The organism is Carboxylicivirga longa (assembly GCF_050589825.1).
Taxonomy (GTDB): Bacteria; Bacteroidota; Bacteroidia; order Bacteroidales; family Marinilabiliaceae; genus Carboxylicivirga; species Carboxylicivirga longa.
Genome location: NZ_JBNGOZ010000004.1, coordinates 115,343 through 230,685 on the forward strand (window position 1 = coordinate 115,343; position 115,343 = coordinate 230,685).

A 115,343-nucleotide genomic window follows, 5' to 3' on the forward strand; every position below is an offset into this window, starting at 1 on the left:
CAGATACTTGCTATCGATCGGGATTTCAGACTTCGCATATCATCTATTGAGCCGGATAGCTTTGATGATGATTTCTTCGAACTGATGAAGCATCCTAAGTTGATGCCACACCTTCACCTTTGCCTGCAAAGTGCCTCGGAGTCCATTCTGTTGAAAATGCGGCGGATGTATACCTATAAGTTATATAAGACAATGGTGGAGAAACTGCGTAAGCTAAACCCTCTCTTTAATATCACTACCGATTTGATTGTGGGCTTCCCCGGTGAAACAGAGGATGATTTTCAGGCATCGCTTAAAGCTGTTGGCGACTTGCAGTTGGGCCATGTGCATACTTTCAAGTATTCGAAGCGTGAGGATACGCGTGCTGCCCGCATGAGCGACACTATGCCAGAACCTCTGAAAACACAGCGCAGCGAGCTGGTGAGAGCAGCCGCCCTGAAAGCTAAAATTGCGTACCGCAGGCAGTTTATTGGCATAAAGCAAACGGTGCTGATTGATACACTCAATGCGGTTTACGCCAAAGGCTACTCCGAGTATTATATTCCGGTTAAAATAAAACAGTCTGTTCCGAAAAATACGCTGCTCAAGGTTCATATTTATGGGTTAGAGACCGAGGGGAATGATCCGTGTTTACTGGGTGAAATATCTGCCTGAGCATTGCAGGTGGTGTGGTCAATGCAGTAAAACATTGATGCCTTATTTCCAATAGGATTAATGGGTTAACGGTAAGCTGAAATATTATTTCAAACGATTTTGAGATATCCCTAGTGTAATCGAACATAAAATTAGCAATCACAGCACGGCTGAATTTGAAATGCGATTGCCTTGGCCTTTCAGTTGAGGGTTTATTTCAGATGAAAGCGCTAAGCTTGTGGCTCAATCCTCCTAACTTGCAGATTTATTTATTTTACAATAATTATTGCCGGCAGCACCTGATTAGTGCTGCTTTTTTATTTAGTACACCCTTCTTTTTGTTAGGTAAGCGCAACGGTTTCCTCATTACTTCGTCTGCCCTTGGTGATTAAAATGTCAATTTTTGTAATTCTTATAACCTTTATTAAGGCCCGTATAGCGTGGTTTTGCAACAATAGTACAACATTAGTACAATAGTACAATCGCTTTGTTAAAAGTTCTATTTTTTACAACCTCTGTTTTATTATCTCATGCGAACAGCTGTTAGATTTGCCGGTGTAAAAATTCAATATTATGAAAGTATCAATGAGCAATAGCGATAAGCCATCAAGTATCAAGCAAGAGGCGCGGCGGTATTTATTAATACGCAGTGTCCTCGTCGTGCTTTTGCTGCTAATGGTCATTCTACTATTATTATTAACGTTTTTTTAAATATCATGTTAACTAATCATCAAATTCAACTCTTTATGAAAAGACGATTTAATTGGTTTCAAAGAGGACTCATGGGAGCGTTTATGCTACTGTTATCAGTAGGCGTTGCTTTTGCCCAGGAGCTTACTATTAGCGGTACCGTGAAGGGTGCCGAGGATGGATTACCCATACCGGGTGTGTCCGTTATTGAAAAAGGTACTACTAACGGTACCATTACCGACATCGACGGTAAGTATCAAATTACCTGCCCAACAGGAAGTGTCGTGGCTTTCTCGTTTGTGGGTATGAAACCTCAGGAAGTAACGGTGGGAAGCCAAACCACTATTAACATTACCCTGCAGCCCGATGCCATCGAAATGGAAGGTGTTGTGGTAACGGCCCTGGGTATCAAGCGCGAAGAAAAATCCCTTGGATACGGAGTGTCAAAAGTTGACAGTGACGAGATACAAGCTGCCGCCGGTAGTGACGTGCTCAGTTCAATGCAGGGTAAAGTGGCTGGTTTAGATTTAGGTTCATCACAAGGTGGACTTGGTTCTTCTAACCGTGTAGTACTTCGTGGTAACAGCTCTATTTCTGGCAATAACCAGCCGCTTTATGTGGTTGATGGTGTTCCGGTGAATAATTCAACAGTCGAAGAGTCGGCTGGTGTTTGGGATAGAAAAGATTTTGGATCAGGCTCTATGGATATCAACCCTGACGATATCGAAAGTGTTACTGTTCTTAAAGGTCCTAATGCCGCTGCCTTATATGGTTCTCGTGCCCAGAATGGTGCCATTATTATTACGACAAAATCAGGTAAGAAAGGGCAAGGTCTTGGTGTAGAAATTTCTACTTCCAATATGTTTGACGTGGTAACTGATCAATATTTGCCAAAGGTTCAAAATAAATATGGACAGGGTAGTTATGTAGATAATGTACCAACCTATTCTACTTCAGTTACTGATGATAGTTGGGGGCCAGCTATGACCGGACAGACTTTTCCATCATGGAGTGGGTTCGAAGATAATTTAACGTATTCTCCACAACCCAATAATCTTAAAGATTTCTTTGAGACCGGTTTTAAAACAACTAATACAGTTGCTTTAACCACTGGTGGTGAAAATGGTTCGTCTCGTTTTTCGTATACCAATTTGTATGGTAATGGTATTGTTCCGGGTAATGAGCAAATGCGTCATAATTTCAATATCAGAACGCAATATGATTTAGCAGATTGGTTACGTGTAGATGCGAAAGCTAACTACATCAATCAGGAGATTGAGGGTGGAACCTGGCTGGGAGAAGGTAGTAGTAATGCTGTTTATGGCTTATTTACTCTTCCTCGTAATACTAACTTAAACGAGCTTAAGAAATTTAATTATAAAAATTCACCGAATGATCCTTTTGTCGGAACCCAAATGAATCCATATTGGACAACTTTGCACGATAATATGATTAACAAAAAGGATCGTTTAATTGGATTTGTTAAGTTAGACTTTGATATTACAGACAACTTGTCTGGTTTTGTTAGAGCAGGTACCGATTATACGAATAATTCTATTGAAGAGCGTTATAATCTTGGACATAAGCAAAGTAAATCGGGTCAGTGGATTATGAACCAGTACATGCGTCGTGAATCTAACTTTGATGCTTTACTGAGCTATAATAAGCGTTTTGGAGAATTAGACCTAGGTGTAAACGTAGGTGGTAACATCATGAAAAACCTAAGCCAGGCAACTTATAACCGTGGTGATGATGTTATATCTAATGGTTTTTGGAATATCCAGAACTATCTGAATAAGAATGCAAGCTATAATATTTACGAAAAGCAAGTTAATTCGGCCTATGCTACTCTTAATTTGGGCTATAACAACTTCCTTTATTTAGATGCATCTTTCCGTAATGACTGGAGTTCTACATTACCTGAGGAAAACCGCTCATATTTCTACCCTGCTGTTTCGACAAGTATTTTGCTGAATGAAGTCCTGGACATGGGCGATGTAAACCTTTTAAAAGTACGTGTTGGCTATGCTGAAGTAGGAAATGATTCTGACCCATACCGTTTAGCAACAACATTTGGAGTTAATCCTTTATTAGATCATAATGGCATTCCTTTAATGGATGTTGATGGAACACCTGGTGTACCAGATCTAAAGCCCGAAAGGACGGGGTCGATAGAGTTTGGTGTTGATTTCAGAGCATTTAATAATCGTGTATTTGCCGATTTCAACTACTATTCGCAGTCAACTGAAAACCAGCTTTTCACAACGAGAGTATCTTCAGCCACCGGCTATGTTAACAAGTACTTGAATGGTGGTGATGTAGTGAATAGCGGTTTCGAAGTTTCTATTGGTGGTATCCCAGTACAGACAGGTTCTTTCGAATGGGAAACAACCTTAACATTAGCCCAAAACACAACTGAAGTAAAAGAGTTAGCAGACGGATTAGATACACAAGTATTGGCCGACTTAGGAAACATAGTTGGTGGTGTACAGATTGTTGCTAACAAAGGTAAAAATGGCTATGGTGTTATTATGGGTATGCCAGCTAAAGTTAATGGCGAGTATCAGTTAGGTAATAATGGTTTCCTACCGGGTAATGATCGTGTTGAGCTTGGTAATTTTACCCCTGATGCAACTTTTGGTTGGTTAAATACCTTCTCTTACAAGCGTTTAAACTTCAGAGCTTTAATTGATGGTAAAATAGGTGGTGATGTGATGAACGCTACAAAAGGAGATTTGACAGCGAAGGGGATCACAGAAAACACATTGGAATATCGTGAAGGTGGAATTGAAGTTTCGGGCATAAATGCAAATGGTGAGCCAACTACTGTAACCATGAATGCGCAATCATATTGGGGTGGTTTGGCTAACTATGGTGAGCCTTGGGTAGTTGATGCTACGAACGTTCGCCTGCGCGAATTGAGTTTGGGCTACAACTTTAAGTTAAATCCTGATTTCTTTATCAAAAACTTAAGCGTCAACTTTAACGCTTATAACCTATTCTTTATATATCGTGATGAAGATGCCAAGGATATCGATCCGAATCAAACCTGGGGTACAGGCAACGCACAAGGTTATAACTTATACAATGTACCTTCTACAACCTCTTATGGTTTCACTGTTAACGTTAAGTTTTAATCAAAAGTAAATTTAAACAGATGAAGATATTTAATAAATACATTTTAGTTGGTTTGGTGGCTTTGACAAGCTTCAGTTGTACTGATGACTTCGATGAAATGAACACAAACCCAAACTCTCCTTCTGCCGATAATCCTGCGACGGAAGCTGTATTGGCTAGCTCAATGCGCAAAGCCTTTCATGAAGATAGATTTGAATTTTGGCGGGGTGTAGTCCTTCATGCAGAACGTTTTGCCGGCCATGTTGATGGTGGTTATAACGGATGTTGGTGGGCACCCGGTAATTCTTATGATTATAACGAAGGTTGGACTGCCGCAGCCTGGGATTCCTATAACTCATCATCGTTTACAAACGGTTATGGAGGAGCTTTATTTGCGAATACCAATGTACTTTTAAATTACTATGAAGAGAATCCTGAAGCGCCCTACGCCAAAGAATTCACAGGTATTTGCCACGTACTACGTTCGTTCCAGTTCTTGAAAATTACTGATCTGTTTGGCGACACGCCCTACTCAGAGCACGGTAATATTGATATTCCAACACCCAAGTTTGATGCTCAGCAGGCCATCTATGATGATATTGAAGCAAAACTTAAAATGGTTGTGGAGGAAAACTTTGCCGATGATGTTACTATCGGAACCATGAATAAGTACGACTTAGTGTACAAAGGCAATATTAGCAAGTGGAGAAAATTTGCAAATTCTTTACGTTTACGTATGGCTCTTCGTCGTTCTAATGTCGATAGCGAAGGTGCAAAAGCCATACTCGCAAATATTGTGCAGTATCCACTTTTAGAGAGTAATGAAGACAATGTAATGGTTGAGCGCACAAAGTCGTCAACAGACTTGCACAACCAATACTATGGATTCTTTAAAACGTGGCCAGGCGCTATGCCTAATGGCTCATATACCTGGGATGGTTATGTAACTGAGTGGGCTCCGGGTCCCGGTGCTTTTGTGCCCGCCCGTGAAATTATTGAGGTGATGAAAGGAAACGCCTTATATGCAGCTGAGGTTAAGGATGGAGGTTCCGCTACCGAGGATATTAATGCAGTATCCGGCATTTACGATCCACGAATGGAGAAGTATTTCATGCGTCCTAAAGGTGATGTTACGGCAGAACACAAAGGACGCCCTGCACGTGCCGAATATTTCCTAAAAGATGGTGTTATATCCAGTATTCAGAATGATGCTATTGAAGGAGATGTACATAATTACTCCTGGATGCACCCATCAATCTGGTATGATGGTGGTACCTGGAATCCCGTTAGCTTAGATTATGCTGAAGTGTGTTTAGCATTGGCAGAAGCTGTTAATAGAGGTTTAGTAAGTTATGGTCAGTCTGATGCTGACTTACTAAAGGCCGGGCTTGAAGCAAGTTGTAAGCGTTGGGGTGCAGATGTTGGTACTTTTGCCGATGATGTTGTAGCTAAGTTTAACAGTGCTGATGCAGAAGGACAAGAAGCGATTATTGCTACTGAGCGTTGGGTTTCTGCTTATACTGTTCCGCACCAGGCCTACTCAGTATTACGCCGTACAGGTCATCCTGAGTTTGTGTATCTTGACAAGGACAGAACAATCACTGGTACCTGGGTTAAGCCTGATGGAAGCACTGAGACACGTACCATTGAGAAGTATGCTCAAGGTAGCACCAACTTTAAGTTACCACAGCGTATGCGCGTTCCGGAAAGTGAAGTAGCCATTAATAACAATGTTCCGGAAGAGAACAAAAGCATGGTTAACAAAGTATGGTGGGCCAAGCGCTAAACTAAAAGTAAGTCTCTAAAACCAAAACTATTATATTTATACGTTTTGAAAGTGAAGGGGTTCTGCAACGGCAGAGCCCCTTTTCCGATTCCTAGCCCCAACTTCTCCCTGGTTTAAAACTGAGGAAAAAATATTTCCATGCCATGTGATGGTTAATTTACCATTCTTTCCCACTGGCTGTGTTATCACATCTCAAAAGCATAATCACCAAAGGTGTTGAATAGAAATTGCCCTGTTTATAGAACAGCGATTTACCCAATACGGCCATCACAACTACAGCGAAGTTGAATAGCTGATGTCCAAACCTTCACTTTTGTACGGGTACAAATGTGTATTTATTATTTCGCTTAGGCCCCCTTGATGGTAAGGTTTTTAGGGGCAAAGGTGTAAATATGTTTTGAAATGATTAAATATGTTCCGAATTGTGAATGAATGTAAAAAACTACTTGAAAGTGTTGTGTAGCTACCCTACTTTAGCCGCTGAATGAGTTACGCATTCGCTCGTTCATTTTTTGTTTTAAGCAGTCTGCCGTTAGAATTTTATCACACCATTTTTTAGCGGTGGGCAGTGGATTAGGAACTATAAAATTCAAAACGTATGAAAAGAACAGTAAGTTGGTTAAAGAGGTGTTTGTTGGTGCTACCGGCCTTCCTCTTGGGTACCCTGGTGTACGGCCAAAATATTAGTGTTACCGGTACGGTAACGAGCTCTGAAGATGGATTACCCATACCGGGTGTTTCCGTGGTTCAAAAAGGAACGACCAACGGTACCATCACCGATATGGACGGACTATACAACATTCAGGTGCCCCAGGGCAGTACCCTGATATTCTCTTTTGTGGGTATGGGCTCTCAGGAGGTGCTTATACCATCGGCCGGTACTTACGATGTGAGTTTGACATCGGAAACCGAAGGACTCGAAGAAGTGGTGGTTACTGCTCTGGGTATCAAGCGGGAACGTAAGGCACTTGGTTATGCCATTCAGGAGGTAGATGGAGAAGCCATTCTGGAATCACGCGAAGCTAACGTAGCTAACTCCCTCAGTGGTAAAGTGTCGGGCTTGCAGGTAATAAAGTCAAGTGCAGGACCCGCCGGATCATCAAAAATAGTGCTGCGGGGTAATAGTTCATTAACAGGTGATAACCAGCCGCTGATAGTTGTGGATGGAATTCCTATTGATAATTTCACCGGTGCAGACAATAACGATTACTGGAACCCATCGCCCGATATGGGTAACGGACTAGGTGATATTAACCCCGACGATATTGAAAGTATGTCGGTATTGAAGGGAGCCTCAGCAGCTGCCCTTTATGGATCGCGTGCGGGTAATGGAGTAATTTTGATTACTACCAAATCAGGTAAGAAGACTGATGGTCTGGGTATCTCAGTGTCTGCTACCTATGGTTTTGAAACGATTTTCACTAATCCTGAGTTGCAAAGCAGCTTCGGACAGGGTAGCCGTGGTATCTTTGACGAATTAAGCACTGGCAGCTGGGGACCAAAAATCGAAGGACAAGAGGTAACCAAATGGGATGGCACGCAAGCTCCCCTGATGGCCTACGATAATGTTAAGAACTTCTTCGATACCGGAATAACACAGGATTATAATGTGTCTTTCCAGCAGCAGTACGATCGCACTTCGGTGTATACCTCGTTTACTCACAAGGATGATAAGAGTATGATACCGGGTGCTAAGTTGCAGCGTACTAACTTATTGGCTCGTGCAACTTCCAAGTTTGGTCCCGATGAGCGCTGGACACTGGATACCAAAGTACAATATGGTAGTACCACGGCTAAAAACCGTCCCCTGTTGGGAGCCAATGCTTCCAATGCCTATTATACCATGTATTCTTTACCCATTTCATTAGATATTCGTGACTTTGATCCGCCAGCTGATGAGTCAGGTAATATGATTTGGTACGGGGGTGGAAGTCAGGTAAACCCTTATTGGAATGCCAGGTACAACCTTAACGAGGACTCACGCGACCGTTTTATCTTGCACGGCTCGTTAAAATACCGTTTTACCGATTGGTTAAACGCTGAGATTAAAGGCGGATCAGACCGCTACACCACGAATACGGAGACCAAACTCTACGATGGTAGTCCACTAGCCAATGGCGGACGCTATAGCCTGGGTAAGCGTGTGTTCTACGAAAACAACTTCAGTGCGCTGGTAACGGCTTCTCAGGATAATCTCTTTGGTAAAGTGGGTGGCTCACTCATGTTGGGAGGTAACCTGATGAAACAGCATAATTCTGGATTGTCCGGTAGTTCAGGTGAATTGGAAGTACCCAATTTATTCTCCTTAAATAATGGAGTAGATAATCCAACAATCAGTGAGACTTTCAGCGAGCGGAAGATCAATTCAGTGTATGGTAATGTGCAGCTGAATTACGATGGCTACCTGTTTCTGGAAGGAACCTTCCGTAACGATTGGTCTTCAACCCTTAGCAAGGATAATCGATCCTTCTTCTATCCTTCGGTAACAGCCTCTTATGTGATAACTGATATGTTGAATAAGTCAGGCGCAATGGTTCCCACATGGTTAACTTTTGCCAAAGTAAGGGCTTCCTATGCCGAGGTGGGTAATGACCTACAACCCTATCAGCTGTATAATACCTACTGGATAGGGAAAGACCCCAGTGGCGATACAACCGCCGGCGCTGGAACTACATTATTTGATTCGACTGTTCGCAGCGAGTTGATTAAATCCTATGAAATTGGTGCCGAGCTACGCCTATTCCAAAACAGGCTGGGTATTGATTTTGCCTGGTACAAATCCAATGCAACTCGTCAGTTGATTGACCTGCCCATGGACCCAATGAGTGGTTATGAGCGGAAAAAGATCAACGCAGGTGATATTCAAAACAAGGGTGTTGAGCTAATGCTGCATGGAGACTTGCTCAGAAGTAGCACAGGTCTTAACTGGGACATGCAAATCAACTACTCGAAAAATGAGAATACTATTGAAGAGCTGGCTGAGGGTGTAGAGCGCTATAAGTTAGGTGGTTATGATAATGTGTTGATTGATGCCACAGTGGGCGGTATGTACGGAGAGATATATGGTACTTCCTTCTTACGTGTTACTGATGAAGAAAGCGAGCATTATGGACGTTTGTTGTTGGATGGTAATGGTTTGCCACAGGAAGATGGTGAGGTCAAGAAGCTGGGTAATCAGCAGCCCGATGCCATGGTAGGCTGGATCAACAACTTTAGCTATAAGAATTTGAGTTTGAGCTTTCAGGTGGATGGTCGCTTTGGTGGCGAGATCTTCTCGGGTACCAACCTGGGCTTGCAGAGAGCCGGTACAGCCGATGTAACCGCACCCGGTGGAATGCGCGAAGATATGGTAGTTGATGGCGTGGTGATGGATGGTGATAATTACATCGAAAATACCACATCTATTTCAACACAAGATTACTGGAATGCTGTTACCGGACCCGGTAACCTTGGTATTACAGAGGCCAATATCTACGATGCTACCAGTGTGCGACTGCGGAATATTCGCCTCAGTTATAATTTGCGCGGTGGAATTCTGGAGAATACCCCCATTAAGCGCATGAAACTGGGCTTCACCGTTAATAATGTATGGCTGATTAAGAGTCATTTAAAGGGTGTTGACCCCGAATCGGTTTATGCCACAGGAACAAACGCAGTAGGTTTCGAAAATGCGGCTCCTCCAACATCACGTACCTATATTTTTAACCTGTCGTTGGACTTTTAAAAACTTATGAAGATGAAGAAAATGATAAAATTATATGCAGCTGCCGGTTTAGTTTTTGCGATGGCTTTGGCAGGTTGCTCCGATTTTGAAGAAATAAATGTGGATCCTAAGGCAGCCAGTGCTGAGCAGGTGCAGGTGGAGTACATCATCAACTCCTCTATTGTGGGTGCTCAGCAGAATCCACACGTGGCCGAACGTGCCTTTGTGTTATACTGGAAAATAGCCGCACGTCAATGGCGTGGTAATGGTGCCTTGGCTACCGGTGGATACAGTGATGGCTGGAGTAACGATTATTACAATTCCCTCTCGGGATGGCTCAAAAACGCTTACCTGGCGGTTAATATTTCGGATGAGAAGATGGCACAGGGCGCCGCTCTTCCTTATACCGATAACCTGAAGCAGGTAGCACGTATCTGGCGTGTTTATCTGGTAAGTGAATTTGCCGACACCTTTGGTCCCATTCCTACCGAAGGATTCAGTGGCAGCAATCCGGAGTTTGATGATTTGCAAACAGTGTACTATTTCATGCTGCAAGAATTGCAGGAGGCATCTGAAAGCATCGACTTGAGCGAGGCAGCCAAGGTGCCTGAAGATTTGAAAGATTATGATAAAGCTTATGGTTTCGACCTGAGAAAATGGAAGAAGTATGCCAATTCTATGCGTATGCGCCTGGCTATGCGCCTGTCAGAGGTGGATCCAGCCAAGGCCAAGTCTGAGTTTGAAGCAGCTGTGAAGGGCGACTTGATAATGGAGGAAGATGATTTCTTTGATGTGCCTGAGCAAGGGGGATGGAGTGACTTGACTGCCGTAATGAGCCGTGAGTGGAATAGTCAACCCTTATCGGCAACCCTCAATAACCTTTACATTGGTCTGGGTGGACTTAGTTCGGCTGATATGTTGCCTGATTCAGTTCATAAATACATTCACACGGCCGATTACATGGGCGTGAAATACGATCAGCACCTGACTTCCATGACCAATGATCCGTCAACCGGATTTTGGTACGATGGTTTGCATGAGAAGATAGACCCTCGTGCCTACAAGTCATTCATTATACCGGGTGATTTTGAGAATCCTGACTTCTGCTTCTATCCTTCATGGGATAACAATGCTGAAACAGTGGTGCGCAATCTTCTGGATGATGACGGCGAGGTGGTGAAAGAGATTGATGCTTCCTTTACCTGGAATGCTGCCCCTCTGGGTGACTGGGGTGATAAAGCGGCGCGTAACCAGGTGGCTACTTTCCCCGGTACTAACCCACGTTTAAGTCAGCGCTTCCGCCAGGCTAGCCCTGAAGATAAGCCGGGACGTATCTTCTTTGCTCCCTGGGAAACTTATTTCTTAATTGCCGAGGCTGCCGTGCGTGGCTGGGATGTGCCCATGAGTGGAAAAGAAGCCTACGAGAAGGGCATTGAGTCCAACTTCCTCTATTGGGATGTAGCAGGCCACCTGGATGCTTATCTTGTTTCTGATGCCTACAACCGTGTGGGTACCTCAGTAAGCTGGGATCATACGGCAGAACCAGTAGGACCTGTTGTGATGAATTATGTGGATGGCTATACCGGCGAGGAGGGAACCGTTGAGTTTAATTATCCCAAAAACTATATTTATAAAGATGGTACTGTAAGCAACGATCATCTTACCAAGATCATTACACAGAAGTTTATTGCGCAAAACCCATACTTGCCATTGGAGGCCTGGAATGATCATCGTCGACTGGGATTACCATTCTTTGAGAATCCTGCGGTGGATAAGCCCCTGCTGAATTTGCCGGATCTTAACGAGAGCAACTATATGACCAATCAAGTGTCCTTCTTCCCGCAGCGGGTGAAGTATCCTTCCAATCTGGCCAATAGTAATCCCGAAGGTTATGTGCAGGCCGTTGGCTTCCTTAACGGTGATGATGCTGTGCTGACACCCCTGTGGTGGGCACAAAAGGATTAGTAGTAATAACCCATTACGGACCGTTTTTATAAGCATCTCACTATAAAGAAACGATCCATCAAAGCGCTTAAAGCGGCTGCCCTATCGGGTGGCCGCTTTTCCTTTCATCAATTGCAGGTCTGTGGCCGATCTGCTACGGTGCTAAATAAAATGACAATAATCATAGGTATAACTCAAATACCTTTTGCATATTTGTTATTTAGAATAATACCATATAAGAATTTTATTACATCATAAAAATCAATGCAATGACAATGATGAAAGCACTGGTGAAGTCAAAAGCCGAGAAGGGCATTTGGATGGAAGAGGTAAAAATACCTGTGATTGGTCCCAACGATGTTTTGATAAAAGTATCAAAATCGGCCATCTGTGGTACCGACCTTCACATCTACAAGTGGGATGAGTGGGCGCAGAAAACCATTCCTGTGGGTATGACCATCGGTCATGAATACGTGGGTCATGTTGCGCAAGTTGGAACCGAGGTGAAGGATTTTAAAGAGGGAGACCGGGTGACTGGCGAAGGACATATTGCTTGTGGTCGTTGTCGTAACTGTCGCCGCGGACGTCAGCATATCTGTGAAAACACGGTAGGTATCGGCGTTAATATCGATGGTTCTTTTGCCGAGTATGTAAAAGTACCGGCCAGCAATGTGATGAAGATCAATGCATCTATTCCCGATGAGATACTGGCCATTATGGATCCCTTTGGTAATGCTACACACACTGCCTTGTCTTTTCCTTTGATTGGCGAGGATGTACTGGTGACCGGCTCAGGTTTGATTGGCAGCATGGCGGTAGCCGTGGCAAAATTTGCGGGTGCCCGTTACGTAGTGGCCACTGAAACCAATGAGTTTCGTGCAGAGCTGGCGCGTAAGATGGGTGCCACCAAGGTGGTGAATCCCATCACTGATAACCTGCGCGAAGAGATGGATAAGCTGGGCATGATTGGTTTTGATATTGGTTTGGAATGTTCGGGAGCGCCGGCGGCCTTTAATCAGCTGGTGCAGCACATGTATAACTCGGGTAAGATTTCGCTGCTGGGTATCCTGCCATCAACTACCCAGGTCGATTGGAATAATATTATCTTCAAAGGATTGACCCTGAAGGGTATCTATGGTCGCGAGATGTATGAGACCTGGTATAAGATGGAGCAAATGCTCATGTCAGGTCTCGACCTGTCACCGATCATTACTCACCGTTATAGCATCAATGATTTCCAGAAGGGCTTTGATGTAATGGATGAAGGAAACTGTGGTAAGGTGCTCCTCAACTGGGATTAAGTAAACCACTGAACAATACTAACGGATTGTGTCGATGAGGTGAGCTAACCCCACGATGCAATCCGTTTTTTATTTTTACTTTTGAAGTGAAAAATCAGACCGAACAATATTATCATTGCTTTAATTATCAAATAGTCATCTATGCTTCACGTAAAAAGCTGTCTTACAATCATTCTAACATTATATTCACTGCTTGCCGGGGCTCAGGATAGTGTTCAATGGGCTACGCGTATCGATGAAATAGTGGCCGAAACAGATCCCAACTTCAAGAGGGATAAGCTGCAAAAGTTGAGCAGAGCGATTGCCGACGGATGGGATAATAGCGAAGATATTGAGCAGCTTGGTCGCAGCCATAGTGCTTTTCATTTACTTCGTTCGGACAATGGAAAAATGGAAATTGCCGTGCTGGGTGCGGTAACTTATACCAATGTTTTTCAACTGGATTGGATTGTAAATACTAATGATTCGGTATATGTCTTTAGCGATGAACTGCCATATAATTCCGGTAGAGAAGGTAATGAGTATCAGTATGACCTACATCTGGATGGTGCCGAACGCTACCATTTTAGGGTGCGCCGTGGTAAACAGCTGGTCTTGGAAGCCCATGATGTACTGACCAAGTGTTGGTTTGAGGATTTGCATAAGCCCATGTCTGACGATCAGAAAGAGGCGCTTAATCAGGAATTGCAGGAGCGACTTATGAAACTGTGGGAGGACCCGGCAATGTATGAAAATACTTTCCCCCAACTTAAACGAATGAAAACACTCTTGTCGGACGATCATAAAGTAAAGGTATGTACTTATAATATTCAGAAGCAGGGTTTTAAGCAGGTGTTTTATGGAGCTGTTATACTCAATGAGGGAGATATCAGTATCAGGCTATTGAACGATGAAAGCGACAGGATACGATCGCCCGAGCGTTCATCCTTATCCAACAAAAAATGGTATGGCGCCATTTATCTTGATATGATTCAAACGGAAAATTCAGGCAAAACACTCTATACCCTGCTGGGCTATCGCGGCCATGATGAGTTTATGAAGACGCGCGTATTGGATGTACTGCAGGTGCAGAACGGAGGACGATTGCGTTTTGGGCTGCCTGTTTTTAAAACCGATCGGCTTACCCGCAACAGGATTGTTTTTCAATACTCGGCCAAAACTACCATGATGATGCGCTATGACCGTCGTGAGAAGATGATCGTGTTTGATAATCTGGCTCCGGCTGATCCCATGTTTCGTAATGTATACCAGTATTACGGGCCTGATTTTTCTTACAATGCCTTTAAGTTTAGCAAAGGACTGTGGCAGCTAAAAAAAGATATTGATCTGCGTAACCCCAAACGATAAACTAACAGTATTGAAGTGATGAAGCGAGATATAAAAGAAAGAATAAATATAGACGAATTTCCCTATCAGATAGAGCAGTTTGGCGACTTGCGCATACTGCGTTACAGGATACCCAATTTTGAAAAGCTGCCCTTGCAGCAGAAACAATACATTTATTATCTCTCTGAGGCCGCACTCTCTGGACGTGATATCATCTGGGATCAGAATAATGCCCATAACCTGTGGCTGCGCCGTTGTCTTGATGTCATATATCAGTGTGTGGATAAGCAGGATGAACACTATAAGCAGCTGGAGGATTTTTATAAACGGGTGCTTTTTTCCAATGGAGTGCATCACCATTATAGCACGGACAAGTTAGTGCCCGGTTTTAGTGAGGCTTCGCTGCGTAGATGGATAGAGGCACTAGCGCCGGAAGCGCTGCATGAATTGGGAAGCGACACGGCTCAGGAGTTATTTCAAGGCCTTCACAACTTGCTCTTTGATGCATCTTTTCAGGCACGGCGTGTTTGTCAGGATGAAGGAAAGGATGTGGTAGCTGCATCGGCCAATAACTATTATCAGGGGCTTACTCAGGCCGAAGCGGAGGCCTTTTACCGGCAGCGACAGGAGAGTGATGGTGCACAGCCGGTATCATACGGGCTAAATACTCGTCTGGTAAAGACAGCAAAAGGAATTGAAGAAGAGGTGTGGCGATTAGGGGGCCGTTATGATGCATCACTGAAGCGCATTGTGCATTGGCTGAAAAAGGCTGAGAAAGTGGCTGAGAACGATGTGCAGAGGAAAGTGATCAGCATATTAATACAGTTTTATGAAACAGGCGACCTGAAGATTTTTGATACTTATAGCATTGAATGGCTGAAGGAGCAGGAGGGAAGCATTGATTTTATCAATGGTTTTATTGAGGTGTATGGCGATGCCTTGGGTTATAAAGGAGCCTGGGAGAGTCTGGTGAACATTGTGGATCGTGAAGAAACAAGCAAGGCCACACGTATTAGTGAAAATGCTCAGTGGTTCGAGGATCATTCGCCGGTGCATTCCGCACACCGTAAAGAAAAAGTTCAGGGTGTTAGCATGAAGGTGATTAACGCCTTGATGTTGGGGGGCGACTGCTACCCGGCGGCTCCCTTGGGTATCAACTTACCCAATGCCGAGTGGATACGCGAGCAGCACGGCTCCAAGTCGGTGTCGCTGCAAAATATTAGTGAGGCGCATGAGATGGCTTCTTTAAACAGCGGTGTTCTGGAGGAGTTTGCCTTTGACCAGCAGGAGATCGAGCTGCATCGCAAGTACGGCGCCCTGGCAGATCATCTGCACACGCATCTGCATGAGTGTGTAGGGCATGGCTCGGGTAAGCTCGAAGATGGCGTAAGAACGGACGCCCTGAAGGCCTATGGATCAGTGATTGAAGAGGCGCGTGCCGATCTGTTCGGTCTTTATTTTATTGCCGATGAAAAGATGCAGGAGCTGGGACTGGTGCCCAATGCCGAGGTGGCTAAGGCGCAGTATAATGCCTACATCCGCAATGGCTTGATGGTTCAGCTGGCGCGGATAAGCGAAGGGGCCAATATTGAACAGACCCACATGCGCAACCGTCAGCTGGTGGCCTCATGGGTATTCGAGAAAGGCGGTAGTGACGTGATTGAGATGCGCCGGATGGAAGATAAAACCTATTTCGTTGTGAAGGATCATGCAAAGCTGCGCACGCTCTTTGGCGAACTTTTAAAAGAAGTGCAACGCATTAAATCGCAGGGTGACTATGAAGCAGCACGTCAGCTGGTGGAGCAATACGGCGTTAAGGTAGATCAGCAACTGCATGCCGAAGTGAAGGAACGTTACAGCCGTTTGAAGGTGGCGCCTTATTCGGGTTTTCTCAACCCGCGCTTGACACCGGTTTATGATCATGATGGAGCAATAAAGGGTGTAAGCATCTCCTACGATGAGAACTTCATGGAGCAGATGCAGCGCTATAATCGTGATTACAGCTTTGAGAAATAAGATAGAAAATACAGCCTACAGTTTCCCGCAGATACCCTCCCTGCGTAAAGCTTGCCAACCCCGAAAGGGGGTTTACGGTTAATAACCACGGGTTTAACCCCGTGGTAAGTACGTCCATCATCCCCAACCCCGAAGGGGGTTGAATGTTTGTGCTCATAAACCACAGATTTTACGTGCATGAATCTTAGTTGTTGCTACGACTACCACAATCATAAAAAGGCTTGTCCACCTTAGCTAAAGGGGACCGGTAAACAGGCTGTGGCAAGTTATACGACTCAGGGGGATTGAATACCTGTCCGCAGATTAGCACAGATTTCTTCCCTGCGTAAAGCTTGCCTAACCCCGAAAGGGCTTTACGGTCAATAACCACGGGTTTAAACCCGTGGTAAGCAACCCACTCATTCACAACCCCAAAGCGGGTTGAATACCTGTCCGCAGATTTCGCAAACTACTGTCCTATGTGAAGTTGGGGCGTAGTGCTTTATGTAGGATTTTGTTGCATGCATGCAAAAAATAGCTAATTGCACTATTTGATTAGCATTTTTAGGTCATTTTGTTGATTTGGTTGTGCGTTTTGTATAGGTAAAATAGAGCTGATATTTTTAATACAGCAGCGCAGGAAAATTAGTTATTGCTACGACTACCACAATCATAAAAAGGCTTGTCCACCTTAGCAAAGGGGGACCAGTAAACAGTCTGTGGTAAGTTATACGACTCAGGGGGATTGAGTACCTGTCCACAGATTAACACAGATACCTTCCCTGCAGGAAGCTTGCTTAACCCCGAAAAGGGGTTTACGGTCAATAACCACGGGTTTAAGCCCGTGGTAAGTACGTCCATCATCCACAACCCCGAAGCGGGTTGAATGTTTGTGCTCATAAACCACAGATTTTACGTGCATGAATCTTAGTTGTTGCTACGACTACCACAATCATAAAAAGGCTTGTCCACCTTAGCAAAGGGGGACCAGTAACCAGGCTGTGGCAAGTTATACGACTCAGGGGGATTGAATACTTGCCACTAGAAACCGAAGATCAACATAGCTACCTTCCCTGCGGGTTGCTTACTGAACCGCGAAAGGGGATAAGTATATTAATTGCAGAGAGTTAGAGTGTAGTTTGAACAGCACTCACACAGAATACAGGTTTGCTGTATTAAACATTTATCTTCGCAGCTTGTTCCGCTGATAAGAATGATTTTGGAAGTGTGTATATCTTGGCTTATTTTTACAGCTTAGCATTTATTATTGCACTATGAAAGAAAAAAGAAGCATAAAACACATAACTACCCTGCTGGCCATAGCCGGCACGGCATTGCTGTTGCTTCTTTCGCCCTGCAAAGTGCGCAACAGCATTGAAGTAAGCCTGGGCTTGAAGACTACCGAGGTAGCCAACAAGAGCAAGGCAACGCTTCAATTGAGTAGCTGCGTGTGGCACAGCAATATAGTAAGCGAAGCCGCAGCTGTTTCTGCGTTTAAGCAGCTTATAGAAGGATGGGCTCATCTGCATGGGGCATCCGCCTGTGTTGTCATGCCCCGCTTTGTGAATCGCAGCATCCAAACCGAAGATGTTTTAATGGCGGCACACCCTGTTCCGCTGTATATTTTATTCCGAAACTTTAAGGCTTATCTGTAGTCTCGCAAGGGGATGACTAAGATTGATAGATAGTTATTTTCGTAAAGCTTTTCGAGCAATTTAATCGTTGTCGTCACATTTTCATCCTTTTGCCTTGTACTTATTATTCCCTCCATGCATTGGAGGTAATCATTTTTGATCTGCTGCCCCTGCCTTTTGCGGGTAGCAGCTGCAATATTCAGATAAATCTTAATACAAAAATAATGAACATCAACATAAAAAATGACGCCGGGCTTTTGGCTCTGGGCGTACGCCTTGTTATTGGCTGGACCTATTTTTCAGCCTTCTTCCGCCGAACCATACTGGCCGATAAGTTAGACCCGGAAATGGCCGGATATATCGGCGAAAAATTCAATCACTTTTTACCACATGCCCTAGGTATCAAACCCATCATTCAGTACCTGGTTGAAAATCCCGAAACGCTGTGGTGGGCCATGGTAGTGTTTACCATTGTAGAGGGTATCGTAGGTCTTGCGATTATGCTGGGTTTCTTCACGCGCCTGATGAGCATCGGCATCTTCGGGTTGGCCATGGGTATCCTGCTGGGATCGGGATGGATAGGCACCACCTGCCTGGATGAATGGCAGATTGGTGTGCTGGGGATTGCCTCGGGGCTCATGCTCTTTTTTACCGGTAGTGGCATGTATTCGGTCGATCGGCTGCTGATAGCCAAGAAGCACTCCATAACAAATAAGAAATGGTTCCCCTGGCTGGCCTCTGGTGTTCTACCTATTGGTGATCGTCTCTTCCCTAAACTGGTGCTGGTTGGGTCGCTCTTTGTATTCGGCATGACGCTGTTTACTAACCAGGTATTCCATGGAGGTCTGTGGGGTACGCTGCACAATAAGTCGGTGAAGCCCAAACTGGAGCTTACTGATGGGAAAATGACCGATGCTGCCTTCTCCTTTGATGTGTTTCGCACTGAGGGCGTGGATGTGTATGGCGCCTGGATTATTGGTATGGAATTAAGCAATGAAAAAGGGGAGATGGTATGGTCAATGAGTCACGAGGAACTCTCCCAATTGCCGGAAGAAGCGATTCACAACTACTATGTGGCTCGTGTTAAGCCGGGTAAGCACAGTCTGGTGGTTCCACTGGGCGCTAAGGCTAACATTAGCGTTACGCATCCGGCAATCAAAGATCTGCCCCGGGGTAGTTATCAGCTTATATTAACTGATATTAGCGGTGCCTCGTGGAAACATACAATTGTAAAATAGCACGCTTGTAAAATTACATTTAGCGGGCTCCGGCAGCATGTGCAAGATGTTTTATGGAACGGTTCTTCATCACAAGACAGCTGTGAAGAACCGTTCCGTAAATGCTTTAGTTAGGGAACTTTCAAAGCTTATTAGCTACTTGGCTTGGATTTCTATTTACTTAATAATAAAGCTTGTATAGTTGTACAATTTATTGTAATTTTGAGTCTGAAAAATATTCAATCATGGAAATTACAAGTTACTCGAGTTTCAGACAAAATTTAAAGTCATATCTGGATTCTATTTTAAAAACGCATGCGCCATTATTTGTCAGGCGCTCGCGTGGTGAAGATGTTGTGGTGATGTCGATGGATGATTATGAAGGGATGCAGGAGACCATATATTTATTATCAAGTCCGAAAAATGCTGAACGTATTGCTGACGCTCTCGAAGAATACCATAACCACCAGGGAGCTACCCGTAAGCTTATTGAATAATGGAAGTAAATTTTATGTCGCAGGCCTGGGAAGATTATTTATACTGGCAAGCCACTGACAAGAAAACACTTAAGAAGATTAATGAACTAATTAGACAGTGCCAACGAACACCTTATGAGGGGCATGGAAAGCCAGAGGCTTTAAAGGGCAGTTTATCAGGGTGGTATTCCAGGAGAATAAACCATAAAGACCGTTTGATCTATCGTATTGATGAGAATACACTATATGTATTACAATGCCGTTACCATTATGGTTAGTGCTTAATTATAATGGAACTTTCAGAACTTACTACTTGTGTAAGATATCATCACTTCTCTTCGTAAGAAAGATTTCTTACTACCATTTAAAATCGTCATAATATCATTGTGAGTTATATTGTTTTTACTTTTCTTTAGACCCGAAACGAAAGTTTACGAAAGTTAATTAAGCAATATATCAGAATGAAAAGATTAATGTATTGGAGTAGGGCTTTTATTGCCCTTCTGGCACTTATGCAAGTGGCCGGCTCCGCTATCGCCCAAGGCGATACACCGAAAGGAGTGGAAGCCATTCACTTACGGTCTGCCCGTAAAGTCAATGCTACCACAGTTGAGTTGGTATTTTCCAACGAGCAGCAGATGAGCATTGATTTCTATGGAGATCATATCTTCAGAATGTTTCAGGACAATAGCGGAGAGGGCATGCGTGCTCCTCAAGCGGAGCCACCGGCACAGATTCTTGTTGATCATCCACGCACCGAGGTGTCTGAGCTAAAGCTGAATGATGAGGGCAGCATTATCCGTATTGGAACGGCAGCCATCGACCTAAGCTTTGATAAAAACACAAGTACTTTTGCGCTGACAAATAAGAAAACCGGCAAGGTGGTTGCTAAATCCTTAGCACCCATAGTATTTGAAAAAGCAGCAGTGAAAATACAATTGGCCGAAGGCAAGGATGAATATTTTTACGGCGGTGGTGTGCAAAATGGTCGCTTCTCGCACAAGGGTAAGGTTATTGCCATCGAGAATCAGAATAGCTGGACCGATGGCGGTGTAGCTTCTCCCAATCCTTATTACTGGTCAACCGCAGGCTACGGCTTTATGTGGTACACCTTTAAAAAAGGGATGTACGATTTCGGTGCCAAAACAGAGGATACGGTTACCCTGACGCATGACACTGATTACCTGGATGTATTTTTTATGGTGAACGACGGGCCGGTGGCACTGCTGAACGATTTCTATCAGCTGACGGGTCATCCCGTGCTCATACCCAAATTCGGATTTTATCAGGGCCACCTCAATGCCTATAACCGCGATTACTGGAAAGAAGACGAAAAGGGCATCCTGTTTGAAGATGGCAAGCGCTATCGCGAATCGCAGAAGGATAACGGCGGTGTTAAAGAGTCGCTGAACGGTGAGTTGGATAACTACCAGTTTTCGGCACGTGCCGTTGTGGATCGTTATAAGCAACACGATATGCCATTGGGCTGGATATTGCCCAATGATGGTTACGGTGCCGGCTATGGACAGACATCGACCCTGGATGGTAACATTGCCAACCTGAAGGAGTTTGGTGATTATGCCCACGAGCAGGGTGTGGAGATTGGGCTGTGGACACAGTCGGATCTGCATCCCATTGATACCATTGAGGCACTATTGCAGCGCGATATAGTGAAAGAAGTAGGCGTTGCCGGTGTGCGTGCCCTTAAAACCGATGTGGCCTGGGTGGGCGCCGGTTATTCCTTCGGACTGAACGGCGTGCAGGATGCGGCTGAGATTATGCAGGCCGAGGGAGACAATGCGCGTCCTTTTATCATATCGCTGGATGGATGGGCCGGTACGCAGCGCTATGCTACCATCTGGTCGGGCGATCAAACAGGCGGTAACTGGGAGTATATCCGTTTTCATATTCCTACCTTTATAGGATCCGGATTGTCGGGTCAGCCCAATATCTGTAACGATATGGACGGTATTTTTGGTGGTAAGAATCCCATTGTGAATATTCGCGATTTTCAGTGGAAGACCTTTACGCTGATGGAGCTGAACATGGATGGCTGGGGCGCCAATGAGAAGTATCCGCATGCCTTGGGCGAGCCGGCGACTTCCATCAATCGTAATTACCTGAAGCTGAAGGCTGAGTTATTGCCCTATGCCTACAGCGTGGCCTACGAGGCCATCGACGGAATGCCCGCCATGCGTGCCATGTTCCTCGAAGAGACGAATCCTTATACCTTGGGTAAAAATACCGAGTATCAGTTTATGTTTGGGCCTTACTTTTTGGTGGCTCCCATCTATCAGAACACTAATGCCGATGACGAGGGTGATGATATTCGCAATAATATCTATCTGCCGGAAGGTCAGTGGGTCGATTATTTCACCGGTGAAGTATATGAAGGCGATTGCATCCTCAACCATTTTGAGGCACCCATCTGGAAGTTACCGGTGCTGGTGAAGCGCGGTGCTATCATTCCCATGGTAAATCCTAATAACAACCTGAGTGAGATTAACCAAAAGAAGCGTATCTACGAGATTTATCCTTACAGAACTTCTTCTTTTGTGGAGTACGACGATGATGGTACCACCACCGATTATTTGCAAAATCACTTTGTAACGACTCGTATTGAGTGCGTGCAGGAGGATGACAGAGTAAATGTGGTAATAGCACCGACCAAGGGTCATTATCAGGGTTTTGTAAAAGATAAGGCAACCGAATTCCGTATTAATGTAACGGCACAGCCATCTAAGATCGTTGCACGGGTGAAGGGTAAGAAGGTAAAGCTTCAGGCCGTTCAGTCGCTGGCTGATTTTGAGGCCGGCAGCAATGTGTATTATTACAATGCCGCGCCCGATCTGAATCGCTTCCCTACAGCGGGTAGTGCCTTCGAAGCGGTGAAGATGACAAAGAACCCTCAGTTGATGGTGAAGATGGCAGCGTGCGATGTTAGCCAAAACGATATTCGTCTTCAGCTGCGCGGCTTTGCTTATCAGCCTGATAATCATTTATTGCAGCAGGAAGGTGGCTTAATAAGCATGAACAACGCCTGTGTGGCCGATACCAATGCCACGGCATACACCTTAATGCCAAGTTGGGATGAGGTGGTTAACGCCGATTATTATGAGTTGCAGTTTGAGGGCATGACCTATACTAATATTCGGGATACCAAACTTTTGTTCGATAACCTTAAGCCGGAAACTACCTACAGCTTCAAAGGTCGCGCGCTTAATAAGGAAGGACAAAGTGCATGGACCAGTTTTACGGCTACTACCAAGGCCGATCCCTTGCAGTTTGCCATTAAGGGCATTGAAGCCGGGAGTACAGCGCGTATGCAGGGCGGTCATGGATTGCATCGCCTCTTCGATTTCGATGAGAACTCCATGATGCACACGGCTTACGGTGATAATTCTATTCCTTTTGAAATTGTGATGGATCTTAAATCCATCAGTCAGGTGGAGAAAATTGTTTACCTGCCTCGCCTGAGCGGTCGTAATGGTGTGGTTCAGAGTGGCCGTTTTTATTACAGCGATGACAAGACGCATTGGACAGAGGCCGGCACCTTCACCTGGAAAGGAGATAATGAAGTGAAAACCTTCTTGTTGAAAGATCAGCCGGTAACCCGTTACATTAAGATGGAGGTGGACAAGGCCGTGGGTAACTTCGGATCGGGTCGTCAGATCTACGTGTTTAAGGTGCCGGGCAGCGAAAGCTACCTGCCCGGTGATATCAATAACGATGGAGTGATCGATGCCAACGACTTGACTTCCTACATGAACTACACCGGTCTGCGTAAGGGCGATAGTGACTTTGGCTATGTTAGCCGGGGTGATGTTAATAAAAACGGACTGATCGATGCCTATGATATCTCCAATGTAAGCACCCAGCTTGAGGGAGGCGTAAGTAATGCTGAGCACAAGGCGCTGACCGGAAAACTCACCTTGCGTGCTGCTAAAACTTCCTATAAGGCAGGCGAAACAGTGGAGTTGACGGTAAGCGGTCATGGCCTGCAGGGCGTTAATGCATTTAGCTTTGCCCTGCCTTACGACGGAAAGATGCTGGAATACATTAATGTGGAGCCTGTAAATACCAAGGCCATGGAGAACCTGACTTATAATCGTTTGCATACGGGTGGCAATCGTGTTTTATACCCCACTTTTGTAAACCGGGGCGATCAGGCTACTCTTGAGGGAGAGGGCAGCATTCTGATCATTCGCTTTAAAGCCAAAAAAGCCTTTAAATTCAATCTTGAAATGCAAAACGGCTTGTTGGTCGATAAAAAACTGAACACGGCAGTCCTTTAAGCGGAGGCAGTGTACTTTACTATTTCACGAGGGTGCCTTTCAATGCGAAGGCATCCTCGTTTGTTTATGGAACGGTTCTTTATAAGCATCTTACGAAAGAGAATCGATTCCTATAACTTTGAACGCTTCATCAGGTTTACTTTCTTATCTATTTCATTGTTACTGTTTGCACACCATAATGTGCCCCGTAGTAGGGAGGTTGTTGTTAAAGGTGTCTGCCGTTACAAAAGCATCGCATTAGTTTATCAATCCGATATAAAACGCTACTTTTGCAGGGTTGCTTAAAAAGGGAATCAGGTGAAATACCTGAGCTGTTCCCGCAGCCGTAATCCATGCCCGATAAGGGAGCATCAGCTTAATGAAACCACTGTCCGCCTATGGTGGATGGGAAGGAAAGGTGATGAAGGAGAGCCGGAAGACCTGTTTGGGTGACACGAATATTCATAAATCTTTCGGGAGATAAAGAAATGATAAAACTGACGACAACATTATTACTCGTAGGCGCATTGATGAGTGCCTGCACACACGCGCCACGCAAGGGGCAAACAGCATCGCAAGCCGCCCAGGCCGATAGTACCTACTATCCTAAATATGCCAAGGGCTTTCACATTAACTATTTCAAGGGATATCGACAGATTGTTATGAACGATCCCTGGGGCGATACAACCCGGCAGGAGACCCTGGCGCTCGTAGCCGATGCACAGCTTAAACCATCCTTGAGCAAAACCCACACTTACGTGCTGCCTTACCCGGCAACACGCTGGATTGCGCTGTCATCCACCATGGTGAACTATGCTGATAAGCTCAATAAGAAACAAAGTATTTGTGGGGTAGCCGAGCCCCGATACATTGCCGATGAATATATCCAATCCGCCATTAAGGACGGTAGCATCCGTAATGTGGGCATGTCCATGTCGCCCGATGTGGAGGTGATGGTGGATCTGGAGCCGGATTTTTTGATGGTGTCGCCTTTTAAAGACAATCATTTTGCCGCTGTTAAAAGTGCCGGAATTCCCATAATTACCAACGCTGATTACCTGGAGCACACCCCTTTGGGACGTGCCGAATGGCTGGTGCTGATGGGCGAATTGCTGGGGGAAGGAAAGACTGCACGTCAGCTCTTTAATGCAATTGAAAAGGAGTATCAGTCCGTTAAGGACTTGGCACAGAAGGTAAAAAATAAGCCCTCAGTATTTACCGGTCACCTTTATCAGGGAGCCTGGTATTCGCCGGCAGGAGAGAGTTACATGGCTAACTTCTTCAAGGATGCAGGCAGCAACTATATTTACAGTAATACTGTGGGAACAGGATCCTTAACCCTCGATTATGAAACTATTATTACCAGGGCCGAGCATACCGATTATTGGGTGATGATAATGAATTATCCCGATGAGGTGACTTATGAGGAGATAAAAAAGATGGATGAGCGATACATTGATTTCGATGCCTATAAAAAACAACAGATCGTCATTACCAATGCTGCATATTCGGGTTATTTCGAAGAAGGTTTGTTGCAGCCGCATTTCGTATTAAGCGATCTGGTGCATGCGCTTCACCCCGGCTTGTTGAAAAATTATCGTCCCCGCTATTTTCACCATTTGACAGAAGAGTAAATATGGAAGAGCATCGAATAAAGTGGATCATGGGATTTGTGCTCTTAGCCGTACTCCTCATACTTTTGTTTCTGATGAATATTGGATTGGGCTCAGTGTCCATCCCTTACAAAGAAATGATGAGTGTGCTGGGGGGTGGGGAAGCAACACGTACGGCCTATACTTCTATTATACTTAAATCACGCCTGCCACAGGCCATTACCGCGGTATTGGCCGGCGCCGGACTGGCGGTGGGCGGTTTACAGATGCAAACCCTGTTTCGTAACCCGCTGGCTGGTCCCTCTATCCTGGGTATCAGCAGTGGTGCCGGATTGGGTGTGGCCATTGTTGTGCTGTTGGCCGGTAATATGCTGGGGGTTAGCATTAGTGGTTATGGTATTTACGGTCACCTTACCGTGGTAACGGCTGCCTTTGTGGGTGCTTTCTTTATTCTTATGCTCATCGTATTTTTCGCACAGGCCTTGCGCGATAACACCATCCTGCTCATCGTGGGCATCATGGTGGGATATGCCGCCTCGGCACTCATCGGTGTGATGAAGTTCTACAGTCCTAAGGAAGACGTACATGCTTATGTCATCTGGGGGCTGGGCAGTTTCGCCAATGTCAATGGTGAGCACCTGACGATATTAATTCCAGTTGTAGGGTTAGGATTACTGTTTAGCCTCTTGCTTATTAAACCCCTTAATCTGTTGGTGCTGGGTGAGTATTATGCTGAGAATCTGGGACTGAATATCAAGCGAACACGTTTATACATATTGTTTTGTACGGGTATGCTCACCGCGGCCATCACTGCCTTTTGTGGCCCCATTGCTTTCCTGGGTCTGGCTGTGCCACACCTTACCAAAGGCCTTTTTCGCACTAGCGATCAGAAAGTACTGATGCCTGCCGTTATACTGGCAGGTGCGATACTGGCCTTATTTTGTAATGTAATTGCCCGCCTTCCGGGATTTGAAGGGGCTCTGCCTATTAATGTGGTTACCGGACTGATAGGGGCGCCCATTGTTATTTCCGTTATCATTAAACGCAGGAGGATGAGCAGCCATGGATAAAATACTATTGCAATCGGAAGATCTGGCGGTGGGTTACCGACAAGGTGTCAGTAAGGAAACCATACTACACAGCAATATTAATGTGGAGCTGGCGGCGGGGGAGTTTGCTTGTCTGCTGGGACCCAATGGTGCCGGTAAGTCAACCCTGATTAAGACCTTGAGTGGTTTCATTCCAGCCATTATGGGAAGTGTGCGCGTGAATGGCAAAGCCTTGTCGGCTTATAAAAGAAGTGATTTGGCGCAGGTGGTCAGTGTAGTGCTCACCGAAAAGGTCCAGATTACCAATATGACCGTTTTTGACTTGGTAGCGCTGGGACGCAGCCCTTACACCGATTTCTTTGGTACCCTTTCGCATAAGGATAAAATGCTGGTGATGCAAGCCATTGATGATGTGGGGCTTGGCGGATTTGCCAATCGTCAGTTGATGTGTATGAGCGATGGTGAACGACAGAAAGCCATGATTGCCAAAGCATTGGTGCAGGATACGCCCCTGATCATTCTGGATGAACCCACGGCTTTTCTGGATTTGCCCAGTAAGATTGAGATTGTGCAGCTGCTGAAAAAACTGGCGCGCGCCAAGAATAAAGGTATTCTCCTATCTACCCACGACCTGGATCTGGCTTTGCAGCTGGCCGATAAGATATGGCTGTTGGCGCAAGGACGTGCCATCGAAGCCGGTATTCCTGAAGACTTGATTCTGACCAATGGATTTAAGCGTTTCTTCGAGAAGGAGGGCATTATCTTTGATAATGAGAGTGGTGCTTTTAAGGTACATCGCGATAAGGTAAAGACCATCCGTGTAGTAGGAAGAGGGGTAGAGTATAAATGGCTCAGTCATGCCCTAAATCGCAGTGGTTACCATACAACACAAGAGCAAGGGCCTTATCCGCTCATTGAAATTGATAAAGACGGACAGCAGGGGTATGTACTTCACCAACCTGACGGTAGCCGACAGGCTCTTCGAACCATCGAAGATCTGCTAAAGCAGATTAGTGGAGGGTACTAAGCAAACTGATAAGAGATTGTGACTGTTTACAAGCTTTTATGTGTGAGGTGTGAACATAACTGACCTTTTCTGAACTAACATAGAACGTAGCCTGATGATAGACGCTTTAACTTTGTAGTTATCGTCAATCACTAGAAATAGTTTTATGAATTTAAACTCCAGAAATTTAATTTTTGTCTGGCTCGTTCTTTTCGCAGCGAGCCTCATAGGTTGTAATCAACAGAAGCAACCAAATGTTGTGATTATTTTTACAGATGATCAAGGCTACAACGATCTCTCTTGTTACGGCGCTACCGATTTTGAAACGCCCCACTTGGATAAGCTGGCCGAAGATGGTATTCGTTTTACCAATTTTCACGTGAGTACAGCCGTTTGCAGTGCCTCCCGTTCGGCTTTGCTGACTGGTTGTTACAATGAGCGGATCAGTGTACGTGGCGCTTATATGCCTTGGGATACATTGGTGGGGCTTAATCCTCAAGAGGTAACCATTGCCGATATGCTGAAACAGCAGGGCTATGCCACGGGCATGGTAGGTAAGTGGCATTTGGGCCGTAATGAAGCTTTTTTACCGCTTCAGCAAGGGTTTGATGAGTACTATGGCATTCCTTATTCCAATGATATGTGGCCTGTTGATTATGATGGCGTTTCGGTGCACGAAAAGGATTCGGTTTCTAAACCCTGGAAACTGAAATATCCGCCGTTACCCATTCTGGACGGCAATCAAATAGTGGAGGAGATCCACACGCTCGAACAGCAGGCACAAATAACAACACTGTATACTCAAAAGGCAGTCGACTTTATAAAGCGGAATAAAACAAAGCCGTTTTTTCTGTACCTGGCGCATTCAATGCCACATGCACCCTTGGCCGTTTCCGAAAAATTTAAAGGGAAAAGCGAGCAGGGGCTTTATGGCGATGTCATGATGGAAATTGACTGGTCGGTTGGTCAGGTGATGCAAGCCCTCAAAGAGGAAGGAATTGATGAAAATACCTTGGTGGTATTTACCAGCGATAATGGGCCGTGGATGTGTTTTGGCAACCACGCCGGCTCTGCAGCCCCTTTGCGAGAAGGGAAAGGATCCATGTGGGAAGGAGGACATCGGGTGCCATGCATCATGCACTGGCCGCAACAAATACCGGCCAGCCAGGTAAGCCATAAAATGGCAGCCACCATGGATTTATTGCCAACCATAGCGGCGGTTACGGGAGCACAGCTACCTGCTAATAAAATAGATGGGGTGGATATCACTGCCTTGCTGAGAGGGGAGCAGGTTACGCCACGCGACGAATTTTGGTGCTATTATGGCGGAGAGTTGCATGCCGTAAAAAAGGGTGACTGGAAATTGTATTTTCCGCATGAATACCGCTCGTATCGTCAGCACCCTCCAGGGAAAGATGGCTATCCGGGGTGGACCAAGCAGATGCCATGCGGGCTGGAGCTTTACAATCTAAAATCGGATATTGAAGAGGCACATAATGTTATTGATCAGCATCCGGATGTGGTGGCCCAACTGCAAACCATTGCCGAGCAAGCAAGATATGAACTGGGCGACCGTCTCCAGAATATGGAAGGGCATGAAGTTCGTCCACTTGGACGCATTGATGCGGACGCGCTAAATGACTAATCACCTACTAAGAGATCCTTTTTGCACCCACCAGCTTCCCCCTGATGAAGTGCGAAAGGGGAAGGGGGTTTTACTTTGATGCGTTGTTGCTTATCGAAGTGCATTTATCTGAGTTCAACCAAAAGATTACAGTTAATAAAATAACAAGCATGAAACGACCATGTAAATTTGATTATCCAAATGGAAACGCAGGTGGATGAACAAATTCATTTGGAAGTTCCATCTGACCATTGAAAAATAAACTTGAACAGATGAAGAATACTTTCAATCAGCTGGTGTTAGTTGTTGCTATGCTGCTGGCTTATGCCTGCTCGCCCTCTAAAACAGAGCAACCCAACATCATTTTCATTATCTCCGATGATCATGCGGAACAGGCCATCAGTGCCTATGGGCATGGGCTGAACCATACGCCTAATATCGACCGATTGGCACAAGAAGGGGTTCGTTTTACCAATGCCACGGTCACCAATTCCATCTGTGCACCTTCCCGAGCGGTGATACTTACGGGAAAACACAGTCATAAAAACGGCTTGATAAATAATGAGGTGACCTTCAATGGGGAACAGCCCACTTTTCCGAAGCTGTTAAAGGAGGGAGGCTACCACACCGCTATTGTAGGAAAGTGGCACCTAAAGAGTGAACCAACGGGTTTTGATCAGTGGATGGTATTGCCGGGTCAGGGCGAGTATTATAACCCTGACTTCCGAACGCCCGATGGAACAATTCGGCTGCCTGGTTATGTGACTGATATTATCACCGAAAAATCACTGGAGTGGTTAGACGCCATCAAAGAGAAGGACCAACCGTTTTGCCTGATGGTGCAGCATAAAGCACCCCACCGTAACTGGATGCCATCCCCCAATTACCTCAATCATTTTGATACTACGGCAATACCGGTTCCGGATAATTTCTTTGATGATTATAGCACGCGTGGAAGGGCCGCCCGTGAACAGGAGATGGAGATTGATAAAATCATGTTTGAAGGCTATGACCTGAAACTGACAAAACCCGGTACTGATGAGATCATTGGCGATGGCTGGGGTGACTGGTATCAGCGCATGAGCGATGAGCAGAAGGCCATGTGGCACAACGCCTATCGCGATAAGAATGAAGCTTTTTATACGGCCGAACTTCAAGGGAAGGAACGCGCTTTGTGGAAGTACAAGCGTTACATGCAAGACTATCTGTCAACCATTGAGTCGGTGGATGATGGCGTGGGTAAAATACTGGATTACCTCGACCAAAATGGGCTGGCTGAGAATACCATTGTGGTTTATACCTCCGATCAGGGGTTTTATCTGGGAGAACATGGCTGGTTTGATAAGCGCTTTATGTATGAGGAGTCGCTGAGTACGCCGCTTTTAATCCGTTACCCCAAGGCTGTTAAAAAAGGATGGGTGAGCGATAAAATGGTGCAGAATCTTGATTTTGCGCAGACCTTTCTGGATTATGCCGGCGTAAAAGCCCCCGATGAAATGCAGGGCATGTCCATGCGTCCGGTGCTGGAGCAAAAGGACGATGAATGGCGCGATGCTGTGTACTATCATTACTTCGAATATCCTGGCATACACGCCGTGAAGCGGCATTATGGTGTTTCCGATGGTCGCTACAAGCTGATTCATTTTTATTATGATTGTGATGAGTGGGAGTTGTATGACCTGCAAAACGACCCAAAAGAAATGAATAACCTCTATGGCGAGGATGATTATACGGCTATTACGAATGAGCTGAAGACCCGCCTTAACGAACTGCGCGATCAGTATGAAGTACCCTCTATTGAGCAGGAGATGGGCGAACGTTTTATTACCATGAGTAATAAGGCAAAAGGTGCAAAAATTAGTTTAGAGCAAGGGCCTGATAAACCTTACGCTGCACCCATTGAGTATTTGTGTGATGGGAATGTCAAGCACTTCACGCCGCTGTGGGCCTCGGATTATGAAGCCTTTTTAGGGTTTAACGGCAAAGATGTGGAAGTGCTCATAGAGCTCCCGGACATTACGTCGATTCAGGAGATTAAAATGCGGTTTCTCGATAAAAGGGGTTCATGGGTGTATGCGCCTGAGCAGGTCGCCATGGCAGTGTCAAGCGATGGTAAAAACTTTGAACCCATCGAAGCCAACCTATCTGGCAAAACCGAACGCTTAAACAATGTTTTTGTAGTGGAGAAGGGAGTAAGTGGTTTGAACACCGAGGCGCGTTTTATTAAGGTAAATGTTAAAAATTTTGGTGTTATACCGGCCGGACAACCCGGAAGCGGTCATCCATCGTGGTTGTTTTGTGATGAATTGATAGTCAACTAAGCGCGTTTAATCCTATATTTATAGCATGAACTACCGTGATATTGTCTTTCTTACTGTTGCTGAAAATTTGAGTTTTTCAAAGGCTGCTGAGGCCTTGTTTATTAGTCAGCCCGCTGTTACCCGTCATATTAAAGAGCTGGAAGGGCATTATCGGGTGGATTTATTTGAGCGCAAAGGTAACAAGATACTGCTCACCAAAGCGGGTCAGATGGCCTATTCCCAGTTAAAGGCCATTCAGCAGCAGTATCGCGAACTGGAGTTTACTCTGGGCAGTCAGGGCGACGTGTTTCGCGGGCAGTTGCGGGTAGGAGCCAGCTCCACCATATCGCAGTATATTATACCTCGGGTGATGGCTGCTTTTCATCAGAAATATCCTAAGATTGATTTGTATTTGTTCAATGGCAACTCCTTTGAGATGGAGCAGAAACTGCTGGGTAAGGAAATTGATATTGCCCTGGTGGAGAATGCTTCATCGCAGTCCAATATTAAATATCGTCGGTTTATGCAGGATGAGATTATTGCCGTAGCCAGTGCCCGCCGGCTGTACGGACATCGCAAAAATATATCACTGGCCGAGTTTAAAGATGTGCCCATCGTAGTGCGCGAGAATGGGTCAGGTACGCTGGAAGTTATTAATAAGGCTCTGAAGGCGAGTCAGCTGAGTTACGACGATCTGAACATTGCCATGCACCTGGGAAGCACAGAGGCCATCAAAAACTTTGTCGCCCATTTCGATGGGGTAGCACTTCTCTCTGATTATTCTGTGGCCAAAGAATTGCAGCATAACGAGCTGGTTCGCATTGCTATTAAGGGCTTCAGTATTGTGCGTTCCTTGCGTATTGCTCAAAGGCAGGGGCACGTCAGTCGTGCCTGTGAGCTTTTTATCAGTTTCCTGGAAGGTTATAATCTGAAGTTATAGGTAATAAGAAATTACTATTTGTTTGAATTATAGGTGAGCGGTATTTTTGTGTTGAATTTAATTGACACAATTACCATGAAACACTTCGTAAATAAATCCACACTTTTTATTCTTGTGGCCTGTCTGTGTTTGCTACCTTTTGTAACGCCAGCCATGGCATTGGTGGCAGGTGCACTAATGTCATTTATCGGCGTACGGCATGAGCGGCTGAGTGGCTACACTTCATTCCTGTTACAGGCTTCAATTGTACTAATGGGTTTTGGTATGAACCTTACAGAAGTGATTAGTGCTTCTGTTACCGGTTTCTCGGCTACTGCCATATCGGTTATTATGGTCATTGCAATTGGCTTGCTTTTGGGTAAAATATTTAAGGTAGATGACAAAATTTCCATGCTCATTGCCTGTGGAACGGCGATCTGTGGGGGTAGTGCTATTGCGGCTGTGGCCCCTGTTATTCGTTCACGGCACCACCAGATATCCTTTGCACTGGCCGTTGTATTTGTACTAAATGCCATTGCTTTATTGGTTTTCCCGGTAATGGGGCATTACCTGAACATGAGCCAGGAGGCCTTTGGTTATTGGGCGGCTATTGCCATTCATGATACGAGCTCGGTAGTGGGCGCTGGTGCTGCTTATGGTGATGAGGCATTGAAAATAGCCACCACTATTAAGCTGGTCAGAGCGCTTTGGATTATCCCTGTTACGTTGGTGTTGTCTTTCTTTATGCGCGATAAAGAAGCACAGGGCAAGGTCAAGATTCCCTGGTTCATCGGGCTGTTTGTGCTGGCCATTGTGTTTGCTTATTACGTACCGCAGCTTTCCTTTGCCTATTCAGGGCTCAAATACATGGGCAAACAGGGTATGGTGCTGGCTTTATTCCTTATTGGCTCAAAAATATCCCTGGCCGAGATGCGTGAAGCGGGTCCTCGAAGCTTTGCGCTGGGGATACTGCTGTGGCTTATCATCTCACTCGTATCATTATTTTTCATCCTCACATAAAAAGTACTATCATGGAATATATTTGGATTGGCCTGATTGTTTTGGGCGCCAGTTTAGTAAAAGGCATTACCGGGTTCGGTTTTGCCTTAATTAGTTTGCCGCCACTTATGTTTTGGTATTCACCCAAAGAGCTGGTGCCGGTATTAATCTGCTCTAACCTGTTTGCATCCCTCGTCATTGTGCTGCAAAAAAAAGAACGGCGCCTGGTGGAAAATGGCTATCGTTCGCTTATTGTGTCCGGTGGTTTGTTTACCATTGTGGGTGCGCTGGCGCTGAAAAACTTGTCAGAAAATTTTCTTATCGACCTAATGTGTATCTTTTTTATCGTTTTGTCGCTGCTAACCCTGGTAGGAGTTAAATATACCTTTCCCGATGGTCGTCGTTCCAAGGTGATGGCCGGTGGCTTGATTGGCATGCTGGCAGGTGCGATTTCCATTAGCGGACCACCTTTGGCTTTGTTTCTGCATTCGGCAAAGGTGGACAATCAGCAGTTTCGTGAGATTTTTGCCTGGTTCAGCATCGTCACCAGTGCCGTGGCACTAGCCAGTTATGGGTTTATGGGCTTGTTAAGCCTGCAAACCCTGAGTCTGACAGCCGCTTTTATTCCCATATTGTATTTAGGTACCTTTGTGGGGAAACGTTTTAACCAGTATTTGTCACAGGATGCTTTTAAACGCATCAGTGTTGTTATTACGCTTCTGTCGAGCCTGATGTTGCTGGTGCAATAGCATGTTGGTTATGGCAAACGTACTTATACTAAGATTGATTTACCCGCCTACTTTTGGTCTTTGCCTGCCAATTTTGCAATACCCTGTCACGCTTGTCTGCCGCATTGTCACACATTGACGAATGGCATAAGCTTTGATAACTTTGTGCCGTTAAAATGATAGTTAAAAACATAAAATAAGTAACGATGCAAAAAGGACATATTGGGGTTACTACGGAGAACATTTTCCCAATCATCAAGAAGTATCTTTATTCAGATCACGAGATTTTTCTACGCGAATTAGTATCAAATGCTGTTGATGCCACGCAAAAACTGAAAACACTGGCTTCGGTGGGTGAGTTTAAAGGCGAGATGGGCGATACGGCAGTGCGCGTAATCCTGGATGAGAAAAAGAAAACGATCACCATTTCTGACCGTGGTGTAGGAATGACTGCTGAGGAGATTGATAAGTACATCAACCAGGTGGCTTTCTCCGGTGCCAACGAGTTTCTTGAGAAATATAAGAAGGATGCCAATGCTATTATTGGTCACTTTGGTCTTGGATTCTATTCATCATTTATGGTGTCCGAAAAGGTGGAGATCATCACTAAATCCTTCCGCGAAGGAACACAGGCCGTTAAATGGAGTTGCGATGGAAGCCCCGAATATACGCTTGAGGAGGTAGAAAAGGCAGATCGTGGAACTGACATCGTATTGCACATCGATGATGATAACAAGCAATACGCTACCAAGGCAGAGATTAACAATCTATTGAAGAAATATTGTCGCTTCCTACCCGTGGAAGTTGTATTTGGCAAGCAAACCGAATGGAAAGACGGCAAAGAAGAGGAGACAGACAAGGACAATGTGGTGAATGAAACCAAGCCACTTTGGACCCGTACACCTGCCGACCTTAAAGAAGAGGATTATAATCAGTTTTACCGTGGTTTGTACCCAATGGCTGATGAGCCGCTGTTTAACATTCATCTGAATGTTGATTATCCTTTTAACCTGACCGGTGTTTTGTATTTCCCCAAGCTGAAGAATAATGTTGAGGTTCAGAAAAATAAGATTCAGCTGTACTGTAACCAGGTGTATGTAACGGATTCGGTAGAAGGCATTGTACCCGAATTCCTTACGCTGCTTCACGGAGTTATTGACTCGCCTGACATTCCGCTGAATGTATCGCGTTCGTACCTGCAGAGCGATCGTAATGTGAAAAAGATTTCGAGCCACATCACCAAGAAGGTAGCCGACCGCCTGGAAGAAATTTTTAAGAAAGACCGTGAAGGATTTGAGGCAAAGTGGGACGACCTGAAAATATTCATCGAGTACGGTATGCTCACCGAGGAGAAGTTTTATGACCGTGCCAAGAAGTTTACCCTGCTGAAAAATACGGATGGTAAATTCTTTACCTTCGATGAGTATGCCGGTATTATCAAAGACAATCAGACCGATAAGGACGGACAGTTGGTTTACTTGTATGCCACTGATGTGGAAGGACAATACAGTTTTATTGAAGCCGCTAAAAACAAAGGATATGACGTGGTAGTGCTTGATGGTCAGTTGGACAGCCACTTTGTAAACCACCTGGAAAGCAAGTTTGAGAAGTCACGTTTTGTGCGTGTGGATAGCGATATTGTTGAGAAGTTAATCCCTAAGGCCGATGCTGCTCAACTAAAGTTGACAGAAGCACAGAAGCAGGATTTAACCAGTATCTTCAGTTCGCAGGTGCCTAATGTTGATAAGACTAACTTCATCGTTACTTTTGAGGCGCTGGAAGAAACCGATACGCCGGTGATGATTACTCAGCAAGAGTTTATGCGTCGTATGAAAGAGATGAGTGCACTCGGTGGCGGGGGTATGAATTTTTATGGTGAGATGCCCGATAGCTACAACCTGGTGGTGAATGGTAATCATCCGCTGGTGAACCGAATCATTGAAGACGAAGAGAAGGAGGTAGGCGAGAAGGTGTCATCCTTACGCCATAAGATTGAAGGCCTTGAGGGCAAGCGCGCCGAGCTGGAAAAAGCCAAAGAGGGTAAGAAAGATGAGGAGATTCCGCAGGCCGATAAGGATGAGATGGAAGACATCAACAAGAAGCTGATCGAACTAAATGGTAAGAAGGATGCAGAATTGTCTGCCTTTGCTGCCGGCAATAAATTGGTATCTCAGCTTATTGATTTGGCCTTGTTATCCAATAACATGCTGAAAGGTGAGGCGCTCACTAAATTTGTGAAGCGCAGTATCGACTTAATTTAAGGTCAATATAAATGCAAGAGAAAAGCTCGGGAGAACAGTTTCCGGGCTTTCTTTTTGTATTTTAGCGCGGATTTTTAAATCGGCTGTGCGGCTTGCTCGTGAGACGTGACAGTGATGAACACTTAAATTAAGCTTTAAACCAGGAAAAATGGAAAAAAACGTTTTCATCGCAAAAGATGTAACAACTAACCCGGCACCTTTGGGACTAACGGGTTTTGGATTAACAACAATGCTGCTGAACCTGCACAATGCCGGTCTGTTTGGTCTCGACAGCATGATTATGGGCATGGGACTCATGATGGGTGGCCTTATTCAAATTTTAGTGGGTATCATGGAGTGGAAGAAAAATAATATGTTTGGCATGATGGCCTTCTCTTCCTATGGTGCTTTTTGGATTTCACTGGTATTTGTGTGGATATTACCCAAAATGGGATTGGGCGAGGCGCCTTCAGCTACCGCAATGGGCTATTACCTCTCTGTGTGGGGCATCTTCACCCTGGGGCTATGGGTGGCTACCCTAAAAATGACCAAGACCATGGTTTGGCTGTTTGGTACCGTGGTAGTGCTGTTTGCCCTGCTGGCCGCTGCTAACTTTACGGGTAGCCATACCCTGCATGTTATTGCCGGTATAGAAGGTGTTATTTGTGGTGCTACGGCCCTGTATATTGCTATTGGAACACTGTTGGTAGATGTGTACGGCAAACAAATTTTACCCATGCCTTAAGTTCGACTGAAAAGAGGCTTAACCACCAAGGTGGTTTAATTTGAATAGCTCCGGATGTAATCCGGGGCATTTTTTATGGCCATAATTTGACCAATGACCTAATCTAATTTCTCAACGGCATGGGAAAGTCCATTTTAACTTATAATTTAGTAACCTAAGCCATGCCAAACTAGCTTAATCGCTTTCTTGGCCTTAATTACACACAATTTTATACGATGATACATTTAGAAAGTGCCTATAAAGGCGAAAATGAGTGGTGGAAATATTTATTGTTAATTGCAATATCCTTGCTGGGTGGTCAGATCATTGGCGGTGTTTTTATGATGATCATTTTGGCAGTGTTATCGGCAAGTGGAGGCGGCACACTCACCGCAGAGGCTCTAAGCAGCATGGATTTTGCCGCCATGGGTGTCCATCCCACCGTGGGATTAGTGCTTCTGATGCTGCCATTTCTTATCAGTCTTTTGCTTCTGGTGGTTTTCTTTAAGCCTTTGCACCGTCGTGTGTTTACAAGTGTTATAAATGGTTGGCAAAAAGTACGCTGGCAGCGCGTCATCACCGGATATGGTGTTTGGGCACTCATCATGGCTTTTTTTCTGGTGGTGGATTATTATATGAATATCGATAATTATGAGCTGCGCCTGAATTGGGGTGCCTTGATTCCGTTGGCGCTCGTATCTTTGGTACTCATTCCCTTTCAATCATTTTATGAGGAGATATTGTTCAGGGGCTACCTTGCGCAAGGAGTTGGGCGCATCACACATAGTCGCTGGATGGTGATTATCATACCGTCAGTGTTTTTTGCCTTGTTACACAGCATGAATCCTGAGATTGAGAAGTTTGGTTTCTGGACCATGATGCCTCAATATTTTATGATCGGTGCTGTGTATGCCTTGTTATCTGTTTTGGATGATGGTATTGAGCTGGCCATGGGAGCCCATGCTGCTAATAATACTTTTATCAGTATTTTCGTAACCGCTGATGGCATGGCTTTTCAGACAGATGCACTGCTGAAAGCGCAAGAGATAGATCCGTCCAAGGAGTTTGTGACCATGCTGATTGGCTCGGTGATATTTGTGGGTGCACTGGCATTTCGTTATAAATGGAGTTGGCGTGTGCTAAGTAAACCCGTTGAAGCACCTGAGGATTCATCATTGGTTGCATAGCTGTCTACTTATCGGATGACTATTTTACAGCTACAACTTAGTCATCCGATAAGTTTATCTTCAATAAAATTAAGTATTTACGGAACGGTTCTTTATAAGCATCTTATGCGAGAGAACCGCTCCCTAAAATTTATTGAACGCTCTGTTAGTTTACATTTCCTGCCAGTGTGGTTATTTCGCGCGTTCCTTTCAGATGGCTAATGGTGAAGTCTCCCGAGACTGAATTGCCCTTTAAGTTCCCGTCAATATTACTTAGTCGACCGTCACCTGATACACTGTTGGTTTTCACGTCTCCACGCACGCCATCTACGCTGTAATCGCCCGACACGGTATTGATGCTCAGTTTACTTCCAATTTTATTGGCAGTAATGTTACCCGATACGGTATTGCAGCTCACCATACGTTGACCAATACCGCTTACTACTTGTTTACCACTCACGCTATTGATGACCACGTCTGTCATACTAGGCATGATAAGGTGAAAATGCCCTTTTACCTTGCCTTTGGTTCTGCGCGGGTGTTCTACTTCCAGATACAGGGTGGTGCCTTGTTTTTTCGTTGTAATCTCGTAATCTTCTACATTGCGTTCGGCCTGTATCGACCCTGTTATGTGCACCGTGTTGCCATCCCCTGCTTCGATATGAACGTCGCTGAATACCACATTAATCTCCACATTGGTGATGTTTTCAAACTGCTTATCTACACTTATGCTTTGGCCTTTTGCCAACATGCTAAACCCCAGAAAGAGGCTTAATGTAGTCAATAGGTACTTACTCATAATTTTTAGTTTATTGGGTTTATGTTTAAGACGCCTATGAGCCGAAGAAAGTTACACGTGATGATATCAATTGGTTCGCAGCTGATAGCCGCTACCATGTATATTTACAATCTCAACACCTTGCACATTGCGCAGGTATTTTCTTAGTTTAGTGATATAAACATCCATGCTGCGCGTGGTGAAGTAGCCTGTTTCGCCCCATACTTCCTTTAGTGCCTTATCGCGGGGCAGTACCTTGTTTTCACTCTTACACAAGAGGCGCAGCAGATCGGCTTCTTTGGGCGATAGTTTTACCTCTTCGTCCCCTTGCTTAATGGTTCGGAATTCGTAGTTAAAAAGGGCGCTATTGATCCGATATTCTTGGGGCTCTTCCGTTTGCTGTTGTCGTTTATTTCGCTTAAGTATGGCATTGATCTTACAGATAAGTATCTCCGAGTCGAAAGGCTTTGTAATGTAATCGTCAGCTCCGGTGCTGAAACCTTCCAGTACATCCTCCTTCATTACCTTGGCGGTGAGAAAGATGATGGGCATATCGGGTCTTACCTCTTTAATCTCGCGTGCAATGGTGAAGCCATCAACATTGGGGAGCATTACATCCAATATGCATATATCAAACTGCCCTTCCTGAAAGCACTTAAAGGCCTGTAGTCCATCTTTTACCCAGGTAACCTTAAATTTATTAATTTCGAGGTAGGCTTTCATAACCGTGCCAAAATTGCGGTCGTCTTCCACCATAAATACGCTGCTGGTATCTGTCATTATCTTTATTTGTAAGGTAGTTGAATACTAAATTCGGTGCCTTGCTTAAGCTTACTCTTTACTTGAATACTGCCCTGGTGGGCATCAATTACTGCCTTTACATAGCTAAGGCCCAGGCCAAATCCTTTTACGTTGTGAACGTTACCTCCCGAAGCACGGTAAAACTTATCAAATATCTTACTGCTTTGCTCGCGCGTCATACCCATTCCATTATCAGCAATTTTAATGAGTATGCCCGATGTTATGTTAGCAGTGGATATTTTCACCAGCGGTTGTTCTTTTGAATATTTTAAGGCGTTTTCCAGTAGGTTTACTATCACATTGGTAAAATGTATTTCATCCACTAAAAATACACTTAATTCTGCTTTTAAGGAAGTGCTAATAGTGGCGTCTGTCTCTTTGGCGAGTAACTGCATGTTATCCACGGCTTTCATAATGAGTTGGTGAACATCTTTTGAAGTTTTCAGCACCGTGAAGTCTTTTTTCTCAATCTGCGACATTTGTAATACCCGTTCAACATGACTGTTCATGCGAGTGTTTTCCTCCTTAATAATCTTAAGAAAATTTTTAACATGCTCGGTATTATTGATAATGGAGGGTGATAATATGCTGTCGGTAGCCAGGCTGATGGTGGCAATGGGTGTTTTAAACTCATGCGTCATATTATTGATGAAGTCTGTTTTTATCTGCGACACTTTTTTCTGATTCAGGATGGTGCGGATAGTGATAAAAAAGGTGATAAGAATAAACAGGGTGAAAAGAAAAGACAAGGATAGCATCCAGCCCTGTGTTTTGATCAGATAGGTGGTGGCATCGGGAAAGTAAAGCATGAGCTCATAGGGAGCGATGCCACTGAAGATATCGCTGGGAAAGAGATTGATGCGGTAGGCCTGATGGTCTTTTGTTGCCGCCAAACTAAAATCCGTCGATTGGTAATCGGACAGTTGGCGGGTGTAGTGGTTCAACACGCCAAATTCAAAGTCTGTCTCAATGCCATTTTGGTTCAGTTCCTGTTGCAGCAAAGCTTGTAGGGTAGGAAGGTCAATGCGTTGTTTCAAGGGGTTGTGGCGCGCTTCAATCTCACGCTTCATCTGCTCAAAAACGGCTCTTATCTCCCTATTGCGTTGTTCCATGGCCTGTGCCACCACATCAATGGAGTCCTCCAAATGCTGCATGCGTTCCTCCAACTCTCCCAAATCTACCGCTTGTCCCGTGGCATTAATGTGCACCTGGCGCTCGGCCCGGTTGCCATTTACTTCGGCATGCACCTCTATGCGGGTATTGCCCTGTGTAATTATGGTGTCAGTTTTGTGATATACATTACCGTTTCGTGATGATCGGCGGCTTTGCTTGCTAATGATGGATATGTTTCCTTGTGCATCCTGCCGGTAGGTGGTGTTGCTTTGACTTGTGGGTCGGTTGAAGAACTCCCGAAAGATAAATGCGGCATTTTGTTGTTGTTCCAATCGCTGGACAGTATGGTCAAGTGAGCGATAAACGGCTGCCTGAAACTTTTCGCGCTGCACTTTAATTGACTGCTGTATCCATAAATACTGTGCCGCAATAATTCCCAAAAGCGACAAACTCATTAATAGTACCAATCCGAGTAAAGACTTCCGTTTCATATAAAACACAATTATAGCGTAAAGATAAAATTTTGTGGAAAAGCGCACGGCACCCTTAACCTTTTCTTAACCCTTTTTAACCGTGCCTTAACCGATTTAAAATCAGTCTGGTCGTAAATTTGATGATGCCATGTTAAGGTATTTGTCCCGATATCAAAAAAGGCGATAATTTTATAACTCAGTAATCATGAAACAGAAAAGGTATGGTGTAAAAGTGTGGCTTGTAGCAGCCCTATTTGTAGGTATGGGTTCGGTTCTGCTGGCGCAGAGCAAAAAAGTAAGGCGCATGAAGGTGATACATACTTCGAGCGAGGCTATAAGTGATCAAGATAGTGCATGTCAGCATGATATTTATGTGATTAAATGCGGTGGTGAGACTCAAAACATCGATGTGGATAGTATTTTGGAAGCCACCGATATTGAAAGGGAGATGGAGGCTATGATCCACAAAATGGATTCTTTACCTGATATCCATTTCCAATTTGAAGGAACAATGGAGGATCTGCATGCTGAAATTGAACGACAACTGAAAGAGAAAGGAATTGAGTGGGAACAGGAAAAGGCCGACCATCATCAGCAGGTAATTGCTTTTAAGGACGGCGATGTCGAGATTGAAATCGAGGAAGCCCTTGATGCTGCGAATAATCAGGTCCGCATCATGCGAAAGAAACTGCATAATGGTGAAGCGAATGAAGCCATGGAGGCCTTTATCATCAGAGGAGATGATGTGGAGAGAAACCATCATAGGGTAGAGGTGACCGCCATACCGCTCGATGATTTGCATATCCTTAAGGATTTGGGAGTTTCTTCCAGACAGCTATTGGGTAAGCCTTTGGTGGTGAAAGATTTGAAGGTGAAGATTGAGAAGGCATTAAAGAATGAAGTTCTGACTGTTCTAATGCAGTTGGAAGGCGAGTTGCCCGATGGCAAATGCCGCCTGCAGCTTTTTAATGACGCCGGTGAGACGGTAAAAGAGGTGAAGGAATTACCCGCTGGTGGTATCAATCAGGGTTTTGAACTCAAAAAGGAGGAGGCGCCCTATTACCTTGTCCTCACAAAATATAATCAGTTATTTGGTCGAAAGATTGAGTTGTAGAAAGGCTCTCTTTTTGTGCCGGAAGGGTGTATTGTGCTTGCGATACACCTTTTTATCTTTCCATTATATGGCTTTATATCCATAATTTGGACAGAGGTGCAAGTGTTTATTTTGATATATGCCTTGATGCTTAGTGATTTACTATTTATGGCAAGGCCATTGATTGCATGGTTCTCAAATGATAAGTATGATTGTTGCAGAAGTATTATGTGTGATTCTTTGCCTTTGTTATGGTTGGTTTGTCATCGACAGGTATCTCATATCGGGCAATCGCAATTTGTAAGATATAATTGACCGGTGCTTCGTTATATAAATGGAGTCTTTTTGGTCAATAGTTTGGGTGTTTATAATAGAAAAGCTCATTGTCAACGGACAATGAGCTTTTTGAGTTTATACCAAGAAATGTTGTCAGATAATTGTGATGGCATCTTCCTCCACCCAGCCGATGGTGCCGTCGGCTATTTGAATCTCCTTCCAGTGACCCAGGGTACTGATAATTTCCACCTTAGTGCCTTCGTGCAGAATAAATATCTCTGTACCACTGGCATCGGGAGAACTCTTAACCGTTAGCGAAGGGCTAAATACAATGGCATGATTTCGAATCTCCAGCTTGCTTTTTTGTCGGCTGCTAAAAGTGAGGGTGATAAGGGTAGCGGCCAGCAGTCCAATGCCGAGGTAAAAACCTGCTTTCTTCAGGAATACTGACTTGGAGAAGAAGAAGAAAGCCGCCATCATCAGGGTAAGGATAAAGCAAGCGACACCAATAAAAGCCCAGGTATCTGAAGTGGTTTTATTGCGAAAATCGATGATCCACTTACTTAGAAAGAATGCATCTACCGTCTCAATTTTATCGGTGGTTTGTGAGTAGGCCAGCTCGAGATTGTAGCGTATATCCTTGTCATGAGGCTTTAGTAGCAGTGCCCGTTCGTAATGCAGAATGGCCTGTGCCAGCTCGCCATTCTTATAATAGGCATTGCCCAGGTTAAAGTACAAAGCACCACTTTCAAGTCCGGTGGATAATATCTCGTTATAGGCCTGTATGGCCGACTGAAAATCGCCATTACTATAATGCTGATTGGCTGCGGTAAAACGGTCGTCCTGTGCTTGGCTCACACCAAAAGTCAGGCAGCAGACGAGTAGTATAATTAAGTGTTTCATCATTAACGTTTTATCTGGTTTTCAAGTTGACTGATGGTGGCAATGGTTTGCTTGTATAGCTTATCCATCTCACCGGTACCCGATGCCGGTGCATAACGGGCAAATTCGCAGGTGTCCAGGATACTCATAATCTCGTGGATTACTGTATCCGACACATTTGACTGACTTAGTACCTCGCCCGCATTATCCTTCGACAGTTCGCTGAGTGGAAGGGATAGCTTATCACTCAAATAGCCCCATAGTGCTCGTAGAACTTCCTCATAAAAGGCCTCTTTTTCGCCTGTTTTTAAGAAGTGAGCCGCTTTTTTAAGTCGTTTGATGGCCACTTTATTGGCCTTCTTAGTTCTCATCAGCGTAGCATTGGCATTTTCTTTCATACGCTTTTGGTTGATGATGAACAAGAGAATGAAAAGGGACAGGGGCACAAGTAAAGACAAGTAAAAGCTGAGGCTGCCCATAAAGAAGGTGCCGATGGGCTTCAGTTGTGTCTTATCTGTTTTGATAAAGCGGATGTCTTTCCCAATAAATTTCACATTCTCCTTGGTAACATTGGCGCGCACAATACCGCTTGTACCGGCTTGCTCACCCTCACCTTTTTCCACTGTAATAGTGATGGGATCCGATGCCTGTGTTTGATAACTGCCTTTGGCCGGATCGAAGTAGCTGAAGGTAATGGGGGCTATGGTGAAAGTACCGGCATGACGCGGGATCATCAGGTATTCGTAGGTCTTTGAACCCTTCATGCCCCGTGCAGTATTGTTGATGTCGTTGTTTATTTTGGCATCGAAATCATCAAAATCGGCCGGGAACTTAATCTCCGGCTCCTCAATAAACTTATGGTTACCGGTTCCGCTGACCACAACCGTTAGGGTAACGCCATCGTTAACACCTACTTGGGTTTTGTTAACCCTGGCTTCCATATTGAGCTGCCCTACGCCGCCGGTATAGCCTTTGGGGCGATTGCCGGGCAGTGGCTTTACCTGAATAGTGATGGGTTTTGACTTCACCCGCTTTTTCACCGTGCGATAATTCGACTCAAAGAAATCATCGAAAATACTGCGGGAGCGGCTGCGAGCCACGCGCTGACGCACCATAAACTCTATTTCAGTGGGTTCAATTTCCAGGCGTCCGCTTTTTTGCGGAAAGAGAAGTTTCTGCTCGTAGACTCCCACGTTGTATGTGCGTCCTTTCACATTTTCCATGGTCCAGGAGATGCCTTCCTTCCCTTTTAATTCCTGCGTGATAAAAGCAGCCAGCTCGGGCTGCTTAATGTCCGAAAGACCATCGAGCTGCACTTTGGTGTATATTTTGGTGGTCAGCACCAGCGATTCGCCCTGGTAAACATTCTTTTTCGATGGTGTTACCGTGATAAACAGGTCATCATCATCGGGGGCACTGCCGCTTGCTTCAGTCGATTGATTGTGTGGGCGGGCATCGCCTTTCACCACTTTTATACTAATGGCATTGGATTCCACCTTTTTATCATCCACTTTTATAGTGGCGGGCGGTAGGGTGTACTGTCCTTCCTTTAATGCCTTTAGGATAAAGGTAAAAGTGTAGGAAGTTTCGCGAGATACCTGCCCGTTAATAATTGAGGTGCTGGTGGAGTAGGAGGTACTGGGACCCATCAGAATCTGAAAATCCTGCAGGGCTGGCAGTCGTATGTCGCTACCTTCCTTGTTAAGGGTATATACCAGCTGAAATTTATCGCCTACTGCCACTGCGGACTGGGCCCTACCGGTAAAGCTAACATCCTGTGCTTTGCCCGGTATCAGGCCGGCGGCAAATAGTAATATGGATAGAATAAAGAGTCGCATATTGTATGTTCATTTTTTGCAAAAATAGTACTTCTACCAGTTTTTCTCCTTTTTTGTTTGCTGAGCGGCACGCGCTTTTCGTAATTTCTCCTGCAGTTCGTTCTCATCCTGCTGAATAGCATTGAGCAAACGCTGTGCATCTTCCTTCGACATTTGTTCGGGAGGTGTTTGCTGTTGTTGCTGCTGCTGATTTTGATTCTGCTTGGGAGGCTGCTCATCCTTGTCGGGCGTTCCATCGTTGTTGGAGTCCAGATCGCGATAATCAGGTGTGCCATCTTTATCAGTATCCTGCGGGTTCTGCGGATCCTGGCCGGCTTCCTGTTTATCAGGGCGTCCGTCATTATCCGAGTCTTCATCCTGATAATCGGGTATTCCATCCTTATCGGTGTCCTGATTTTTATTGGGGCGTCCCTGGTTATCCTGTTGTTCCTTTTCATCGGGTATGCCATCGCCGTCAGAATCTTGTTGCTGTTGGTTTTGCTGTTGATTCTGGTTCTGATCCTGGTTCTGATTTTGCTGATCCTTGTTTTGATCTTTGTTCTGCTGCTGATCCTGATTTTTTTGTTGCTCCAGCATCTTCTGTACGGCAATCAGGTTATAGCGTGTGTCATGATCCTCGGGATTGTTGCGCAGGGCATTTTTATAGGCCTCCAGGCTTTCGGGTAGCTTTTGCATGGCAAAGTAGCTATTGCCCATGTTGTGATACACCTGTGCCAGACGCTCAGGGTCTTTTTCGGTTCCGGCTAATATCTGAAACTGATCCAGTGCTTCACCGTATTTCTCCTGCTTAAATAGTGCATCTCCCAGGTTAAACTGTGCCTCGAAGGAGTCACCTGCCTTATCCAAGGCCTTGCGGTACTCAATCTCGGACTCCAGAAATGCTGAATCGGCAAAATGACTGTTGCCACTTCGAATAAACTTACGCTCATTCTGCGCCTCAACGGTGAGTGCAGCGCTAAGTAAGGCAGCGAAAAGAAGTGTATATTTAATATTGATCATAGCTACTTATTCTTTTTCGTTTTTCACCTCAAAAATATTGATGTGCTTCAATCGACGGTTTTTGCGCTCCAGTATTAAGAACTCTGCGATAATAAGCAAGAGCGCCAGTGCAGCAAAATATTGAAACTGATCGTCGTAATCGGTATATACCTTGGCTTCCAGCTCAGACTTTTCCAGCTGGCTCAATTCGTCCACCAAGTTATTGATGCCGTTGCGTATGTTGTTGGCCGGAATGTAGGCACCATTGGCCGTGATGGCTACTTTCTGCAAGGTGGCCTCATCCAGTTTGGAAATCACCACATTGCCGTTACGGTCTTTCATGAAATCATTGCTGCGACCGCCGGCTACCGGGATTGGCGCTCCCTTGGGCAGCCCCATTCCTACGGTATAAATTTTAATGTTATTCTCGGCTGCCATCTGTGCTGCTGTTATGGGGTCGTCCTCATGGTTCTCACCATCGGTAATGACAATAATGGCACGGTTCACATCTTCCTGGTCGGTAAACGACTGTATTCCTTTGTGGATAGCTGCTCCAATGGCCGTTCCCTGCGTACCTACTATATCGGTATTAATGGAGTTGAGAAACATCTTGGCCGATGGGTAGTCGGTGGTGATGGGTAGCTGTACATAAGCCTCGCCGGCAAATACGATAAAGCCCACGCGATCGTTATGCAGTTTATCGATAAGTCGGGATATAGCGCGTTTGGCGCGCTCCAGGCGGTTGGGCTCTATGTCCTGCGCCATCATACTGTTGGACACGTCCAGTGCGACAATTAGCTCAATACCTTTTCGCTTAACAGTCTGTAGCTTACTGCCATACTGAGGCCCGGCAATGGTGAGTATCAGCATTACAAACGCCACCAGCAGTATATAAAACTTTATGGTAGGCCGCTTGAAAGACACATTGGGCATCAGTTCATTGAGTAGCTCGGTGTTGCCAAATTCAGCCAGTGCCTTCTTGCGTCGTCGCGCCAGAAACAAATGGATAAAGGCCAGTGCCGGTATCAGCAAAAGCAGAAATAAAGCATCCGGATGTTCAAACCTGAATATATTCATTTTACTATTTTCTTTTCAACAATTATCACTAGGGTAAATTACGGAATACTGTGCTTCTCAGGAATATCTCCATCATCAGGAAGAGGCCGGCAAAAGCTGCGAACCACCAATATTCCTCTTTACGTTTGGTGTATTCGCGCACTTCGATGCGCGTTTTCTCCAGTTGGTCAATCTCCTCATAGATCTCCGTTAATTTCTGCTCGTCAGTGGCTCTGAAATATTTACCATCGGTCATATCGGCAATGCCCTGCAGTAACTCTTCATCAATGTTAACTTCCACCTGCTGATATTGTTTGCCAAACACTGTTTGCATGGGATAGGGTGCCATGCCGTTGGTGCCTACGCCAATGGTATACACGCGTACACCAAAGGTTTTAGCAATTTCAGCGGCTGTCATGGGTGCTATTTCGCCCCGGTTATTTTCTCCGTCGGTGAGCAGGATAATGACCTTGCTTTTTGCCTGACTGTCCTTGATGCGCTGCACGGCAGTGGCCAGCCCCATACCAATGGCTGTCCCGTCTTCCAAAAGGCCGGGCTGAATATCCTTAAACAGGTTTTGCAATACCTGATGGTCAGTGGTTAGTGGGCACTGCGTAAAGCTCTCGGCTGCATATATCACCAGACCGATTTTATCGTTGGGACGCCCTTTAATAAAGTCGGCAGCCACCACTTTAGCAGCCTCCAGACGATTGGGCTTAAAGTCCTCGGCCATCATACTGCCCGAAATATCCAGCGCCATTACAATGTCAATACCTTCGATATTTTCATCTCGAAAGCTATTGCTCGACTGGGGGCGTGCCAACACGGTAATGAGCAGAATGATGCTGATTACACGAAAGGCAAAGAGAAGGTGCCTGAGGTACACCTTTTTGGAAACAGGTGCCTGTGCAAAACCGCGCAGGGTGGATATTTTAAGCGATGCCTGCATGCTTTTCTGCTTCCACACATACCAGGCAATATAGGCTGGCACAATTAGCAGGAGCCAGAAAAAATAAGGCTGCGTAAATGTTATATCGTTGATCATTGCTTGCTCTCGTTTTAGTCTTTTACTGTCGCTTGTTCTTCCTCTTTTTGAAGCAGGGCTTCTTTCTCTTCCTCAAGGGATTTTATAGCCTCTTCCTTTGTTTGATTCACAAAGAAATAGGCATTAATCATGCTAAGGTCATTTTCGTCGGGCAGGGGCTCATGCTTGGCAAATTTCACCAGGTCGGCCGTACTCAGCAGCTGTTGCAGGTTATCGAGCGACTGTCGGCCGCCTACTTCAACTCCTTTAAAAGCCTCCATAATCTCATCGGTGGTCTGTTCCATGGCCCGTATCTCAAAACGCTCCTCTATATAGCGGCGCAGTGTGTCGGTAATGCCCGAGTAATATTCTTTCACCCGGTGGTGTTGCCATAGCTTCTCCTGCTTTATCTGATCCAGCGCCTCCAGTGCCTTGACGTGAGGCGGAATATAAGGCTCTTCCTTAGTGAACAGCTTCACCGGCACTTCTTTGCCATAATATTTCAGGATGATAAAAGTGATGATCCCGGCCAGCAGCAGGATACCCAGCACCCACGGCAGATATTTGTACAGCTCCGACAGGTGAAAAGGTGTATCCATGGGTTGCTTAATGTCTATAATGCCATTTTGTGGATTTACCTCTTCAAAGGGGTTGGCCACCATCAACGCCATGGGCTCTGTTTGTATGTCAGCGCCCAGTTTTGCTGTTGCCTCCTCAAACACTATGGGCGGAATGTAATGCAAACCACTGTCGAAAGAGGTGATGCGGAAGCGCTGCTCGATAAGTAGTCTTCCGTTATCGCGGTTGATGGTGTCTGGCTCGCTAAAATCTACGATCTCAATGCTTTTGGTGATCGTGTCGGTCAGCAATGGAAAGGCCAAGTCGACATCTTGCGGCTGACTCAGCTGCAGGAGAAGGTCAATCTGTCCGCCGATAAATATAACGCTTGAATCCATGCTTGCTGAGGCTGTTACGTTTTGTGCCCGGGCAGCCGTACTGCCCAGGAGTGCCATTAACAAGGCCAGCAGCATGTAATATTTATGTCTAATACTCTTCATCTAAATACGTTTTTTAAACAAGGCGATCAATGCTTTCACATAGTCCTCATCGGTGCGCACCGATACGTTATCCACTCCACACTTGCTAAAAAGGGTGCGCGTTTCCGCATCGGTTTGTAGCCACCACTTACGGTAGGCCTCCCGCACCACTTTATTGGATGTGTCGGCCCAATGGTACTGTCCTGTTTCGGCATCTTTCAGTTTAATCATGCCAATGGAAGGAAGTTCTGTTTCGCGCTGGTCGTATACCTTCAGCGCCACCACATCGTGCTTTTGGTTGGCAATCTTCAGGGCATCCTCAAAGTTATCATCAATAAAATCGGAGATGATAAAGGCAGTACAACGCTTTTTAATGGCGTTGGTAAGGTACTTCAGCGCTTCCGATATATTGGTCTCGCGGTGCCCCGGTGTGAAGGTGATAAACTCTCGTATTATATGCAGTATATGCTTACGCCCTTTCTTGGGTGGGATAAATTTTTCTATCCGGTCGCTGAAAAAGATAACCCCAATCTTATCATTATTCTGAATGGCTGAGAATGCCAACACGGCGGCAATCTCTGTAATTACATTCTTTTTGGATTTGAAGGAGGTACCAAACTCGCGCGATCCAGATACATCAATCATTAAGAGCACCGTCAGCTCACGCTCCTCCTCAAACACCTTAATGTAGGGATGATTAAAACGTGCTGTTACATTCCAGTCGATATTACGGATGTCGTCGCCATACTGATACTCGCGCACCTCGCTAAAGGTCATACCGCGCCCTTTAAACGCCGAGTGATACTCGCCGGCAAAAATATTGGCCGACAAGCCCCGGGTTTTTATCTCTATCTGACGTACCTTTTTTAATAAATCAGTTGCTTCCAATCTAATAGGTTTAGATGTTATACAAAATATTTGTTTGTAAAAGGAAGCTAATAGCTTTTAGCTAATAGCCAACAGCTTAATTAAGGCACTTCAACCTGGTTAAGGATTTCGCTGATGATCTCTTCCGATGTAATATTGTTGGCCTCCGCTTCGTAAGAAAGGCCTATGCGATGGCGCAGAATATCGTGACAGATGGCTCTCACATCTTCGGGAATTACATAGCCACGACGCTTGATAAAGGCGTAGGCCTTGGAAGCCATAGACAGGCTGATACTGGCACGGGGTGAGGCACCGTATGAGATCATGTCTTTAAATTTTTCCAGGCCATATTGCTCGGGATAGCGGGTGGCAAAAGTGATGTCCACAATGTACTTCTCAATTTTTTCATCCATATACACATCCTTCACCACCTTGCGGGCACGGATGATATCATCGGGTTTGAGTATTGTAGATGCTTTGGGGAAGGTCTTAGCCAGGTTATGACGAATAATCATTTGTTCCTCTTCCTTCTTGGGATAATCAAGCACCAGCTTTAACATGAAACGGTCTACCTGTGCTTCGGGAAGTGGATAAGTACCCTCTTGTTCAATGGGGTTTTGTGTGGCCATTACCAGGAAAGGCTCTTCCAGCGGATAGGTTTTTTCGCCAATGGTCACCTGACGCTCCTGCATGGCTTCGAGCAGGGCGCTCTGCACCTTAGCAGGGGCACGGTTAATCTCATCGGCCAGCACGAAGTTGGTGAAGATAGGTCCTTGCTTTACAATAAACTCTTCTTTTTTCTGACTGTAAATCATGGTACCCAAGAGGTCGGCAGGTAAAAGGTCGGGCGTAAACTGTATGCGCGAAAATTTAGCATCGACAATGGTGGCCAGGGTGTTTATGGCAAGGGTCTTGGCCAGTCCGGGAACCCCCTCCAGTAAGATGTGACCATCGGAAAGTAAGCCAATTAGCAGGCCTTCCACCAGGTGTTTCTGACCCACAATTACTTTGTTCATCTCCAGGGTGAGTAAATCAACAAAAGAGCTCTCTTCCTTAATGCGTTCGTTAATCGCTTTTATATCTACGGATTGTTCCATGATTATTGTTTTATTATTTTATATTTTTTCCTCTGTTAATTGTAATTCGTGTATTTCAAATAAACACAATATTCGCTTATGGGAATATTTTCTATTCGTTAATATTTGTTAAGCAGTCCGTATTTTAACCTATCCTTAACTTCTAATTTTTCGCTTTTGCAAGGCTTCACCAGTGATCTATTTAAGGGCACTGACAACAAAAATAACAGGATTTTAGGACTATCCACATGTTATCACCCTTGTTTTACCGCCTGTGCGTTCTCATTTACGCTTATGATTGGCATTTTAAGAAAATATTAACACTTTTGACAGTAATAAAAACAATTTGTAATGAAGTATTTCAGTTATCACACCCATTCCTTGTTTTGTGATGGGAATGCAGGAGTGCAAGCCATGTGCGAAAGTGCCATTGAGCAAGGATTAAATGGTCTTGGTTTCGCAAGTCATGCACCATTAATGTTGGATACTTCTTATGCCATGAAGCTGGAGGATCTGCAAGCTTATGTAGAAGAGTTGGAAAAGTGTCGGCATCTTTTTCAAAACCGCCTTAAGGTCTATCGTGCCTTGGAAGCTGATTATATTACAAATGACCTGAGTATTCCTTTTGATATATGGCGTAAGTTAGGACAGCTCGACTATATTATCGGGTCAGTACATTTGGTTAGTAACCCGGACAAGCCCGGAAAGCTCTGGTTTTTAGATGGACCGTCAAGCAATTACGACAAGGGTATTGCTGAGTGTTTTGATGGAAATGCTCGTTGGGCGGTAGAGCGTTATTATGCCCAAATAAGGGAAATGGTGCAGACTCAAGAGCCTGATGTGATAGCCCATGTGGATAAGGTGGTGATGAACAATAAAAAGGGCTATTTTGCGGAGATGGATACCTGGTATCAGAATGCTTTAGAGGAAACCTTGCAGGTCATTGCTGCATCCTCTGCCATTGTGGAGATAAATACAAGGGGGATTTATCGCGGAAAATACAATAGTTGGTTTCCCAATAAACAAGTGATCAGACGCTGTGTAGAGTTGGGTATAGCCCTCACTGTTTCGGTTGATGCACACAGTACGAATGAGTTACGTGCCGGATTTAAAGAGGCTGTTCTGTATTTGCAGGAAGCAGGCAGTGAAGTTATTAGTGTTTTTGAGCAGGACGGGTGGAAACAAATTCCGATTATTGATGTTCTTTGAGATAAGCGCGCAACTTACAGGAATAATTCTGACAAGACTGCTGCTTTATAAGTACTAAAAAATAATTAACTATGTTTGAAGATAATGATTTTGTATGTCGGCATATGCGCCTGACAAAGGCTGATATTGTAAAAGTAATACGCGATAAAAATATTATGTCTTTTGAGGCCTTGCAGGACGAAACTGATGTGGCCACTATCTGTGGCAGCTGCCGCGCCGATATTGAAGAAATACTGGAAGATGAAATAGCACATCGTGAGAGTTAAGAGCACATAAAGAGGAGAGGTTAATCGTATCATCCCGTATGAGATGCTTCTCCAAGTTAACTATTCGACTTCAATATTTTCTGATGCAATACCTGCGTATTGCATTTTTTTTTGCTAACTACATATACATATTAAACAGACTATGGTCTGCTGACGTAAAGCCCTTGAACTATTGATAAAAGGATCTCCTATCAGGGGTATAGCCTGTAATTCACATGCACTCGGCATAGGATAATATCGTACATAGACCATCTCAATATTACGATGCTGAAGGTTTCAATTTAGGGGAGCAGCTAGTTTGTAATTTATTTTAAAGTGTTATTCTGTTGTAAGTCTTTAAAATACACATGTGTGTAACTATGTGCAATTGATGTAACTTATTGTTTTGTATTGGCTTACATGTTTATTTTGTGCCAAACAAAAATAGGAAAGTGATGTTTATAAATAAATTAATTGTTGTTAGTGTTTTTGCACTTTCAACCATTGTTAACTCACAAAACAATAACGAGATGCATAATTTTAATGAATCAGGTAAGACTTACCCTAAAACATTCTCTCACATTGGAATTACGGTACCAAATATCGACCAGGCAGTTAAGTTTTATACTGAGGTAATGGGTTTCTACATTATTATGGAACCAACAGTTGTAACTGAAGAAAATGAGACCGCCATCGGTCAAATGTGTATAGATGTGTTTGGTACGGGCTGGGGCACATTTAAAATAGCCCATATTTCAACCGGTGATAGAATAGGGTTTGAATTATTCGAATTTGAGACAAGTAAAGACTTAAAGCCGAGGTTTGAACCATTCAGAACGGGTCTATTTCATTTTTCGGTTCAGGATCCGGATGTTGAAGGGCTTGTAAAGAAGATTGTGGATGCCGGAGGCAAACAAAGAATGCCAATAAGGGAATATTATCCAGGCGACAAACCTTACCGTATGTGTTATGTGGAAGATCCATTTGGTACTGTTTTCGAAATATATTCTCATTCTTACGAACTGCACTACTCATTAGGAGCGTATAAGTGATTGGATTTTGCAAAATCATGTCCCCATTTGTCCAGCTGAAGGATGATGGGGATTAATGATTTGCCTTCTTTCGTTAATTCGTATTTTACTTTTGGTGGAGTTACCGGGTAAACAATGCGCCTAACAAGTTTGTCTTTTTCCAGTGCTCGAATAGAATAAGTAAACATTCTATTGGATAGGTCTGTAATACTTTTTTGTAATTCGCCAGACCTTTGTGCACCATCTTTGAGATGAAAAATAATAAGACTTTTGTATTTATCGCCTATTAAATTGAGCGTAAAGGCCAAGGGACAATAAAATTGCTTGTCATTATATTTAATACTTTTCTTAGATGTGTTACTATTCATAGCTGCGTTTTTATACCTTACCTGACAGTTTGAAGATTAGTATAAAAATAATCAATATCGGTAGCTTTAACACTAAGGTCATTTGAATGGAAGGGGCACGTGGCATTGTTTTTTTGCTTTGGGTAAAATTAATTCGCTTAATAATCCTGTGTCCCACCCTAAAGTATTTTCAGACCCTCAATATCAACTAACTCTGTGCGACTGTTAAATGCTTTTTTAGAGAATTCAACTACTCCTGGATTCGTTTCCCAATTTTCTGCATATTCATCCCACTCGGTTTTCATTTCGTCCATTTTCTAATTGATCTATTCACTTATTTATCAATCATCAGCAAGGAGCTGTCACCATAGCTCAAAAAGCGAAAGTCGTTTTCCAACGCGTAGTTATAGATGTCTGTCCAGCGTTTTCCTACAATGGCGCTAATGAGTAATAGCAGGGTGCTTTGTGGTTGGTGAAAATTGGTCACCAGACCACTGATTAGTTTAAACCTGTAGCCCGGTACAATGATGATGGCTGTTTTACCTGCCAGGTGATTGAGTTGTTGTTGTTTCATGTAGTTTAGTAGCGCCATCAGGGCTTCATCCTTACTGTAGAAAGCCGTTAGGTTATAGGGATCCCACTGTTGAATGCCCTGTTCAATGCTTTCTCCGCTTAGGATGCGTACACCATACCAGTAGAGGCTCTCCAGCGTGCGTACCGAGGTGGTTCCAACGGCAATCAGTGGCTCTTTATTGGCGATTAACTGCTCCAAGGCATTTCGCTCTATCGCAAAATGTTCGGTATGCATATCATGATCGGAGATCTCTTCGCTTTTTACCGGTTTAAAAGTACCGGCCCCCACATGAAGGGTTACGTTGAGCAAAGGATGCCCCTTTTCCTTAAGGCGTACTAAAATATCATCGGTAAAATGGAGTCCGGCCGTAGGGGCTGCCACCGATCCCTGATGCTGAGAGTAAACAGTTTGATAACGTTGCTTGTCAATGTCTTCGGTGTCGCGATTCAGGTAGGGGGGTATGGGTGTACGGCCAATATTTTCTATCAGTTCAGAGAAGGCGTAGTTAGGATTGTTCCAGCTAAAGCGAATGGCATAGGCATCGCCCATTCGCTCGCCTTTTTCAATGCATAAGGTAATGTCTTGTTCATCGATGGTCAGCGTCTGACTAAGGACGCCGCTTTTCCATTTGCGGGCATTGCCTACAATGCACTTCCAGATAGTGGCTTCGCGTGTGTTAAAAGCGGAGTTAACTTCAGCGGGTTCCAGTGGTTCAAGGCAGAATATTTCTATGGCGGCACCCGTTTCCTTTTGAAAGCGAAGGCGCGCACGTATGACCTTGGTGTTGTTAAAAGCCAGCATGGCCCCCACAGGTAATACATTCAGTAAATCAGGGAACTTGCCTTCCTCAATTTGCTGATTGCGATATATCAATAGTTTTGACTCATCGCGATTGGCCAAAGGGTATTTAGCAATGCGTTCTTCGGGCAGTGTATAGCTATATTCGCTGATGGAGATGCTGGGCTTATTCATTCGTTTTATTTTTAGCGCGACAAATTTAGTTAACTTTGCATGACTGCACCAATTGAGGGTGCGAATTATTGCTTATGGATTATTAAAAATTGTTGACGATGATAGTGAAAGCCGGCGATATAGTTCGCTTTTTAAATACAAGTGGTGGAGGTGTTGTGGTGCGTACTGAAGGCAAGTTAGCCTATGTGGAAGATCAAGATGGTTTTGAAGTGCCCGTATTGACCAACGAATGTGTGGTGATAAAAGATGAGAAGCCTGCCGCCGGAGGCGGAGAAGCGGTGACCGAACAGGAAGAGCCGGAAAACTACGATTTTCCGGAGGAGGTGGGTGATGATACGGCGCCGCAGGTGTATCTTGCTTTTCTGCATGGCGATAAGCCGGGACAGGCCTCCGGCAACTTACGTGCGCAAATGGTTAACGACAGCAACTTCTTCGTGTATTATACTATTAGTAACCTGCGCAAAGATGGTGATCTCGATCTTTTGTACCATGGCATGGTGGAGCCCAATACTAAAGTAGCTCTTGATCGTTTAGGGGTGATGCAGCTCGATGACCGTCAGTGGCAGGTTAACCTGATGTTGTTTAAGCAGAATAAGAGCTATAAGAATATGGTACCTGTGTCGGAAGTGATTAAGATAAAAGCTGCCCGCTTTCTAAAAGAAAACGTGTTTGCTGATAATGATTACTACCACGAAAAGGCCGTTCTACTGCCGGTTATTAAGGGTGAGCTGGAGCGCAAATTGGAGGCTTTAAGCGACCGGGAGATTAACAAGGCACTGCGTGAGAAAGAAGAGGTATCGGTGCGTAAGAAGACCAAACGACGTGATGATAATAAGATGTTGGAGGTTGATTTGCATATAGATGAACTCATTGATACAATCGCTGGTCTCAGTAAAGGAGAAATTATCACCATTCAACTCGATAAGTTTAAGCAGGTGATGGATGATAATAAACAAAATAAGGGTCGTAAGATTGTGTTTATACATGGCGTGGGTAACGGTAAGCTAAAGACAGAGTTGCGTAAGTTGCTCGATCGACAGTATAAAAAGCATGTCTATCAGGATGCTTCTTTTCGCGAGTACGGCTATGGTGCTACCATGGTAATAATATAATTCGCAAGATGTTTTTTCAATAAATACAACTCAGGGTTTTCTACAGAATGCGTAGTTAACCCTGAGGGGTTAATATAAAGGAAGTTAAATCCTTTATTTTGAACTAATATTAGGTCTATACTCTTCTGTAATATTTAAGGTTCATATTTGAATTTGCGCATTGACTGCCCATATCAAGCCTTGTTTTGATATGGGAATCTGTGGCTGCAAGTCAAATACATCCTATATCGTTCCTCGCCTTGGGATGTGCAAACTATAATTCTCACCAGGGGATAAAGAATGGATTTCCAGAGTGGGTTTATTGATGATTTTGATAAAATGTCAATAGGTTTGTTTCTCAAAACGATAACCTAACGGCTTCCGTTGAAAGTACATTTAGGGATGCATTCTGAAAAACACCCATTCAACCGGCTTTGAGGTGATCTTCTACTTGTTTTTAATTGTGAAGAGTGGTGGTGTTGGCTGTCTATTGTGTAAGGGGATAGAACATCTGATTAAATCTTCATATAAGGCATAATATCATATTGCGAAATGACAAATGTAAGTGCATAATTAAACTATGTAGTATGCGGATTCTGAATATTGTTTAATATTAAAATCATGTCAGGTGCTAATAGTTGAATGTTATTTTCATAACTAGAATAGTGATATTAAATCATTGATTTGCTAATAAAAAATTAAGAATCGCTTGGATTTATGATGTATTATTAAAACATTGTAAATTAATATCATATAAATTACTGTAATACTATAAAACAGTAGGTATGCATTACTCAAGATCCAGTTTGGCGGTTTTTCAATCAGGTATAGAGTTGTTGATTCAACGAAGTCTTCAGCAAATAACTGTACTGAATGCGATACGTCATTATGGATATGATGAACCCCGGCTGCATCAAATGCAGGCGCTAAATGCTGATTTATTGAAACTGGCTGAAACTGTAGAGCAGGCAAAGAAAGACCGACAGGCTTTGTTTAAGGAAAAACGGAGAATGTATGCGGCTATAAAACGTGACTATATGCGTTACCTGAAGCTCACCCGCATACTCTTGGCTGAGGATAAAAATGCGGTAAAAGTATTAATGTTAAATGGCATACGAGAGCGAAAACTAAAAGATTTCACTTTTCAAATGACAACCTTTGTATCCAATTTGCTGAATAGCCGGGATTGGCTCAATGCCTTGTCTGTTTATAATATTAGCCCTGAGGATTTACGGTCGCTTGATGCTCGCCTTAAAGACCTTATGCGACTGGATGGGCAGTGCAATGAGGCCCAGAATGAGGTGAAGCGATTGTTGATACAGCGCAAAAAAAAATTATTAGAAATGCAGCGGCAGGTGAGTGATTTCGTAAAAGTGTTACGGATTGCCTTGGAGCAGCAGTCGAACTTGTTGGCTGGGCTGGGCTTAACAACAAAAAACAAGGATTAAACGATAAATAGAACGGCTGGAGGGTCGAGAGAAGAGAAAGAATACCGGGTTGGCTGTAACTTATGAGCAATAATGTCGTAAAAAATTTAATTGTTTGAGATAGTTCGTTTCTGCATTACCGCAGAAGGGGCGAAGTGTGTGGTAATGATTGGCTTATTCATCGCCTTTAATAAGGTGTTGATAAAATAATTATAATAATCAGACCTAAGCTATGCGGGTATTGAAAACGAAATTATATTTTTATTGCTGTTTAGAGGGACTATGTGAAGTTGGGGACCCAATGTAAACTCATGTTTATGAAGAGAATGAAGCATTTATTTGGTGTTTTTGTATGTTTGCTATTGGCTGTAAATGTCTATGGCCAAGAATTTGGTGCCGGTGTTAACTCAGCGGATGAACAAGTCAAGCGAAATAAATTATATAAACAAGTAGAACGCCAAATTGCCAAAAGTGGGGCAAGCCTTAAAGGCTTAAGAGATTCTATATCGAGCTTGGAAGATCAATATTGTTCGGCCGGTGGTGCTGACGTCATTGTTCCCAATAGCTGGCATAAGGATGCCATAGATATCACTTGGCGTGTTTATACCACTGCTGGAGGGGTGCAAACCGATCATCCCGAGTGGTTTACCATCAATGGAAGCGGACAAAATACTGAACTGCATTTTTTACCACATCAAGTAGAGCCTCAATATTATGGGCAGTCTGTTGTGTTTAGCTACGTGCAAACCGATGGATTAGGCAATGTTGGAACAAGTTATGATTATACGCGCGTGTATGAGTCTCCGGCTGTTTTTAATCTGGGTAGCGATGCTGAAATATGTCAGGGTCAAACATATGACTTGGTGCTCGATGGATCAGAAGTAGGGGTTGAATACAAATTTTACCGCGATGGCACTCTCGTTAATGAAGTGCCTGAGTCAGGCACCGGAGGGGCAATGTCGTATCGTGTATCGCGCGCGGGGGTGTATACTGTAAAAGCGATTCACACTAAGGGTAAATGTGAAGTCGATATGAATGGATCGGCTACCTTAATAGTGAATTCCTTGCCGCCTATCACGGCTACTAATGGAGGAAATATTTGCTTAGGCTTACCCTTTACGCTGCAAGGTGGGCCTGCCGGTATGGAAAGCTACACATGGACTGATGAGAATGGTGATGTAGTAGGTGCTTTGCCTGAGTTAACATTAAACTCAAGCGCTTATGGTGTCGGTAGCCATACCTTTACACTGACTGTTGAAGATGGTAAGACTTGTGAAAATTCGGCTACGACGACGGTTGAAGTATTTGGCCTGCCCAACGTAACGGCGGCCAATAATGGACCGATCTGTGAAGGGGGAACGGCTACACTCGAAGCAACAGTAACCGGCGGCGAAGCGCCTTATTCCTATGAATGGACAAAAGTGCCTGATTTGACCATTGTGTCAACCAATAAAGATTATATAATCAATCCTGTGGTCGCGTCTGATGCCGGCACCTATGAAGTAAGCGTGTCAGATGCCAACGGCTGCGCTGCCACGGCAACTTCACAGACAACGCTTGAGGTTACTGAGCGCCCTACCGTTAGTATCGCCTATAATGATCCTGTTTGCGAAGGTCTGGCTTTAACACTAACGGCAACGCCTTCGGGAGGGACTACAAATTATTTAGAATATGTATGGTATAAGAATGGTCTGGAGATAGGACGAGGAGCTGCGAATACTTATACTATTAACCCTGCTGTTGCCCCAGATGATGACGGAACCTATAGTGTTACAGTGCAGGATGATGGTGGCTGTGTGAGTGATGCTGCACAAATAGCCGTAACCATTCATCCTAATACGCAGGCAACAGCAAGCAGTAACAGTCCTGCATGTGTAGGGCAAGATATAATGCTTACAGGTGGCCCTGCCGGGATGGACTCTTATGCCTGGACAGGTCCTGACGGATTTGTTAGCAATGAACAAAGTCCCGTTATTAGCAATGCTACCGCCGTTATGGCAGGTGATTATACCTTAACAATCATCGATGGTAACACTTGTACTACTAATGCGACTACTACAGTTGTCGTTAATGAACTTCCTTCTATTACGGCTGATAATGATAGTCCGGTTTGTGAAGGGCAGGATGTGAACCTTAGCTCTATAGTTAGTGGGGGGATGGCACCTTTTACCTTTAGCTGGAGTAAGGTAGGTAACCCAGCCGAAATATCGACTCAGCAGAGTTTTACTCTAAGCTCTGTTACTATGACAGATGCTGGTCAGTATCAGGTGAGTGTGGTAGATGATAACGGCTGTGAAGCGCCTGTGTCTGCTATAACTGAAGTAACGGTTAATCCAGTGGCAACAGTCACAGTAAGTAATAGTGGACCGGTATGTGCTGGTAGCGATATAACCTTAAGTGCTGAAGTAACAGGCGGTACCGGTCCATATGCCTATCAGTGGGTTAAGACCACAAGTGGTTTAACGGTCAGTACCGATCCTTCTTTTACGATCAGCGGTGCTAATTCGTTTGATGCTGGTGAATACGTGTTGCTTGTTACAGATGATAATGGTTGTTCACCTGCCGGGGCCTCAACCATTGTAGTTGTTAATTCGCAGCCAACGGTGAGCATTAGTTATAATGCTCCTGTGTGTGAGAATACCGACTTGATTCTAACAGCGGTAGCCGCAGGTGGAAATGGGGTTTATTCAGAATATGTTTGGTATAAAGACGGCGTAGAAATAGCTCGCGGTTCCGAGGCATCTCATACGGTTGTGGGGACTACAGTAGCCGATGGTGGAACCTACAGTGTTTCTGTTGAAGATAATATAGGCTGTAACAGTACCACCAGTGATTTGGCCGTTACCATTCATGCTAATCCATTGGTAACAGCAGACAATAACGGTCCGCTTTGTGCCGGGGATAACTTACAGTTGACCGGTGGTCCCGAATCTATGGATAGCTACTCATGGACAGGACCTAACGGATTTATTAGTACAGAGCAAAGCCCATTGCTAAACAATGTGACTACTGCAGCGACGGGTAACTACGAGTTAACGGTTACCGATAATAATACTTGTAGTGCTAGCGCAACTACCATAGTGGAAGTCAATGATATTAACGCGGCACTACGAATTAGTCCGGCACCTCCAGGGTCGTCTGTTTGTGAAAATACGGAGCTGACTTTTGTGGCGGATGCCACATTGGGCTCGGATGATTATACATACGAGTTTATTGTTAACGGTACGCCTCGTCCTGCAAGCGGAAATAGTATTGCAGTAGTAATTACAGAAAATACGACTGTTGAAGTAACCATTACGGATAATGTAACCGGATGCTCAGATTCTGATACGCAAACGATTAACATGGTTGCTGCGCCTAAGGTAAGTATTTCTGCCCCTAATGACGGTGATAATTATTGTGCAGGTCAGCCTGTTACTATTACGGCTGATCCTTACGATGCTGATTATCAGTACGAGTTTTTCTATAATGATGGTAACGGAGATGTTTCCCTGGGAGCACCATCGAACAACAATACAATTACTGTTGCCGATGGATTTGCCGCTGATGTAAGTATTTATGTGGTTACCTCCATTGATTTTGGATGTAGCTCACAGTCAAGTAAAGTGAATCTGACCATTAATCCCCTGCCAACTCCAAGTATTACCGGTAATACTGATGTTTGTGATGGGGTAGTAGAGCGCTACGAGACTGAGGCGGGAATGTTGGATTATGTTTGGGCTTATTCGGGTGGTCAACTTGTATCAGGTGGAAACGGAAATAATTTTATTGAAATACGATGGAATACAATCGGCACCGGTTCGGTAACAGTTACTTATAAAACAAATCCCGAAGCTTGTGCACCTACTTCACCCAGTACTTTGCCGGTAGTGGTGAGTGCCCTTCCGCTTATTACCATTGAGGGAAGAACGGAAGTGTGTCTGAATGAGGCAGGTGAGTATCGTACCCAAGCAGGTATGACCAATTATTTTTGGGATGTTGATGGTGGTACGATTACTGCCGGACAAGGCAGTGATGTGATCAACGTGACATGGGACACTCCTGGAGCGGGATGGATTGAGGTTAATTATGTTAACGACAATAGCTGTACATTGCCAGCTCCGGCTCGCACAGCCATTACTGTGCATAACAGACCTACGCCCACCATTAGTGGTGACTTATCGCCATGTCATAATGCAAACGAAATTTATACGACTGAAACGGGTCGCTCAAATTATACATGGTCCGTGAGTGGCGGTACAATTATTGGCGCTGATAACCAGGAGCGTGTAGAGGTGCTGTGGGATACCGAGGGTGATTATACCATCAGTGTTAATTATGCCGAAACTGCCGGTAGCTGTTCAGCACTTGTGCCTACTACAGAAAATGTGACCGTAAATTCATTGCCGCTTCCATCACTCGCTGGACCCAATGAAGCATGTGCCACATCGGGTGGGCATACTTATTCGACGGATGCCGGCATGACTAACTATGTATGGACCATTGTGGGTGGTGCTACTGCAGGTAGAATTGACAGTGGTGAAGGAACTAATGAAATTACGGTTACCTGGTTGACACCGGGAGAACAAATAATTGAAGTAACTTATTTGGATGCTAATGAATGTTCGCCGGCTCAGCCAACTGCTTATGTAGTTACTGTCAACCCTTTACCGGTGCCAACAATTACCGGTTCGCCTACAGTTTGTGAAGGATCAACAATGACTTATGTTACCGAGGAGGGCATGAGTAATTATGATTGGAAGCTAGGTTCTGGTGGTACTATTGTTGGCGCAAGTGATACTCATGTAGTCGAGGTGCAATGGGATGCCACTGGCGATCATGTACTTAGCGTAAGTTATACAGATGAGAAAACTTGTGATGCAGCAGTGCCTTCTACAGCAACCATTACTGTGGTTGATCTGCCAACACCTACCATAGACGGTTTGGATGTAGCTTGTGAAGGGCACACAATCACTTATACAACTCAGTCAGGAGCCATTAATTATGATTGGCAGATTACCGGCGGCACCATCGTGTCCGACCCATCATTACCAACCGTGGAGGTTGAGTGGTCTGATCCGTCTGCTCCCGTTCATGAAATTAGTGTGAACTATGAGCTATTTGGTTGTCCTGCCGTGGCACCCTTTGTGTTACCGGTTACCGTAAATGCTATTCCGGAAGTTAATGTGAGTGGTGAGACTTCTGTTTGCATTGGAACACAGCATGTTTACACAACTGAAGAAGGGCAAAATAATTATCAATGGAGTGCTACAGGTGGTACTATCCTTGAGTCTGCTCCCTACAGTAATAGTGTAACAGTGCAGTGGGATGTGCCGGGAGAGGCTACAATTGAGGTTAATTATGATAACTCAAGCGGCTGCTCAGCGGTGGAAGCTACTCAATTGACGGTGGAGGTAAATCAGTTGCCAATTCCTTCAATTACCGGAGATGCTTTAGCATGTAATACTTACAGTTCATCCTTCTCAACTGAAGTAGGAAAGACGGAGTATAACTGGAATGTTAGTGGAGGCGATATTATTAGTGATGATAATAACGGTACTATTGAGGTGGAATGGAAATCTGCCGGAACTAACACAGTTAGTGTTTCTTACAAAGATGAAAAACAATGTCTGCCTTCGGTGCCTACCGCGTTTACGGTAGAGGTATTGGAAACACCTGCTCCAACGATTACCGGTGGAATTGAAGTATGTAACAATAACTTTGAAGTTTATGAAACTGAGGCTGGTCACGAAAGTTACGTGTGGACGGTTCCCGCAGAAGGAACCATTGTTTCCGGAGATGCCACCGAAGCTATTACTGTGCGCTGGAATACACCGGGCACCTATACGATTGGTGTTAACTATCAGTATGCCAATGGCTGTGCTGCCTTAGCGGCTACTGAGATGGAGGTTACTGTGAATCCTTTGGCCGGCGTTTCGCTTACGGCTTCTGCTACCAACGTTATTGCCGGTACTGCAATAGAGTTCACGGCCGATGGTACAGACGTTGTTAATTATGATTATAAAGTAAATGGAGTTGAGGATGCTAGCCACGATGGTTCTGCCATCTACACCTGGACTCCCAATGATATTACTGATGACCAGACCGTTATCAGAGTTATTGCAGAAACCAGCACTGGATGTCTGGATAGCACGGAATTGGTAATCAGTGTATTCGAAGGTGTGATACCTACCAATGTATTACCATTCAATCAAAGTTACTGTGCTGGTAATCCCGAGGCTGTTTCCATATATGTGTCGCCCGATCTTATTGTGGGGGTAACTTATGAGCTCATCCGTAATGAAGATGGACAGGTGATGGGAACAGTGAATTATGTAGATCCCACAACTGAAGTGAGCTGGACCCATGGAGTTGATGGAGTGGACTTTACCTATGAAGGTACTGCTACTTACCGGGTAGAAGCCTATTGGCCGGATGTACCGGGCGACCGTATAACAATGGCTAACCCGGTTACCGTTACTGAGTTTGCCTTGCCGCTTGAACAAAAGCTAGAACCAACTGGTACGGTTAACGATTGTACCGATCGTGAAATCAAGCTGTTGGATTCCCAAACAGGTATGAGCTATGAGCTATACATCGGTGGTAACCCAACGGGTATTGTTCAGGAAGGAGCGGATGGAGTTGAAGTATCCTTTGGCACCCATAATACTATTGGTGAGTACACCGTGATGGGCTATAATACGGGTAATCCTCTTTGTGCTGTTCCAATGAGTGGAAGTTTCATGATTGATGTGGCCGGTGTTACCCCCTTCAATATGACCCCATTAGTAGAAGCGGACCGTCACTACTGTGCCGGCGAAGAAGGTGTGCAGCTTGGATTGGATGGTTCAGAGGCAGGTGTTGAGTACATACTGCAAAATGAAACTGCTGAGCTGGAAACAAAAACAGGAGATGGCAACGCCATTATGTTCGACGGCTTCTATAAGGAAGGTACCTATTCCGTAATCGTAAAAGTGGGTGGTGGTTGTGTATTCCCAATGGCTACTTCTGTTGTACTTAAGGAAGATGCCTTACCGACGGCCTTCACACTGTTAGCTGAAGATAAGGGTCACTTCTGTGCCAACGATATGGATGGTGTTGAGATATATCTTGATAGTCAGGAAGATGATATTGATTATCAGCTTTTCAGAGGAGCTGATGCTGTAGGCGAACCAATATCAGGAGTTACCGGTAATGGCAGCTTATCTTTTGGTCAGTTTACCGAAGTAGGAGAGTATAGAGTACTGGCTACAGATCAACAAAGTCAATGTATTTCCGAAACCAATGTACTTACCCTGGTCATCGATCCGATGGCTGAAGTGCGTACACTACAGGGCGATACTATTTTCTGTGAAGGTGGAGAAGCTCAGCTGCGTATTGCTGCCGAAGCCGGTGTTACTTATGAACTCTTGCTTGATGGCCTGGCAACAGCAGATTTTGGTACAGCAGCAGATCCGTATATTGTTTGGAGCGTATCGGCTGAAGGTACTTATACTGTTCAGGCTAACAAGAGCAATGACAACACTATTTGTGGCCCATTACTAATGGCCGGTGAGGTGAAAGTAAAAATGGTTCCATTACCTGAAGATCGTGAAGTACGTTTCGTCGAAGGTGATAAGAAGGCCTGTGCCGGGGATACTATATTGGTAATTAATCCGCAGGCTGAGATGCGTTACGCTCTGGTGAGTAACATCAACAATGAAGAAGTGCCGGGTTATTCTAAGCAAGGAACTGAACTCAATGCCGATGGTCATGTAGAGTTTGTGATCAACGACGATGGTGGACGTTATCGTGTAGTCGCCTTTAATGGTAAGTGTGACTTTATATTGGATAATACCGATGCGGATAATGAGATTGTTGTCAATAACCCCAATGCGGTAGGCAAGAAGGAATTGCGTGCACCTAATGCAATTTGCGAGGGTGATGGTTTAGTAAGTATTGAGTTACTTGGAGCCGAAGCCGATGTGAATTATATATTATTCAGGGTACGTGAAGATGCTGATGCTGGCATTGATACGCTTAGAGGCGTGGCTGGTGATAGCTTCTTTAAGCCACTTATGAACGAAGGTGAGTACTATGTTGTAGGTTACCGTGACGCTGTATATGATCCATTAAACCAATGTAATAATGAAATGCTTAACCGCATTACTATTAAATACAACCCCCTACCAACGGCTTATCGCTTAATGGCGGAGCCATATGGTTGTGGCAGTGCAGAGGCTGTGTTAGCATTAGAAAATACGCAGGTAGATCATAATTACTATCTCTTCTATCACAATCCTGCATCAGGTAAGGAGCACATTGAAACCATTGCTGGTACAGGTGCTAAGTATGAGTTTGGCAGCGTTAGCAAGGCGGGCGCTTACACTGTGTATGCCATCTCTGATAAAGGATGTTCGTCAAGTATGAAAGATACTGTAAGCGTATCCTTTACCGATGCTGTTACTGACTTTAAGGTAGTAGGTGAATCACCTTTGACTTATTGCGAAGCTGAAGGAGCCTATGAGCTGATGCTCGAAGATCAGGAAGAGGGAGTGGTCTATAGTGTGCATAGTGCAACCGACTTGATAAGTCAGGTGGAAGGCACAGCCGCCGGTGATGCATTAAGCCTGGGACAATTTACCGTAGGTACTTACACCATTACGGCAACAAGGGGCACAGGCTGCTTCGTGGATATGAATGGCGGCGAGACAGTTACCATCGAGATGCAAACTAGTCCGCAGCCCTTCGATTTAAGCGTTAACGATGGGAATGTATGTGGTAATGTAGGAGCCATTATTACTCTAAGTGGTAGTGAGGAAGGACAGACTTATATACTGGAAGCCGATGGCATAGATCAGGAAGATCCTAAAGTGGGTGCTGCTGATGGAGCACCAATAGCATGGGAAGTAACCGAACCGGTGAGCGGTGAGGTACTCTATGAAGTGATTGCTGTTTCGGGCGGTATGTGCGATGTATCCATGGGTATGGTTGAAGTCAACTATAAGGAAATGCCTGCGGCACCTGTTTTATCACCAGCTACCGACCAGGAATATTGCTTTGGCCTGCCCGGTATTAGCCTTAGCGTTGCTAATACAGTAAATAATGTAGGTTATCAATTAATTAACGAAGCTAACGAGGTAACAGCTTATCTTACGGGTAACGGAGGCGAAGTAAGTTTCCCTAATCCGATAAAAGGTACGCACACGTATTATGTGAAAGCCATCGATTTTAATAGTGGTTGCCCAAGTGAGAGTGCTCCTATCGTGGTTACTGAAAAACCAGAATTGGTTGTTTATAATGTAACTCTTCATTATGGAAATGGAGAAAGTAATTACGATTGCATTAGCAGCTATTGCTATGGTCTGATACATGCTGATACCATTAAGCTGGATATGTCCCAGGAGGGGGTAGATTATATCCTCTATAATACGGGTACAACTGAACCGGTCAGTACAGTGGTCGGTACAGGTGCTGAAATAAGCTTCGGCGTGCAGTCAGAGGGTGGTGATTATTACGTGGTGGCACGCAGCCAGGGGTGTGATGTAACGATGAATGGAAGCGTTCGCCTTGCAGTAGAACCTTTGGTTGCCATCAATGATGTGTTTGGCTTGCCCAATGGCGAAGCGATCGGAGAATTTAACGTGACAGAAAATGACCGTTACCTTTCCGGTGTGGATTACTTCCCCAACGAAGAAAATGACGTTGACAAATATCGTAATTTGCAATTTGAGATTATCAGCAGCTGGGATTATATCGATGACAAGGGTGAAGTGCGAATGTTTGAGACCATTGGTGATGCAAGTATCAACAGTGAAGGTAAATTGGAGTATAAGAAGCTACCTAACTTCTTCGGTCGCGATTCGGTGCGTTATCGGGTAATAAACACGGAGCAGCCCGACCGTCAGGACGTTGCAACGGTATTCATCTTCATAGGTAACGTAACGGTTGATGATGATCAGGAGCTGTTGTTGCCTAATGCTTTCTCGCCAAACGATGACGGTATTAACGATACCTATGTGGTGAGTGGTACTTTTGTGAATGAAAATACCGTTTCTAAGCTCGAAGTATTTAACCGTTGGGGCACCGTAGTGTACCGTTCTAAAGGCGATGGCTATGGCAAAGGTGGTCAATACTGGGATGGTCGTGCCAATGCTGGAGCCATGGTATCTCTGGGCGATAAGCTGCCAAGCGGAACTTATTTCTATGTGTTTACCATAGACGTGAATATCGATGGTGAGCAGCAGACCAAACAATATTCCGGCTTTATTGAACTAAGAAGATAAATGATTAAACTATGAGATATTTATTAATCATATTGTGCATGCTGATGTTGGTTGGCTCCGCCACGGCACAGGATCAGGTACAATACAATCACTATATTGCCAATCAGGGTGTGTTAAATCCCGCCTATAATGGTACCCGGGATGTAATTAGTGGACTAACTTTGCACCGGAGTCAATGGTTGGGCATGGACGATTCGCCCATGAGTCAGGCCATTAATGTGCACGGCCCCATTGAGGATACCAATCTGGGTGTGGGTGTTGTACTTGAGAATGATCGCATTGGTTTTACAAATAGTTTCAATTTTATGGCTGCCGGTTCCTATAAGTTGGAAATGGGAAGACGCAAGTTTTTATCATTAGGATTACAGGTGGGGGTTACCTCAAATGTGTATGATGGAACTAAGGCCATTACCGATGATTACGGAGATCCAATGTTTATGCGTAAGGAGTCAATCTTGGGTTTCAATTTTGGTGTGGGTGCTTATTACTACGCCGAAAATTATTTTGCCGGGTTTTCAATACCACGATTTTTTAGCCCATCATTCGATGAAGCACAAGAAAATGATGGTGATTTTAAAAATACCGTAAGTTTTGAAAATATGCATACTTATTGGTACGGTGGCTATATCTTTGATTGGGGCGAGGTAAAAGTTAAACCTACTGCATTAATACGTGCTGTGGTGGGTGCACCCCTTACCTTTGATGTCTCTGGTAATGTACTATTAAGTGAACGTCTTTGGTTAGGAGCAGGCTATCGTAGTATCTCCGAAGTGGTCTTCCTGACTGAGTACATAATCAACCGGCAATGGTCGGTTCGTTATTCCTTTGACTATTCATTATCGCCACTGAATAAGTTTGGACAGTATGGCTCACATGAAATAGGATTACAGTTCGATTTCTCATTTAATAAGCGGGCTGGTATGCGATCGATCCGATATTTCTAAAAAATATCATGAAGTAAATGAAAACGATTTTGTTTGATAAAACAGTGAAGCGATGAAACCTAATTCTCGAATATTATTTCTATTTCTTATGCTGCTGGCAGTGTTGAGTGCACAGGCGCAGCGTAGTGAACTAAGAAAAGCGCAGCAGTTTTTGGCTAACGAGGAATACTACAGGGCATTGGAGTATTATAATATGGCAGCTGAAAAAGGTGCTGAGTTTGATACTCAAACAAAAATTGAGATTGCCCGATGCTATTTTCACCAGAAGAATCAAAACGAAGCTTTGAGTCGTTACGAAGCTTTGCAGGATGATTTAAAGGGAGAGGATATTGTTAACTTCGCTGTGTGCTGGCACCAGGCCGGGGGTTTTGATCTGGCCATCGAGTGGTATACAAAGGCCAAGCAGGAGGGTGCCAATCCCATAGACATGGATAACCTGATTAAATCCTGCGAGTGGGCCAAAGAAAATGGGGGCTTTAACCCAGATGTGGTGGTTAACCCTGCCGGTTTGCTGGTGGGCGATCAGTCCTTTGGTATTCAGTATTTCAAAGAGGGTGTAGTGTATTCTGCCGAGAAGGAAGGACGTAGCAAAGAAGTAGATCGCTCGGGCAAAGGCTTTCTCAACCTCTTCTATTCCGAGCTGGTGGATGGTGAGATTCAGGAAGGGAAAAGGTCTTTTTCAAAAAATCTCGAGTCGGATTATCATGTTGGAGCCACTGCCTTTACCAGCGATTATAAACGTATTTATTACACCAAACCGGTGCGCATCCGCGGTGGCGACAGTCGCCTGAAGATTTTCACTTCCGAATTTGACGGTAGTGAGTGGGTCAACGAGCGGGAACTGAGCATCAACGACAATGCCTATAATACGGCTTATCCGGCTGTATCACCCGATAATAAATATCTTTATTTTTCATCAACTCAAAGAGGCGGTTTCGGCGGAAAAGACTTATGGCGTGCCGAGATTAAATCATCGGGCGATGTAGGTAATGCCATTAACCTGGGGCGTGAGATCAATACTTTTGGCGATGAGGAATGGCCTTTTATCGATCAGGAGGGTAATCTGTTTTTTGCTTCTGACGGACACCGTGGTTTTGGTGGACTCGATATTTTTAAGGCCGAATATACGCCCAATGGTTTTGGAGCACCGGTTAACCTTCGTCAGCCTATCAACGGCGGTATGGACGATTTTGGTTACGTATTAAGCCCCATTGATCCAAGTCGTGGTTTTCTGTCGTCGAACCGTCTGGGAGATGGGAGTAACGACGGGGTTTTTACCATAGCACCACCCGTTGAAGAAGTTGAGGAAGATGATGCACCGCCTATTTTTGGCCTCGACGAAGTACCGGTGGTGGATATGCAGGATGAGATACCCGTGGTGAGTGAACCGGAAGCGTCTACAGTGGATTTATCCATGTATCCCACCAGTCTTAGCACTAAGCTAACCTCTACCTTTAATGGCGGCCCTATTGCCGGGGTAACTATATTGATAAGGGATGCTAATACTGGTGAAGAAGTGGTAACAGGAAAGAGTGATTCAGAAGGACGTATCGAGTTGAGCATCCCTGATGGGTATAAAAAAGAGGATCAGGAATTTGAAATTATTGTATCCAAAGGTGATGAATATAAAACCAAGCGCATGCTGGTAAATGTTATGGAAATTGAAGACATTAATAATAATGGCCTGATGCTAACTCCGATTTTTAACGATGATGTGCTGGATGATATTGGTAAGATGGTGGTGCCTTATCGTGATAATACGATTACTAAGGAAGGGCAGGCTGTTTTGGATCGTTTATCCACCTATCTTTTGCAAAATCCAAATATTGTAGTGAAATTGAATGGACATACCGAGGCGAAAGGTAACCGCTATAATAACCTTCGGGTATCTCAAACAATTGCCGATAAGGCCGAACAGGTAATGATCGCCAAAGGCGTTAACGATGATCAGATGATACCGCGAGGATATGGCGAGCGCTACCTGATTAATAAATGTAAGCGCGGCGTGTATTGTTCCGACAGCCAGCATCTGGTGAACCGGCGAATCGAAGTGGTTGTTTGGCGCATTCGTGATTAATGATTAACTATAACACCCTAATAGCTTGTCAATAATGAATATGAAAACCATTATACTGCTTACTTTAATTCTGGTAAGTAATCCGGCTCTCAAAGCCGATAAATTAGAGAAGCTGCGCACCAATAAGAAGATTATTCGGATGGATGAACCGCGTGCGCCGTACTATGCCATTCAAATAATAGCCTTGCGCAAGGCACCGCAGGTTCCAGCGTTTTTTAAAAATGTAGAGGTGGCGCGGGAGTATCCTTGTGCCGATGGTTACCTGCGTTTTACCGTAGGCGATTTCAACAGCCATGGTCAGGCTAAAGCAGCCCTTCAGCAGATTCGTAATCTGGGATATCAGCAGGCCTTTGTAGTGAATACAGCTGAGTATGTGCTACGCAATCAGTCAGATTCCGGCAGCAGCTATCTGAAAGGAAAGATCGATCCTAATAAAACCTATACCATTCAATTGAGTGCCTTTCGTTTTCCGGTTTATCTGACGCATTTTAAGGGCATCGACGAGGTGATGGAGTTTCGTATGAAAGATAAGATCTTTCGCTACACAACGGGCTCTTTTAAGGGTGATGTAGCTATTCAGGAACTGCAGAAAGTAAAGGATTTAGGGTATAAAGATGCCCACTTGGTTGAATTTGACAAGTACTTGCCATTCAAGATTGAATAAATTATCGTAATTTTGTGCCAATAGCAAGCCGGTCTATCGCTGCAAACTTTCGGTTTGGAGAGGAAAGTCTGGGCAATATAGAGCACCGTACTTCTGAAAAGGAAGATGTTCGTGAGGGCATAGTAACGTAGCAGAAAATAACCGCCTTCGGGTAAGGGTGAAAAGGTGAGGTAAGAGCTCACCAATGGGGTAGGTAACTATTCCAGTTGTACGTCTTACGGATTGCAAGACCATGTATATCATAATTCCGCAAGGAGCAAGGTGGCTCGCTTTGTTTCGTAAGAAGTTGTGAGGGGTAGGTCGCTCGAAATAACAGGTGACTGTTGTTCTAGATAAATGATAGACGCTCCGCAAGGAGAGACAGGACCCGGCTTACAGGCTTGCTATTATTTTTTCTTCCTTTAAATCACTATCCATGAAAAACCGTGTAACACGTTTAATTCACTTTTTTAAGGAAGAAATATGGCGCATCAGAGCCGAGAAAACATCTAAAAGACAGTTTTTCTTAATACGCTTACTGCGCATTCTTAGTATCGCTGTGCAGGGATTTATCAACGATAAGTGTCAGCTTAAGGCCTCGGCACTTACCTTCTACTCGCTCCTGTCGGTAGTGCCGGTAGCAGCTTTGGCTTTTGGGATAGCCAAAGGTTTTGGCTTGGATCAGAAGCTGCAGGCCATATTAACCCAGAAACTGGAAGGTCAGGAGGAAGTGCTTGATTTTATCTCTAATTTTGCTTTAAACTACCTTGAGAAGACACCCGGAGGGGAAATAGCCGGAATTGGTTTGGTAGTGCTATTTTGGTCAGTCATGAAGGTATTCGGTAATATCGAGCATTCCTTTAATGACATTTGGGAGGTGAAGCATGCGCGTTCCTTTATCCGTAAATTCAGTGATTATATTTCCTTGATGCTGCTTGCCATTATCTTTATGATATCAAGCAGCGGAATGGCGGTGTTTGTAACGGAACATCTCGAGAATATGGGTTTTGAGCGTAATGGGGTATCTTCCCTCATCTATGCTTCTTCCAATATTTTGGTGTGGATTGTTTTTACCTTGCTTCTTTATATCATGCCCAACACCCGGGTGAAGTTCAAGGCAGCCTTGTTTGGGGGTATCATTGCCGGTTCACTGTTTCAGGTACTGCAATATGGCTATATCCATTTTCAGAGCTCTGTAACCAGTTACAACGCTATTTATGGTAGTTTTGCAGCCCTTCCATTCTTTCTGATATGGATGCAAGCCAGTTGGCTCATTGTTCTGCTGGGAGCCGAGCTTTCATTTGCCTTTCAAAATGCCGACAGCTATGAGTTTGATGCCGACACACGCCGCGTCAGCTATGCCTATAAGCGCCATGTAATCCTCATGGTAGCCTCATTTGTCATCAAACGCTTTGAGCATGGAGGAAAAGCGCCCAATAATATGGAGCTGTCCAATGCACTGAAGCTTCCCATTCGTCTCATTAACGAGGTGTTGTATGAGTTGGTCATCAGTAATGTGTTCTCCGAAGTCAATAGCGATGATGAGAAAGAAACTTTCTACCAACCGGCACTGGATATCAATCAACTTACGGTAATGAAAGTAATTGGCATGGTTGAGGCCAAGGGAAGCCGCGACCTCCATTTTGAAGAGACCAGTCATTTGCATAACCTGCAAAATATACTTACAGAATTTGATGAGCTGCTGAAGAACAACAAAGGAAATATCCTACTGAAAGAGCTTTAGTAGTAGGAAGTAAAAAAGGCAGTCGCCCTAAAAAAGGATGACTGCCTTGCTTATAAGGACCGCACCACCCGGGATTATTTAAACTCCTGTAAACAGGATTTGAGTGCATGTAATTATCGATAATCCTCCGTACTATAAATAGTAACCCAAAGGGCGAGGCCCGCTCTTTAAAAACATAGCGTCACTCGGTATTCTGGTAGTGTTGAGTTTAACAATCTAAATACGACTGATGCGGAATGTCTTTGTCAATGATCGTACTACAAATATAAGCTTTTACAAGGCTGTATCCAAGAAAATACAAGGCTTATGAAGTGATAAATGAGGGAAAATGCTGAGTGATAAATTATTAAAATTAGTATTTTTATCAGCTTGTTAATACGGGTAAATCAAAGATAGAGCGCGAAGGGTATGTATGTAATCGTTGATATTGAAACGACAGGTGGTAATATGAAGAGTGGCAAGATTACCGAAATTGCCATTTATCGGCATGATGGGGAAAAGGTAGTGGATGAGTTTGTTAGTCTGGTAAATCCGGAGGCTTATATACCGCCCTTCATTACTTCGCTTACAGGCATTACCAATGCGATGGTAGAAGATGCTCCCCCATTTTATCAGATTGCCAAGGAGGTTGTTGATATTTGCAAGGGCGCTGTGTTTGTGGCCCATAATGCTGCTTTTGACTACAATTTTATCAAAGCGGAGTTTAATAGTTTGGGATACGAATTTGAGATGCCCACAATATGCACGGTTAAGTTGGCACGTAAGCTCTTGCCCGGTCATGCCTCCTACAGTTTGGGTAAAATATGCCCTGATTTGGGCATTAGCAACTATGCACGACATCGGGCAGCCGGTGATGCTTTGGCCACCGTGGAACTGTTCGAAATATTATTAAAAAAGAATAACGGTTTACTTAATCCTGAGGATCCCTATCAGCAATTTTCTGCCGATGGCTTGCATTCAGGGCTGTCCATCGATCATATTAAGACTTTACCAGCGCAAACGGGTGTTTATTATATTCATAACGATAAGGATGAACTGATATATATTGGTAAAAGTAATAATATACGCAACCGCATCATTACGCACCTGGGCAATCCGCGCACTAAAAAGGGCATTGAGATGAAGCAAAATGCCGCCGTTATAAGCTGTTGTATCACCGGAAGCGAGCTGATTGCCCTGCTGAAGGAATCAGAGGAGATAAAGCAGGATAAACCGCGTTATAATCGCGCTCAGCGACGCCGAAAGAATAGCGTGGGGCTGTATCATTACACCGATCGGAAAGGCTATGAGCGGCTACTATTGAAACCGATTGGTGGAGTAGAGGTGCCCGCTGCCTCATTCGATACCCTGAAGGAGGGGCGTGAGCGCTTGTTTCAATGGATTGAGGAATATGCCCTGTGTCAGCAGTTGTGTGGCTTGTACGAGGGTAAGCATGGCTGTTTTCAGTATCAGCTGAATTCTTGTAAAGGAGCTTGTGTGGGTGAGGAGCCCGCCGCCGACTATAATCAGCGGGTCGATAAGCTGCTAAGCACGCTGTCCTACGGCTATCAAAACCTTGTGATTCTTGATCGTGGCCGTAATGTGACCGAGATGGCTGTTGTTGTTATTGAAAATGGTTCTTACCTGGGTTGGGGCTATATCGATGAAAGTGCTTGTGTAAGTGACCCTCATACCTTTAAAGAGTACATTACCCGCTACGACGACAATGGTGATACCCGAAGTATTATCAGTAACTATCTGCGCAACAGAAAATATTCAAAACTTATTCCTTATTAAGCTGAGTTCAAAATTTTACTTGAACTCAGCTTAATAATATTGGTTTTTATCTTTTAAGGAGGTTGAATACCTGATTATTTACCTTTAAGATATAGTAACCCTTGGGTAGACTGCCTGTGGAGAGTGTATTGCGACCTTTTCCTAAGGTAGTTTGCATCATTAACTTACCGGTTAGATTATAAATTGTAGCCTTTACATAAGGTGCGTCTGATGTGACATATAAGTATGAGCGAAATAGGGTTGGGTGTACCGTTATGCCCTGGGAATCTATTTCATTCACATTGGTGGCGGTGTAGTGATACCTTTCGCGTGTTGAATTTTGGTAGACGGCCAAATTCGGAATCCATAATTTAGTGATGCGTTCCAATAGCTTGGCACTTGTGCCTTCGTAGCTAAGTTCGTAAAGGGAACCAAACATTTGTATCCAAACTTCATCGCCTGCATGCATTTCGGTTTTTTCTTCGATTATATTGCCAAAATTATCCATCTCAGTGGTTTCTTTATCAACTTGGATCAAAACGCCTGAATCATAGTGGTGTTGAATATGATAAATCAGTAGGTCACTTTGGTATAATTTGTCGTAATAGGTCTTTAACCAGGCGTTGGCTTCCCAAGATTCCTGTTGGGTACTTTCGTAGTTATCCTTGTCCTCGTAGGTGTAGCGCTCATAGTTGTGCCAACTGGCATTGAACCAGTCCAAATAGGTTTCGATAATGACCGGGGCCCGCCCGTTGCCATCACCTTCGGGGTATTCGGCTTCCATCTTTTCATCATTAACATAGCTGGTTGGGGCGTTTATGTCGCCCGTGCCTTGGTAGGCCTGAAAGGTATATGTTTCGAGGTAGCTCTTGTCCAAATCGCCGTTCCAGTAATACCAGCTAACATCAATATAGCGGCCGATAAGTTCCAGAACGCCGTCTGTTCCTTCATAGTCTAAAGCACTGACCGGGTATGGATTGCCATTGTAGAAAAACTCTGTTTTGTATGTGGGCAGCCAGGCGTTGTCTTGCAAATAGTACCGGGTTTCTTCCTTTAATAAATCATCGGTGTAAGTGCGTTCTATTTTATAACCGTTTGTTTCTACCCATCCAATACCTTCCTGGTAATAGGAAAAGATCTCGGACAGCATGTTGCCTTCAGTATCGTAGCTGCGCTCTATACGTTCGCCACTTGCCATGACCCAAGTGTCAATTTGCCAGATTTCGTAAATCGTTTCGCGAATTCGATCATATTCATCATAGGCGTAGCTGTTACGGAACTCATTTACATAGCTGCTGCTGCCATCGTCATACCGCTGGTTAGTAGATTGAGTCAGTCGGTTTTGGTCGTCGTAGACGTTCAATGTTCGATTATATTGGCTTGTCATTACCGTTACATTGCCCGCGGCATCGTATTCAAAACTGATGCTGTAATCAAACACCCAGTCATTGCCTTCCCAATAGTCGACAGCTATGCTTGAGGGTAAAAAGGTGCTATGGCTGCTTTTTAGTTGGGTGACTTTCTGTTTGGCCTTCGTTTCTGCCTTCCGGTTGAAAGGGGTGTTGCGCTGGGCTGTTACCTGAACCAACAGGCCCATCATGATTAAGAGCGTAAATGTTGTTTTCATAGATCTTGTTTTGGTTGTGTCTGTATGTTGTTTTATAGCAGACTTTCTTCACAAGATATCTAATGATGACGTTCTTGTCAATTGGCTACATTAATTTGTGAGTTGTTTTTGACGGAAGTTTCGTTTCGTCACATGAAGCGCTGTTGTGCTCTTAAATTTTATTCACGGAACGGTTCTTTCTAAGCATCTTCCGATAGAGAACCGTTCCATAACAAATCTTGAATGCTACCGATACATTTTATTCATCAGTATATGATCCATTAGCGTGATGGCGGCCATGGCCTCAACGATGGGCACGGCACGTGGTAGCACGCAAGGGTCATGACGGCCCTGGGTGGTGGATTTGATTTCCTCGCCTTGCCTGTTCACGGTATTTTGCTCCATCAGAATGGTGGCAATGGGTTTAAAGGCCACATTGAAATAGATATCTTCGCCATTACTGATGCCACCCTGTATGCCGCCCGAGCGGTTAGTTCGGGTGCGTACCCGATTACCCTCCATATAAAACTCATCGTTATGCTCAGAGCCTTTCAAATCAGTGGCGCCGAAGCCCAGACCGTAATCAAAGCCTTTTACCGCATTGATGGACAGCATGGCCTGGCCTAAGGTGGCGTGCAGCTTGCCAAAGACGGGATCTCCCAGGCCGGCGGGTGCATTTTTGATCACACAGCTGATCACACCGCCTACCGAATCATGATTTTTCCGAATGGTATCGATATAACTAATCATCTTTTCTGCTGTTGGCGCATCGGGGCACCGCACAATGTTATTTTCAGTATTTTCCAGGTTCAGTTCCTGATAGGGTTTATCCAGCTGTATAGCACCTACCTTGGAGGTAAAAGCCTGAATGGTAATACCCATTTGCTTCAGCATCAGCTTGGCTACGGCACCGGCTACCACGCGGGCAATGGTTTCGCGGGCCGATGAGCGGCCGCCACCCCGGTAATCGCGTATGCCGTATTTACTCTGATAAGTATAGTCGGCGTGAGAGGGACGATACACATCGGCTATATTGCCATAGTCCTTGGAGCGTTGATCTTTATTCCATATCACAAAACCGATGGGTGTGCCGGTGGCTTTCCCCTCGAATATGCCCGACAGAAACTCCACCTTGTCCGCTTCATTACGTGGGGTGGTAATGGCCGATTGTCCGGGGCGTCGCCGGTCAAGCTCGCCCTGAATAAAATCTTCGTCGATCAGAGTATTGGGCAGCACTCCTTCAATGATACCACCTACAGCTTTACCATGCGACTCGCCAAAGGAGGTGAGCTTGAACAAGGTGCCAAAAGAATTTGCAGACATATTGCGCTTTGATTATAGTTTGAAATAAAATGAATGGTAAAAATAGTTGTTTATAAGCATACACCCAAAAGTGAGTGATAATTATCATCGTCTGGTGGGCTTTGATCTGTAAGCAGGATAGGCCAGAAAAGTACAAAGAATCAAGTCTATTGACAGCTTGCTTATATTTCTGCCAAAAAGCACATCAATTTCAATTGTCAAATATTACTGAAAAGGCACAAAAAAGGGAAGTGATAACACTTCCCTCTGATATTCAATAGTATTTTTCGATTAACCACATGAGCAGCCACCGCCGCAGCCACCTGATCCACATCCGGTATCGCAAGATGCCATCAGTTCATCTTCGGTAGCCTCGCGTACTTCCAGTACTTCACCTTTAAAAAACAGGTTGTCGCCGGCTAGGGGGTGGTTAAAGTCCATTTTTACTTTTTCTTCACCTACCTCAAGCACCAGCCCGTTCAGGCGATTGCCATGGGCATCCTGCATCGGTACATGATTGCCAACCGCGATGAGTTCTTCATCAATTTTTCCTTCTACTTCAAAAATATTCTTCGGAATCTCAACGATGGCGTTGGGGTTCACTTCGCCGTAAGCTTCAGTAGCTTTTAGCTCAAAGTCAAAGGCAGCGCCCGAAGTAAGACCTTCCAGTTTAGTTTCGAACATTTCCAGCATTTTTCCTGCTCCAAATACAAAGCCAAGAGGTGCTGCTGATTCTGTTTTTTCGATCACTTCTCCTTCGGCGCTGTTGGTGCGCAATTCGTAAGAAAGGGTAACAAATTTATTTCTTCCGATTTCCATTTTATAAAATTTAGTATTGTTATCGTTTTTAAGTCGATGGTCTTTTTAAAATCAATCCAAACAAAAACACTTGATTTACAAGTAATTTATCTCACCTTTTATTTTAAAAAGTCAGTGCAAAGTAAAACAGTTTTTTAAAACCAACCAATCAATCGTAGTAAAAAGACAACGTACAAAGAAAAAAGTTCAACCACAGCCTGGCAAATCTTAGATAAGAGTACTGTTGGCCAGGATAAGGCAGCTCATAAGTCAATGATGGGGAATTAATAGTTTGTGGCTTTCGCTATGTGATTTAAAACTTAAACGCAATAAACAGATGCCGTGATAGCGATTAGTAAGTTGTATGCGTGCTTTGCCCCCGATAAGTTGTACTTGTCCCTGGTCGATCAGTCTACCACTGAGGTTGATTAGTTCCCAGGGAAGCGTTTGAATAGCCGTGTTGCTGGTTTCGATGTGTACTTGCCTGTTAACCAGGTAAACTGTGCTGCTAAATTTATTTTTAGGCAGCCCTGTTGGGGGGGTGCTGCTAATGCTGATGTCATCAATGGCGGCCCCCATACCCTGTAGATAAAAATCATCGTAATAAAATCCAATTTGTACATTTTCAAGAGCTGCTTCCGGCGGTAAGGAGCAAGTGGCGCTATACCATTTTGAAGAGGCCACAGGTTGGGCTACTTTGGTCCATGCTTCATCGCCAATTTGCCGGTAGGCCAAATGCATTTCATCAATAACATTGTACATACCGGTTACAAATATATATCTGTAGGTAACCACTATGTTGCTGTGCCCGGCCAAATTAAGGGGTGGTGAGGCGGCTACATCACTTACGTGTGCGTGCCATGTGTTAATGCCCGAGTCGATCCAGATGAAATGGCCTTCGGTATTGTCAAAGTTTAAATAATAGGAGGTAGTAGAGTCTTTAGTGCCCCATCGCCATCCATCTAGGCTACCTTTCATTTCCCAGTCCGACGGTGTTGCCTCGAAATTGGTAGCATAGGGTGTTGTAAGCATTTCGCGAGGCATCACATCGATGGTGTTGCTTGGAAGGCTAAGCTGATCATTGGCATAGCTGGCACGTACTTGAAATCGATATAGAGTGCCATTATTTAGGTTGGGTGCTGTAAAGCAAGTATCGCCGGTACTGCCAATAAGTTCGTTATTGCAGTATATAAGGTAGCAATGCGGGGAGATGGTGGGGGGTGTCCAGTAAAGTCGGGCTTGATTTGTGGCCTGACGGTAGCGCAGGTTTGTGGCAGGATAGAGCTCATCTGTAATATCATGTCCATAAATTACCAGACTGTATGATTGTGGGTCATCTTCTTTGTAGGATGTTGCACTGACAACGATGCAGTAGTCGCCAGGCGGTGGATTATCCAGCTGTATTTGCTCCACATTATCGATGCAGTTCGTTCCTTTTGTTGCGGCGTTTGTCGGATTGGCAGGATCCAGCATCCAGGGGTAGTGTATCTCGCCCGTTGCTTCATTAATCAGTGTGAGATCCAGATTATTGGACAGGGCTGCTTGTGTCTGATCTCCCGGTGTATTAACAGGCCCCGGTGGATCGGTCCAGCAGAGTGTCATTTTTAAGGACTCCTGTCCTTGGTTAATGTGGAGTGGGTAGCTGTGTGCTGCACCTTCATTCAGGGTATTTTGTTTGATGCAGGCACCGCCCGAGGCCATGTCGTTTAGCATGCAGGAAGCCGCCCTTTCCGTGTTGAGCAAACCCCATCCGTATTGGTAGTCGGGTCCGGGTGATGAGCCACACTCATCGGCTGTGTTGATCAGGAGCGCCTTAAGGCTGGAGGACCATAAGGAGATGCCGGGCTGACGCTGCTGCTGGTACTGTAAAAGTAAAGCGAGGGCACCACTTACCGAGGCAGCAGCCATGGATGTGCCTGAGTAAATGCTGTAAGCATCCAAACTGTCGCTCACACAAGAAAAGAGACCTTCGCCATTGGCCACCAAATCGGGTTTTATACGGCCATCGTTACAAGGACCAAAGGCGCTGTAAGCAGCTATTTCCACGCTCTCTGCCGATATATAGCCTTGTGGCAGGTCTTTGACCGAACCAATCACCAGGTTATTTTTTGCCACCGCTTTGGGCGTCAGACAGCCATAGCCCGTTGTACCACCGTCAATGCTATGGATGTCGTTGGCTTCTACCCATCCATCGATCCAATCAAAGTGCCTTACCGGCTGATTGACCGGCCCCTGACCCCGGTCATTGCCGGCAGACTTAACCATTAGATAGGCCGGGGCATGGTAGGCCATGAAATCAATATCCTGACTGGTAATATCATATAGACCAAAGCGTTTGTCAGTATCCGGGTCTTCACTTAACAGGCCGTGCCAGTACCAGGTTTCGTTCTGTAGGTTGAAGCTCCAGCCACATATAGCTCCATAAGAATGGTTGGAAAGGCACAGCCCTTCGGAGGCGGCCAACGCCATTTCTGCTTCGTCATTGCCAAAATCATAAGCCAGTATGCTCGCTTTCCAGGCCAAGCCTTTGCTCTCGGCGACTACACCTGCTGCATTAAGTGTACCTGCAATATGTGTGGAGTGGTTCAGCAGAAAGGAGGGTTTGTCCCGCTGCCAGATACCTTGTTCAACTGCAAACTCCTGATGGGCTTGCAAGACGCCACCTCCATCCCAAAGACCTATTTCAATGCCGGTGCCATCGAGCTGAAAACCAGTATTCCCCGTTGGCCACACAGCATCGGCGGCAATGGTAAAAGCTGCCATAGTGTTGTGAGTGCTCAGGTAAACGGGGCGTTTATTGCGAATCCATTGTAATACGGCTACACCACCCCGATTATTGGGTATAACGCGCGATAGCTCATAGCGCTTGGCAAAAGCTTCTAATAGGGCTTGCATGTGATCATATTGCAATTGCCGATCCTGCGCGAATCGCCTCAGCTGATAGTAGTGCGGAGCGCTGTCTGTCGACCTTTTGTCGGATTGGGCTTGGGGCAGCTGGCAAAGTAGGAGTAGACCCGCTAAAAAACTTATGAAGCAACGGGTTTTCATAGCTTCAGGATTAGGGGAGGATGTTCAGAGCAGGTGTTCACGTATTGGCTTTATGGGAATTTCGCTGGATTCTATTCCGGGTAGTATGCATCTTTTAAAATGCAAAGCTCAGTAGTGCTTGGGCGTACACCCGCCTGAAACATCCTTTGTGTTATTAAATTTTTATCAATTTATTATGATTGTTTGCTCATAGAGCGATCAATCTGTTTTATGGAACAGTTCTCTATTATAAGGAGTTAATAAAGAATCGTTCTGTGATTACCTAATTAACATGGAACTTTCAAAACACATTACTCGTCTCTTACCCAAACAATATTGCTGTCCTCGTGCACATATTCCAAAACTTGGTTACAGTCGTCGATAAACTGAGCAAAGCCGCCCACGTTATCAGATTTAAACCAGCTGCTCATTGAATTATAGGTGAAATTTGGTTGTTCGCCATAGCCAAACTCAGCAATGACGCCTTCGAAGATGTCTGAAACAGAGAAAATATTTTCCGGCGCCGGTGTTTCGTTGTAGGTGCCGTTCCATACCAGGAAGCCCAACTTAACATCATTCCATATTGAGCGGTCGTAGCCATTAAAATCACCAAAGTTAAAGTATAGTTTATTCATATCGTCCTCAATGGGGTTGAGACCGATTAAATTTTTAAAACTATGTACATATTCCACTTTATCAACATCCACGTTCCCGGTTTTATCATTGGCTCCTGCAAAACAGCCTGCCGCAACGTTCATCCAGTTATAATTCCAGCTATAGAAAAAGTCGTACAGGTGCTGGTAGTTTAATTCCATGCAAACTTCACAAATACCATTATAACCTTCATTTTGAATTAAACTTTGATACAAAGCGAAGTTCTCACGGGGTGAATCAATGGTTTTTTCGCTACCATCGGCGCGCACGCCAAATAAGCGTCCACAGAAGTCAAGTTGTATCGTCTCTACATCTACCTCTGATAGGCCGTTCATGGCCTCACGAAGTGCCTGGTCGAGCACGCTTTGAGGAGCCCGGAATAAGTTGGTACGTCCAAAACCCACTTCCAGAGGGCCTACGCCCAGATGTTCTACTCTTTCGTCACCATCCATATAGAAGTTAACTTCTACTTCACCTTCTTCGTTCATGGCGCATAGATATTGAACGCCGTCCTCATTGATGAAAGGCTCGCCATCGAGAAAAGCCAGGGGTTGAACAAAGCCCTCGAGGTTATAAACGGGGGTGCCATTGCTGTGGCGTAAAATGTAAAGTAAATCGCCGTATAGCGTTCCTTTATCCGTACTGCCCTTATTGCCTCGTTTGCCAAATTCCGATCCTACATCGGTGGGTCGATCCGAGTCGGGATTGTCAATTTGACCTCCCCAGCGTTCGCAGCCAATAAAGCAAATAGCCATCGTAGCTATCCAAACTGATACCTTTATTAGTGATTTCATAATAAATGGATTTAATGATTAATAAGAAAAATAAAGGTAGGAGCCTGTCTGTTGGCATACAATACAGCATTTGTTGAAACTTAGTACATAAAATGGTGGGATGTACTACCCAAAATGTGGTTCATTATTTACCCATTTTGGGCAGGTACACATTTTTTATTACGGCAACCCACACAGAAGGGTTCGTTGGGTGTGTGCAACAGGCCATTGCGGCAGGCATATCGGAGCAGACCTAAATAATTTTTTGCACCAAACTTGTGCATAATATTCTTGCGGTGTGTACGTACGGTGGCCTCGCTGATATTCATCTTTTTTGCTATTTGCGCGGTGCTTACCAAGCTAACAAGCCCCAATAGTATTTCTTTTTCGCGTGTGGTTAGTATTTCACCGTGTTGATGATCATGAAGGCGCTTTGACAGGCTTTCTGTTATGGGTGCACAGAAATATTTTTGCCCTTGATCTACGTTATGGATGGCTTCAAACAGGTTTGATTTTCCGCATGTTTTGAGCACAAAGGCATCCAGATCGTATTCGAATAATAATTGTAAAAATTCATTATTCAAATGGTAGCCCACCAGTAAGACATAATGACCGCTGGTTTTAAGTTCCTTTACTTGCCTGAGTACTTCAGCACTAGGATAAACGGTTTCCAGGATGACAATAGATTTTGACCTTAGGGCGCCGGCTTTGCATTGATCGGTATGTAAGAAATGACCCACACAAAAGTCCTTGTTGCTGCATAATAGTGCGCGTAAGGCATCGCCCCACAACTTATTAGTGTATATAATGCTTAAGTCTGTGGCCATAGCAATTAAAATTACAAATTATTTTTAATAAAATCCCAGACCTTCAGCATTATGTGATGATGGCATAAAATGATTTATGGAAAACTTATGGCACAAAAAAGGGAAGGCTGCATGGAGCCTTCCCAAATATGGTTTACCTTAAGATGTCAGGATTTGTTTAGAAACCTTCTTCCATGCCGCCTCCCTCGTTGCCGTTGCGTCCTCTTTTCTGTATAAAGTTATTTAAACGATAGCTAAGGGTGAACGATACCATGGGTGCGTTTCTTGTGCGTTTCTGATAACTGTAGAAAGTAGGGCCTTCATCGATGGAGATGCGTTGCCCGGTGCTAAATAGATCACGTGCCTGCACCACAGCCGACAGTTTGCGATCGAAAAAGTCCATGCGCACGGCAGCATTTATGTAGTAGCTTTCTTTGGTTTCGCCCTGTGCCGTAACACTGGGGCTGTCGTAGTTACCGTCAATTTGCAGCTTCAGGTTTTTACGCAGTGCAAAGGAATTATTCATGCGGCCGCTCCAGTTAAAGGACGAGCGATCAGCCACATTCTCGTAGCGAGCTTCGATGCGGTAATCGTAAAGGTTACCCATCAAATTCATGTCCCACCATTTGGTAAGCGATAAATTAAGCATGGCTTCAAGCCCCAGTGAATAATCCGATCCGATATTGTCGTAGGTGCGTAAAAATACCTCTGCATCGCCCTCATACGGCATTCTGATGCTCTGGATCTTATCATGTGTAATGCGGTAATAACCTTCCAGCGATAGTTGTGTTTTTTTCCATTCCTTAAGGTAGCCCAGTTCAAAGGCATCGATATATTCGGGTTCCAGTGCCGGGTTACCACGGCGCACATTGTATTGATCCACCCAGGTAATAAAGGGCTCGAGATACCAGCCCCGGGGTCGGTCAATACGACGCGAGTAGCTGGCCATTATCTGATTGTCGGCGGGCAGCTGGTAGCTGAGGTGCAGGGTGGGGAAATAGTCAAAGCGATCGATGGTGTAGCTTTCATTGACCCCACTGGAGGCAATGGTGCGATTGGTATATTCGCCCCGCAGCCCCAGCTGATATCCCAGCTTATCGAGCTTGCCTTTATACACGGTGTAGAGCGCATAAATATTGCGATCCATTTCGGTAGTATTCTGCATACTGTCTATTTCCACAAAGTTGCCTTGAGCTGTGCGCCAGTCAAATAGTTTAGTCTCATCATCGCTGATGGCTGTACGGCCCTGAAAACCTGCCTCAAAATGGTCGTTTTCACCCACTGGCTTGGTATAATCAAGGCGCAGTTCCCATCGGTTGTGCGGGCCTACCTCGGTGGTACGCGTTCCGTCGGTAATCACTTGCTCCTGCATCCTGAAGTTCTCGGAATACTCGTCTCCATCGTAACGGCGGTAGTTGATCTGAGCTGCCAATTCGTGTCCTTTCTGGGCAAACTTGTGTGTATAGTTGGTGGTGAGGGAGTAGAAATTACCTTTTCGCTTACTCTCATTGGTGCTGAAATATTTGGCAATGCTGTCCTGCGGCAGGTATGACTCCGTGTAGTCAAGCTCAGAGTCGCCCCCCATATTAAATCGACCAACGCGAAAGTTAAAGCCAAAATTATCACGCTTACTCATGTCCCAATCCAGGCCTCCCCGCAGCCCGCCACCGTAGAAGCGGCGTTCATTGTCGCCGGCAGCGTCAATAATTGTCGTCTCACCATTCTTGTATGTTTCACGTCGGGTATAGGTCTCTCCGGGGAAAGGACGTTTGTTGTAATCGGCACCCAGGTTCAGGTTGATGTTTTTCTTTCGCCAGTTAAGCATAAAATCACCGCCATACATACCATAGGTACCCGCCTTGGCATTTATCAACCCTTGCACCCCCTGCAGACGGTTCTTTTTGGTGATGATGTTTATGATACCACCGGTTCCATCGGGTTGGTACTTGGCCGATGGATTGGTGATGATTTCGATGTTTTCGATGGTGGATGCCGGTGTTTGACGCAATACATCGCTGGGCTCCAGTACGGTGGGTTTGCCATCGATAAGCACGGTAAAACCTGTGCTTCCCCGAAGGGATACGTTGCCTTCTATATCAACACGTACCGAGGGTACGTTCTCCAGCACTTCAACGGCTGATAGGGAGGCGGAGGTCATTTGCTTACCTACGGATACCACTTTTTTATCAATGTGAAACTCAACAGACTGGCGTTCGGCTACCACTTCAACTTCATCAAGCGATTTGCTGGCTGCTCCCAGTGTAATATTGCCCAGATCGATCATATCGCGTCCGCCATCCACAATAATATTGTCGTAGCGCTTATTGTCATATCCCAAAAACGATACCACTGCGTAAAAGGTTCCCTGCTTTAGCCCTTTCACCTTAAAATTGCCGTGTTCATCACTGATGGTGCCGGTTATCACACTGTCATCATCGGCATCATAGATGGCCACGGTGGCATATTCCACCGGCTTATTCGATTTGCCATCGTATACTTTTCCTTTAATAATTCCTTCCTTTTCCGGCGCATTGGCTATGGCCGATAGTGGAATAAGCACTGCTAATAAGAGGGTTAAAATCTTCACGTTCACTATGTATTAATTTTTCATTTATTCTACCGCTATAAGGACGCTTTTGAATAGCTAATCCTGCGCTTAAACTAAACAAAAAGTAGATGAAAAAGATTAGTGATTAACATGTCATTAACAATCAGCAGGCAGCCAATGATTGTGTAGTAGTAAGTTCTATTCTGATAAAGCATTTAGGGAATGGTTATATATAAGCATCTTACGCTGGAGAACCGTTCCCTAACATTTATTGAATGGACTGGTAGGTTGTGTGAACGCAACTTAAATTCCCTCGCTTTCCAGGTTATGAAAGGCGAAGAACGTAGTTTGATTTTTTTTGATTTGAAAAGTAAAGGGCACGCTATGTTGGGCTCGTCCCCGTGTGTTTAACTGCACACTATGGGTGCCTTCATCGAGGGTCACGCGACAATAGGAAATGCTGTGGGGTAGCGATTGCCAGTTACGGGTATCGGCTTTCTCGGTCATGGCATTCACAATGCTGATGATAGTGCCCAGGTTATCATTCTCGCTGCGCGCTAATTCCTCCATGGCTTTTTTGGTAGCCAGCCGTGCAATACCGGCTGCCATTTCTCGTAGCATACGATCCTTAAGGCATTGAAAGGCAATAGCGTTAATATCTTGCGCCATTTCAAGGGGATAGTCCTGTCCGTCATTGGCCAGGGAAGCCTGGTTAAAAAGGGGCTTTCGTTCGCGATATTTGGGAAAGGCCACACGCAGAAAGGACAGATTTTTGAACGCCGCCTGATCGCTGGATGATTTATTACCAATATAGATAGGGAAATTAAGACCATACTCTTCATTGGCCAAGGTAATCCATCCATCGTTATAACCGGTGTTAGTGAAGTTGATGCTCCACTCGTCTTTCACGGGGCCAAAACCGTTGAGCCAGAAAAAAACGAGATGCCCCTTGTCGGGGTCCTCTGCCTGGTATTGGCGGCCAAATTTATTTTCGTAGAAATCCAGTTCGGTACCGAAGCCCAGTTGATGTGCCGTACGCATTAAATCATTTTGCAGCTGAAGGGGAGTGGACACACCAAACATAGGCTGATAGTCTTCTTCGTATATCTCCAGGGCATTACGGTAGGCAATAAAGGCATCGTTGGTATTGCCCGCCGCCTCGTAGATTAGTCCCATCAGGCAGTGGGCAAAGGCATCGCGGGTGTATTTGTTTTTGTTCTTCTTGTATTTCTCATTGAGTTTCTGAAGCACAATGTTGACGCGACGGCATTCCACAAGGGCTCCTTCGTAGTTATTGAGATAAATGAAATTCAGCGCCTTATAAAAATGGACCAGCACGGCCTCAAAATCTTCTGGTCGATAAGGCTTTACCATGGGGTTGGTGATGAGTGCGAGAGCCTCGCTGCCCATGGATTTGCGGAAGTCCTCCACATAGTAATCGGCCTGGTTAAAATACTGATTACTCAGTTCGTATTGACCATTCATAAAGCTAACGACTCCCCGGTTACAAAAGTACAGGTATCGGTTTTTTCCGCTTGCTCCCTTGGTGTCTTTAGCCAATATCTTATCGGCCGATTCAAATTGTCCGGCAGCTATCAGACTCTGTAATTTTATATTGTTTTCGTAGTAGGTGGCACATCCTATCAGTAGGATGGTGAGTATTATGAAAATTAGCGATTTGGGTTTCATAAGCGATAGGGGTGGGGACGGACAGGTTAATTATGCATTCACAAAACTACCGGATACCCTGTCAGGGTTTCCGGTAGTTGACTAATTCGTTAGTTGTTGATATATTTTTTAATTTCTTTGTCGCCTATCCAAACGATTTCGTTGCTTTCCAGGTTAGACAGCTCCATGTTGACTTTGTAGAAATTGACGCGTTCTTTCTTATAAGTGTCTACAATGGAGTTGATATCTCCGTTGAGCATAAAATCGGCACCCAACTCTTTGCCCCAGGCTTTGGCGGTTTCCATGCTGGCAAATTCTTGTTGGGCAGCGCGTTCGCGACGCAGTTCCTCTCGTTTATCACCGGCCTGCACCAGGCGCACACGGCCACTATTAATAAAGGCGCGTTCTACATTTTTCACAAAGGTTTCGGCATTAATATGCTCGTGCGATTTGTTATAAACCAGCCCCACCACTACCACAGGTCGCTTTCCATTATGTGCCTGTTGATGGTTATCGATCCAGGCGCCTCCCAGTACCTGATTCACCATTTCTTCGGCTACCAGGCGCGAGTCGGTGTCGTTCCATCGTCCGCTCAAATCAATGGTTTCGCTGGTGTCAACGCGTTCAACCGTATGGGCACAGCTGCCCAAGAAGGCAAGGCTCAGGCTTAGTGCCATCATCAAAAAGAAATTCCGTTTCATAAGTAATACGTTTAGATTATTTTGGATATTCATTTTTTTCAAGGTCTTTATGGAATCAAAAAGCATTCCAAAAAGCAGAGCGGAAGGCTTCCAATTGGGCTTTAAGCTTATTATAGGTAGCATCGCTTGCAGGTGTGAGGGGCAGACGCAGTTGATTTTCCATCATGCCCATTATTTGCAGCAGCGCCTTAATGCCTGCTGGATTGCCTTCCCTAAAAATACTTTTAGTGATATCGGTTAATCCGTAATGTAGTTGACGCGCCTTGCCATAATCATTGTTCATGGCCGCCTCCACCATGTTGCTGAAGGCCTTGGGAAAGGCGTTGGCAACTACCGAAATAACGCCGTCGCCACCCAGTGCCATAAGGGGCAGGGTGCCGGCATCTTCCCCTGATAACAGTGCAAAATCATTAGGTTTATCTTTGATGATGTCCATAATTTGCTCCTGATCGCCCGAGGCCTCTTTTACAGCAATGATATTATCAAAGTCGTTGGCCAGGCGCAGGCAGGTTGTCGCTTCCAGGTTGGCCCCCGTGCGTGAAGGCACATTATACAATATGATGGGGCGGGGTGCGGCTTCTGCCAGTGCTTTGTAGTGCTGGTACAGGCCTTCCTGCGTTGGTTTATTGTAGAAAGGCGTGACGGATAAGATGCCATCGATGCCGCTGAAATCAGTGGTCGCCAATGTTTCCAATAGCTGTGCAGTGTTGTTGCTACCCATCCCCATGATTATCGGTAATCGCTTTACGTTAGCGGCTTGTATGGTTTGGATTACCGCAGCACGCTCTGCCTCGCTCAGGGTTACTGTTTCGGCCGTGGTGCCTAATGCTACCAGAAAATTAACACCACCATCCGCCACGAACCTAACCAGCTTATCCAGCGCTGCATGGTCCACGGTGTTGTCCTGGGTGAAGGGTGTAACCAGTGCCACACCGGTTCCACTGATACGACTCAAAGATGCCATAGCTAAACTTTTTTAGTTATTGTTCAGAAGATTAAGATAATGGACAATCTGTTTTTTAAGTTCTGCGATGCCTTTGCTGCTATCCAGCTCAATCATCAAATCATAAAGATCATTATCAAGCCCGGCCTTTCCTACTTTAAACTCGGCGCGTGATAGTTGTCCCAGGTAATCAATGGCAAAAGGTTGCTCTTGTACCAATACAATCAGCAAGTGAAAGGGCTTTTGCACAAAGTCTTCAATGGCTTCCTTTTTAATGGCGTAAAAAAAGCTGAAATCGCTTCGGCAGGTATAGGTAAAGGTGCTGTCGCCAATGTAATCGTCATCACGTTTACTCTTGTTGATAAAGCCCAGCGCCTGTGTATTAATACCCTTTTCTTTCAGTTCACGGATAAGGTTTTTCACCTCCTGCTGATTTTTAGCATCGGTGGCATCGAAGAGGATACCTGCGGTTTGTGCCGTTTTAAAATTATGCAGATGCTTGGTGCGCGGCGCTTTCTTCAAATATTTCTTTAGCTTGTAGATGGCCGCTTTCTCTCTTATATTATCGATGAATGTGCTCATTTTTCTAATAACTTATTGGTTAATCATTGCCTTAAACTGCTCCTCGGAGATGATGCTTACATTTAGCTTTTCGGCTTTGGCCAGTTTGCTGGGGCCTATTTTATCACCGGCCACTAAATAGTTGGTTTTTGAGGATACACCACTTAGGTTTTTACCACCATTCTTCTCAATGAGTCCTTTCAGTTCATCGCGCGAAAAACTGGTAAAGCTGCCACTCACAACAAAAGATAGGCCTTCCAGAAGGGTGGAGTGCTGTGCCTGCTCTTCTTCTGACAGCTGAAACTGTAGCCCTATATTTTTCAGTTTGGCAATCAGCTCACGGTTTTTATCCAGTTTAAAATAGTTGACTACACTATGGGCGATGCGTTCGCCTATTTCATCTACTTCAACCAATTGTTCAAGGTCGGCATTCATCAGTGTATCAATATTTTTAAAGGAGGCAGCCAGCTTTTTGGCCACTGTTTCGCCCACATAACGGATGCCCAGGGCAAAGAGAACGCGGGCAAATTCTACCTTTTTAGAAGCATCCAGGCCGGCCAGTATGTTATTGGCCGATTTCTCCCCCATGCGCTCCAAACCCGACAGTTGCATGGGATGCAAGGCATACAGATCGGCTACATCATTAACAAAACCATGTTTGTATAATAAGTCAATGGTTTCAATGCCCAGTCCATCAATGTTCATGGCTCTGCGCGATATGAAATGTTCGATACGGCCTTTCACCTGTGGCGCACAATGCTCAATGTTGGGGCAGTAATGAGCCGCTTCACCTTCTACACGCACCAGTGTTGTTCCACATTCGGGACAAGCTTTGGTGAAAGTAATCTTGGGGGCATTGGGTTGGCGCACAGCAGTATCCACACCCACAATTTTGGGAATAATTTCGCCGCCCTTTTCCACATAAACCATGTCTTCCTGATGTAAGTCCAGACTATGGATAATATCGGCATTGTGTAGCGAGGCACGCTGAACAGTGGTACCCGCCAGTAAAACCGGCTCCAGATTGGCTACCGGGGTGACTGCCCCGGTGCGTCCCACCTGAAAGCTAACTGAGGTGAGGCGGGTATAGCCCTGTTCGGCTTTAAACTTATAGGAGATGGCCCAACGCGGCGATTTGGCTGTGAAGCCCAGGCGGCGCTGCTGATCCAGGTTATTCACCTTTAGTACAATGCCATCAATATCGTATGGCAGATCTTTACGAGCCACATCCCAGTGATTTATAAACTCAAAAACGGCTTCTATGCTGCGGCATACTTTTATGTGAGGTGGTATTTTAAAGCCCCATGTACGTGCCTGTTCCAGGTTATCGGCGTGACGGTTGGTCGGTAACTGATCGCCCAGCATATAATACAGAAAACAATCAAGCGGACGCCGTGCCACCAATGAACTGTTTTGTATCTTTAAGGATCCGGCGGCGGCATTGCGAGGGTTGGCAAAGGGCGCCTCACCGTTTTTGCTGCGTTCCTCATTCAGGCGTTGAAAGCCGGCATGGGGCAGAAATATTTCGCCTCTTATTTCAAATTTAGCCGGATAATCGCCTTTAAGTTGCAAGGGCACGCTTCTGATGGTTTTCACATTGGTGGTTACATCATCGCCCTGCACACCATCGCCCCTTGTTACTGCTCGCACTAGTTGTCCGTTTTCGTAGCTGAGGCCAATGGCGGTGCCATCGTACTTAAGCTCACACACAATTTCAAAGTCTTCGCCCGGCAGCTGTTTCTCAATGCGGGTATAGAAATCTTTTATTTCGCCTTCATTGTAAGTATTGCCCAGCGACAGCATGGGATAGGCATGTTTAACCTGTGTGAATTCTTTGTTAATATCGCTTCCCACACGCTGGCTCGGACTGTTGGCATCCATGAACTCGGGATGTGCTTTCTCCAGCTCAATGAGCTCGTACATCATCCGGTCAAATTCATAATCCGATATAAGTGGCTCATTCAGCACATAGTATTGATGGTTGTGATGATGAAGCGCTTCCCGCAGCGCCTTTATTTTATTTCCGATATCCGGCATTTCTTCTGCTCTTTTGTAAGGTTTTCAAACAAAAATACAATAATATTTTATTCGCCTGCGGGCGCAGCATGTTATTCTTCTGCCTTTTTACTTCTGCCTTAGTGCTATCTTTTTATCTTTGCGCCGCTTTAATACTAACATTATGATTTCGGTAGATGGATTAACGGTAGAGTTTGGTGCTACCACACTATTTAAAAATATTTCCTTCGTTATCAACGAAAAGGACCGCATTGCCCTAATGGGAAAGAACGGAGCCGGTAAATCAACCCTGCTAAAGATACTGGCAGGTGAGCGGGAGGCCAATAAGGGTCAGGTGGCCGTGCCGCGCGATAAGGTGGTTGCCTACTTACCGCAGCACTTGATGACAGAAGACTCGCGCACTGTTTTTGAAGAGGCTTCGCAGGCTTTTGCGCATATTTTTGCCATGGAGCGTGAGATGGCTCAGATCAATAAAGAGTTGGAAATGCGCACCGACTATGAGTCGGATTCTTATTACGAGCTGATTGAAAAGGTATCGACCCTGAGTGAGAAGTTCTACTCCATTGAAGAAACCAACTTCGATGCCGAGGTGGAGAAGGTGCTGTTGGGGCTTGGTTTTCTGCGGGAGGACTTACATCGCCCTACCAATGAATTTAGCGGAGGATGGCGCATGCGCATAGAGCTTGCTAAGATACTGCTAAAAAAACCGGATCTGATATTGCTGGATGAGCCCACTAACCACCTTGATATTGAGTCGATTCAGTGGTTGGAGGATTTTCTGATTCAGTGCGGCAAAGCCGTGATTGTGATCTCGCACGACCGTGCCTTTGTTGATCGTATCACTACCCGTACCATAGAGGTAACAATGGGGCGTATTTATGATTACAAGGTGAACTACTCGCAGTACCTGGTATTGCGACAGGAGCGACGTGAGCAGCAGCTGAAAGCTTACGAAGAACAGCAGAAGATGATTGCCGATAATGAGGCTTTTATCGAGCGTTTTAAGGGCACCTATTCGAAAACCTTGCAAGTGCAGAGTCGCGTAAAAATGCTGGAGAAGCTGGAGCGGGTAGAGGTGGATGAGGAAGATCGCTCAGCCTTAAGGTTGAAGTTTCCACCGGCACCCCGATCGGGTAACTATCCCCTCATCGCCACAGAAGTAAGCAAGCAGTATGATGAGCATCTGGTATTTGCCAATGCATCATTGACACTGGAAAGAGGGGAGAAGATAGCCTTTGTGGGGCGTAATGGAGAAGGTAAATCGACCCTGGTGAAGGCCATTATGGGAGAGATTGACTATGGCGGAGAACTACAACTGGGGCACAATACACGCATTGGCTATTTTGCGCAGAACCAGGCTTCACTGCTCGATGAGGACCTTACTGTATTTCAGACCATTGACGATATTGCCGTGGGTGATATACGCACTAAGATAAAAGATATGCTGGGTGCCTTTATGTTTGGTGGTGAAGACATTGATAAAAAGGTGCGTGTGCTGTCCGGCGGTGAAAAAACGCGCCTGGCAATGATAAAGCTATTGCTTGAGCCTGTGAACCTGCTGATTCTGGATGAGCCTACCAATCATTTGGATATGAAGACCAAGGATGTTTTGAAAGATGCGTTAAAAGCTTTTGACGGAACCCTCATTCTCGTATCGCACGACCGTGATTTCCTTGATGGATTGGTGGATAAGGTTTATGAATTTGGTAATAAACGAGTGAAGGAGCACTTGGGTGATATCCAAAGTTTCTTAGAGATGAAGAAGATGTTGCACCTGAATGAGCTGGAACGAAAAAACTAATAAGCGCATGATAGGGTTTAATAAAATATATCGAAGATAGAAAAAGGGCACCCGTTGGGGTGCCCTTTGACTTTGTGCGGTATCTTATTTCCGGGGTTCCAGCCCCAGTTCCTTGGCTGCAATTTCGCGCATTTCTACTTTGCGTACTTTACCCGTTACGGTGGTGGGGAATTCACTCACAAACTTCCAGTACTTGGGTATTTTGAAGGTAGCAATTTGTCCCTTGCAATAGTTAACCAATTTTTCTTCAGTTATGTTAGCACCTTCCTGGGGCATTATCCAGGCCATTACCTCTTCACCGTATCGATCCGACGGCACACCAATAACTTGTACGTCTTTAATGTCATCGTGCTGGTGCAGGTACTCTTCGATTTCGAAGGGTGATATATTTTCGCCACCACGAATGATCAGGTCTTTGATGCGGCCTACGATGCGCACATAGCCGTCATCATCCATCTCGGCGAGGTCACCGGTGTGCATCCATCGTCCTTCGTCAATTACCGAGGTGGTAGCTTCCGGGTTATTCCAGTATTTGAGCATCACCGAATAGCCACGGGTGCAGAATTCCCCACGCTGGCCGCGGGGCACGATACAGCCTGTTTCCGGATCAATAATCTTTATCTCAAGATGCGGATGTACTTTTCCTACGGTGGCACAACGACGGTATTCGTTATCATCCACAAAGGTTTGTGTGCTTACCGGCGAAGTCTCGGTCATGCCATAGCAGATGCCTACTTCCTTCATATTCATCTTCTCGCGCACCGCCCGCATGGTTGACTCGGGACAGGTAGCACCTGCCATAATGCCTGTGCGCAGGCTCGAATAATCATAGTTATTAAAGCTTGGATCGTTCAAGGCGGCGATAAACATCAATGGTACGCCATACAGTGAAGTACATTTTTCGTCCTGCACGGTTTTTAACACAGTTTCAGGTACAAAAGCCTCACCGCTAAGTATCATGCACGATCCATGGGTGATGCAGGCCAGGTTAGCCAGTACCATACCAAAGCAATGATAAAGGGGCACGGGAATGCACACACGGTCACTGCTTGTGTATTTCAGTCGTTCCCCAATGAAATAGCCATTGTTAAGGATGTTGTGATGCGATAAAGTAGCACCTTTGGGAAAACCGGTGGTGCCTGAAGTATATTGAATGTTAATGGGATCGTCGAACTGAAGGCTTTGCTCTCGTTCTGCAAGTTGTTCAGAACTAATTTTCTGCCCAGCCTGGAGTAGAGATTTCCAGTCGTGCTCCATGATAACGATGTGCTTTAATCGAATGCAGGCCGCGCGCACCTCGCCCAGGATATCCACATAATTGGTTTTGCGAAAACCTTTGGACATGATGAGCAGGCTGATTTCGGAGTGGCGCAAGGCATATTTAAGTTCGGCGGCTTTATAAGCCGGGTTCACATTTACCAGGATGGCACCCACGCGCGCCGTGGCAAACTGCACCAGCACCCACTCATAGCGGTTAGGAGACCAGATACCGACACGGTCGCCTTTTTTGACACCATAGGCCAGGAGCCCCTTGGCTACCTCTTCAATCTGTGCCCAGAATTCCTTGTAAGTAGCGCGGTAGTTTTGGTAAGGAACCACAAGGGCCTCTGCGTCGGGGTATTGTTGGCTTGTTCTTCTTAATTGCTCAGGAATGGTAATACCCAATAAAGGCGTATCCGATATTCCATTGTCGTACGATAATAGTTTACTCACAATGCCTGTTTTTAATTATTTTGCCTTTTATATTTAGTTTCATTTTGAAACTAGATCAAAGACACAAATATAAATTAATAATATTAAACGGCAGCTTTATGAAAAGCTAAAAGTGATTAGCGGATTTTTAATTCAATTTGTAATGAACTCTAAATCTGAATGTAAATGCAGCTGTAGGCTCAAGTGTCAGCCTGCATTTTATTGCGGGTTGTGAATTTTAAAAAGTAGAACCATTATTTGATCCTGCTCAATATATAGCTTTAGGCTCACAACGGCGTATTTGTACCAAATAGTAATAGAATTAATACTTGTTTAAGCTAGTCGGCCTTATTTACAACAAAGCGAAAGGTAAAGGGCTTTATGATGTGGAAGTTTGTTAGTTTTAAGTCCGAAATAGTAGCTTTTTATTATTTTCGCCTGGCAAGAGCGTTTTCATTGACGCTATTTGCAACTGTTTCAGCTGCAAGTTTGTGATTAGAATACTAGAAAGACGTATTGATAAACAGGAGATTAAGTGTATGAAGGAAAAATGTATGTCGCGTAAGGATTTTTTAAAAAGTTCGGTTGTTATGGCCACGGGTTTGTCTTTAGCCCCTAATATGATGGCTAAGCAGACTAATAAACCGCCTATTGATGCGGGTTATTCGTCAGGAGCTAAGCAGCTATTTAAAAATGTAAGGCTCGAAACGGGCTTTGAATATGAGGGTGATGAGGTGGTGGCCACCCAAACCGCTTTGTTCTGTGTAGAAATAAGCGATGGGCAGATAACAAAGGTTACCTCCAACAATCCGTCGGCAAAGGCCACGGATGCGCAAGGTAAGCTGATGTTGCCTGCCTTTAAGGATATGCACATCCATTTGGATAAAACCTTTTATGGTGGATCATGGCGTGCTGTGCGCAAGCGTCAGGGGGTGTTAAAGGCATGATTGCCCTGGAACAGGAAATTTTGCCTGAGATGCTTAAAACTTCAACAGAGCGTGCCGAGCGTTTAATTGAGTTGTTACAGTCCTGTGGTACTCATTTTGCCCGCAGCCAGGTTAATGTTGAGCCTACCTCTAAATTGAAGTCACTTACCAATCTGCAAAAGGCTCTGGCCAATAAAAAGGATGGCTTTGGCGCTGAACTTGTGGCCTTTCCGCAGCATGGCATTTATTACACCGATTCGGCAGCCTTAATGAAAGAGGCTGCCCAAATGGATATTGATTACATTGGTGGTGTCGATCCATACTCACTGGATGGCTCGATTGAAAAAACCATGGATTTTACCGTTCAGTTAGCATTAGATTATAACAAAGGTCTGGACATTCATTTGCACGAAACCGGGCCTTCGGCTGTAAAAACCATCGAATACCTGCTTAATAAAGTAGAGGAGAACCCGGTTTTGAAAGGCAAAACTTACTTAAGTCACTGTTTCGTTTTGGGGCGACTTGATGCCAGGGAGCAAGATGCGATGGCGGAGAAACTCAGTGCTGCCCAGGTAGGTGTTATTTCAACGGTTCCGTTTGGAAACCTGATTATGCCGATACCAACCTTATATAAGTATGGAGTAAAAGTAGGCACGGGTAACGACAGTATTATCGATCATTGGAATACATGGGGCAGTGGCAGTGTCCTTGAAAAGGCAAAACTGATGGCACAATTGTATGGGTATGGGACAGAGTTTGGCTTGTCGCGTTGTTTAAAGCTGGCCACCTTTGGGCTTACCCCGTTAGATGATAAGGGTCGGCAGCAGTGGCCAAAAGCAGGTGACGAGGCCAGTGTTGTATTTGTGGAAGCCAGCTGTTCGGCTGAAGCCGTATCGCGTCTGTCGCCTGTGAAATCGCTGATGCATAAAGGGAAAATTGTTTTTTAAATACTTTAACTGCGAATAATTTAAGTAGCATGCGATATAGGTATCTATTAGCCATTATTATTCGCTTTTTTCTTATGCATTAATATAAAGGTAAAAAAGCCCGACAACCTTGTCGGGCTTTGCTGTATTTAACATTGAGCCTGTGCTTAATGTGTTCCAAATACATTGCTGAGTTTTACTCCGCCATAGATACTACGCGGACTTGTGGGTCCGTACACGTATGCGGGGTCGCGGTTAATTCCCGAATCAAAGTCATCCTGGTAGGAGTTGAAGATATTTTTTACTCCTGCAAACACCTTGAAGGGCAATCCGCCTACTTTTAGGTCATACTCTGCTTTTATGCCCAGGTCGAAGAAGGTGGGAGTGGTGCGTATAACTCCCGGGTCTTCATCACCGATGATGATTTGTGTTTCCCCGGGCTTCAGTTGTTCACCATAGTAGGCAATTTTCATTTTGCCGGTATAAGTAGCGTTGGCAATCAATGTTAGCTTTTGAGCCAGTTGGTAATCAACTGAGAAGAACCCATAGTCGTTGGGGGTACGTAGGAACTCGCTTTCCCCCAGTTCTACCACATCACCATATTGGCTCGATTGGGTAGTATAACCTGCACGCAGGTAAAATTTATTACCGGGTGAGGCGGTCAATTCAAGGTTCACTCCTTTTACTTTCGCGCCATTCTCGGCATTGCTGCGTACATAAGTAGTGATGCCCGTTGCTTCATTGTATTCGGGCGACTGGGCAAATGCATCATCCAGGGTTGTATAAAAACCTTCGGCTAAAAGACCAATATTCCAGGCTCCAAAACGACGGTTGAAGTCCAATGAAGTCATGTACGAATGGCTTGTTTCCTGCTTTAGATTGGGGTCGTTGGCATGCACTACTTTACGCGAGCCCGATGATTCGATGTGTAGATCCTCATCAAACACCTGCGGTGCGCGGTATCCCTGCGAATAGCTTACGCGCCACTGTAACGAAGGGATGATATCCCAAAGCAGGTTAACACGCGGACTGAATACATTGCCGTCGTTGTTACCTTCCTTATGATCGAGGTCGCTTATGTTATAGCGATCGTAGCGGGCACCCACCGATGCTTTCACCGGTCCCAGTTGACGATCGTACTGCGCAAATACCCCATACACATCTTTTTTTTGGTCGGTGATAGTCGTGTTGGGTATGTGGTCAACCACAACTTCACCACTACCTGTGTCATAGCTATATTCAGGGTAACCCAGCTTCACATCTTCCATATCATCGTGTACCAGCTCGATGCCGCCCACAATGCTATTTTTACCAAAGTCAGACTTAAACTGTGTACCTATGTTGTAGGTGCGTCCATCGGTTTGTCCATAGTCTCGCAGGCTTTGCTCGGCACCGTAATAAGAGGCACGATCCACATTTTGAGTAGAACCATATACCGACCACATGCTGCCCGTGCCCACAAAGCGTTCGTAAGTGGCTGCCAGGGTCGTTATTTTATGATCCACCGCTTCGGAAATATCGGCTGCGTGGTTTGGGTAATCAAATTTATTGCCACCGCGTCGTTCCTCATTAACCCGCATAAAATCCAGCGTTATTTTATTACGATAGTTGATGCGATGATAGAGGCGGGCACCCAGTGTCAGGTTTTCAATGAGCGATGTTTCTGAAAAGCCGTCATCGTTGGCATCGTAAGGGTCTTTATCGCGATAAAATCCGTACAGTGCCAGACCCGTTTTTTTGTTATCACTCACAAGGGTAGTATTCATGTTCAGCGAGTAATCATTCTGTACCTTACCATCGGTGCCTGCACCCACTGCGTTGTATTGGGTCGTAATGTCATAGGCATTCACCATGGGATCTTTGGTAATCAGGTTAATGGTTCCGGCAACGGCGTTACTGCCATACAGGGCCGATCCACCGCCACGTACTACTTCAATGCGCTCGATCATGCTTGAAGGAATCAGCTCCAGGCCGTAAACACCAGCCAGGTTACTAAAAACAGCCCGGTTATTAATAAGTACCTGCGAGTGGGCGCCATCCAGGCCGTTCATGCGTACTTGCGTAAAGCCACAGTTCTGACAGTTATTTTCCAGGCGCAAGCCCGGTACATAATTTAATCCTTCGCCTATGGATACCGATTGCGTGTTTTCCAGCAGCTTAGGCGTTAGCGTGTTCACCACCGTAGAAGCCTCTTTTCGCTTGCGCTCGTTCCGGTCGGCCGTTACAACCACCTGCTCCAGTCCCAGTACATCTTCTTCCAGGTCGAAGTTAAGGTTAATAGGCTGGCCATTTTTAAAGCTAATGATTTTCTCCACAGGCTTGAAACCCATGGCCTGGGCTTTGACAATAAACTCTCCCTCGGGTATATAGTCCAGTTCAAACTGTCCTTCCATATCGGAAGCAACACCCAGTGTGGTATTTTTAATGGTGACCGTGGCAAAGGGCAGGGGTGTGCCTTCCGAAGTGATAGTACCCTTAAGGTTACATACGGGCTCGGGTGGTGGAGTGTGGGCATAGGTTAAACTTGTGATAAAGGCTGCGAACAGCAAGAGCATCTTTCCTAAATTATATTTCATTTGTTAAAAATTTATTTTATTGCATAATGAATGCTCGCCAGGCACAAAATTGCGCATAGCTTCAATACCTGTAATATCTTACAGATTAGTATTTAATATTTTCGTCGATGACGAATGTGATTGAAAGTATTGTATAATAGGTAGTTGCGGGCACCATGTGTAGGGTCGATAACACCCACGCACGGTTTCGAATACTATCAAATACAGAAAATGGTAATTTATGCAACGGGAGGTGCTCGGCCAGCCTTATTTTCGATGTGGCGGCTTACCGTATTCACGGGTGCTTCTAAGGCGACCTTTTTAAGGTAATTCAGGGGAACATCAGGAATTAATCCGGGTATTTCTTCCGATGTTAAATTCTGTAGTTGTTGGTAAAAGGCGTAATCAGCTGTTGTGTGTGAATGACCATCGCTCCCGGGGTGGGCGTGACTGTATACCTTTCCTTCAAAACTGTGGGTGTGATAAAATAATGCATAGCTTGCTATTTGAATGGCAAACTGCATCACCAGCATCAGTGCAAGGCTATATAAGCCCTTGGAGTATTTTGTATGCTTAATTATCACAATGCAAAAATGAAAAAATTCTTTAATCCCGCAAATACCTACTTATGGGGATTTTTGTCATATTTGCGGAGGTTTACCGTTGGGTAACTTAAAATAATTGGACAGGCTTAAACAAAAATGAATCTGGAATCTATAGACTAGCGGAAGCAGTTTTGACAGGTTTCATTTTTTTAATGCTGCATTAGAGTAAATGCGTACCAAATAGCAATATAATGGTGCGCAATTGTTGATTAATGAAAAAATATTATTAGATCTATACGATGAAGTACAAAATGATTATGACAGTTGGGAGCGCTCTTTTTTTCGCGTTGTCAGCATTTGCACAAACAGGACTGGTAAAAGGACGCGTAGTTGATGCAGAAAACAAAGACGAGATTCCCTTTGCCAGTATTGCATTAATGGAAGACGGAGAAATAGTAAGCGGTACGGTAAGCGATGGTAGCGGTGCTTTTAAACTAGATAATATATCCGTAGGTAACTATTCTCTATCCATTTCTTTTCTGGGTTACGAGTCCCAGGAAATTAAGGACATTACCCTATCAAACACCAATAAAGTTGTTGATCTTAAAAGCATTTCGCTCAGGGCAGCTTCGCTAAATATCGAAGGCGTTGAGGTAATGGCCATGGCGCACACTGTAAAAACAAAGATTGACCGTAAAACCTACCGGGCTGAGGATTTTGCAACCGCACAAGGCGGAACAGCCGTGGATGTTTTGGACAAACTGCCGGCTGTTTCTGTCGATGGAGAAGGTAGCGTATCGGTGCGGGGCACAAGCGATTTTTTAGTTTACATCAATGGTAAACCAACGCAGACAAGTGCGAGCGATGTGCTCAATCAATTGCCGGCAGGCCATATTAAGAATGTGGAAATTATTACAGTGCCGGGCGCCCGTTATGACGCGCAGGGTAAGGGTGGTATCATTAATATCACAACACAAAAAGGGGCTACCGACGGCCTTTCGGTGGTAGCCAACGGCATGGCAGGCGGCACACCATGGACGAATAAGGAAGATGTGTACAGTCATCAGAAATTGAATAATAATCGCTACAATGGCGGCGTGAACCTGATGTATAATAAAGATAAATTATCGCTTAGTGCAGCCCTTAATATGCAGTCGCGCAACAACAAAGGGATTGGTATTATTGATCCTTACATCTATCAGCACCCCGAAGAGTCGGTTAGTGGCTATCCGGGTAGCTACTATGTGCTTGATGGTGAGGGTTCGCGCCCAAAATGGTACACCAACATGATGGCCAGCTTTGGGCTTAAGTATCAGCTTAGCGAAAAAGCAGACCTAGGCGCAAGTTACCAATACTCGAAACGCACCAGTGGCCGTACGGCCAACTATGTTTACGATGCTTATTTTGCGGATACGCCTTCCGGGGCTCCCATTGATGGTACCTTACAGGAAATATATAATCCCAATGATATTCATCGCGATGCTTGGTTTAGTAACTTTAGTGTAGATTATCGTCAAACGATCAATGAGCAATCGCAATGGAGTACCTCCTTTATCTATGAAACCTCCAACCTGGAGCAAACCATCGATAATAAAGAATTTCAGTACGATGGAGAACGATATTATTACAGCGATGAACCGGATTTTCATTCTTTTCAGAGTGACGAAACACCTTTGCAGGCCTACCGTTTTGTGTTGGATTACCAATACAAGCTGGATAATGGAAATACGCTGAGTGCCGGAGTGCAGCCGCAGTGGATACGCTTGGATGGCGAATTTGCCTACGATACCATCGTGGGTAACGCCTATTGGGGCGATCCAAGCATCGAAAGTTACGACAATGGCATTGATCTGAAGCGTGATGTTTATTCGGCCTATGCCGATTTTCGTGGAACAAGTGGTAAGCTCAATTATATTGTGGGTTTGCGTGCCGAATATATGAATCAGCTGATGAATGTGAACAGTACTGAGTATTTTGAATATGTTTACGGTTACTTTAGCGAAATTGGTGCCGGTCGTGATTTTCAGCAGACCGATTTTAGGCAGCGTAAGTTTGACCTTTTTCCAACCCTGCACGCTCAGTATGAGCTGAATGACTTAAACAGCCTGTCGCTGGCAGCCAGCCGACGCATAAACCGCCCACCGGCCAAGGATATGGCGCCATTCTTATACCGTCGTCATCAGGAGATTTACGAAATGGGAGATCCTTTGCTGGAGCCCGAATATACACTCAATGCCGAACTGAACTATACCCGCAGATTGGGAAAGAACAACCTGACTGTTACCGGATTTTACCGGGGTGTAGATAATGCGATCTATCGGGTCAATAGGGTTGCTTACGACATGGGTAATCCAGGGGGAGTGCTCTTGCGCAGCTATACTAACGCTGGCAATCAGACCGCCTTGGGTGCTGAGCTGGGTTTGAATGTAGACCTGCTGAAGAAAGTAAAATTGTTCGTTGGAGGTTCCCTCTATGATTTTCAAGTGAGCGCCGATGATGAATTACTAGGCGAAAGCCGGGATAGCCGAAGCACTAACTGGAATTTAAAGACCAATGCATCGTGGATGATAACGACTCCGTTAAAGCTAACGGTCGATTATGCCATTAAATCAGAATCTGTTACTCCGCAAGGTGAAAGCCTGCAATTCGAGACTTTGAATGCGGCGCTGAATTATAAACCCGAAAAGCTAAAAGGATGGGGCTTTTCGGCCAAGGTGCTTGACGTATTGGGCACTAACCAGGCCGGTGGTTATACAGCAGCTTATGAGGGTGAGCAAATTCTGCTACGACGGGGCTATGTGTACGATTACGAAGGACAAATTGTTGAGGTCGGGGTAAGCTATTCTTTTAATAATAAAAAGCAGAAAGCACAACGTAAGCACCTGGGTGACGACTTTTTCTAAGGTATAAAAAAATGTGTGAGGCGATTCTTTTTTACATTTCTACACCTTTCGAATGGTCGTAAGTTCTTATCATTGCATTTTTTGTAAATTAGCAATCAGACATATTAAAACACAACATTGGATGAAGAGAATCGCACTGCATTGGAAAATTATTATTGGTTTGTTTTTAGGGGTAATCTGGGCTTTGCTGTCGGGTTTTTTTGGTTGGAGTGAGTTTACTATCAACTGGATTGCTCCCTGGGGGCGTATCTTTATTAACCTGCTCAAACTAATTGCTATTCCGCTGGTGCTATTCTCAATTATTGGCGGTATTGTGGGTTTAGGCGATCCCAAAAATCTGGGACGCATGGGTGTGCGCACCCTGCTGATGTACCTTTTAACAACTGTGGTGGCCGTATCGCTGGGTTTGGTCATTGTTAATGTTGTAAAGCCGGGCGTGTGGATGGATACCAACGTCCGCACCGAAAACCGGATTGCCTATGAGCTATGGGCCAAGCAAGAGGGCAAGACTATTCATGACAAAAAAAGGCTGCTCGCTGATCCGGCCAATAAAGGATTGATTGACATGGTGGCTGAACGCCGCGGTTACGATCAGGATGAGGCCATTCAATCGCGCCTTAAGCTGGCGAAAGATAAACGTGAAAGTCGACCCCTTACTTTTGTAGAAGATATGGTGCCAGGTAATGTTTTTAAGGCCATATCGGATAATGGAAGTATGCTTAAAGTTATTTTCTTCGCCCTGTTTTTTGGTGTTGGACTGTTGTTTGTGTCTGATGAAAAGTCGAGCCCCGTTATTCAGGTAATCAATGGCCTAAGCGAGGTGTTTCTGAAAATGGTGGATTTGATTATGCGGGGAGCCCCCTTTTTCGTATTTGCCCTTATGGCCGGTATAGTAACGGAAATGGCCGGTGATAGTCCCGCAAAAATATTTGAATTGTTCAAAGGTCTTACCTGGTATTCGCTAGCTGTTTTATTCGGGTTGTTACTAATGGCATTTGTGATCTATCCGTCCATCATGAAGTTTTTTGTAAAACGTCTTACCTATAAAGGCTTTTTAAAGGGCATCAGTCCGGCACAAATGTTAGCTTTCTCTACCAGTTCAAGTGCTGCTACCTTACCTGTTACCTTGGAGTGTGTTGAAGAGAACCTGGAGGTGGATCCCAAAGTATCGAGCTTTGTATTACCCATTGGTGCTACTGTCAATATGGATGGTACAAGTATGTATCAGGCTGTTGCTGTAGTTTTTTTGGCACAGATGCACATGATCGACCTGAGCTTCGGACAGCAACTTACCATTGTGCTAACCGCCACTCTGGCTAGTATTGGCTCGGCGGCTATCCCCAGTGCCGGTTTGGTGATGTTGATGATTGTACTGAGCTCAGTGGGACTTAACCCCGCGTGGATCGGTATCATCCTGCCGGTTGATCGCATCCTTGACATGGTGCGTACAGTAGTGAATGTTACGGGTGATGCTACAGTGAGTTGCGTGATCGATGAACTAAGTAATGACGCTGGGACCAAGTCTTAGTGACATAGGATGTTCGCATTGAAGTATTCGGTATTCAAACCTTACGGCCTTTTGACAGGTTGTAGGGTTTGAAATACAATCAGCTCGCAATAATATGGATTAATGGTGTAGTGTTGATCATTCTAAATGCAAACATTATGGGTGGTTGTATTGATAAAGAGTCTGATAAGGAATCATTGAAGAATAGTGGTGTACAGAGTAAGCCATAGGGATAGAAGTGCCCTATGAAGTGACCAGTCTTTTTCATTAGTACCGGTACTGATCAGTCTATCCGTATGTCGAAATATCGTGAAGACGGTCAGCATCCAATATTTTAATTGTTCGCCCTTCGCTTTCCACGATACCTTCTTTCCTGAAATCGGCTAGATTCTTTAGTACACTCTCCCGGGAGAAGCCAATTACACGCGCCATATCTTTTCGGGTTAACGGAATTTCAAATGAAGATCTACCATAGCTTTTTTCTAACTCACACAGTAAAAAAGCCAATGCCCCTGCAGAATTCTTCTCTGTTAGATTCATATGCCAGTTCAAGAATCTCTCGTTGACCATGGAGATGTATTGAATAAAAGACATTGAAAAGCCTGAATTATTTGTAAGTAATTTGGAAAATACCCTATAGTTGAGAACCAGCACTTCACAATCGGTTAATGCAAGGGCTGAGAATCGATAATACTTAGTAGAATACACACAATTAACCCCTATAATTTCACCTGCAAAAAGCAGTATAAGCGATTGTTTTTCACGTCCCTCGTCAAGTATCAATTCAACGGTTCCTTCTTTTAGTAAAAATAAATCATGGACTGATGCTCCCTTTTTTACCACCCCCTCTCCAGCTTTGAAATACAAATTTCTTGCACTTCCAAACAATTCATCCTTCTCCTCATCAAGAAGTTTGTTGATGCAAGTATTACCCGTTGTGTGTATAATGTCCATAAGAGAATTTTTAGAGAAGGTGTAAAATTACACCCTTACTTATTTTGTATTACATAGCAACGCCGATCATCAGCATCATACAAAGCAATAGCTTTGCAATGTACAATTAAAAAATATTTCAAATGGAAGCAACGCAAGTATCAAACATTAATTTCAATGTGGAATCCACTGCCAAATCAAACTCACAATCAGAAATAAAAGTTCGCAATTTTAAAGTGTTGGTTGATGAACCGGCTCAATTAGGAGGCACAGATGAAGCCCCAAACCCTGTAGAATATATCTTATGCGGTTTAAGCGGATGTATGCATATTTTGGGCTATAAAGTAGCTCAAGAACTAAACATGGAGTTAACAAATTTGAAGATTAAAATTGAAGGTCAGCTGAATCCCATGAAATTATTTGGAATGCCGACTGAAGAGAGAGCGGGATATCAGAATATTACCATTCAGATAAGTCCTGAAACCAATGCCAATCAACAAACACTTGAGCAATGGAAAACCATAATGACAGAGCGCAGTCCCGTATTAGATAACCTGGTTCACCAAACTCCGGTAGAAGTAAAAATTGCGTAGTCCTTAAGGCCTTATAACAAAGAAGTGGGTTTAACTACCCACTTCTGTAATTTTGTTGCCGCCCGATTCAAGCACCTCTGAAGTTTCTACAGTTAATGTTTTATTAGTTAGTGGGGTGTTTGGGATTTGAGCGTGCATGGTACTGTCAATTTTTGCATGCTTTTCTGTTGCATGGTAATAATTAAGTGTATCGCTTGCTGTTAGGTTAACCTTGGTGCCGTCCGATAGTATAAGGATGGCCTGTCGTTTGCCAGGTTGTATGGTGTCGTTTTCTTTCTTTTGTTCAGTTTTTGCCATCATACCATGACTACTCAATAGTAATGGTAGCATGAGAAAAAAGATGCGACTTGAAGCAATAAGTGCTGGTGTTATTGCTTGCCTGGATTTTAAATTTGTAACTTTAGTCATTATAGCTGTTTGTGTCGTATTATTTCTGTGTTAAAAGAATCACAAATACATAGGCTTTGTGATATTCACACCCTAAAGACACACGATTTCCTCAAGGAGGTGACAGATTATTTGTTATTAATTGTTAAAGAGGTGCTAAAAAGCCCCATGATATTGTTGCTGCCTCTATTATTACGTTGTTTAACAGCTATATAGTTATTGTTGTTTTGTGCTTTCAAATAGTAAGGGGCTTTGTCTTTTTTTGAAAATGTGCACTGTGTTGCAAAAATGAAAACCCCTGGCCAATGAAGATTTCTATAGTTTTTTTATTTAAATGTTCTTTTCTGAAACCACCTTTCGTTAAAACTTAAGCCAATGCGAATGGTTTGGTATGTTTCTTTTACTAATCCAGCTTGCCGGGTGCCGCTTTTTTTGTATTCATAGGCTAGGTTGATGCGCGACCCGTCGGCCATGGGTAGGGTTATACCTGCTGTTAAGCCTTTAGAATCAATGTTTTTTTCTTGAATTGAAAGATATTCTTGGTTATAAAATGCACCAAGTCGATAATGAATACGTCTATAATAGGCACTATAATAGCGTGTTGGTTTATGTTGAATGCCTATGCTGCCTGCTAAAGTGTTGCGAGTTTTGCCATTAGACACTTTTAACTCGGATTTATCCCATAGATCGTATCTAAAATCTGTGGCCAGAGTCCAACCCTTTGAATTTGCATAGGAAACCCCGGCTTGGTAGGCGCATGGTATAAGAGCATTGTTTAATTGTTTTGTATTGGAACTTAGATCTGACGTATAATCGTTGTAAATAAGTTGTTTGTAATAGGTATCTAACTCTGTGGCTATGTTTGCAGTAGCACCCAGTGTCAGCGTGTTCTGACCGATAGTGTGTTGCCATTGAAAGCCGTATTGCAATAAGAAGGTTGCTATGTGGTAGTTTCGCTCGTTATAGGTTGTTTCGCCAATGATGCTGGGGTAATACGACACTTCAATAATGTCGCTTGAACCCCACAAATAGGATGCACTAATGCCAAGCGATAGGTTTTTAAAAAGTGCAAAACCATTGTGCCAGCTTATTTGCGATATTCCACCTTCTCCAAGGTATTGTGTTGGATAGGTTTGTGTGGTGCCTAATATGTATTTTTCACCATCTATTTTGTAGCCCACGCTGGAGTAAGGCGATAAGCTAAATCCCATACCCCAGTTTCTGCCTGCCCTGAATCCCATACTTAGCGATTCGATATTGGCATCGAAATTATTTTGTTGACTGGTGTTGCTTTGATACTTGGCAAAGCTGGTTTTACCTTGAATATTAAATAAAAAATGGGCGCTGTCGAGGGCGCTGTAAGAGGCTGCATTAATATTATTTAAGTAGCCGCTTGAACTCAGTGCTACGCCGGTGTGACCCATGCCGGCCAGTGTGGCATCGGCTTTTGATTCAATCAGGCCAATGCCAAAGCGTGAATAGCTAGAGGAGGTGTTGTTTTGTCCAAAAGAGTGGATGGCTATTAGTATTAATAGAAATGTAAGTAATCGCTTGTTCATTGATGATTTATTAGAATTATTAATTGTCAGATTTTGTATGATTGCTGACAAGGTGCTTGATCAAATAAGGTGTTCACCTTATCATTTATGGCTGATTGCTCATCAGTTCAACGCAGAATGTCTGCCTACAGGTGTATTGTTGAATTCTACTCTGTGTCGTAATAATAGTAATATAATAGTAGCTTGGATTGATGAAGCGGAGAAGATTGTCCGTTAATGGCCAGCCAGTTGAAAGAACAGCCCATGTTGTCGTCGGGTAACGTAATAACAAGGCCCAGGTCTGTATCTACCACCGCTTCATTCAGACGGTTAGACAAATAAGTACTTAAATTAAAAGCATAATAAGTATCCTCGTGATACATGGGATCCATTACGAGGGAGCTACTTAGTATATTGCCATTGGTATCGCTCAAATAGCCCCATATTTCGTTCGCACGGTAAATTTCACCAGCATACACATGAGGAGGTAAGTCAGCTGCCTGCATGAGTTGCATATCGGGTTTCAGTCGCAGTTCGGCATTTACAATATACCCTTTACTTTTTAGCTCCAGCAGGTTATTCAAACATGGGAAATCTATCCGTATTTTGTATCCAATGCCGGCTTGTAATAAAGCACGGTGCTCACTTTCCTGTGCTTTTAATATGCTTTTACTGTTTTTAATTTGTTGAAAGGTGCCGGAAGGGCTAATGGTTCGTAGCTGATTAAATTGACTTTGTTGATCAGATAGCAGAAAATCATAGCTGACATTTTCTTGTTCCAAACCGGTAATGTGTGAATATAGTCGCATGTAGCAACTTGAATCGCTTACATTAAAACTTAGTACAGAGCGGGTTATGTTGGTGTCGCATTTGATAGTTAGTCCCTTAAATACTTCGCTAAATAAGCTGGTGCGGTCCACGTGATTTTCATACTTTGTTAAAAATTCGATCAGCTCATATGCAAACCCATCATTCAGGCGCATGGCCAAAGGTTCTTGTTTTTGCGGATAGGGTTGAAAACATTGTTGAGCCAGTGGGGTTGTATCATACTCAAAAGAGCTATAGTTATATAGGTTTCCATCTTCGTTGACAGCAATTTCTTCCAGCAGGCGATGAACCTGAAACTGTGCATCTGTACATGTATCGCCTACCCAATAGCTGTCGGGTTCAAGCATCACAACTAAACTATCAAAAATCTGATGATCTTGATTCCAGCTAAAATCAGTTGGGTAAGATATTGCAAAGTATGACTGAGCTGCTTGACCACCCAACAGGGGATGTTTGTAATAGCCAATCAAGGCTTTTTCTGTGCCTGATGTTGCGATAGAATCAGCCCTGATGGTGGATAGCTGCACAGTAACCGTATCGATTAAGGCTGTGTAAGTTGGAAAATTAATAAAATCGTCTCCCAGGTCAAGCGCTCCCCTTTGACAGGCCTGATTACCTATCAGCAGTACGAAAAAGGGCAGAAATCCTTTGTTAAATAATGATTTACGCATGTTTTAGAATATTAAATGTTGCGATTGGTCGGCAAATAAAACAGATGAAGGAGTCATCTTTAAATCTTATCAATAAGTGGCGATGGTAATTCAGCCAATCAGTTCTTCGCCTCAATAAACTGCACAATTGGGGGAGGATTTGGGGATAAAAGTCCTTTGGTTTAAATTTTAGATTCGCACGACGAGAAAATGGAGGCGTTAATCGAAATGATTTATTCGATTATAATAATGGGTTTAGATTTGGGCGAACTTAAAAACAAATAGCAATGAATAATACTAAGCATTTGAGTTTAGCTCAGTTTTTTTTTATTAGTTTAATGGTCATTTCTTGCAGTTCAAGCGATGATGAAGTTGATCTGTTGGGTAACTGGGTCGAAATGGGCTCGTTTGAAGGTGTACCACGCACTGATGCTGTGGCTTTTGTGATTGGGAATTATGCATACGTGGGTACAGGGTATGATGGTGTTGAGGATGAGCGTTTGAATGATTTCTGGCGTTACGATGCTGAAAGAGACTTCTGGACCCAGGTAGCTTCGTTTCCCGGAGCTGCCCGAAATGGTGCGGTGGCTTTTTGTGCCGGTGGTAAAGGATATGTATGTACGGGGTATGATGGTAAAAGTCGATTGAACGATACATGGGCTTATGATCCGGAGACCGACAGTTGGACACAAAAAGCTGATTTTCCGGCTTCGCCAAGGTATGGGGCAGTGGCTTTTACGTTAAATGACATTGGTTATGTGGGTACGGGTTACGATGGTAATATGCTCAAAGATTTTTGGGCTTACTCACCCAAAACAGATAGTTGGGAGCAGAAATTAAGCATTGGTGGTAAAAAACGGCGAGATGCCGTGGCTTTTGTCATTGATGATAAAGCCTATGTGTGCACCGGAACTGATAATGGGCAGTATTTGGATGATTTGTGGGTGTATGATGCTTTTGCCGATGACTGGACAGCGAAGCGGAATATTAGTAATGATAACGAGGATGAAAGTTATGATGATGAGTATCAGATGGTGGGACTCAATGGAGTCGCTTTTTCAATTGATGGGCTGGGCTACCTGAGCACCGGTGGACCGGGTGCTCCTGGTGCGCTTACCTGGGAGTATAACCCGGATAGTGACTTATGGGTGCAGCGCAGTAACTTAGAAGGGTCGCCGCGCTACTCAGCAGTTTCTTTTGTGGTTAATAACGAACCTTTTATAGCTACAGGTAATAGTGGCGGTTATTATTTTGATGATGTATGGACTTTCAAAGCCAACGAAGAACAGGACGATAATGATTAAGGCAGACATTTAATTATGAAACCGTATCGAACGAAGAAGTAGTTAAAATACTTACGGTCAGTTTATCAAAAGCGCTTGAGGGTAATGGGAATAAGATTTAAACCCACTGCTGTTCAACTTAATTTTAGCAGCTTTTATCACCAATGCTCCCTTATTGGCTATTGAAAAAATCCCGGTCTTTGCGTCCTTTTGCATAGATTGGGATTTTTTATTGCGGCTGCACAAGCAAAGCAAGCCTGGGGCAAACGCATTTAAGGATTCAGAAATACTATCGTTTTAATATGCTCCGGATGACTTCCAGAATTATTCAAATGAATCCACATACTTGATTTATAATTCAATAATCCTGAAAGGGTTAAATTTAATTAGCTCTGTACGAAGTGCAGAGGATATGATTCGACATATTATAAGAAGCTACAGCGTGGTTGAATTTTAAATGCGTCTGTTGTGAAAACAAGCCTTCTTGTGAACGTATTTGAAAATCTTTTCGCATCTTTATGCCCTATAAAAAACGTAAGTGAATCAGATTAACAAAATAGAGGCACAATACTTAAAGTTCATCGGGGTAACCTTGTTGATGGCAGCTGCCTGTATGCCTGATTCAACTGACGAAAAATCACGTTTTCTTGCTTGCGATGATGTTCGTGAAATTATACTCGAGCAGTTCAATAGTCTCTCGGCCGCTCACCGGCAAGAGGTAATCGATTGGGAAAATGCTATTAAAGAGGTTAGCGAGCTGCCTCAGCTGCACTGCGAAGTAGGCGAAGGTGCCGTATATCAGGTGCTTTCAACCAATCAAATCCTACCTACTTTTATAGTTGCCAATGCATTGTTGCGCAGGACACCTAACGTAGAAGCTTTAAGGGATGGGCAACAATATGGTTTTAATCCTGAACAAAGTAGTACTGCTTGCGAGCGTATCAGGCATTCACTAATTACACGTGCCGGTCCTTTGGCATAAATTAACATCTTTCGCCAGGTACTAAGCACACGAATGGATTCGTGCTGCAGCGAAACGATTGATCTAAGGATCCCATCATCTATTCTTTTAATAATCTGATAATTATAATATTATGGCATTGAGTGGTTTGATTTCCAAAATATTTGGAAACAAGTACGACAGAGATATGAAGGAGGTAGCTCCCTTCGTAGAGAAGATTAAAGCGGTTTATCCCGAGATAGAAAAGTTAACGCATAACGAGTTGCGTCAGCGATCGGCGGCCTTACGTGCACGCGTGCAGGAAGCTGTTAAGGCCGAGCAGGATAAGATTGTTGAGCTGAAAGCACAAACTGATTCTCCCGAACTATCGGTGGGTGATAAAGAAAAGATATACAAAGAGGTTGACCGGCTGGAGAAGGAGATTACCGAGAAGCTGGAGAAGGCCTTAACCGATGCTTTGCCCGAAGCTTTTGCAATTGTTAAGGACACAGCCCGTCGTTTCGCTCAAAACGAAACCATTGAGGTGGAAGCAACACAGTTCGACCGTGACTTATCAGCCACCAAAGATTTTGTGGAGATAGAAGGCGAGAATGCCCTTTATTACAATTCCTGGTCGGCCGGGGGTAATGAAATTACCTGGGACATGATTCACTACGATGTGCAGCTGATAGGTGGCGTGGTGCTTCATAGTGGTAAAATAGCCGAGATGGCCACCGGTGAAGGTAAAACGCTGGTAGCCACTCTGCCCGTATTCCTGAATGCATTAGCAGGCCGCGGTGTGCATGTGGTAACGGTAAACGACTACCTGGCCAAGCGTGACTCGGAGTGGATGGGTCCTTTGTATCAGTTCCATGGTTTGTCGGTTGATTGTATTGACAAGCATCGCCCCAACTCACCCGAGCGTCGTGCTGCTTATAAAGCTGATATTACTTTTGGTACCAACAATGAGTTTGGTTTTGATTACTTGCGTGATAACATGGCTATCTCGCCCGACGACCTGGTGCAGCGCCCTCATAACTACGCCATTGTCGATGAGGTGGATTCCGTATTGATTGATGATGCCCGTACGCCATTAATTATTTCCGGTCCGGTACCCAAGGGAGATGATCAGCTCTTTGGTGATTTGAAGCCCAAGATTGAGAAAATTGTTGAGGCGCAGCGTAAGTTGGTAACCGGCATCCTGGCCGAGGCCAAGCAAAAGATGAAGTCGGGTGATAAGAAAGAGCAGGAAGAAGGAGCCTTGCTGCTGCTGCGCGCCTTCAAAGGATTGCCTAAGAACAAGGCCATCATTAAATTTCTGAGTGAGGTGGGTGTGAAAGCCAGCATGCTGAAGACCGAGAACTTCTACATGCAGGAGAATAGCAAAAACATGCACATTGTTACCGATCCGCTGTACTTTGTTATTGATGAGAAGAATAACTCCATTGAGCTTACCGATAAAGGACTGGATCTGATTACCGGATCGGCCGAAGATCCCAATTTCTTTGTGCTGCCCGATGTGGGTTCTGAGATAGCCACACTGGAGAAAGAAAATATGCCCGAAGAGGAGCGCACCAAAAAGAAAGATGAAATCATTCAGAATTTCTCCATCAAGTCGGAGCGTGTGCATACGATTAATCAGCTGTTAAAGGCCTATACGCTTTTTGAGAAGGATGTGGAGTATGTGGTGATGGATAACAAGGTGAAGATTGTAGATGAGCAAACGGGACGTATCATGGAAGGTCGTCGTTACTCCGATGGTCTTCATCAGGCCATTGAAGCCAAAGAGCGTGTAACCGTTGAGGCTGCTACTCAAACCTATGCTACTATTACGCTGCAGAACTATTTCCGTATGTATAATAAGCTGTCGGGAA

The 115,343-nt window shown here is 44.6% G+C and carries 79 protein-coding genes, 1 other RNA gene and 1 riboswitch (2 of these 81 running past the window's edge); of the genes, 46 read left to right on the plus strand and 34 right to left on the minus strand.

What is annotated here, in order from left to right:
* The 8 genes from mtaB to ACRD7A_RS04910 all read left to right on the plus strand — a co-directional run.
* A protein-coding gene (mtaB, locus tag ACRD7A_RS04875) for a tRNA (N(6)-L-threonylcarbamoyladenosine(37)-C(2))-methylthiotransferase MtaB (protein ID WP_430810008.1) crosses the window boundary here: on the plus strand, positions 1–654 show its 3' portion. The gene continues 633 nt to the left of window position 1, outside the view; only the last 654 of its 1,287 coding nucleotides appear in the window; its start codon lies beyond the left edge, outside the window; it ends in the stop codon at positions 652–654.
* Positions 655–1,427: 773 nt separating this feature from the next.
* Entirely contained in the window at positions 1,428–4,460 is a 3,033-nt protein-coding gene (locus ACRD7A_RS04880; RefSeq protein WP_430810009.1) for a SusC/RagA family TonB-linked outer membrane protein, read from the plus strand.
* Between the two features lie 20 nt (positions 4,461–4,480).
* Complete coding sequence (locus ACRD7A_RS04885; protein WP_430810010.1) at positions 4,481–6,226, plus strand: SusD/RagB family nutrient-binding outer membrane lipoprotein; 1,746 nt, start codon at positions 4,481–4,483, stop codon at positions 6,224–6,226.
* 598 nt (positions 6,227–6,824) lie between these two features.
* Positions 6,825–9,950, plus strand: coding sequence for a SusC/RagA family TonB-linked outer membrane protein (locus ACRD7A_RS04890; protein ID WP_430810011.1), 3,126 nt, complete (start codon positions 6,825–6,827; stop codon positions 9,948–9,950).
* A 12-nt stretch (positions 9,951–9,962) separates the two neighbouring features.
* A complete protein-coding gene (locus tag ACRD7A_RS04895; RefSeq protein WP_430810012.1) occupies positions 9,963–11,894 on the plus strand; it encodes a SusD/RagB family nutrient-binding outer membrane lipoprotein in 1,932 nt (643 codons plus the stop codon).
* 248 nt (positions 11,895–12,142) lie between these two features.
* The gene (gene tdh / locus ACRD7A_RS04900) at positions 12,143–13,174 is read left to right on the plus strand and encodes an L-threonine 3-dehydrogenase (protein WP_430810013.1); all 1,032 of its coding nucleotides are present in this window, start codon (positions 12,143–12,145) and stop codon (positions 13,172–13,174) included.
* A gap of 141 nt (positions 13,175–13,315) precedes the next feature.
* On the plus strand, positions 13,316–14,521 hold the full coding sequence (locus ACRD7A_RS04905) for a hypothetical protein (protein WP_430810014.1): 1,206 nt from the start codon (positions 13,316–13,318) through the stop codon (positions 14,519–14,521).
* Between the two features lie 18 nt (positions 14,522–14,539).
* Entirely contained in the window at positions 14,540–16,516 is a 1,977-nt protein-coding gene (locus ACRD7A_RS04910; protein ID WP_430810015.1) for a dipeptidyl-peptidase 3 family protein, read from the plus strand.
* A gap of 624 nt (positions 16,517–17,140) precedes the next feature.
* Here ACRD7A_RS04910 and ACRD7A_RS04915 read toward each other — a convergent pair.
* Positions 17,141–17,395, minus strand: a complete 255-nt coding sequence (locus tag ACRD7A_RS04915; protein WP_430810016.1) for a hypothetical protein — start codon at positions 17,393–17,395, stop codon at positions 17,141–17,143.
* A gap of 374 nt (positions 17,396–17,769) precedes the next feature.
* Between ACRD7A_RS04915 and ACRD7A_RS04920 the strand changes: the two genes are divergently transcribed.
* The 16 genes from ACRD7A_RS04920 (at position 17,770) to ACRD7A_RS04995 (ending at position 38,485) form a co-directional block, all read left to right on the plus strand.
* Positions 17,770–18,150: a hypothetical protein gene (locus tag ACRD7A_RS04920; protein ID WP_430810017.1), complete on the plus strand. Its 381-nt coding sequence runs from the start codon at positions 17,770–17,772 to the stop codon at positions 18,148–18,150.
* A 203-nt stretch (positions 18,151–18,353) separates the two neighbouring features.
* Positions 18,354–19,367, plus strand: coding sequence for a TQO small subunit DoxD (locus tag ACRD7A_RS04925; RefSeq protein ID WP_430810018.1), 1,014 nt, complete (start codon positions 18,354–18,356; stop codon positions 19,365–19,367).
* A 224-nt stretch (positions 19,368–19,591) separates the two neighbouring features.
* Positions 19,592–19,843, plus strand: a complete 252-nt coding sequence (locus ACRD7A_RS04930; protein WP_430810019.1) for a type II toxin-antitoxin system Phd/YefM family antitoxin — start codon at positions 19,592–19,594, stop codon at positions 19,841–19,843.
* Positions 19,843–20,100: a Txe/YoeB family addiction module toxin gene (locus ACRD7A_RS04935; RefSeq protein WP_430810020.1), complete on the plus strand. Its 258-nt coding sequence runs from the start codon at positions 19,843–19,845 to the stop codon at positions 20,098–20,100. Before ACRD7A_RS04930 ends, ACRD7A_RS04935 begins: the two co-directional genes overlap by 1 nt.
* Positions 20,101–20,283: 183 nt before the next feature.
* Complete coding sequence (locus ACRD7A_RS04940) at positions 20,284–24,117, plus strand: TIM-barrel domain-containing protein (protein ID WP_430810021.1); 3,834 nt, start codon at positions 20,284–20,286, stop codon at positions 24,115–24,117.
* A gap of 240 nt (positions 24,118–24,357) precedes the next feature.
* Positions 24,358–24,559: riboswitch (cobalamin riboswitch) on the plus strand.
* A 25-nt stretch (positions 24,560–24,584) separates the two neighbouring features.
* The gene (locus ACRD7A_RS04945; RefSeq protein WP_430810022.1) at positions 24,585–25,730 is read left to right on the plus strand and encodes an ABC transporter substrate-binding protein; all 1,146 of its coding nucleotides are present in this window, start codon (positions 24,585–24,587) and stop codon (positions 25,728–25,730) included.
* A gap of 2 nt (positions 25,731–25,732) precedes the next feature.
* Positions 25,733–26,779: an iron chelate uptake ABC transporter family permease subunit gene (locus ACRD7A_RS04950; RefSeq protein ID WP_430810023.1), complete on the plus strand. Its 1,047-nt coding sequence runs from the start codon at positions 25,733–25,735 to the stop codon at positions 26,777–26,779.
* Positions 26,772–27,785: an ABC transporter ATP-binding protein gene (locus tag ACRD7A_RS04955; protein WP_430810024.1), complete on the plus strand. Its 1,014-nt coding sequence runs from the start codon at positions 26,772–26,774 to the stop codon at positions 27,783–27,785. The genes ACRD7A_RS04950 and ACRD7A_RS04955 overlap by 8 nt, the downstream gene beginning before the upstream one ends.
* A gap of 238 nt (positions 27,786–28,023) precedes the next feature.
* Positions 28,024–29,409, plus strand: coding sequence for a sulfatase family protein (locus ACRD7A_RS04960; protein ID WP_430810025.1), 1,386 nt, complete (start codon positions 28,024–28,026; stop codon positions 29,407–29,409).
* 251 nt (positions 29,410–29,660) lie between these two features.
* A complete protein-coding gene (locus ACRD7A_RS04965) occupies positions 29,661–31,709 on the plus strand; it encodes a sulfatase family protein (protein WP_430810026.1) in 2,049 nt (682 codons plus the stop codon).
* Positions 31,710–31,734: 25 nt separating this feature from the next.
* Entirely contained in the window at positions 31,735–32,628 is an 894-nt protein-coding gene (locus ACRD7A_RS04970; protein WP_430810027.1) for a LysR substrate-binding domain-containing protein, read from the plus strand.
* A gap of 75 nt (positions 32,629–32,703) precedes the next feature.
* Positions 32,704–33,627, plus strand: coding sequence for a YeiH family protein (locus tag ACRD7A_RS04975; protein WP_430810028.1), 924 nt, complete (start codon positions 32,704–32,706; stop codon positions 33,625–33,627).
* Positions 33,628–33,638: 11 nt separating this feature from the next.
* The gene (locus ACRD7A_RS04980) at positions 33,639–34,355 is read left to right on the plus strand and encodes a sulfite exporter TauE/SafE family protein (protein ID WP_430810029.1); all 717 of its coding nucleotides are present in this window, start codon (positions 33,639–33,641) and stop codon (positions 34,353–34,355) included.
* Between the two features lie 185 nt (positions 34,356–34,540).
* A complete protein-coding gene (htpG, locus tag ACRD7A_RS04985) occupies positions 34,541–36,595 on the plus strand; it encodes a molecular chaperone HtpG (protein WP_430810030.1) in 2,055 nt (684 codons plus the stop codon).
* A gap of 148 nt (positions 36,596–36,743) precedes the next feature.
* Positions 36,744–37,319, plus strand: a complete 576-nt coding sequence (locus tag ACRD7A_RS04990) for an acetate uptake transporter (protein ID WP_430810031.1) — start codon at positions 36,744–36,746, stop codon at positions 37,317–37,319.
* A 215-nt stretch (positions 37,320–37,534) separates the two neighbouring features.
* A complete protein-coding gene (locus ACRD7A_RS04995) occupies positions 37,535–38,485 on the plus strand; it encodes a CPBP family intramembrane glutamic endopeptidase (protein WP_430810032.1) in 951 nt (316 codons plus the stop codon).
* A 145-nt stretch (positions 38,486–38,630) separates the two neighbouring features.
* On the opposite strand, the gene ACRD7A_RS05000 is transcribed toward ACRD7A_RS04995, so the two are convergent.
* From ACRD7A_RS05000 to ACRD7A_RS05010, 3 genes are all read right to left on the minus strand, one after another.
* Positions 38,631–39,263, minus strand: coding sequence for a DUF4097 family beta strand repeat-containing protein (locus ACRD7A_RS05000; RefSeq protein WP_430810033.1), 633 nt, complete (start codon positions 39,261–39,263; stop codon positions 38,631–38,633).
* 66 nt (positions 39,264–39,329) lie between these two features.
* Positions 39,330–40,022: a response regulator transcription factor gene (locus ACRD7A_RS05005; protein ID WP_430810034.1), complete on the minus strand. Its 693-nt coding sequence runs from the start codon at positions 40,020–40,022 to the stop codon at positions 39,330–39,332.
* Positions 40,023–40,027: 5 nt separating this feature from the next.
* Complete coding sequence (locus tag ACRD7A_RS05010; protein ID WP_430810035.1) at positions 40,028–41,647, minus strand: sensor histidine kinase; 1,620 nt, start codon at positions 41,645–41,647, stop codon at positions 40,028–40,030.
* Between the two features lie 187 nt (positions 41,648–41,834).
* Between ACRD7A_RS05010 and ACRD7A_RS05015 the strand changes: the two genes are divergently transcribed.
* Complete coding sequence (locus tag ACRD7A_RS05015) at positions 41,835–42,743, plus strand: hypothetical protein (protein ID WP_430810036.1); 909 nt, start codon at positions 41,835–41,837, stop codon at positions 42,741–42,743.
* 408 nt (positions 42,744–43,151) lie between these two features.
* Here the strand turns inward: ACRD7A_RS05015 and ACRD7A_RS05020 are convergent, their stop codons facing one another.
* The 8 genes from ACRD7A_RS05020 to ACRD7A_RS05055 form a co-directional block, all read right to left on the minus strand.
* Complete coding sequence (locus ACRD7A_RS05020; protein ID WP_430810037.1) at positions 43,152–43,901, minus strand: tetratricopeptide repeat protein; 750 nt, start codon at positions 43,899–43,901, stop codon at positions 43,152–43,154.
* Between the two features lie 2 nt (positions 43,902–43,903).
* Positions 43,904–45,718, minus strand: a complete 1,815-nt coding sequence (locus ACRD7A_RS05025) for a BatD family protein (RefSeq protein ID WP_430810038.1) — start codon at positions 45,716–45,718, stop codon at positions 43,904–43,906.
* Between the two features lie 33 nt (positions 45,719–45,751).
* A complete protein-coding gene (locus ACRD7A_RS05030) occupies positions 45,752–46,717 on the minus strand; it encodes a tetratricopeptide repeat protein (protein WP_430810039.1) in 966 nt (321 codons plus the stop codon).
* A gap of 6 nt (positions 46,718–46,723) precedes the next feature.
* The gene (locus tag ACRD7A_RS05035; protein ID WP_430810040.1) at positions 46,724–47,773 is read right to left on the minus strand and encodes a VWA domain-containing protein; all 1,050 of its coding nucleotides are present in this window, start codon (positions 47,771–47,773) and stop codon (positions 46,724–46,726) included.
* A gap of 28 nt (positions 47,774–47,801) precedes the next feature.
* A complete protein-coding gene (locus ACRD7A_RS05040; RefSeq protein WP_430810041.1) occupies positions 47,802–48,797 on the minus strand; it encodes a vWA domain-containing protein in 996 nt (331 codons plus the stop codon).
* Between the two features lie 14 nt (positions 48,798–48,811).
* Positions 48,812–49,834, minus strand: coding sequence for a hypothetical protein (locus ACRD7A_RS05045; protein WP_430810042.1), 1,023 nt, complete (start codon positions 49,832–49,834; stop codon positions 48,812–48,814).
* Positions 49,835–50,701: a DUF58 domain-containing protein gene (locus ACRD7A_RS05050; RefSeq protein WP_430810043.1), complete on the minus strand. Its 867-nt coding sequence runs from the start codon at positions 50,699–50,701 to the stop codon at positions 49,835–49,837.
* A gap of 80 nt (positions 50,702–50,781) precedes the next feature.
* The gene (locus ACRD7A_RS05055) at positions 50,782–51,777 is read right to left on the minus strand and encodes an AAA family ATPase (RefSeq protein WP_430810044.1); all 996 of its coding nucleotides are present in this window, start codon (positions 51,775–51,777) and stop codon (positions 50,782–50,784) included.
* Positions 51,778–52,107: 330 nt separating this feature from the next.
* Between ACRD7A_RS05055 and ACRD7A_RS05060 the strand changes: the two genes are divergently transcribed.
* The 3 genes from ACRD7A_RS05060 to ACRD7A_RS05070 all read left to right on the plus strand — a co-directional run bounded on the left by ACRD7A_RS05060 (position 52,108) and on the right by ACRD7A_RS05070 (position 54,262).
* Entirely contained in the window at positions 52,108–52,965 is an 858-nt protein-coding gene (locus ACRD7A_RS05060; protein ID WP_430810045.1) for a histidinol-phosphatase, read from the plus strand.
* Between the two features lie 71 nt (positions 52,966–53,036).
* Positions 53,037–53,231 (plus strand): (2Fe-2S)-binding protein, encoded by a 195-nt coding sequence (locus ACRD7A_RS05065; protein ID WP_430810046.1) that lies wholly within the window; start codon positions 53,037–53,039, stop codon positions 53,229–53,231.
* A 434-nt stretch (positions 53,232–53,665) separates the two neighbouring features.
* Positions 53,666–54,262 (plus strand): lactoylglutathione lyase family protein, encoded by a 597-nt coding sequence (locus tag ACRD7A_RS05070; RefSeq protein WP_430810047.1) that lies wholly within the window; start codon positions 53,666–53,668, stop codon positions 54,260–54,262.
* Here the strand turns inward: ACRD7A_RS05070 and ACRD7A_RS05075 are convergent.
* The 3 genes from ACRD7A_RS05075 to ACRD7A_RS05085 all read right to left on the minus strand — a co-directional run bounded on the left by ACRD7A_RS05075 (position 54,238) and on the right by ACRD7A_RS05085 (position 56,134).
* Complete coding sequence (locus tag ACRD7A_RS05075; protein WP_430810048.1) at positions 54,238–54,609, minus strand: winged helix-turn-helix transcriptional regulator; 372 nt, start codon at positions 54,607–54,609, stop codon at positions 54,238–54,240. The genes ACRD7A_RS05070 and ACRD7A_RS05075 overlap by 25 nt on opposite strands.
* A gap of 158 nt (positions 54,610–54,767) precedes the next feature.
* Positions 54,768–54,902 (minus strand): hypothetical protein, encoded by a 135-nt coding sequence (locus ACRD7A_RS05080; RefSeq protein WP_430810049.1) that lies wholly within the window; start codon positions 54,900–54,902, stop codon positions 54,768–54,770.
* 20 nt (positions 54,903–54,922) lie between these two features.
* Positions 54,923–56,134 carry an S-adenosylmethionine:tRNA ribosyltransferase-isomerase gene (locus tag ACRD7A_RS05085; protein ID WP_430810050.1) on the minus strand — a complete coding sequence of 404 codons (1,212 nt, stop codon included), beginning with the start codon at positions 56,132–56,134 and terminating at the stop codon, positions 54,923–54,925.
* Between the two features lie 98 nt (positions 56,135–56,232).
* Here ACRD7A_RS05085 and ACRD7A_RS05090 point away from each other — a divergent pair, with 98 nt between their 5' ends.
* The 9 genes from ACRD7A_RS05090 (at position 56,233) to ACRD7A_RS05130 (ending at position 76,080) form a co-directional block, all read left to right on the plus strand.
* Complete coding sequence (locus ACRD7A_RS05090; RefSeq protein WP_430810051.1) at positions 56,233–57,246, plus strand: DUF2027 domain-containing protein; 1,014 nt, start codon at positions 56,233–56,235, stop codon at positions 57,244–57,246.
* Positions 57,247–58,010: 764 nt separating this feature from the next.
* Positions 58,011–58,673, plus strand: a complete 663-nt coding sequence (locus tag ACRD7A_RS05095) for a PQLLE family protein (RefSeq protein ID WP_430810052.1) — start codon at positions 58,011–58,013, stop codon at positions 58,671–58,673.
* A 296-nt stretch (positions 58,674–58,969) separates the two neighbouring features.
* Positions 58,970–68,896 carry an immunoglobulin domain-containing protein gene (locus ACRD7A_RS05100; protein ID WP_430810053.1) on the plus strand — a complete coding sequence of 3,309 codons (9,927 nt, stop codon included), beginning with the start codon at positions 58,970–58,972 and terminating at the stop codon, positions 68,894–68,896.
* Positions 68,897–68,907: 11 nt separating this feature from the next.
* Positions 68,908–69,840 (plus strand): PorP/SprF family type IX secretion system membrane protein, encoded by a 933-nt coding sequence (locus tag ACRD7A_RS05105; protein ID WP_430810054.1) that lies wholly within the window; start codon positions 68,908–68,910, stop codon positions 69,838–69,840.
* Positions 69,841–69,892: 52 nt separating this feature from the next.
* Positions 69,893–71,917 carry an OmpA family protein gene (locus tag ACRD7A_RS05110; protein ID WP_430810055.1) on the plus strand — a complete coding sequence of 675 codons (2,025 nt, stop codon included), beginning with the start codon at positions 69,893–69,895 and terminating at the stop codon, positions 71,915–71,917.
* 40 nt (positions 71,918–71,957) lie between these two features.
* Positions 71,958–72,581 (plus strand): SPOR domain-containing protein, encoded by a 624-nt coding sequence (locus ACRD7A_RS05115; protein WP_430810056.1) that lies wholly within the window; start codon positions 71,958–71,960, stop codon positions 72,579–72,581.
* Positions 72,582–72,601: 20 nt separating this feature from the next.
* Positions 72,602–72,972: RNase P RNA component class A (gene rnpB / locus ACRD7A_RS05120), an RNA gene on the plus strand.
* A gap of 24 nt (positions 72,973–72,996) precedes the next feature.
* The gene (locus ACRD7A_RS05125; RefSeq protein WP_430810057.1) at positions 72,997–74,304 is read left to right on the plus strand and encodes a YihY/virulence factor BrkB family protein; all 1,308 of its coding nucleotides are present in this window, start codon (positions 72,997–72,999) and stop codon (positions 74,302–74,304) included.
* Between the two features lie 408 nt (positions 74,305–74,712).
* Positions 74,713–76,080: a 3'-5' exonuclease family protein gene (locus ACRD7A_RS05130; protein WP_430810058.1), complete on the plus strand. Its 1,368-nt coding sequence runs from the start codon at positions 74,713–74,715 to the stop codon at positions 76,078–76,080.
* Between the two features lie 46 nt (positions 76,081–76,126).
* On the opposite strand, the gene ACRD7A_RS05135 is transcribed toward ACRD7A_RS05130, so the two are convergent.
* From ACRD7A_RS05135 to ligA, 12 genes are all read right to left on the minus strand, one after another.
* On the minus strand, positions 76,127–77,686 hold the full coding sequence (locus ACRD7A_RS05135; RefSeq protein WP_430810059.1) for a T9SS type A sorting domain-containing protein: 1,560 nt from the start codon (positions 77,684–77,686) through the stop codon (positions 76,127–76,129).
* A 225-nt stretch (positions 77,687–77,911) separates the two neighbouring features.
* On the minus strand, positions 77,912–78,988 hold the full coding sequence (gene aroC, locus ACRD7A_RS05140; protein WP_430810060.1) for a chorismate synthase: 1,077 nt from the start codon (positions 78,986–78,988) through the stop codon (positions 77,912–77,914).
* Between the two features lie 270 nt (positions 78,989–79,258).
* Positions 79,259–79,786, minus strand: a complete 528-nt coding sequence (locus ACRD7A_RS05145; RefSeq protein WP_430810061.1) for an FKBP-type peptidyl-prolyl cis-trans isomerase — start codon at positions 79,784–79,786, stop codon at positions 79,259–79,261.
* Between the two features lie 249 nt (positions 79,787–80,035).
* Positions 80,036–82,660: a S8 family serine peptidase gene (locus tag ACRD7A_RS05150; RefSeq protein ID WP_430810062.1), complete on the minus strand. Its 2,625-nt coding sequence runs from the start codon at positions 82,658–82,660 to the stop codon at positions 80,036–80,038.
* Positions 82,661–83,103: 443 nt separating this feature from the next.
* The gene (locus ACRD7A_RS05155; RefSeq protein WP_430810063.1) at positions 83,104–84,240 is read right to left on the minus strand and encodes a hypothetical protein; all 1,137 of its coding nucleotides are present in this window, start codon (positions 84,238–84,240) and stop codon (positions 83,104–83,106) included.
* A gap of 128 nt (positions 84,241–84,368) precedes the next feature.
* A complete protein-coding gene (locus tag ACRD7A_RS05160) occupies positions 84,369–85,046 on the minus strand; it encodes a response regulator transcription factor (RefSeq protein WP_430810064.1) in 678 nt (225 codons plus the stop codon).
* A 157-nt stretch (positions 85,047–85,203) separates the two neighbouring features.
* Positions 85,204–87,618: a TonB-dependent receptor gene (locus ACRD7A_RS05165; protein WP_430817929.1), complete on the minus strand. Its 2,415-nt coding sequence runs from the start codon at positions 87,616–87,618 to the stop codon at positions 85,204–85,206.
* 258 nt (positions 87,619–87,876) lie between these two features.
* Complete coding sequence (locus ACRD7A_RS05170; protein ID WP_430810066.1) at positions 87,877–89,262, minus strand: COG3014 family protein; 1,386 nt, start codon at positions 89,260–89,262, stop codon at positions 87,877–87,879.
* Between the two features lie 89 nt (positions 89,263–89,351).
* Positions 89,352–89,942, minus strand: a complete 591-nt coding sequence (locus tag ACRD7A_RS05175) for a penicillin-binding protein activator LpoB (protein ID WP_430810067.1) — start codon at positions 89,940–89,942, stop codon at positions 89,352–89,354.
* A 55-nt stretch (positions 89,943–89,997) separates the two neighbouring features.
* Positions 89,998–90,906: a 4-hydroxy-tetrahydrodipicolinate synthase gene (dapA, locus tag ACRD7A_RS05180; protein WP_430810068.1), complete on the minus strand. Its 909-nt coding sequence runs from the start codon at positions 90,904–90,906 to the stop codon at positions 89,998–90,000.
* Positions 90,907–90,918: 12 nt separating this feature from the next.
* Positions 90,919–91,467, minus strand: coding sequence for a DUF6913 domain-containing protein (locus ACRD7A_RS05185; protein WP_430810069.1), 549 nt, complete (start codon positions 91,465–91,467; stop codon positions 90,919–90,921).
* A gap of 12 nt (positions 91,468–91,479) precedes the next feature.
* On the minus strand, positions 91,480–93,483 hold the full coding sequence (gene ligA, locus ACRD7A_RS05190; RefSeq protein WP_430810070.1) for an NAD-dependent DNA ligase LigA: 2,004 nt from the start codon (positions 93,481–93,483) through the stop codon (positions 91,480–91,482).
* Positions 93,484–93,625: 142 nt separating this feature from the next.
* On the opposite strand from ligA, the gene ACRD7A_RS05195 reads away from it, so the two are divergent.
* A complete protein-coding gene (locus tag ACRD7A_RS05195; RefSeq protein WP_430810071.1) occupies positions 93,626–95,263 on the plus strand; it encodes an ABC-F family ATP-binding cassette domain-containing protein in 1,638 nt (545 codons plus the stop codon).
* Positions 95,264–95,347: 84 nt separating this feature from the next.
* Here the strand turns inward: ACRD7A_RS05195 and ACRD7A_RS05200 are convergent, their stop codons facing one another.
* Positions 95,348–96,976 (minus strand): AMP-binding protein, encoded by a 1,629-nt coding sequence (locus tag ACRD7A_RS05200; protein ID WP_430810072.1) that lies wholly within the window; start codon positions 96,974–96,976, stop codon positions 95,348–95,350.
* Positions 96,977–97,446: 470 nt separating this feature from the next.
* On the opposite strand from ACRD7A_RS05200, the gene ACRD7A_RS05205 reads away from it, so the two are divergent.
* Together ACRD7A_RS05205 and ACRD7A_RS05210 are read left to right on the plus strand one after the other, a co-directional pair.
* Positions 97,447–97,902, plus strand: a complete 456-nt coding sequence (locus ACRD7A_RS05205) for an amidohydrolase family protein (protein WP_430817930.1) — start codon at positions 97,447–97,449, stop codon at positions 97,900–97,902.
* Entirely contained in the window at positions 97,899–98,828 is a 930-nt protein-coding gene (locus ACRD7A_RS05210; RefSeq protein ID WP_430810074.1) for an amidohydrolase family protein, read from the plus strand. Before ACRD7A_RS05205 ends, ACRD7A_RS05210 begins: the two co-directional genes overlap by 4 nt.
* Positions 98,829–98,974: 146 nt before the next feature.
* Here ACRD7A_RS05210 and ACRD7A_RS05215 read toward each other — a convergent pair whose 3' ends face one another.
* Positions 98,975–101,383: a TonB-dependent receptor gene (locus ACRD7A_RS05215; RefSeq protein ID WP_430810075.1), complete on the minus strand. Its 2,409-nt coding sequence runs from the start codon at positions 101,381–101,383 to the stop codon at positions 98,975–98,977.
* Between the two features lie 218 nt (positions 101,384–101,601).
* Positions 101,602–101,946 (minus strand): DUF8478 family putative metalloprotein, encoded by a 345-nt coding sequence (locus ACRD7A_RS05220; RefSeq protein WP_430810076.1) that lies wholly within the window; start codon positions 101,944–101,946, stop codon positions 101,602–101,604.
* A 260-nt stretch (positions 101,947–102,206) separates the two neighbouring features.
* Between ACRD7A_RS05220 and ACRD7A_RS05225 the strand changes: the two genes are divergently transcribed.
* A complete protein-coding gene (locus ACRD7A_RS05225) occupies positions 102,207–104,810 on the plus strand; it encodes a TonB-dependent receptor (RefSeq protein ID WP_430810077.1) in 2,604 nt (867 codons plus the stop codon).
* Positions 104,811–104,931: 121 nt separating this feature from the next.
* Positions 104,932–106,338 (plus strand): dicarboxylate/amino acid:cation symporter, encoded by a 1,407-nt coding sequence (locus ACRD7A_RS05230; protein ID WP_430810078.1) that lies wholly within the window; start codon positions 104,932–104,934, stop codon positions 106,336–106,338.
* A 267-nt stretch (positions 106,339–106,605) separates the two neighbouring features.
* On the opposite strand, the gene ACRD7A_RS05235 is transcribed toward ACRD7A_RS05230, so the two are convergent.
* Positions 106,606–107,271, minus strand: a complete 666-nt coding sequence (locus tag ACRD7A_RS05235) for a Crp/Fnr family transcriptional regulator (RefSeq protein WP_430810079.1) — start codon at positions 107,269–107,271, stop codon at positions 106,606–106,608.
* A gap of 122 nt (positions 107,272–107,393) precedes the next feature.
* Here ACRD7A_RS05235 and ACRD7A_RS05240 point away from each other — a divergent pair, with 122 nt between their 5' ends.
* Positions 107,394–107,843 carry an OsmC family protein gene (locus ACRD7A_RS05240; RefSeq protein ID WP_430810080.1) on the plus strand — a complete coding sequence of 150 codons (450 nt, stop codon included), beginning with the start codon at positions 107,394–107,396 and terminating at the stop codon, positions 107,841–107,843.
* Positions 107,844–107,873: 30 nt separating this feature from the next.
* Here the strand turns inward: ACRD7A_RS05240 and ACRD7A_RS05245 are convergent, their stop codons facing one another.
* From ACRD7A_RS05245 to ACRD7A_RS05255, 3 genes are all read right to left on the minus strand, one after another.
* A complete protein-coding gene (locus tag ACRD7A_RS05245) occupies positions 107,874–108,173 on the minus strand; it encodes a hypothetical protein (RefSeq protein WP_430817931.1) in 300 nt (99 codons plus the stop codon).
* A 383-nt stretch (positions 108,174–108,556) separates the two neighbouring features.
* Positions 108,557–109,789: a BamG family beta-barrel-assembly machinery protein gene (gene bamG / locus ACRD7A_RS05250; RefSeq protein ID WP_430810082.1), complete on the minus strand. Its 1,233-nt coding sequence runs from the start codon at positions 109,787–109,789 to the stop codon at positions 108,557–108,559.
* A gap of 146 nt (positions 109,790–109,935) precedes the next feature.
* A complete protein-coding gene (locus ACRD7A_RS05255) occupies positions 109,936–111,267 on the minus strand; it encodes a DUF4270 family protein (RefSeq protein WP_430810083.1) in 1,332 nt (443 codons plus the stop codon).
* A gap of 266 nt (positions 111,268–111,533) precedes the next feature.
* Here ACRD7A_RS05255 and ACRD7A_RS05260 point away from each other — a divergent pair, with 266 nt between their 5' ends.
* The 3 genes from ACRD7A_RS05260 to secA all read left to right on the plus strand — a co-directional run.
* Complete coding sequence (locus tag ACRD7A_RS05260) at positions 111,534–112,550, plus strand: Kelch repeat-containing protein (protein WP_430810084.1); 1,017 nt, start codon at positions 111,534–111,536, stop codon at positions 112,548–112,550.
* A 517-nt stretch (positions 112,551–113,067) separates the two neighbouring features.
* A complete protein-coding gene (locus ACRD7A_RS05265) occupies positions 113,068–113,511 on the plus strand; it encodes a hypothetical protein (RefSeq protein ID WP_430810085.1) in 444 nt (147 codons plus the stop codon).
* A gap of 112 nt (positions 113,512–113,623) precedes the next feature.
* A protein-coding gene (gene secA, locus ACRD7A_RS05270; protein ID WP_430810086.1) for a preprotein translocase subunit SecA crosses the window boundary here: on the plus strand, positions 113,624–115,343 show its 5' portion. The gene runs 1,586 nt beyond the window's last position; only the first 1,720 of its 3,306 coding nucleotides appear in the window; the start codon lies at positions 113,624–113,626; the stop codon falls past the right edge of the window.

What these genes read in the sequence shown, in the direction of transcription:
- ACRD7A_RS04880 (WP_430810009.1), top strand. Translation starts at nt 1,428, where the DNA reads ATGCTACTGTTATCAGTAGGCGTTGCTTTTGCCCAGGAGCTTACTATT.
- ACRD7A_RS04885 (WP_430810010.1), top strand. Translation starts at nt 4,481, where the DNA reads ATGAAGATATTTAATAAATACATTTTAGTTGGTTTGGTGGCTTTGACA.
- ACRD7A_RS04890 (WP_430810011.1), top strand. Translation starts at nt 6,825, where the DNA reads ATGAAAAGAACAGTAAGTTGGTTAAAGAGGTGTTTGTTGGTGCTACCG.
- ACRD7A_RS04895 (WP_430810012.1), top strand. Translation starts at nt 9,963, where the DNA reads ATGAAGAAAATGATAAAATTATATGCAGCTGCCGGTTTAGTTTTTGCG.
- tdh (WP_430810013.1), top strand. Translation starts at nt 12,143, where the DNA reads ATGACAATGATGAAAGCACTGGTGAAGTCAAAAGCCGAGAAGGGCATT.
- ACRD7A_RS04905 (WP_430810014.1), top strand. Translation starts at nt 13,316, where the DNA reads ATGCTTCACGTAAAAAGCTGTCTTACAATCATTCTAACATTATATTCA.
- ACRD7A_RS04910 (WP_430810015.1), top strand. Translation starts at nt 14,540, where the DNA reads ATGAAGCGAGATATAAAAGAAAGAATAAATATAGACGAATTTCCCTAT.
- ACRD7A_RS04915 (WP_430810016.1), bottom strand. Translation starts at nt 17,395, where the DNA reads ATGAGCACAAACATTCAACCCGCTTCGGGGTTGTGGATGATGGACGTA.
- ACRD7A_RS04920 (WP_430810017.1), top strand. Translation starts at nt 17,770, where the DNA reads ATGAAAGAAAAAAGAAGCATAAAACACATAACTACCCTGCTGGCCATA.
- ACRD7A_RS04925 (WP_430810018.1), top strand. Translation starts at nt 18,354, where the DNA reads ATGAACATCAACATAAAAAATGACGCCGGGCTTTTGGCTCTGGGCGTA.
- ACRD7A_RS04930 (WP_430810019.1), top strand. Translation starts at nt 19,592, where the DNA reads ATGGAAATTACAAGTTACTCGAGTTTCAGACAAAATTTAAAGTCATAT.
- ACRD7A_RS04935 (WP_430810020.1), top strand. Translation starts at nt 19,843, where the DNA reads ATGGAAGTAAATTTTATGTCGCAGGCCTGGGAAGATTATTTATACTGG.
- ACRD7A_RS04940 (WP_430810021.1), top strand. Translation starts at nt 20,284, where the DNA reads ATGAAAAGATTAATGTATTGGAGTAGGGCTTTTATTGCCCTTCTGGCA.
- ACRD7A_RS04945 (WP_430810022.1), top strand. Translation starts at nt 24,585, where the DNA reads ATGATAAAACTGACGACAACATTATTACTCGTAGGCGCATTGATGAGT.
- ACRD7A_RS04950 (WP_430810023.1), top strand. Translation starts at nt 25,733, where the DNA reads ATGGAAGAGCATCGAATAAAGTGGATCATGGGATTTGTGCTCTTAGCC.
- ACRD7A_RS04955 (WP_430810024.1), top strand. Translation starts at nt 26,772, where the DNA reads ATGGATAAAATACTATTGCAATCGGAAGATCTGGCGGTGGGTTACCGA.
- ACRD7A_RS04965 (WP_430810026.1), top strand. Translation starts at nt 29,661, where the DNA reads ATGAAGAATACTTTCAATCAGCTGGTGTTAGTTGTTGCTATGCTGCTG.
- ACRD7A_RS04970 (WP_430810027.1), top strand. Translation starts at nt 31,735, where the DNA reads ATGAACTACCGTGATATTGTCTTTCTTACTGTTGCTGAAAATTTGAGT.
- ACRD7A_RS04975 (WP_430810028.1), top strand. Translation starts at nt 32,704, where the DNA reads ATGAAACACTTCGTAAATAAATCCACACTTTTTATTCTTGTGGCCTGT.
- ACRD7A_RS04980 (WP_430810029.1), top strand. Translation starts at nt 33,639, where the DNA reads ATGGAATATATTTGGATTGGCCTGATTGTTTTGGGCGCCAGTTTAGTA.
- htpG (WP_430810030.1), top strand. Translation starts at nt 34,541, where the DNA reads ATGCAAAAAGGACATATTGGGGTTACTACGGAGAACATTTTCCCAATC.
- ACRD7A_RS04990 (WP_430810031.1), top strand. Translation starts at nt 36,744, where the DNA reads ATGGAAAAAAACGTTTTCATCGCAAAAGATGTAACAACTAACCCGGCA.
- ACRD7A_RS04995 (WP_430810032.1), top strand. Translation starts at nt 37,535, where the DNA reads ATGATACATTTAGAAAGTGCCTATAAAGGCGAAAATGAGTGGTGGAAA.
- ACRD7A_RS05000 (WP_430810033.1), bottom strand. Translation starts at nt 39,263, where the DNA reads ATGAGTAAGTACCTATTGACTACATTAAGCCTCTTTCTGGGGTTTAGC.
- ACRD7A_RS05005 (WP_430810034.1), bottom strand. Translation starts at nt 40,022, where the DNA reads ATGACAGATACCAGCAGCGTATTTATGGTGGAAGACGACCGCAATTTT.
- ACRD7A_RS05010 (WP_430810035.1), bottom strand. Translation starts at nt 41,647, where the DNA reads ATGAAACGGAAGTCTTTACTCGGATTGGTACTATTAATGAGTTTGTCG.
- ACRD7A_RS05015 (WP_430810036.1), top strand. Translation starts at nt 41,835, where the DNA reads ATGAAACAGAAAAGGTATGGTGTAAAAGTGTGGCTTGTAGCAGCCCTA.
- ACRD7A_RS05020 (WP_430810037.1), bottom strand. Translation starts at nt 43,901, where the DNA reads ATGAAACACTTAATTATACTACTCGTCTGCTGCCTGACTTTTGGTGTG.
- ACRD7A_RS05025 (WP_430810038.1), bottom strand. Translation starts at nt 45,718, where the DNA reads ATGCGACTCTTTATTCTATCCATATTACTATTTGCCGCCGGCCTGATA.
- ACRD7A_RS05030 (WP_430810039.1), bottom strand. Translation starts at nt 46,717, where the DNA reads ATGATCAATATTAAATATACACTTCTTTTCGCTGCCTTACTTAGCGCT.
- ACRD7A_RS05035 (WP_430810040.1), bottom strand. Translation starts at nt 47,773, where the DNA reads ATGAATATATTCAGGTTTGAACATCCGGATGCTTTATTTCTGCTTTTG.
- ACRD7A_RS05040 (WP_430810041.1), bottom strand. Translation starts at nt 48,797, where the DNA reads ATGATCAACGATATAACATTTACGCAGCCTTATTTTTTCTGGCTCCTG.
- ACRD7A_RS05045 (WP_430810042.1), bottom strand. Translation starts at nt 49,834, where the DNA reads ATGAAGAGTATTAGACATAAATATTACATGCTGCTGGCCTTGTTAATG.
- ACRD7A_RS05055 (WP_430810044.1), bottom strand. Translation starts at nt 51,777, where the DNA reads ATGGAACAATCCGTAGATATAAAAGCGATTAACGAACGCATTAAGGAA.
- ACRD7A_RS05060 (WP_430810045.1), top strand. Translation starts at nt 52,108, where the DNA reads ATGAAGTATTTCAGTTATCACACCCATTCCTTGTTTTGTGATGGGAAT.
- ACRD7A_RS05065 (WP_430810046.1), top strand. Translation starts at nt 53,037, where the DNA reads ATGTTTGAAGATAATGATTTTGTATGTCGGCATATGCGCCTGACAAAG.
- ACRD7A_RS05070 (WP_430810047.1), top strand. Translation starts at nt 53,666, where the DNA reads ATGTTTATAAATAAATTAATTGTTGTTAGTGTTTTTGCACTTTCAACC.
- ACRD7A_RS05075 (WP_430810048.1), bottom strand. Translation starts at nt 54,609, where the DNA reads ATGAATAGTAACACATCTAAGAAAAGTATTAAATATAATGACAAGCAA.
- ACRD7A_RS05080 (WP_430810049.1), bottom strand. Translation starts at nt 54,902, where the DNA reads ATGGACGAAATGAAAACCGAGTGGGATGAATATGCAGAAAATTGGGAA.
- ACRD7A_RS05085 (WP_430810050.1), bottom strand. Translation starts at nt 56,134, where the DNA reads ATGAATAAGCCCAGCATCTCCATCAGCGAATATAGCTATACACTGCCC.
- ACRD7A_RS05090 (WP_430810051.1), top strand. Translation starts at nt 56,233, where the DNA reads ATGATAGTGAAAGCCGGCGATATAGTTCGCTTTTTAAATACAAGTGGT.
- ACRD7A_RS05095 (WP_430810052.1), top strand. Translation starts at nt 58,011, where the DNA reads ATGCATTACTCAAGATCCAGTTTGGCGGTTTTTCAATCAGGTATAGAG.
- ACRD7A_RS05100 (WP_430810053.1), top strand. Translation starts at nt 58,970, where the DNA reads ATGAAGAGAATGAAGCATTTATTTGGTGTTTTTGTATGTTTGCTATTG.
- ACRD7A_RS05105 (WP_430810054.1), top strand. Translation starts at nt 68,908, where the DNA reads ATGAGATATTTATTAATCATATTGTGCATGCTGATGTTGGTTGGCTCC.
- ACRD7A_RS05110 (WP_430810055.1), top strand. Translation starts at nt 69,893, where the DNA reads ATGAAACCTAATTCTCGAATATTATTTCTATTTCTTATGCTGCTGGCA.
- ACRD7A_RS05115 (WP_430810056.1), top strand. Translation starts at nt 71,958, where the DNA reads ATGAAAACCATTATACTGCTTACTTTAATTCTGGTAAGTAATCCGGCT.
- ACRD7A_RS05125 (WP_430810057.1), top strand. Translation starts at nt 72,997, where the DNA reads ATGAAAAACCGTGTAACACGTTTAATTCACTTTTTTAAGGAAGAAATA.
- ACRD7A_RS05130 (WP_430810058.1), top strand. Translation starts at nt 74,713, where the DNA reads ATGTATGTAATCGTTGATATTGAAACGACAGGTGGTAATATGAAGAGT.
- ACRD7A_RS05135 (WP_430810059.1), bottom strand. Translation starts at nt 77,686, where the DNA reads ATGAAAACAACATTTACGCTCTTAATCATGATGGGCCTGTTGGTTCAG.
- aroC (WP_430810060.1), bottom strand. Translation starts at nt 78,988, where the DNA reads ATGTCTGCAAATTCTTTTGGCACCTTGTTCAAGCTCACCTCCTTTGGC.
- ACRD7A_RS05145 (WP_430810061.1), bottom strand. Translation starts at nt 79,786, where the DNA reads ATGGAAATCGGAAGAAATAAATTTGTTACCCTTTCTTACGAATTGCGC.
- ACRD7A_RS05150 (WP_430810062.1), bottom strand. Translation starts at nt 82,660, where the DNA reads ATGCAAGCCCTATTAGAAGCTTTTGCCAAGCGCTATGAGCTATCGCGC.
- ACRD7A_RS05155 (WP_430810063.1), bottom strand. Translation starts at nt 84,240, where the DNA reads ATGAAATCACTAATAAAGGTATCAGTTTGGATAGCTACGATGGCTATT.
- ACRD7A_RS05160 (WP_430810064.1), bottom strand. Translation starts at nt 85,046, where the DNA reads ATGGCCACAGACTTAAGCATTATATACACTAATAAGTTGTGGGGCGAT.
- ACRD7A_RS05170 (WP_430810066.1), bottom strand. Translation starts at nt 89,262, where the DNA reads ATGAAACCCAAATCGCTAATTTTCATAATACTCACCATCCTACTGATA.
- ACRD7A_RS05175 (WP_430810067.1), bottom strand. Translation starts at nt 89,942, where the DNA reads ATGAAACGGAATTTCTTTTTGATGATGGCACTAAGCCTGAGCCTTGCC.
- dapA (WP_430810068.1), bottom strand. Translation starts at nt 90,906, where the DNA reads ATGGCATCTTTGAGTCGTATCAGTGGAACCGGTGTGGCACTGGTTACA.
- ACRD7A_RS05185 (WP_430810069.1), bottom strand. Translation starts at nt 91,467, where the DNA reads ATGAGCACATTCATCGATAATATAAGAGAGAAAGCGGCCATCTACAAG.
- ligA (WP_430810070.1), bottom strand. Translation starts at nt 93,483, where the DNA reads ATGCCGGATATCGGAAATAAAATAAAGGCGCTGCGGGAAGCGCTTCAT.
- ACRD7A_RS05195 (WP_430810071.1), top strand. Translation starts at nt 93,626, where the DNA reads ATGATTTCGGTAGATGGATTAACGGTAGAGTTTGGTGCTACCACACTA.
- ACRD7A_RS05210 (WP_430810074.1), top strand. Translation starts at nt 97,899, where the DNA reads ATGATTGCCCTGGAACAGGAAATTTTGCCTGAGATGCTTAAAACTTCA.
- ACRD7A_RS05215 (WP_430810075.1), bottom strand. Translation starts at nt 101,383, where the DNA reads ATGAAATATAATTTAGGAAAGATGCTCTTGCTGTTCGCAGCCTTTATC.
- ACRD7A_RS05225 (WP_430810077.1), top strand. Translation starts at nt 102,207, where the DNA reads ATGAAGTACAAAATGATTATGACAGTTGGGAGCGCTCTTTTTTTCGCG.
- ACRD7A_RS05230 (WP_430810078.1), top strand. Translation starts at nt 104,932, where the DNA reads ATGAAGAGAATCGCACTGCATTGGAAAATTATTATTGGTTTGTTTTTA.
- ACRD7A_RS05235 (WP_430810079.1), bottom strand. Translation starts at nt 107,271, where the DNA reads ATGGACATTATACACACAACGGGTAATACTTGCATCAACAAACTTCTT.
- ACRD7A_RS05240 (WP_430810080.1), top strand. Translation starts at nt 107,394, where the DNA reads ATGGAAGCAACGCAAGTATCAAACATTAATTTCAATGTGGAATCCACT.
- ACRD7A_RS05245 (WP_430817931.1), bottom strand. Translation starts at nt 108,173, where the DNA reads ATGCTACCATTACTATTGAGTAGTCATGGTATGATGGCAAAAACTGAA.
- bamG (WP_430810082.1), bottom strand. Translation starts at nt 109,789, where the DNA reads ATGAACAAGCGATTACTTACATTTCTATTAATACTAATAGCCATCCAC.
- ACRD7A_RS05255 (WP_430810083.1), bottom strand. Translation starts at nt 111,267, where the DNA reads ATGCGTAAATCATTATTTAACAAAGGATTTCTGCCCTTTTTCGTACTG.
- ACRD7A_RS05260 (WP_430810084.1), top strand. Translation starts at nt 111,534, where the DNA reads ATGAATAATACTAAGCATTTGAGTTTAGCTCAGTTTTTTTTTATTAGT.